The following is a 115,343-nucleotide window of genomic DNA, read 5'->3' as shown; positions in this document are numbered from 1 at the left end:
GGTAGATTTCCAGCTTCCTCTCCGACTTTTATCAACGTTACAAATAGCGGATCAAAATAATGAGGATATTTCTGTATCGCCTCATTAAAACTACATCCCAATCGAACATCTTCGATAACGTCCCTAATAGTCTTTAAAAAAGCCTTTGAGTATGAACTTGACCGGTTATTATAAATGACATTCAACCCCTTATACAAACTGATATTTGCATTTGTTAAAATTGACAATTGCTTAATAAACAAGTAAACATCGATTCTCTTCCTTGGTAACAACTTCAATCTTAAAACCTTGAGCAAGTCCTTCATTTTTGTCAGAATTTTCAATTTCCCATTACCTTATCTCTTAGTTTAAAAACTCTAAACTCTTTATGTAAGTGATTAAGTAAATTATGGCTAAAGTCTTTTGATATCACCAAAGTGTCAGATGAATCAACCCCACTTAATACCAAAACGAGTCTTACACTCATAAGACCAAGATAGTTGTTCATTTTCTTATACACACTGTCTATATTACTTTTTGCCAGTACAAAGGAGAACAAAGAATCTCTCAATAAATCTTTAAAAGTGGACACGATAAAAAAACTCTCCACTTTAAGTCCTTTATTAATCACATAATTGTTCCTAATAAGACCCCCGTCCTCGACAAAATAGGTAGAAACTTTATCGACTCCACCTATTCGTACAGCGAGTGAGTCAATAATAAATTCCACCCCCCTTGTTTGCAAGTCACTCCACACCAAACTATAAATGAACGCAACTTTCTCTTCCAGATCTCTTTTTTTCAACCATTTTCCTATATATTTTGTATTGAATGAAATAAACTTCAAAACAAAATAAAACACTATCAAGGATAACCCCATAGCAACGATAACCTCTACTAGAGAAAAACCGCCCTCACACTTATTCTTTGCAAGCAACATTCTCCCCCCTCAAACCACACGAAACAGCATAATCTTTAATACTATACGTTCTCATCTTAAAGAACGGTTTCCTGTAGTCTCTATAGAAAATTTCAATTCGAATAGAAGACAGATTGTCAGTAGTTTTCTTTTTTACTCTGACAGTCCATTTACCTCTGCTTATTTCCTCACATAGATAATCTCTCTCATCCTTTATAGCATCATAAATAGTATTGTCAATTATCCTCAACATCATCTCATCTTTCCACATACCAGGAGAATCTATCACTTGAAAAAATCTAAATACAACAAACATACAGCCAGCTAAAACAACCAGCGCCATAAGAACTTCTATAATCGTATACCCCCCCAAACAGGAGTATTTTTCTTTACACCCCATTCTCTATTCCCTGAAAAGAGCAAGTTTTGTGAAATCACCAAAACAAACCGGCAAAGCTATTCGGGGATTCAAATCATACCGACATATCTGCACATTTTGCACATAATTCTTCCACAATGTATATCCAACCCTTTTATCAATTCTCTTACATGAAACGAACCCAACTACATTGCTGTATAGTTCTACTATCCCCTCGCAAAAGATACCTCCTTTAACACTTTGAGCGGAGTTAACATATATTCTCCCATACCCGCTAAGCTGATTTTTATGAAAACTTCTATCCTCAGGTTTATAAACAAACAGAATTCCTGAGTAGTCAGAATTGGACTGGATAGATATCTCTGGTTCGCTAAAGCTTTTTTTATCGTTGCTCTGAACCAGGAAAAATGTCGGAAATATCAGTTTAGAATTATCAGTCGAAGTTATTTGTTTCTCAGAAATAAACTGCCCTAATCCTCTGGAATTACCACTGAAGTATATTCCGGCCTTACTAAATACAATGCAACTAGTTAACTCACTACTATCCTTAACAAAGATATCCCCCGATGAAGTAATCTCCCAATTATTTCTGACCTTAACCTTATTGGCAAATGTAAGCATACCATTAACAACTATTTTTCCTGGTCCTTCTAACAAAGTATCATTATAAACTGATCTTATCTCCACATCCCCATCCAGATAAATATATTTAAACTTCTTCAACTCGGAGGGCGAAAAGACCTTACTCTCCAATACAACAAATTCCGGAGATAGATAATCTATATTTTCATCATAGAGTCTGTAAATAGAGTCTAACAAACTTTTATTTACAGCTGGCAATTTCACGGTTGTATCACATACCAGTTTTCCAGTATAAAATTTAATTCTCTCAATTCTCAGTGGATAATAATGAACGTCGACTGCATCGAGGCAAATATTACCATCAATGTAGACATTGCTTGAAAAAACAAAAACAGGAATTTCCCCACAAACTTGCAAAGCATTGGGAAATAGGTCAAACGATGGAAACCCCAAGAGCCGCTTCATTTCTACCGATCTGTTACCAAGAGTTGCCCTAGAATAGATTTCCCAGAAAACCCCTCTTCTTCTAATTATTACTCTACATGTTTCAGGAATTATAATATACTCCTCCTCTTTCATCGGCAGGTTTATTTTACTACTTCGGATAAGCCACAAAACCTTAAACAATCCTCCGGAAGCTATATATTCCAGCTTCCTTCGCTGCAACTTATCTACAACCAATTTATTGTGCATATTTATTATAGAAATCAACACATATATACAAATAGAAATGACCGCAAGCGAAATCAAAACCACAGGCATTGCAAAAGCACTTCCATACAGAAAACCATTTCTCCCTCTCGCTAAAAAGGGAAGCATACCAAACCTCACTGTTTCACGTTTTCAGTTATAGCCTAGAGCCCTAATAGACCACTGTCGATACTAATTACAAATACTTAGACTCTCAATTCCATATTTTTTCATTTTCTTTTTAGATACAACATTTTATTGCCGCGCATCCCTGAAGCTACCATCACTTGTGTTATATTTAAAAAAAATAAAACAGAATTTCAACATTTTTTTACCTGTCTAATTCAAGAACATATTATAAACTTTATTTAACAATAATCTGATCAGAAAAGATCAGGTTTTACAAGTTGCATTAAAAGAGTCTATTATAATTAATTTTGTTATTATCACCTGCATCATAAGCTATCTTTAGTGGTGTAACATCTATTAATTTGTACTGTAACCTCTCTTAGGTTTACTCCGCAACATTGGAAGTATTATAATATAACTTTTGCAAAACTAGAAGCATTCGTTGAGATATTTTCAATAGCGAAACTTACAAAAGCTAAACCAGTTATGACATCCCTTACTTTATATATAATCGGGAAATGATGAAATGTAGTCTAATAGAGATCCCTACGGGATAATTCTTTTGTATCTATCCTATATTAACTCAAATAATTTCAACCTTTTCTTCATCTCTCTCAAATGCCTTCATATGTTATTCTTTTAATCTTTCTTATCCCTATCAATTCTCCTAACCTTATCAACTATATACCATGTGTATGAATTGTATAAAAAATATCTCAATTTTAACATTTGAAATCCATAAACTAATTTTATAAATTTGCATGCTTTATAAAGATGGTGAGTGTAGCTCAGGTGGTAGAGCGACAGGTTGTGGCCCTGTTGGTCGTGGGTTCGAGTCCCATCACTCACCCATTGACAGAAGATATGGCGCCATCGTCTAGTGGTTAGGACACCACGCTTTCAATGTGGTAACCGGGGTTCGATCCCCCGTGGCGCTACTAAATTTTTATTTAGCTGGAAAATAAAAATATTATATATTAAAATACCATTAGTGGAAACTGATTTGCTTTTAAGCAGGAATATAACTACAGCTATAACATTAATAATAGCAATTGTATTGCACGATTTCCTGGTATTTTATCATAAAAAAGGGATTCTGGGATTTGATTTTTCAAGGCTTAACAGGGCAGACACACAATTAAATCGACTTATAAACTATTTTAGAATTTATGAGGTTGTGATTGCTGGTACTGCCATAGCCTTATCGCTCTTGCTTAATTTCTTAATAAATGTCACCTTCTCACTAGTTTTCTATACTCTCGTTACCTGCTTGACTCTCCTATACCTTGATATCAAAACAACAGAGTATTTAAAACGCAGATTTCCTGAGGCTGGTGAAATAAAGCCAGAAACAAGAATGAGCTACATATTTGAAAACCGATTTTATGAATATTTTAGCATAATTTTTATCCTACTATCAATAGGCAATGTCACATACAATATGAATTCAACACCATCAATCACTCCATTGAGGTGGACATTAAAAGGAGAAGTGATTACTGTAACTAGCTCGAGAGGGATATTTTATTCTCTGTTAATTGGATGGGGCATACTATCGTATTTCTTAACAGTGTTACTATCCTACGATGTATCCTATATAATTACAATAACAAAAGAAGATGAATGGGGTAGAAAATTTATCAAGAATATGGCAACCAATCGCCTAATACAAACATTATGGGTTACCATCTGGTTATCAGTATGGATTTCTTCAGCAATATATTCATATAACCCTATATACCCATTTTGTACAATTTCACTAATTACAATCGTAGCATTATTGATAATCTTTAGAAGGTGCCAGATCAATATAATAGAGGGTAAATCTATCGGCCTGGCGAAGTCTTTAAAAACTGTCTTTTCAATCCTTAGGTTTCGCATGTTCCTTGTTTTTATCATGCAAATATTAATGATAATAAGTTTTACAGGAAGTTTGATAAAGATTTAAAACGATGAAATCTTATTGGGAAACATTGGAAAATTCGCCTATAACAGCAATAGTATCAATGATATTGCATCCGATTATACTTGGTCCTGTTACCTTTTTCATCATAGTTTTTAAAAGTTCAAACGACATTATAGAATTTGTTATTAATTACGCAGTAATTGCTACATTCCTTTTTGCAATACCAACTATATATGTTTTTTATCTATTGAGAAAAGGCAAGACAAGAAGTATAGATATCCCTGTTAAGGAAGATAGATATGGGCTTTTTTTCGTTAATCTTTCAGTATACTGCGTTACATTAATAAGCCTATACTTTTTAAATGCTGATAAAAATATTCTGATATTACTATTCGCCTGTATTATAACATCCATATTAGTTGCAATTATCAACAAATGGTGGAAAATAAGCATTCATGGCACAACACTTGGTGGTAGCGTATCCGCACTTGCCATCGTAGTAAATAAATATTTCCTCATATTAATTTTAACATTCCCTGTATTGATCCTATCTCGTATCAGAATGAAAGCTCACTCTCCACCACAGGTTATGGCAGGTCTGGTACTTGGATTTTTTATAACATATATTTGTTATAAAATCTTAGGTTAAAAATGGCAAAAGAACTTGATAATGTGCTCGCTATAATCCTTGGTGGAGGTAAAGGGACACGACTGTACCCCCTGACAAAATATAGGGCAAAACCAGCTGTCCCAATAGCAGGTAAATTCAGAATAATTGACATTGCAGTGAGTAACTGTCTTAATAGTGGCATCGATAAAATATTTATTCTAACACAATTTAATACACACAGTCTCCATAGACATATATATGATACTTTCCAGTTAGGTCAATTCTCCAAAGGATTTGTTGATATTCTTGCTGCTCAACAAACTATTGACAATACCAACTGGTACCAGGGCACAGCCGATGCCGTCAGGCAAAATCTGTCGTTCATTGAGGATGTTGGAGCTGAGTACATAATAATTCTATCAGGTGACCATCTTTATAGGATGGACTATGCTAGTTTTCTTAATACTCACATTAATAAAAATTCCGATATAACAATATCCGTAAGTCCAGTTACCAGAAAGGAAGCAAAATCCTTTGGAATAGTACAGGTTGATGAAAATGACAAAGTGATAAACTTCTATGAAAAGCCTCAAGACGAAGCTCTACTCGATGAAATAAAAAGCCTAACCAATAACACAGAAAAGAGCTATCTTGCATCAATGGGAATTTATATCTTCTCTCGTAATATCTTATTGAAAATTTTAAAAACATCAGATGCAGAAGATTTTGGTAAACACATTATTCCATCTGCTATTAAAAAATACTCTGTCTTTGCATACCGATTTGAGGGTTACTGGAGGGATATAGGGACTATTAAATCTTTCTTTGATGCAAATCTTGAATTAGCCTCTTTGAATCCTCCTTTCTCATTCTATGATCAGAAATATCCGATATATACAAGACAAAGGTCTCTTCCCGGTTCAAGAATTCAGAATTGTCACTTTGAAAATGTATTAATCGCAGATGGATGCTATATAAGCAAATGTATAATAAAAAATTCCGTTATAGGATTAAGATCAATTATAAGAGATAATTGTTCAATTAACAGGACTATTATAATGGGAGCTGACTACTATGAGCAATCTCCACTCGATGGATCTATACCAATTGGCATTGGAAACAACTGTATAATTGAAAATGCCATTATAGATAAAAATGCTCGTATTGGAAATAACGTAAAATTAATAAATAAAGAAAAAATCGAATACTCTGATAACAAAACTTATTCAGTAGTAGATGGTATAATCGTAGTGCCCAAAAATACTACAATACCTGACAACACTGTGATATAGGATGATCGATCTTATTGACTCACCAAAATCACCCGAAGAAATGGTTGATGAACAGATTGTAGCTAGAGGCATCTATAATACAAATGTAATCGACGCTATGAAAAAAGTCCCCCGCGCATTATTCGTACCCGAAGAGTATCGGTATTTAGCCTATAGTGATCAGCCGCTACCTATCGGCTATGGCCAAACAATTTCACAACCTTATGTTGTTGCCTTTATGACTCAGTCCCTAGAGTTAAACAGTGAATCTAAGGTTCTAGAAATAGGAACTGGCTCAGGATATCAAACCACGATCCTTGCAGAGATAGCTAAAGAAGTCTATTCAGTAGAAATAATTAAAGAATTGCAAAAAAGAGCTATGAAAATCCTTGATGATTTAGGATATAAAAATATAAAGTTTAAAACAGGGAATGGAAGAGAAGGATGGAAAGAATATGCTCCCTATGATAGAATTATTGTAACGGCAGCCAGCAATGAAATTCCTGAACCTCTGATAGAGCAGCTTGCTGATAATGGTATAATGATAATCCCAGTAGGTCCGAGATTCTGTTCGCAAGACCTAATTAAAATAAAGAAAACATCAAAAGGATTATTAAAAGAAACTCTACTACCTGTAAGATTTGTACCTCTTGTTAAAAAGCATAAAAAGAAAGAGGAATAATGTGTCAAAAAAAATAGAAGAAATTTTAAAGGAATTTTCAGAAATTGTATCAAAAGCCTCTCAAGGTCGGGAAGATATTAATTTAGAAGATTATATGCGGGTAACAAACCCACCCTATATAAGGCAAATGGCTATATCTCTTGATAATCTTTTAAAAAAATTTCAATCAAGGGAACAGTACTTAAAAGTCGCCGTGGAGGAGTTAAAATCCACCAGAAAAAAACTTGAAGAAATGAATAAGGAGCTTGAAAAAAAGGTAAAGGAGAGAACACATGCCCTTGAAGAAGCAAATAAACTTCTTGAATCACTATCGATAACCGATCCCTTAACCGGTATAAGCAATAGAAGAAATTTCGATTATGAATTAAGACAGGAAGTTTCAAGAGCATTAAGGTACATGACAAAGCTCAGCTGTATAATGTTTGATATTGACCATTTTAAAAAGGTCAATGATACATATGGTCATCTGATTGGCGATGAAATATTGAAAATGATAGGGTCAATACTTAAAAAACATCTAAGAATACACGATATACCGGCAAGATATGGTGGTGAAGAGTTTGTTGTATTATTACCCGAAACCGGATTAGATGATGCATATAAAGTGGCTGAAAAAATCCGCGATCTGATCAAAAATAGCGTTATAAGTAAAAATAGTGAAAAAATAAGAATAACTGTGTCCTTAGGGGTAGCCGAATTTGATCCTGAAAGAATGAAAGAACCAAAGGAATTAGTAGATGCCGCAGACAAAGCCCTTTATATGGCAAAAAATAATGGTAGAAATAGAACAGAGTTATATAAATTACCATAGTTTTTGACCCATAGATCCGAGCAATATATGAAAAGAATTTTAATAATTTCCTTTACACTGCTTAAGGTTATTATATACTCACAGAATTATCTGTGGCCAACAAACGCTGGATATTTTTTGAGTTCCACCTTCGGTGAATATAGACCTGGACATTTCCATACTGGAATAGACATAAAAACAAACCAGAGGTTAGGTTACCCCGTTTATGCAATCGATGACGGTTATATTTTCATTATAAAGACTTCGCCTTATGGCTATGGCAAAGTACTGTATCATCGATTAAAAGATAATAAGATTGCAGTATATGCTCATCTAGATAGATTCGCTGACAAGTTTGAATCGATTGTTAAAAGGAATCAGGAAAGAATAGCTAGATACACAGTAACTATTGATCTTACTGGACAGGAAATCCCTGTAAAGCGAGGTGAAATAATCGCTTATACAGGTGAAAGCGGTACCGGAGGTCCACACCTGCACTTTGAAATTAGAGACCCTGATAATAATCCTATTAATCCGTTACATTACATACATAAAATTAACGATAAAACAATACCAACAATAAAAGAGGTACTATTTCTACCTGCTGAAAAAAACTCAAGAATCTTTGGTCTACCGGACCCTGTAAGTAGAGAGGCTTTTTATATTAACAAAAATATATGGAAAATAGAATCTCCAGTTTATATATCAGGTCCTTTCTGCATGGAGTTATTGACTTATGACACAAGAAGAGGAGTACGAAACAAATATTCACCCTACATGATACAAGTAAACATCGATGATTCACTATATTTTCAGGTCAAATACGATACTATTTCCTTTAACTGGACTAAATTTGTTGAACTTGACAGAGACCTTCGGATGATTAATGAGGATAATAATTTTTATCACAGACTGTATAAATCTTATCCAGAAATGAATATCCCAATTTATTCAGGAAATAGTGACGGCAGATTTAATCTTCAACATGGTTTACACCAATGCAAAATCAATGTATACGACTATAACATGAATAAATCTACATTAAAGTTTACTATAGTATCAGTTGCTTTGAAAGAATTAGAAATGGACATTATAAAAGTAACAAATGATACGCTTGCCCTAACAATTAAGACAAATAGAATTTCTTTGAATGATATCAAATTCCAATGGGTAAACCGATATGGAGTAAAAGAGTACGAGGTTGAGAGACTCAGTTCAGTCATCTCAGATACAGTAAGCACAGTTTATATAAAAAATATTAGAAATCCATATTTTTTAAAAATCTGGGGCGCAAATGATAGTACATATTATAAACCACTATTTATCAAATCTGGTGACTATCTATATGATGCCAACAATGATGTGGAATTAAAACTATTTGTTGATCAAACGATAGATATGCTATTCTTCAAATTAAATTTAAGAAGCCCGATGCTTGAGAATAAACAATTCTATCTACAGGTCGACGATGAGCTAGTTGCACTTCCATTTACTCAGGTCAGCCCTACTGAATACAATATTTTAATCCCCGGAAAAAAACTTTTAGATAAAGCTTGTGCCATCGAAATTAGAAGCGGAAAAAAGGAAGAATTGGTTTATCGTGGCAAAATAGACATGCATATTATTTCTCCAGATACCGCGGGAATAATTAAATCCAGTGACAGTCTTTTTTCAGTAGTATTTGAAAAGAAATCGGTCTTTGATACATTAACTTGCTGGATAAATAAAAGTGTATATAATAATTGGGATGCATATACGATCTATCCAACTTATGCATTCCTAAATAAAAATATTAGATTGGAATATTTTGATAAAGAAAGTAAATATCTTCACCCGGGGAAGGTAGCAATTTACTATATAAAAAATAAACCAAAATTTTTACAGACCTACTTTGATACATCGGGAGTTAAATTTTATGCTGAATATGATAAATTCGGATTATTTGCTATCGCAGAAGATTTAGATCCACCATATATTATTAACAGTATACCTTACAAAAACGGGAAGTACAAATCTGGAGAGCTAAAAGAGATTAAAATTTACTTCGACGATAATCTATCAGGAATTGCAGATGATAGCATGCTTAAAATGTATATTGATAATCAACAGGTAATTCCTGAATTGAACGGTGTATTAAAATACCTTCGATACAGACTTGAGAAAAATCTCAATATAGGTGAACATGAGATAAAAGTTATACTGGTAGATAAATGTGGAAATAGCTTGACATCAACAATTCCATTTAAAATTATAGGGCAGTAATGTTTATACCAATCGGTGACACTAATATACGATTACGCAAACCATACATAACCTATTCTATCATTATAATAAATACTGTAATCTTTATATACCAGCTTACTATACCACAAGAATTTATAATAGATTGGTTCTACTCTTTTGGCTTGGTCCCATCTCAATTATTCAGTTATAACTTCCTTTTAAAAATTCATACAATTTTCACATCACTATTTATACACGGTGGTTTTGCTCACATTGCAGGAAATCTACTTTACCTGTGGATATTTGGAGACAATATAGAAGGGACACTTGGACATTCAAAATTTATAATTTTTTATCTATCATGTGGCATCTTCGCTTCTCTCGTACAATCAATTATAAATCCTGTATCTGACGTTCCTATCATAGGTGCAAGTGGTGCCATTTCTGGTATTCTTGGAGCTTATCTGATAAAATATCCACGTGCAAGGGTAAAGGTTTTAATTTTTCTAATATTTTTTATAGAAATTATCTCTATCCCCGCCGTCTATGTACTCGGATTCTGGTTTTTTATTCAGCTTACAAATGGGTTAGGCTCATTAAGCTTTCAGCAGGAAGGAGGTGTCGCCTGGTTTGCCCATATAAGCGGCTTTTTAATGGGTATATTTTTACTACTTTTATTCGATCCATATGAAAGGAAAAGGATATGGAAAGAGATGAATCGATATCATTGATAGAAGCAGCCAAAAAGGCTTATAATAACGCTTTGGCAACATATTCTAATTATAGAGTAGGTGCAGCTCTCCTTGCAGAAAGCGGGAAGATTTATATAGGATGTAACCTCGAATCAAGCTCCTATGGACTAAGCATATGTGCAGAGCGTAATGCAATTGCTAATGCAGTAGTAAACGGTGAAAGAAATTTTAAAGCTATTGCTATTTATTCAGACAATGGTGCCACCCCATGTGGTGCCTGCAGGCAGGTAATCTGGGATATATGTGGCAATATTGAAATATATATCATTGATAAAAAAAGGCTGGTAAAAACATTTTTACTTAAAGAACTATTCCCTAAACCCTTTGACAAGGTCAAATTAAATAGGTAAGGCTATGAAAAAAGCTATCTTAATTGGTATAGCGGGAGGAACAGGTTCGGGTAAGACATCCATGGCAAAAAATATTGTCAAGGACCTTAACCCCAATGATGTGATCATTATCGAACTAGATTCCTATTATCATGATTTAAGTCATATCCCACTCGATATGAGGCACAGACATAACTTTGATCATCCCGATGCTTATGATTTTAAATTGCTGAAAGAACACATAAAGTCACTATTAGAAGGGAAACCTGTAAATATTCCTATCTACGACTATAAAACTCACACACGTAAAAAGGAGACAATTCAGGTTTATGGTCACAGAATTATTGTACTCGAGGGAATTATGGCTCTCTATGATGAAGAATTAAGAGATATGATGGATATTAAAATATATATTGAGACCGCAGATGATATCAGGTTCATTCGACGTTTAAAGAGAGATATAAAAGAAAGAGGTAGAACACTTGAATCTGTAATAGCTCAATACATGGAAACTGTTAGACCAATGCACGAACAATTTGTAGAACCTACAAAAAAATATGCTGATATAATCATACCTGAGGGGGGATTTAATACCGTTGCTATCGACCTTTTTAAAACAAAATTGATGTCTTTATTAAGGCAACTTGAAAAAATAGAAAATTAAAAAACTGAAATGGTTAAATCAAAACACCATAATGTAGAAGAGATAGCATCGCCTTCAAATAAACCCGATGGCTGTAACGAGGTAATATGTAGTACCATGTCTTTAAGGAAAACAGATGAATTAATCAGGAAACCTGGTAGAGCTCTTATTACAAAAAAGAAAGTTGCCATTCTCAAAATAAAGATAGGTTCAAGATGCAGTGAAGACCATATAGTATCACATAATAAACAGAGGATATTATCAAAATCAATGGGAAGAGTAAAAAATATATTAAAACTTACCAGAAATGCTAAAGTCTTAGGAATATACTATGCTCAATTTTTTAATGATGTGCACGTTGAGCTTTGTAAAAAATTTGCTGGTAATGGCAAAAGGGTTATAGCGGCAGAACTTGACAAGAATTACCGAGAAGAACCCCTCGAGCCTATGCAAAAATTGTTATATGAAGCTGGATATGTAACCAAGACACTGGCAGGCTGTGTAAGGTATGGTAATCCAGCAAATTTTACTCAAAGAATAGTGAAATCAGACGAACTCATTTATTCAGGAGCAACCAAAGATTGCGATGCCCAGTATAGTACATTTTTTAAGCCATCAGGTAGTTAGGAGGTAAAACCAAATGAGGTTTATGGGGATTCCTGGAATCATAACATTATTAATAATTGCTTTCCTTCTTTCAAATAACAAGAAAAGAATCTCCCCCAGAATAGTCTTCTGGGGATTATCTCTTCAATTACTGTTCGCAGGTATGATACTTGGGAAAGGGGTTATATCTTTTATAAGTATGGCAATACTAATTATATTAATTCTTCTGTTTTTAAATCTAGACATCATCAAGGGCAAAGGAAAGTTGAATGATTATATCTTCTTAGCATCTCTTATTATAACTCTTGTTCTTGTCACTTTACTAAAGATTACCGGAATTGCCTTCTGGGTAATAACACTTCTGATAATATTAAATTCAATTTTTAAAAAGTATCTGTACCAAAATCAACTCATTTCACTATTACTGATTGATGGGTACATATGGTTAATTGATAACAACATTACAGGAGATAAAATTTTCTCTTTTATAAGCCATAAAGTTGAAAAATTTTTAAGCCTTTCTGATTATGGTGCCGAGTTTCTTTTTGGCAATTTAGCCAAGAGAGAGTACTTTTATCCGCAATCGGATTTCTGGCCTGGTTTCGGCTACCAATTTGCATTTAGTGTATTGCCTGTTATTATCTTCTTTGCATCATTTATGTCCATTTTATATCACCTTGGTATAATGCAAAGAGTAATCAAAGCATTGGCAAAATTCATGCAATGGACTATGGGAACCAGTGGCGCTGAAACATTAGCATGCAGTGCCAACATATTTATTGGACAGGTCGAAGCACCTCTTATTATCAGACCTTTCCTAGGTAAAATGACACTCTCTGAAATTTCAACTGTTATGGTCGGTGGTTTTGCTACGATAGCAGGAGGGGTCCTTGCGGGCTATATAAAGATGGGAATCCCCGCAACTCATCTTATTGCAGCAAGCGTTATGAGTACACCAGCAGCCTTAATGGTCGGGAAAATAATATTCCCGGAGATAGAGAAGCCAGAAACTATCGGTTCAGTAGAATTACCAAAGGATACAGGGAAAGCGACAAATTTACTCGATGCAGCATCTCATGGAGTTACAGATGGATTAAAACTTGCTGCAAATGTAGGAGCAATGCTGATTGCCTTTATAGCACTTATTGGTCTTATCGATTATATATTATTCTTTCTCGATAGACTTATTGATGGGAAATTATTACATGGGGAATTCATAAAGTATACAAATCCATCTGGATTCTCACCAATCAAAGGCGAATACACAGGTATCTTCCCTGGTAGTTTAAAAACATTATTTGGTGCAATATTCAGCCCAATTGCTTTTTTAATGGGTGTGCCATGGCAATATGCTCGTGAAGTTGGAAACTTACTTGGGATAAAGATTGCATTAAACGAATTTGTTGCCTATTCATCCTTAGCTCAGTTGAAAGCAGCAGGCATTTTAAGTGAAAGAGCTATAATAATAGCTACCTACGCACTATGTGGATTTGCCAATTTTGCCTCAATTGGTATCCAGATCGGCGGCATAGGTGCCCTTGCTCCAAGGAGACGTTCTGACTTATCGAAAGTTGCACTAAAAGCTATGTTCGGAGGAGCGATAGCATCATGGCTAACTGCATCTATAGCAGGGGTATTGTTATAAAAAAGACAGATTTGGTAAATTTCTTGGTTATTTTTCATATCTTGTAAACAACAACCTAAAAAGGAGGTAGAAATGAAAATCGTACTGCTTGGTCCACCGGGAGCAGGGAAAGGCACTCAATCACAAATGCTTGTAAAAACTTTTAATTTCCTGCAAATATCAACAGGTGACATCTTGAGAGATGCTGTTAAGAATAAAACAGAGCTTGGGGAAAAAGCAAAGATGTACATGGATAAAGGCGAACTTGTGCCAGATGAAATAATTATAAGTTTAATAGAAGATATCATTTATAAAAACAACAAAAAAGATATGAATATAATCTTCGATGGTTTTCCACGAACCGTTGTACAGGCACAGGGGCTGGAAAAATTAATGGAAAACTACTCAGACAGGCTTGATGCGGTGGTATCGATGAATGTGAAAGACGAAATATTAATATCAAGACTTACGTCCAGAAGAATTTGCCCTACGTGTAATACCGTTTATAACCTTATTACAACACCTCCCAAGAATGATGAAATCTGTGATTATGATGGCACCAGATTAATACAAAGAGATGATGATAAATTAGAAACGGTTAGAAATAGATTAAAAGTCTATAGGGAGCAAACAGAAGCACTTGTGGATTTTTATAAAAAGATAGGTATCCTAAAAGAGGTGAATGCTGAATGCAAACCAGAAGAGGTTTTTAAAAATATAGTAAAAGCACTTGGCCTAAATTCATGATAAAAATCGGAGTGACGGGAGGGATTGGAGCGGGTAAAACTACGGTTTGCGAAATATTCCAAGAAAAAGGAGCATATGTATTTGACTCAGATAGAATAGCAAAGGAAATTATAATAAGAAGTGATAAAGTAAGAAAAAGCATAGAGAAATCTTTTAATATAAAAATAATAAAAAATGGTGCTCTTGACACGAAAACTTTGGCAGATGTGGCTTTCTCTAATAAAAAAAATCAGGAAATATTAAATAGCATTATACATCCTGAAGTAATTAAGGAAATCGACAAACATATAACAAAGATGATAAATAAAACCAAACTATTCGTCGCTGATATACCACTACTTTTTGAAGCAGGTTTAGAGAAAAAATTTGATTACATAATTCTGGTAGTTGCCAGATTTGACCTAAGGGTGAAAAGAGCTTTAAAAAGAGGGTACCTGTCCAAAGACGACATCATAAAAAGGGCTCAGCTTCAAATGCCTGACGAAGAGAAAAAAAAACTGGCGGATTTTGTTATCGAAAACAATGGCACAGTTCAGGAATTAAGAGAAAAAATAGATAGGCTTTATGAACAGATTCATAAGCAGAAATGAAAAAATATAAGTCTGCAATATTATTTATCTTAACTCTACTTTTATACAGTTTCACGCACACATCCGAGAGAAATCCTATATACGACCTATCTATAGTGGACGAATCCAACCTCAATCAGATAAAGACAAAAAGCCCCACATTTTCCTGGAATCTAAGCGAAAGAGTTAAAAGCAATATTTATAGCTTTTTCTTATATACGCTGGAAGATGGCAAAATCTCTCTGATATGGAAAAATGAAGAGGTACAGATTATGGATGAAAATTTTAAGTTAGATGTTCCTGACCTTTTAAAAGAAGGAAAAAAACACCTCTTCGCTGTATCGGTAAAAATTGGCAGAAGAAAATTCTCTGCTCCGTGTAGTCTGCAATTTAGAATAAATACACCACCATCCACTCCCGATATTAATATCTTAAATGACACCATTATATCCTCTCCATTAATCAAACTACCTCTGAAAATATCACGAGATAATGAAATAAAATCCAAAGATATATGGTATCAGATTGTCTTTTCACTGGACACTGGCTTGGTATCTACTGAATTCGATACAATGTTAAGAATAACATCCCATAAAGAAGAAATCATAATACCGAACATTTTCAGCGAGGACACATATTATTTCGTCAAAGTTAGAGCATTTGATGGTGTTGAATATTCCAACTGGTCAACGGTAAAAAGAATATTCATCTCCATGGTAGACCATCCACCTCTTCCTTTCGAAATCATAGATAACCTACCGGATACTGTAAGTAAATCCTTTACATTAAAATGGAAAAAGTCCAATGATCCAGAGAAACCCTTAGATAACTATCTTAGATATGAACTGACAGTAATGGGCAAAAAATTTACTACAAATGATACCTCCATTTTTATTAATATAGACTCCCTCCGTAACCATTTTACCTACCATTTAAAATGTTATGCTATTGATATGACTGGCAACAGGAGAGCTTCGAGCAATTCAATAACCTTTGTTGTAAATAAAGGCAATACCCCACCAGAATACCCTGAATTAATATCACCTATTGGTGGTAGCCCAGTAACTCCACAGAATTTCATTACCTTTCTACAGAAGAAAGATAAAGACAATGATGTTCTTAACTATAAAATCCTCATATTTAATGGGGGAAAAGATAGTATAATATGTTCGCGATCAGTAAGCATAAAGGATTTTGATGGAAAAAATGCAATTAAAACATGGATTAATGATTCAGTCCAGAAAATTCAACTTAGATACTCAATTATAGATACTGGTATATTAAAAGAAGGGAATGTATACAGGCTACAGATTAGCGTAGATGATGGATGGGGAGGACAAATTATTACAAACTGGAATAACTCGATATTCATTTTTGATGATGGTGTTAATAATCCTCCATCAGCTCCAGAATCTGGATTCTATCCCGATAATACTGTAGTAAATACAGATAAACCTATCCTCAGATGGGATAGCTCAATGGATAGCGATGTTATAGAGCGATTGCATTATGAAGTAATAATAAGCCAGGATAGTACTTTCAGTGGTGGTAAATTTTATCTACTTAAAACAAAAGATGAAATTCCAATGATAAAGCTTAGTTCCAGTTTATTAGAAAATAAAAAATATTACTGGAAAGTACGGGCATATGATATGCATAATGCTAGATCTTACTGGTCAAAAACTAACTATTTCTGGGTCAATAAAATTAATGAGCCTCCAATAGGTCCGGTATTACAGATATATCCACCGGACCTGACGGAAATAAACTATAAGGGATTCTTTTCATGGATAGCCACAACAGACCCCGATCCTTTCGATACGATAAAATATATTTTGGAAATAGATAATGACCCAAATTTTTTAACACCAAAAGTGATAAAAGAATATACCCCAGACTCAAGGAAAAAAGAATATAGCATTTACCTTTCTGATCTCGGAGCTAATTCCCTTTTAGATGAAAATTCTCTTTACTATTGGAGAGTAATTGCTGTAGACAGGTACGGAATAAAGAGTATGTCACCTACTTTCTATCCACGATTTATATATAACAATCAGAATGAACCTCCACAAGAACCAAAAGGATACTTTTACCCTGCGGATGGCTTGATAGTAAAGGGAAAAAACACAACAATAAAATGGAATCATGCAAAAGATCCCGATTTCTCTGATATTCCTACTACAATAAGATATGAAGTACAACTATCAACTGATTCAAATTTCATTGATACAACCATAAACTTATTTACCAAAGAAGGAGAAAATTTCTTAAGGATCCCTATTAATCTAAAAGACAACATCACTTGGTTCTATAGAATTAGATCTATAGATAGAGCAGGCTACTACTCAAAATGGTCTAAAATAAATTATTTCATTCTGGATTTGATAAAAGAACCACCTTACTCCGTGACAGAAGGATTCTTACCTTCAGATTCAATGGTCGTTGATAATCTTAAACCAATAATAAGCTGGCTCCCTGTAACTGATCCAGATCCACTCTCAAGCCCTAAGCAAATAAAATATAAAATTCAGTACTGGAGTCTGGAAAAGAAAGATAAAAAATATATAATTGAAACAGAGACTGGAGAAAATACATGCCAGATAGGACCTCTTAAGGAAGACAAATTATATGCATATCGAATAAAAGCAGTTGATCCAGACAATAATGAATCTGTATGGTCAAGAACCATCATATTTGGAGTTAATAGTAAGGATTCTCCACCAGTAAATTTCAATATCCTTTACCCTTTGCCAGGTCAGGATACAACAAATGTTGATCCAACTTTTAAATGGGAAGCAAGCTATGACCCTGATCCTTTCGACAATATATTTTATAAATTTTATCTAAGCGATGATTCTCTCTTCAATACCTACTTAATAGAAACAGTGGTAGAGCATTCTGATTCAAATACTATCACTTACAAGCTAACCTTTCCCCTTGAATTTAATAAAAAATATTTCTGGAAAGTATCAGCAATTGATAAATCCGGGAATATAACATGGGGGTCAAATAGCGATAAATCACCCTTTACTTTTAAGACAAGAATGGAATACTACCTATCTGACTACAATCCAAATGATTTTAACTTAAGGCAAAATACTCCAAATCCTTTTAACATATCTACCAGAATTGATTACTATGTACCTAAATATGGTAATATAGAGCTTACCATTTACAATTTATTGGGAAAAAAAATAAAAACTCTTGCATCCGGTTATCATAGTCCAGGAAATTATAGCGTTAATTGGGATGGCACCGATGATTTTGGCGCACCAGTACCCGGAGGGGTTTATATCTGCAGAATGGAGGCAAGGGGATTCTCAGCTAATATTAAAATGCTTCTTTTAAGATAGATAGCCAAGAATTTGCCTTGCAAAATAAAAATTATAGTGTTTTCCTTAATTTTTTATATAAATCGACGAAAGATTTTCTTGACATTTACAATTTTGTAATTTAAGATTATATAAAATGAAGAGGAAGCGTTAAGGAAATAAAAGGAGGTAAAAAATTATGGCAGAAAAAGTTGTAAGATGTGGGATTAAAAAAGAAAAAGGTTATTTGTACTATGTTGACAAAAACGGAAACGTCGCAAGATCAAAAATGGCACGTGGAAAAGATAAGGGGGGTGGAGCGGAAGTAGTCTACACAGCCAATGTAAAAAGAGAAGATGGGTACCTCTATTTTATTGATAAGGATGGTGACATCGCAAGAGCCAAAATGGCCAGAGGAAGAAAAGCAGGCTAAAATTAACCTGTATTATCTATTTTGGGAAATCTTTGACTCCGCTATTCGGCGGAGTCTTTTTCTTTTTGTAACCTAGGATAATATTAACTATCTTTTATAGTAGTTAAGTTTATTATATAGCCGAATGGATAAGACAAAAGATAATTTAGAAAGATTACAGAGTCTTGTAAAAACCTTGACAAAAATTGGAGTAGCTTTATCATCCGAACATAATCTCCCCAAGCTTCTTCAGATGATACTTGAACAGGCAAGGAAATTTACAAGCGCCGATGGTGGTACTCTTTATCTGGTTAGTGATGATAAAAAACACCTGAATTTTGAAATCGTGCAAAATGATAGTCTGAAAATAAAAATGGGAGGAGTGTCAGGAAACCCAATAAACTGGAAACCACTAAATTTATATATAAACGGTAAACCCAACTTTGCCATGGTATCCTGCTATGTATCTTTAACAGGTGAAATTGTAAACATTCCAGATGTCTATTATGTTGATGGATTTGATTTTTCTGGAACAAGAGCATTTGATAAAAACACAGGCTACAGGTCGAAATCAATGCTCGTTGTCCCGATGAAAGATCACGAAGACGAAATTATAGGAGTTCTTCAGCTAATAAATGCCATTGATATAGAAACAGGGCAGGTAAGAGCTTTTACCAAAGATGATGAAGAATTAATCTCATCACTGGCATCACAAGCTGCTGTTTCAATTAATAATACAAGACTAATCCGAGACCTTGAGAATTTATTTGAATCATTTATACAGGTTATTGCTACTGCTATTGACGAGAAATCACCATATACTGCTGGTCATATCGAGAGAGTCGCTGATCTTACTATGATGATTGCCAATAAAATCAATCAGGTTGATTATCCACCATTTGACAGGTTAAAATTCTCGGACGATGAGTTGAAAGAATTGAGAATTGCTGCATGGATGCATGATATTGGAAAAATTGTTATTCCAGAATATGTCGTTGATAAAGCAACAAAACTTGAGACCATTTATGATAGAATTAATGAAATACGCTGGAGGTATGAGGTCTTAAAAAGGGATATTTATTTAAAAAAATTGATGAGTGAATATAAGAAAGAAAATGCCAAAAAAATATCAACAGAACCTGATATAGAAAGTCTTAATGAAGAATTAAAAATAATTGAAAGATGTAATACTGGTGGAGAGATTCTAAATGAAGATTTAAAAAACAAAATTAGACAGATTGCAAAACGTAAAATAAAAATTGATAATAAAAAGGTTAATCTATTAAATGATGATGAGGTAAAAAATTTACTGGTTTGTCGAGGCACTCTAACTGATGAGGAGCGTCAAATTATAAATAATCATGTGGTTGTAACGATAAAAATGCTAAATCAACTACCATATCCAAAAAAGCTAAAGCGAGTACCAGAAATAGCTGGCAGTCATCATGAAAAGTTGGATGGCTCAGGATATCCAAATGGCTTAAAAGAAGCTCAACTTTCAGTTCAGGCAAGAATACTTGCTCTATCCGACATTTTTGAAGCACTTACTGCTCGAGATAGACCATACAAACCTGCAAAAAAATTGTCAGAAGTGATGAGGATAATGGAATTTATGGCTAAGGATAGACATATAGATCCTAATTTATTCGAACTTTTTAAAAAAGAAAAAATTTACCTTGATTATGCAAAGAAATACTTATACGACTGGCAAATAGATAAAACAGACTTTGAATAAAATGATTCCGGTGAAAAAGGGGCAGGTATTAGAGCTTAAAATAGAGGACCTGGTATACGGTGGGCTGGGCTTAGCCAAAGTCAATGGTTATGTAATCTTCGTTGATAACTCTGTGCCAGGACAGAAAATCCTTGCTGAAGTAAAAAAAACCAGAAGCGACTATGGTAAAGCAAAATTATTAAAAGTAGTTCAGCAGAGCGAAATTGAGGAGACTCCACAATGCAAGTATTTTTACCACTGCGGAGGATGTAAATATCAAAATATAAAATACGAATATCAGAAAAAATTTTTAAAAAAGCAGATTGAAGATATTTTTAACAAGCTCGGAAATATAAAAAGAATCAAGATAAATGATATAATACCTTCAAAAAAAATATATAGATATAGAAACAAAATGGAATTTGCTTTTTCAGATAAGAGATGGATTGCCGATTTTGATAAAGAAAAACCTCTAAATTTTGCTCTTGGCTTACGAGCGCCAAACAATTACTATAAGGCAATTGATATTGACGATTGTCTAATAGCTCCAGAGGAAGCTCAATTCATATTAAAAGCTTTTAGAGAATTTGCTCTAAAAAATAATATTCCATGCTACAATCAGAAAACCCATCAAGGTCTTTTAAGGCATCTTGTAATCAGAAAAGGCTATATGACAGATGAGGTGATGATAAATTTAGTAATAAATTCCATAGATGAAAAGTGGATTGATATATTTCGGCCATTTGTAGAAACAATTAAAAATGGACTAAGTAACCTAGAGAGTTTTACTATTTCTTGCTATACTGGTTTAGCTGGAATAGTAGATGCTGAAAAATATTATACTCTTTTTGGTAGAGATTACATCCATGAAAAGATAGCAGGACTTCAATATAAGATTTCACCGCTGTCATTTTTTCAGACAAACTCAGAAACCGTTGAGGATTTATATACTGTGATTAAGAATTACGCTGATTTAAATGGCAATCAGATTGTTTGGGATTTATTCTCTGGAATCGGAACAATATCACTCTATATAGCAGATAAAGCAAAATCAGTTTTTGGTTTTGAGGTGAGACAGGACTCTATTAAATATGCGAAACTTAATGCAAAAGATAACGGTATCAACAATGTAGAGTTTTTCGAGGTTGATCTTAGCAGACCTTCTAAATTCTTTAGCCAAATATTAAAAGAAATACCATCGCCGGATGTAATGATCACCGATCCTCCAAGATCAGGTATGTCACCAAAACTCATAAAGGAAATAATAAAAATTTCACCTCCTAAAATAGTATATGTTTCTTGTAAACCATCAACTCAAGCCAGGGATATAAGTCTACTTATTAATGAGGGAAATTATAAACTTATTGAGATACAACCGGTTGATATGTTTCCTCATACACCACACGTCGAAACGGTTGCAAAACTTGAAAAATAAGCAACAATAATAAATTATGGAGGAGAACATGAAAAAATCTGGATTACCTGTTACAATATTATTATTGGTTATTTGTATAAACCTTATAACCTTAGCCAAAAATTTAAAATTCCTAGAAGGAAAATATGATCCTGTCTTGATAGGAGAAAAAATTGTTGAGAACCTGCTACAAAGAGACTATATGATTTATATCAATAGAGGTCTTCACTATTCAGAAGCAGGTACTGCAGTAGGAGCATTGAGATATGCCAGATTAACTCAAAGAAAGGATTTAATAGAAAAAATTATTGCCAGATATGAACCCCTCCTATATGACACATCTATATTAGTATGTAGAAGACCTCATGTTGATTTAAGTGTTATTGGTATTGTCCCACTGGAAATTTACCTTGTAACGGGTAAAGAGGATTTTTTAAAGCAGGGGCTAACATTTGCAGATTACCAGTGGGACACATTAGAAACGCACGGGCTTACTCATGAGGCTCGTTTCTGGATCGATGATATGTATATGGTAGGTATGCTTCAGATACAGACATATAGAGCAACAGGTAAAAACATTTACGCTGAGCGAGCAGCTAAATTTCTATCGGTGTATATAGATAGCCTTCAGCAAACCAACGGATTATTTTTCCACGGTGGCGTAAGTCATTATTTTTGGGGTAGAGGAAATGGATGGGTAGCATCAGCCATGGCCGAGGTACTGAGTAGTTTACCTAAGGAAAATGAATATTATTATATAATTCTTAAGGGATACAGAAAGATGATGTCTGCTTTATTGCAGTATCAGACTGAAAACGGCATGTGGCGCCAGATAATCGATTATCCCTATTCATGGACAGAATCATCTTGTACGGCGATGTTTGCGTACGCAATGGCAGTTGGTATAGATAAAGGCTTACTACCAAAGAAAAAATATTTAAAAGCAGTGAAAAAAGCGTGGATTGCTTTAGTCAATCATCTTAATAAAGATGGTAATTTGAGAGAAGTATGCGTTGGCACAGGTCAGGTAAACGACCTTGAATTTTATCTAAAAAGACCAAGAGTATGCGGTGATTTTCATGGACAGGCGCCAATGTTATGGCTAACATCTAAAATGATTGAATGGAAATACAGGGAAGATTAAAAATTTGCTACAGCTCACATAAGATAGCACAGAAAAGTAGTTAAATAATTTTTATCTTTATCATTAAATAATTAAACCATAAATTAAATCGGGTGGATTGGAGATGAAGGCAGTGTCATGAAACAGTACAATATTATTATCAAAAGGTTAGCCTATCTGTTCATTCTAACGATACATATGACTATATACCCTCAAAACGAATATCCTCCTCGGATTAAGTTCAGGCATATAGATGCAAAACAGGGCTTATCATATAAGTTTGTAACCTCTATAATAAGAGATAAGATTGGATTTATGTGGTTTGGTACTCAGGATGGGCTCAACAGGTATGACGGAAAAGACATAAAGGTCTATAGATATGATCCTGAGGATTCAACATCAATTTCTCATAACTATATAATGGTAATGCTTGAAGATAGCAAAGGTAACCTGTGGATTGGCACTTTCGGAGGAGGTTTGAATTTATATAACAGGGAAATGGATAACTTTATCGTAATAGATCCATTTGGAAAGAAAAGAACTGGAATACAATTTAAATACGTAAGAGACATTATAGAAGATCATGAGGGGAATCTGTGGATTGCCTACGATTTCGATGGAATATTAAAATATAATCACGATACTAAAGACAAAACATATTACAAAAATATACCAATAACAGACACAATCTCAACAACAATATTCAGAAGTCTGGCCGAGGATAACGATGGCAATATCTGGATAGGAACTTATGGCAAAGGCATATATAGGTATGAGCCTAAAGCAAAAAAATTTATCCATTACTTAAATGATCCAAATGACCCTCATAGCCTGAGTAGTAATAAGATATGGAAAGTCTACAAAGATAGAAGTGGAAATATATGGATATGCACACATGGCGGAGGGTTAAATTTATATAATAGAGAAAAAGATAATTTTATTCAATATAGGTATAATCCTGAAATACCAAACAGCATACCGAGCGATTATGTAATATCTATATTAGAAGATTCGCACGGCAACCTATGGGTTGGGACTGAAAATCAAAGTCTATGTCTATTCGATAGAAAGCAACAGAAATTTTACCGATATATACCCTCGCAGTACGATAAATATTCAATAAGTGGTTGGTCTATACACAACATTTATGAAGATAATATTGGAACCATATGGATAGCATCTTATGATGGAGCAGTTAGTTATTTTAATTTTTTAATATAGAGTTAGAAAAATTCAAACATTATTACTCTACCGGACAGAACAACGATCTGAACGGAAACGGAATCTCATGTTTTGAAGAAGCACCAGATGGTAAGATATGGATAGGTCACGATGGACGTGGTCTTAATCTATGGGATAGAGAAAATAATATCTTTTACGACTTTGAGAATGACATTGCGAAAAAACAACTATCATATGATGGAGTCTTATCTCTACTGGTAGATAACAAAAATAGATTATGGATAGGTACATATCTCTATGGCGTAAACCTATGGGACCCCTCTAACGGAAAACTAATATATTTTTTACATGATGAAAAAAATCCCGGTAGTATAAGCGGAAACGACATAAGAGATATATTTCAAGACAGTGAAGGGAATATATGGCTCGCCGTGAATGGTGGCGGGTTAAATTTATTTAATGAAAAAGATAGTACATTTTTACACTTTAGATACAGAGGAGATGATCCCGGCTCAATATCAACTGATTATATTCATACTGTCTATGAGGACAAAAGAGGGAATTTGTGGATAGGAACTTTTGGATACGGTCTGGAACTCTTCGATAGGGACAATAATAAATTCATACATTATATACACAACGATACAATACCAACTACAATAAGTGATAATTTTGTTAATTGCATATATGAAGATTCTGAGGGAAGGTTGTGGGTTGGAACGACCGGTGGATTAAATCTCATGGACCGTGAAAATGGAACATTTAAAAGAATTACAACAAAAGATGGCTTACCAAATGATGTGATAAATGGAATTCTGGAAGATGATAGCGGGAATTTATGGATTAGTACAAACAATGGAATATGTAAATTTAATTATAGAAAATTTACCTTTACAAATTACAATGTTTATGATGGATTACAGGATAACTTTTTCAGAGTAGGTTCTTACTTTAAACTATCAACAGGAGAAATGCTATTTGGTGGAAATAATGGATTTAATATATTTAATCCCGATGATATAAAATTAAATACTTTTGTTCCACCGGTAGTAATAACCAGGTTAAAGGTGTTCAATAAAGAAATTCTGCCAGGTGAAGATAGCCCAATTAATAAAGCAATTACTTACACTAAAGAAATAAATTTAACCTACAAAGATCTTCTATTTAGCCTTACTATAGCAAGTCTCAATCACTGGATTCCTGAGAAGAATCAATATGCTTATCGACTTTTAGGAAAGAGTGAGAAATGGATTAATCTGGAGCATGGAAATACAATAACTTTTACAAACCTATCCCCGGGTAAATACACTTTACAATTTAAAGCATCAAATAATGATGGTATATGGAATGAGACAGGAACCGAGGTAAAGTTAAAAATTTCTCCTCCCTTCTGGAAAACTCCAATTCACTGGACTATCGTAGGAATACTATCCACATTTATTATTCTTATGTTAATAAAGCTTAGATTAAAAAATATTGAAAAAAGAAATAAAATTTTAAACGAGATAAATGAAAAACTCGAACAGGAAATAAAACAAAGAAAAAAAATAGAACAAGAACTTAGGGAAAGCGAGGAAAAGTATAGACAAGTCGTAGAAAATGCACCATATGGAATAGTTATACATAAAGATGGTAAAATTATCTTTGCTAATAAAACTTTTCTAAAATTATCAGGCGTAGAAAACATTAACCAGGTAATGGGAAGAAATGTAATGGATTTCGTTTCTGAGGAATCAAAAATTATAGCAAAAAAACGAATACAAAATGGATATGAAAAACTAAAGTTTGCTGAGCCAATTGAGGAGAAACTTCTAAGAGATGACGGTAGTGAATATTTCGCGGAAGTGTCAGCAGTTCCATTAAAAGGGCCTGATGGTGGGGTGGAAACTCATGTGTTCATAGCAGATATTACTGAAGAAAAAAAAGCAGAAGAAGAGAAAAAGGTTCTTGCGGAGCAATTAAAACAATCCCAGAAGCTTGAAGCTATTGGGCAGCTTGCCGGCGGGATTGCCCATGATTTTAATAATATTCTAACTGTTATAATAGGATACACTGAAATTTTGCTCGGGCAGGAGTTAATTAAAAATGATCCCTCTTCACATAAATTTCTTATAACTATAAAAGAATCAGCAGACAAAGCAAAGGACCTTGTCAACCAGCTATTAGCATTTAGTAGAAAACAACTTTTTAGACCTGAAAAGATAAACCTGAATAATGTAATACATAATATGGAGAATATGCTTAGGAGACTGATTAGTGAGAACATAGAGTTAACATTTTTACTCGACCAAAATTTACCAGACATTAACGCTGACCCTCGTCAGATTGAACAAGTAATCCTTAATCTTGTAGTTAATGCACGGGATGCCATCTTTGAAAAAGAAAATGCAACCGATAAAAGAATCATTATTGAAACAGGGACATCATCCATAGATGCAAAATATAAAGCCATTGACCCTGAAGTTAAAGAAGGAGACTATGTATATATTTCTGTGAGTGACACAGGTATTGGTATGACGAAAGAGATTAAAAAGAGGATTTTTGATCCTTTCTTTACTACAAAAGGCGTTGGTAAAGGTACAGGTCTTGGTCTATCTACGGTTTATGGAATAGTAAAACAAAATGATGGAACGGTTACAGTTTACTCCGAACCGGGGAAAGGCTCCACATTCAAAGTCTACTGGCCAATTATTAAAGAAGATGCAAAATCAACAAAGGATAAAGGATCTCAATTTATAGATCAAGAACTTCCAAAAGGTAATGAAACGATTCTTTTTGTAGAAGATGAACAAGATATAAAAGACATGATGATACAAACATTACAAACTCTCGGATATAAAGTCTATACAGCTGCTAATGGTTATGAAGCAGTTAGTATACTTGAACTAAACAATGGGAAGTTTGACCTGCTTATAACAGACATCATAATGCCAGGAATGAGCGGTAAGGAATTAGCTGATCTCGTTGTAAAAAATTACCCAAACATTAAACTATTATTTACGTCAGGATATACAGATGACTACATTGTAAATACTGGTATTATTGATAAAGACGTAAACTTTATAAATAAACCGTATTCTTTAAAAGATATGGCTTTTAAGATTAGAGAAATTTTGGATAAAAAATAACCCCATCTAAATACATAAATAATATATTAACTCACCATTAATAGCGAGGGGAAATATCTATATTAATCTTTAATAACCTATATAGAAAGATATCCCTATGCCACATCCCGCACCAATCAGGGCTCCGAAGGTACCCCCGTAAGCAATACCCCCAGCAATGGATGCTCCCAATAATCGAATGACAATATAGTCTTTTGGCATATTATTAAATTTAATTGTACCAAGGTAGTTACCTGTTATCAACATTGGTGCAAAACAAGAAGTGAATATCACGGTGCCTGCGATAGCACCATATAAACTGCCGAGTAGCAATCCTTTTACAGGCTTCGGCTTAGCTTTTAATAGCCTATCTGTTAACTTACTAACTACATATTTCCCCATAATAGGTCCTGAAATGAGTGCAGGTGTTACTGTTAATAGGTTTTTCCATTTTGGACCATGGAAACCAGGGACATCTGTAGCTGCAAAGTAAGTAAAAGCAATTCCAATAAGACTACCGGCAGCAACGCCGAAATACCGCGAAAAGTAACTCACCTTCTGCTCTCTTTTAGCTTTTACATTAGAAGTAAACAGTTCTCCTGACTCTACAATGGTTACTGAAAAAATAATTAATAGAAGGACAATTAAAATACTTTTAACATTACAAAACTTCACAACTATCCTCACTTTTAACAATTAATTATATGTAATTAAATGACAAATGGCAAATGAATGGTTAAAAATTATTTATTTACTCCTGAGATATTCAGATACTGACATTGCAGCAACTACGGCCTCACCTACTGCATTTGCTATCTGTCTGAACTTTTTCGACTTGACGTCACCCACAGCCCATATTCCTTCAACACTTGTTTTCATCTCTTCATCAGTCTTTATATAACCCCATTGATCAACATCAACCAAACCATTAATAAAATCTGTCCCCGGCAAAAAACCAATATATACAAACACACCGTCTACACTAATTTCCTTTATTTCTCTTGTATCTCTATTTTTTATAGTTATAGATTCAACAAAGTCCTTTCCATTTATAGAAGTTATTTCATGATTTAAATAAAATTTTACATTGTCATGTTTTTTTATTCTTTCCTGGAGAATTTTCTCTGCCTTCATATAGGGTAAGAACTCCACAAATGTTAGACTTTTTACAAACTTCAGAAGCCCCTCTCCTTCCTGAAGACCTGAATTTCCACAACCAATGATTGCCACATCTTTATCTTTGTAAAAAGGACCATCACATGTAGCACAATAGGATACACCCCTGCCAAAAAATTCCTTTTCGCCGGGAATATTCAATTTTTTCGGTACACTACCAGAAGCGATAATAACTGCTTTGGATTTATAAATATTTCTGTCTGTTTGAATAGTAAAAATACCGTCCTCTTTTCCTATTAACTTGACCTCATCAAATTCATTTATTTTAAGGCCAAAATTTTCGGCTTGCCGTTTCATTTTATTTACAAGCTCCGATCCTGCAATACCCTCAGGAAAACCTGGATAGTTCTCTATTTTTTCTGTGGCTGCAGGCAGTCCACCACACATAGCTTTTTCAAGTAAAAGACTATTTAATCTATCTCTAGATGTGTAAATACCTGCAGTCAAACCAGCAGGACCACCACCTATTATCAATACATCATGTGTATCAGACATTGGACTTCCCTCCATTTTCAATAACACATTTAGATATTCATCGAAATAACAGGTTACAATATTATATTCTTTTAAAATATTCCAAAATAATTCATAAAGAACCTAATTTTCATGGATGAAATTTAATAAATATTTTTCTCCTACGTAAAAACAATCATTTAGTACTAATTTTATTATATCTACTCCCCTTTATAAGGATTCCTATTGTGGTAGTAAATCAAATTATTATTAAAAAATGAAATTGTGTCAGCTATTTTCAAAAACTCCGAAATCTCATTACTACCAAATTCAAGTCACTCAATCAGTTTACAAATAGCTTTCGTATTTTCTTTTGTAAAACGCAGTCCGAAAAAATTCCTTTAAAAATATTCGCATTATTTTTGGTATTATCAATTTTAAATTCATATAACTTCAAAAATTAATGTCATCTATTTTTATTTATAGAATGTCCTTTCAATTTATGTGCTAATATTGAAAATTGTAGGTTTATATTTGCACCCAGATAGTTTTCAATTACCACCTGAGCATTTTTTAATGTATCCTATGTTCTGGTAATGGAATATTGAAGAAAGTCTTTTCAAGATTTTGTTGAAAGTACTTTATTATCTTCAATTCTGTAAATAGAGACTAATCTCCTTACATTCTCGAAATTTGTAATAAGTGCTAACAGAAGTAGCGTAATAAAAGGAATATTAAATAGAGAACCAAGGAAAATAATAAATATTCTCACATCACGCCCTAGACGAAGTGTAAGTTTTTTATGCTTTTTTAACTTCTTCTTTAAATACCCATCGTATTTATCAGCGGTATAACTGTTTATAAAGCCTCCTATTACAGCAAAAAACCCTGTTAGTAATGCGACAATATGTCTGACATAAAATGAGGAATGAACAGTTAGTCCAATTAATATAAAGGAATCTGCATACCTATCTAGGACAGAATCAATCCATCCACCTGTATCTGATACCATATTCTTTATACGAGCAATCTCGCCATCACATCCATCTATAATTGAAGATAACTGTGCAATAATACCTGCAATCAATAAAGGAATATATCCTTTTATCATAAAAATAATCCCACTTACAATACTTAATAAAAAACTAAATATGGAAATCTGCATTGGTGTTACATTTTTATATGATAGATATTTACTTATCAGTAAAGATATCTTTCTATTTATCAAACGAGATACTGGACCATCAAGGTTTACCTTTCTATCAGATTTATTATATTTTTTTAAAAAATATTTTTCAGCCCTTTTAAACATTGGCTCTGTATCAATATCAAACCATATTTCTTCTAAAATATCAAAAACAAATGCTTTATCTCTTGCTGCCATCTCAAGAACAACATCCGAAAGTGTAGTTTTGCCTTTTTTTATAGCTTTCTCAGCAGCATCAAACACCTCTGGTGTACAATAAAAAAGCCCGGTATCAAAGGCATTATATTGATCTAAATCTTTTCCAATTCGAATTATTTTACTATCAACCGTATATACCTTGGTTACATCTTTTAAATCTATGTGATCAATATTTTCCTTTTTCTTATCAACAGCGAGTAAAATTCCTTCTGACTTTTTGTCTTTTACATATCTTAAAAACCTGTCAATAATCTTTTCATCGAACAGATGATCAGTCATAGTCAATATGAAGGGTTCATTTACAAAATCTTTTCCAGCCAGTAGTGATAAACCATTTTCTCTATCCCATTCATTATTATAGGTAAACTCTATCTTAATATTATATTTCTCTATAAGGCCAGATAAAAATTCCCTAACCACATCAGCTTTATAGCCCAATACAACGATAAATTCCCCTATTCCAAAATTTTTAAATGTTAATATTACCCTTTCTATCAATGGCATCCCTAAAAAGGGAATGAGGGGTTTCGGCACACCCCTCATGTTCATTCGACTACCTTTTCCGGCTGCAAGAATTATACATTTCATCATCTTTCCCTTTTACCGGATATAAAGTCCTCTACCATCTGGTATGCTTCACTATCAGGGTATTGAACAGGAGGACTTTTCATAAAGTAAGCACTGGGTGAGTATAATATCCCACCAATTCCTCTATCAAGGGCAAGTTTTGCACATCTAATCGAATCGATAGCCACTCCAGCCGAATTTGGGGAATCTTCAACCGACAGCCTTAATTCAAGATTCATTGGGACATCGCCAAATAACCTTCCTTCCATTCTTATAAAGCAAATTTTATTATCCTTAAGCCAAGGTATCCATTCACTTGGTCCAATGTGAACATCTTCATCGGGAAGTCTATTCTTAGTTTGAGATTGAACAGCTTCAGTTTTTGATTTCTTTTTCGATGAAAGCCTTGTGCGATCTAGCATATTTAGAAAATCGGTGTTTCCTCCAGTATTAAGTTGATAGGTTTTATCAAGCTTAACACCTCTTTTCTTAAATAAGTCAGTCAATATTCGGTGTACAATTGTCGCCCCTAATTGAGATTTAATATCATCTCCAATTAAAGGGATGTTTGCCGATTCAAATTTTTTTGCCCATTCAGGATTGCTCGCTATAAAAACAGGAATGTTATTAATAAATGCAACTCCCGCCTCAAGAGCACAATCAGCGTAAAATTTGGTCGCTTCTTCAGAACCTACAGGTAAATAATTAACCAGTATATCAGCTCCAGAGTCTTTTAAAACCTGAACTATTTCCTCTTTTGTTGGCTCTTTTGACTCCGCTAATACAAAGGTATACTTTGGATCATAATTCTTCATATGCGGAGCAAATCCATCAAGAACTTTTCCCATCCTAACTTTTACTGAAGTTTTAGGAATATCCTCATAAATTGTCTTTGTACAATTAGGCAATGCAAATATAGCATCTGCAATATCCTTCCCAACTTTCCTCTTATCAATATCAAAAGCAGCAACAACTTCAATATCCCCCGGTTTATAACCGGCAAGATCATAGTGCATCAATCCAATTACCTCATCTTCGGGCTTATTTTTATAATAATGAATGCCTTGGATTAAAGCACTGGCACAATTACCTACCCCTACAACGGCAATTTTGATCTTTGCCATATTACACCTCCTTTCCTTCCTTTCAGATTTACATGAAAGTTTAAACAGGGAATTATTGTAAGAGTTTTTCCCTATATAAAGTTTCTTTTATGTAAAAATGTCTCAAAGAGCTAGCGTTTTGACTATTATCTAAGGCAATCCTTTAATGCTACAAAATTTATGCCAGATTAATTTAAATTTTTATGAGGCTGACATTATTTCATATTAATTTTCTAACATATGAATCTTTCAGATTTCTGTAAATTACTACATACAGACGACGCTCAATATTTACCCTGTTTAAAAAATCAAAATCTATTACTACCTGTTGAATAGAACCTAAATCAACAGTGACTGGATCAGTAAATTCCAGCTTATATTATCTGAAACTAATTCCTTTTGCATTGACGAATGTCTTATAATATTCAAAATCCGTATAGGAATTGGGGATAAAAACTTTTGCATTATAACTTGGAATTAAATAAAGGCAATAGCATATAGTATTTTTTCTTTTAGAAATTTTCTCAAGATCTCCTAAATGCTTAGTGCCACGCGGTGTAGAAGCATCTGGAAACATGGCTACTTTATTGTAACACAGCATACAGGTCTTTACTTCAATAAAATGTTCATCACCCTCAAACACAATATGAAAATCGAATCGTGAATTCAAATTCTTATATTCCATCCGTATTTTGCCTATGAACAGATTTGATATTTGGCCTTTTTTTATCAGTATGTTAGTTACTTCATTCATCTTGATGATATCAATAAATACATATTGGGTGCAAAAAAGAGTAGAAATAACTTTATATTTGTATTTTCCCCCTTAGTAGGTATTAAGAAAAATGCATTTCTTAGATTAAGAAATTCATACAGCCTGCTGGTATTTGGCAAATAGGCTTTAACAATCCCATCTTTAGTCTCCAATTCTAATACAAAACTATTTAATCTTCTTATTAATTTTGCCTCAATAAAAGAAGGGTAACAGATGTAGGTTTTATTTACTCTCAAATTATTAAAACTTTTGCCCCTTTTATCTTGCCTTCTTTAAGTTCCAAAACTGCTTCATTAGCTTCCTCAAGTAAATATGTCTTAACCTCAGGTTTTATTGGAACTTTTGCAGCAAGTTCAATAAATTCCTGAACATCTTTCCTTGTAACATTTGCAACGGTTTTTATCTCCTTTTCCTTCCAAAGATCACGTTCATACTTTATATCGCTTAAACAATCTTTATCTTCATCCTCTTTTCTTATTGCATTTATGATAAGTCTCCCCCCTCTCCTCAAATTTTTAAGCGATTCTACAACGGGTCTCCATACTGGAGTGGTATCGATTATCGCGTGTAGCAATTCAGGAGGTTTCTCGTTTATATTCCCTGTCCAATCAGCTCCTAGACTTTTTGCAAACTCTCTTTCCTTCTCGCTTCTTGCAAAAACGAACACATGAGTATGAGGATATCTTTTTTTAACAAGTTTTAATACCAAATGCCCTGAAGCACCAAATCCCATCAATCCCAGGAATTTTCCTTCTTCAATACCAGAGAGTCGAAGAGCTCTATATCCAATCGCCCCAGCACATAACAGTGGAGCAGCCTCCTCAGGCTTATAAACCTCTGGAATTCTAAATGTAAAAGTCTCTTTTGCAATCATAAACTCAGCATATCCACCGTGAGCATCTTTACCGGTTGCTTTAAAATGTATACATAAATTTTCTCTATCTGTTTTACAATACTCACAATATCCACAGGCAGAATAAATCCACGCTACACCGACTAGGTCACCCTCTTTAAATCTTATCTCAGGGTTGGTTACTTTGGCCACCTTTCCTACCACCTGGTGTCCGAGAGTAATGGGGAAAAATGACGGTTTCGCACGTCCCTCTATTTCATCAATTTCTGTATGACATACCCCGCAGGCATCCACTTTTATCAAAACCTCATCATCCCCCGGGTCCTTTAATGTAGCCTGTATAAGCTTTAAAGGTTTTTTCTCTTGGGCTAGATCAACATTTTTCTCCAAAACCATTGCCCTCATTAGTTTATCCCCCATATTTCTAATATATATTTTACATTTTTTTAAGAAAAATACGAGTAATTATTTTAAATTATTTTACTATGATGAAATGTACTATATGTAAAAAAGAGGCACATTTCAGAATACCAAGACATAATGTAAAATTCTGCAAGTTGCATTTCGATGAATATGTTTTAAATCAAGTGAAAAGGGCTATAAAACATTTTAATATGTTCAATAAAAATGAAAGGATTGGTGTTGCAGTATCAGGTGGAAAAGATAGTATTGCCTGTATCGATATCTTAAATAGACTTGGTTATGATACTGTTGGAATCCATATAAATCTTGGAATTGTTGACTTCTCAGAGAAATCTGAGAAAATAGTTTTGAAATTTTCAAAATCAAAAAATATCCCAATTTATACCTACTTAATGCGTGAGCTATTCGGCTTGTCCATTATAGAGATTGGCAAACCATTCTCACAAAAGATATGCTCTGTGTGTGGAAAGCTCAAACGCTATTATCTATCAAAAATTGCAAAAGAAATCGGAGTCGATGTTATAGTCACTGGACACAACCTGGATGATGTTAGTGCCACTTTACTTGGTAACTTATTATTTTCAAATGTGCAATATCTAGCCCGGCAATATCCGGTAATTCCTGCTGAAAACAACAATCCAAAGAAGGCAAAGCCATTGGTAAGACTAACCGATCAGGAAACAAAACTATACTTAGAATTACGCGGCATAGAATATGTTAGGGATACATGCCCCCTCTCTAAAGGAGCAAATAGTCTGTATTATAAAGAAGCACTAAACAACCTTGAAAGCCACTTTAAAAGTATAAAAGCTCATTTTTATTTTAGCTACCTTGATAAAATCCAACCATTATTAGAAAATAAGTTAGAAAGTTCATTTGGGAAAAGTAGCTGTAAAATTTGTGGTGAAAAGACATCATCAAAAACATCCATATGCTTTGTATGCAGTATAAAAAGTAAATTATTGAAAAATCGAGGTTAAAAATGGATCTAAAAAACATAATACAAATAGCAAGAGGTGACGGGAAAGCAGATATTTTATTTAAAAATGGAAGATTCATAAATGTTTTTTCAGGTAAAATTGAAAAAAATAACATAGCTGTAAAAAATGGATACATAATCGGTTTTGGAGATTATGAAGCTATACAAGAGATTGACTTAAAGGGCAAAACTCTATTGCCGGGTTTTATCGATGGGCATGTTCATATAGAAAGTTCAATGCTTTCCCCACTGGAGTTTGGAAAAGCAGTAGTAGTTAATGGAACAACAACTGTAGTAGCCGATCCTCACGAAATTGTGAACGTTATGGGTGAAAAGGGGCTGGAATATATGATAGAATCATCAAAAATGGATTTTATTGATATATTTTTCATGCTTCCATCCTGTGTTCCGGCTACAAATATGGAAACAAATGGAGGAAAATTCGATGTAGAACATATAAAGAAATGGATAAGCCACGAAAGAATATTAGGGCTTGCAGAAGTTATGAACTATCCAGGTGTTGTACATGGTGATGATATGGTATTAAACAAAATAAATGCTGCTAAAAAGAAAATTATCGATGGTCACGCACCATATCTATCTGGGAAAGAATTGAATGCTTACATACTGGCAGGTATAAAGTCCGACCACGAATGCACAAAGAAAGAAGAAGCATTGGAAAAACTTGAGAGGGGAATGCATATAATGATAAGAGAAGGTTCTGCAGCAAGAAATCTTGAAGAATTGATAAAAATTGTAAATATCAGAAACCATACAAATTTCAGCTTTGTCACCGATGACAGACATCCAGATTTTTTAATTGATTATGGTCATATTAACACAATGGTAAGAAGGGCTATCGACCTTGGCATTGATCCAATAATCTCCGTAAAAATGGCATCCTTCAACACAGCACAATATTTCAGATTATACGACCGAGGAGCTATAGCCCCCGGTTATATTGCAGATCTTGTTATTATTGATGATATGGAGAAGTTTAACATAATCCAGGTTTACAAAAGAGGAAAACTGGTAGCAGAAAATGGTAGAATCGCCTTTGACTATAAAGAAGAGATACCAGATTTTAAAAATACAATAAACATAAAATCGGTCAATATCGATGATATTAGAGTAAAAGCTGAAAGTAGGAAGATAAACGTGATCGAAATAATCCCTGATCAGATAATAACAAAAAGAGCGATTATTGAAGTTGAGCCTGTTAATGGTTTTCTTACATCTCAGCCAGAAAGCGATATTGTGAAACTTGTAGTCGTAGAAAGACATCATGCTACAGGTAACATTGGAATAGGCTTTGTAAAAGGACTTGGCTTAAAAAGAGGCGCAATAGCTTCTACTGTGGCACATGATTCACATAATATAATTGTAGTAGGAATAAGTGATGAAGACATTCTTTTTGCAATAGAGGGAATTAAAAAGATGGGGGGTGGACAGATAGTAGTAGAAAACGGGAAAATAGTAGAATCATTACCTTTACCAATTGCTGGGCTAATGAGCAACCAACCTCTAATGAAACTTAGAGAAAAAAGTGATAATCTCAATAAAATATCAAAAAAACTTGGTTGCAAGATTGATAATCCTTTCATGACTTTATCATTCCTTGCTTTACCGGTAATTCCAGAAATAAAGCTTACTGATAAAGGACTTGTAGAAGTAACCCGGTTTAAATTTATCCCTTTATTTGTAAATTAAAATTTCTTCCAGAATTTTGGGGAGAACATAACTAATATTGAATAGAATTCAAGCCTTCCTAAAAGCATTGCTATTATCAGAATATATTTACAAAAAGCTGGCAACCCAAGATAATTCGACATAGGCCCAGTCAACCCAAGACCTGGTCCGACACCTCCTAAAGTAGTAGCAACCGAGTAAATCGCTGTCCTTATGTCGATGCCTTTTAAGGTCATCAATAATACTGCAAATAAAAGAAAATAAAAATAAAGACCAATGTACGTCACTGCGCTTTTAATTGTGTTTTCATCAACAACTTTATTATTCAACCTTATTGGTTTTAACATTCTTGGATGGAGAAAATGAAGAACCTCTCTATAAATGCTTTTAAAAAGAATAATAATCCGGCTATTTTTTATCGCACCCGTTGTAGAACCGGGACAGGCACCAATCATCATTAGAATTAATAATACAATATGAGTAACAGGGCTCCACTTCTCATAATCAGCTGTTACAAATCCCGTGGTGGTACTGATGGATATAACCTGAAAGAATCCATACCTCAGAGATTTGCACCAGTCACCATACACATTTCTAAAGAGATCAACCGAAACAATAAAAGAACATAAAAGCATAAAAGCAAGATAAAACAGAATTATCTCTCTGAAATTAGCAAACTTTTTATCAGGTTTTACAAGTATTAGATAAAAAGAAAAGTTTATCCCTGAAAGTACCATAAAGATCATGACAATAATCTCTACATATACGTTATTATAGGCTGCGATACTCAAATTTCGAGGAGAAAAACCGCCTGTTGGGATTGTCCCAAAGGCAGTTAATAAAGAGTCAAAAAAAGATATACCGCATATCTTCAATAATATTGTCTCCAATATCGTTAAGGAAAAATATACAAACCATAACATACGCGCTGTCAACGCAACCCTTGGAGTCAGTCTTTCCTGAGCTATTGATGAGGATTCGTAATTGTATAAATTTCTTGTCCCTACATTAACAAGCGGAAGCACAATTAGAACAAATATAATAATCCCCATGCCACCAAGCCAATGAGTAAGACTCCTCCAGAGAAGAAGGCTATGAGGCAATTTTTCTATATCAGAAAGTATTGAGGCACCCGTGGTAGTAAATCCAGAAACTGATTCAAACAGTGAGTCTAGGAATCCGGGAAAATATCCTGAAAAATAAAAAGGTAATGCACCTGCGATAGATACCAGCACCCATCCAATTACGACTGTCGAAATAGCCTCTTTCTTTTCAATAACTGGATTTTCAATCTTTAAAATATTCAAAAGTATACCTGAGATTAGAGTAATAATGATTGTGGAAATAAAGGCGGACTGAGCACCATCGTTATTAATTATTGAGATGGATAAGGGTGCTATTAAAATCAAACCAATGCTAATTAGTAAAACACCGAGAATCCCAAAAATATTCCTGATATTCATATTTAATCTACTCTTTACATTCAGCCAGAATTATTGAAACGTTATCGTGGCCACCATTTGCTAATGCCATATCAAGCAACTTATCCACTTTCTCTGGAACATGCCTATTCTTGTCTGCAATTACCCAAAATATATCCATCTCTTCGACCATATCTGTCAACCCATCGGAACAGAGAAGCACTGAATCGCCTATCTTTAGATCAGATGCATATTCTAATTCCAATTTTATATTATAAAAATCAAAACCTCCAATACATTTAGTTAATATATGGCTTCTCGTATCATACTTAAGTTCTTTTTCTGATAATAATCCCCTATCCACCATATTTTGGGCTACTGTATCATCCTTGGTTTTATAAAGAACCTTACCATCACGAAAATGGTACACTCTTGAATCACCAATATGAGATATAAATAATTTTCCTTCATTTATAACTGATACTGCCAATGTAGTACCCATTCCATAACACGATTGCTTTTTAAGAACTATTTCCTTAAGTCTTTCTAAACCTTTTAATAAAATATGATTTAAAGCACTTTCCAGGTCGGTCTTTGAAAAAAAATTAAAAATTGTATCACCATGTATTTCAAAAACCTCTATTATGGTATTGCTTGCTACCTCACCACAAGCATGCCCACCCATTCCATCTGCAACTGCAAGGAGAAAGTTATCTCCCGCATTTTTCACTAATATAGAATCCTCATTATTTTCCCTGATTAGCCCTTTATGAGTTGTGTGAGAGCAATAGATTTTCATTGCATTTAAATTTATTCAAAAGAAGGTTGGAATTAAAATAAATATTTTTATCTTTTTTTAGTTATCTTTGCAATGCAGAAGCAGATAATTAAGTGAAAAATATTAAGTCCATTTCCATGATCATAAAACCTGCCGACTCTCTATGCAATATGAAGTGTAAATACTGCTTTTATCTGGGGAAAGAAAGCATTTTTAATCAAAGTACAAATTATAAAATGGACATGAGCGTTGTTGAAACCCTATTAATAAGAATTGCCTCTAGCGAGAATATTTCAAAAATATTTTTTATATGGCAGGGAGGGGAACCAACTCTTATGGGTATAGATTTTTATAAAAATGTTATTAAACTACAGAAGAAATACTTAAAGAATAAGAGCGTCGAAAACGCTATACAAACAAACGGAATACTTCTAAATGATCTGTGGTGCCAATTCTTAAAAGATAATAATATCCTTGTAGGAATTTCGATTGATGGACCTGAAAAATTTCACAATAAATACAGGAAATTAAAAAGTGGAGTAGGGAGCTTTAAAGATGTTATGAATGCTATAGAGCTTTTAAACAAACACTCTGTGGAATTTAACACGCTAACCTGCATAAACAGGCAAAATTCCAGATACCCAGTAGAAATATATAATTTTTTGAAGGATATAGGCAGCAAATATATGCAATTTATCCCAATAGTGGAACGTAAAAAGTTTGATCTAAAAATCGATGAGTTCAAATACAAAGAGGATGATGTTTTTGAATACTCTGTCCAGCCATTACAATATGGTAAATTTATGTCGGAAATCTTCGACCAGTGGGTTAAAAAAGATGTTGGATCATACTTTGTTCGCCTCTTTGATGTTACATTACAGGCTTGGATTGGTCTCGAACCGGGCTTATGCATCTTTCAGAAATCATGCAGTTCATCACCTGTAATAGAGCATAACGGTGATGTTTTTGTTTGTGACCATTTTGTATATCCCACTTTCAGAATAGGTAATATTTTGAAGAAAAACTTTAATTTTGAATACCTCTATAAAAAACTGGAAAATTTTGGAAATATAAAACAAAATGTTCCAGAACTTTGCAAAAAATGCGATTATTACTTCATCTGCCATGGTGGATGTATAAAACACCGATTTAAAAGAACTCCCGATGGTGAGATTGGGTTAAACTACTTATGTGAAGGTTATAGATATTTTTTTAAACATGTCACCCCTTACATGAATTTTATGGCACAAGAAATTATTAATGGACGACCTGCATATAATATCATAAATTTCTTAAATAAAACAGGCACTAAGCCTCAGAAAAAGGTTGGTAGAAATGATCCGTGTCCTTGTGGGAGTGGTAAAAAATATAAAAATTGCTGTATGAGAAAATAACTAACCAGAAAATAACCTTTTATATTCTTTCATCTGTCTTTTATAAATCTCCCTCATCTTCAAAAAGAATTTATTATAATCTAAACTCTTAAAATCCATAAATGCCCATGGATATGGGGTAAAGTTACCTTTCTCATAATGAAGTGTTAAATCGGCATAAATACCATTTCCAACATATACTTTATTTATACAATACTTTGCCGATGCCAGGACCACCTTGTCATAATCCATATAACCCACATCCAGATTAACCTTTCTTTTTCCATTTGCGAGATAGTGTTTTTCTACTTCATTCGTAAAAATCTTTGCCGTTGAAATATCAACGGGGTTAAATAATTTTTCGAAAGAGAAAAATTTTCTCTTTATTCCGTAACCCATTTCTCTGTTATAATAATCAGTAACTCTGAAATCAAATTCTTCGCTGAATAGATCAACCTTTCCAAAATAATCTTCAAGTTCAGAAATAGCAATTTTTAATATATTTTCATCAACGTATAAACTACCTACAAAAAATTTGACTAGATTTGGCATACCTAATTCCATTTTACTTTACCCACTTTGGTACCTTAAGACCCAACCTTTTATCATAAAACAGGTTTTCAGCAAGCGCCTTTTCTGCTTTAAAAATTATATCCGTGGGAATCCCAAAGACGGATTTAATGGCGCCAGCAATATCCGTCTGTATATTGCCTTTCTCCTTCTTATTTTTATCAATAATTTTATAGTATCTATTATGAAAATATATAAATCTATCATTATCCATTTTGGTTAAACATATGCCATGCATAGTACGCCAATGAAACGAATCGGTCCAGTAGAATATAAATTCTTCAAAAGCTATTGGGCTATCTCTAAAACTATATCTGAAGACCATTCTTTTCCCATCAAAAGTCCACAAAGAGTATCGATCGCTATTTTCATCATATTTTAAAAGCTGGGTTAGAATGGAAGTTCTTTTCACCTCTTTATCCAGTGGTATTGGATCAAAAATCAAATATCCCGGGTCCAAAAGATATTTATTTCCATTATAATTCAATATTAGAGCAGTATGGGAGTTTTTAGCATATCTCATATCTGCCATAATTATGTATGTATCAAACTTAAAATAATCAAAAATCTTTTTGAGGAAAAATGTTAAAGAAAAGCATGTTCCTCCTAGATTATATTTTAAATTATCTTCGATAATTTCCTCTGGCAGTCGGTGAGGTAAGCCATTAAAATCTCTATTTAACTTAATTATCTTACTCAAATTCTCGTAGGGAAATCTGGAAAACCTCTTCAAAATTTTACGAGCAAGCTCAAATCTTTCTAAATCTTGCTCTATTCCTTCGCTTTTTACAAACTCAATAACAGCATTGTTATAATCTTTTAAAAATGGGCCAATCTGCACTTTTCCCATTAGCAAGTCCGTTTTATATTCACGAAGTCGCCGAAGGCGATTCCCCGAAGGGCAAGATAGCCTTACGCCAATTGCAAAATGAAGATTGCAATGTGCAAAAATCAAATTTATTTTTGTCTACATTTTGAGTACAAAAGCCAAATCTGACAAAAGACGATTTTGCATTTTTCAATTTGCATTTTGCATTCTGCATTGAGCCTTTGCGCTTAACGTCTTGTATTCACGAAGTCACCGAAGACGATTTCCCGAAGGACAAGATAGCCTTACGGCAATTGCAAAATGAAGATTGCAAAGTGCAAAAGTCAAATTTATTTCTGTCTACATTTTGAGTACAAAAGCCAAATCTGACAAAAGGCGATTTTGCATTTTCCAATTTGCATTTTGCATTCTGCATTGAGCCTTTGCGCTTAACGTCTTGTATTAACGAAGTCGCCGAAGGCGATTCCCCGAGGGGCAAGATAGCCTTACGGCAATTGCAAAATGAAGATTGCAAAGTGCAAAAGTCAAATTTATTTCTGTATACATTTTGAGTACAAAAGCCAAATCTGACAAAAGACGATTTTGCATTTTCCAATTTGCATTTTGATTTTTGCAATGAGCGATAGCGGCTATACGGCACTGTGGCGTTCCTTCGTGAATACAACATTGCAAAATGAAGATTGCAATGTGCAAAAGTCAGATTTATTTCCGTATACATTTTGAATACAAAAGCCAAATCTGACAAAAGACGATTTTGCATTTTTCAATTTGCATTTTGATTTTTGCAATGAGCGATAGCGGCTATACGGCACTGTGGCGTTCCTTCGTGAATACAACATTGCAAAATGAAGATTGCAATGTGCAAATTGCAAAGTCATTTTCCCCCTCCTTTCGCAGTGATTACCGATTTTGCAACAATTTTGATCAATTCGTTTGATTCAGCCAATAATGGTTGTAGCTCATTGCCAGAAATTAAGTCGCTTCTCTCCACCAGTTTCAGCCAATATAAAGACTCTCGTAATTCCTTCAAGACGAGTTGCATCTTATCTATAAAATCGGCTCTACTTTCTGCTCCACATGCCTCTTCATAATTTGCCCCAGAAGACGAAGCAGCTCGCATTAGCTGATTTGCTATGTACTGTACTACAGCAGTTCTTTTAAGTCTAACTGTCAATTTAGTGCTACTTGCTGCGAACTCTAATAGCCTTTCTGATAAATCGCTTCTATTTTGACATTTTTCAATTTGCATTCTGCATTCTGCATTGAGACATTGCGCTTAACATATCCATACCAATGTATAAATTAAAAAGATTTTATCTTTATACTACAGTAAATAGTTGTGTTTTTAGTAAGCTTAATGCTTAAAATTAATTTGAAATATAATATCATGTTAAGGCAAAGTTATGATACCATCCAAATAAGTGTAACTATATTATGTAGGAAAATTGTCCTTAAACCCTTTATTGCTTTTCAAGCCATTCCATGGCTTCTTCGGAATCAGAGAATACTTTTACATTAACTCCTATACTTTTATAACGATCGATAATCTTTTTCATATTCATCTGACCAACCACCTTCTCAGGTAATATAACAGCCCAATGTTTCCAGCCTGCCTTCAAAACTCTTGGTTCCCAAACTTTCTGACCCCATTCTATGTCCTCTGGTCTCAAGGCAGAATTCTCTCTATCATCTGACAACCACTTTGTACAACCATACTTTTCAAAAGCATCCGCAGCATTCATCATCGTTTGTCTAAAGCCTTCACCCCAAATAAACTTTTTGAACTTATGATGAATAATTCCTTTTTCCGGATATACCCATACAGTTGCATATTCATTGTCAAAAACTACCTGTTTCATAATTATAACCTCCTTTCCGTCAAGGAATCATCCATTAATAATTTATCGAAAATTTTTATTAGTACTTTAGAAAAATTTAAATTTTTTACTTAAAAATCTTATTTATGAAAACCGTTAGCGAACTATAAGAACGTCTGGTATCCTGGAAATTTTATTTAATAGAGATTTTATCATAAATCTCTCTTAATCTCTCTTCATAAAAGCTGTTAATCGAACCTTCAAATCTTTTCAACGGATGGACAGGAATAAGACTCAAAACCTCCTCAGTTGATAAACTCGATTTAAATAGAATGTCTACCGACCCTTTTATCATAGAAATTAATGTATCCTCTGCCTCAGTCTCAGATAGACCAAATTTGATAGCCAATTCCTTTAACTTTAATAGCTGAAACCAGAAATATGTTGGTCCCATACCGGATACAATTGCATAAGCTTCAAGATTTTCTTCTCTAACCTCAGGACATTTTCCCCAATTTGCGAAAAACTCTAAAATCTCATTTTTGAGTCTTACATCAAAACCATCACTAAAAGCAACAGGATTATAGCCCTCACCAATCAACGAAGGCGCATTTGGTATCATTCGCACTATTCGATAAAATCCAGAAAGATAGCTTTTCAATCTTTTTATAGATACAGATGGAGCAAAGGAGACAACAGCGTCTATATTATCAAGCTTTCCAACAATTATTCGCGAAACCTTTTCTATAATAGGTGGGTGTACTGCCAGAAACACTATATTAGCGTCTATTTGAGGCTGAAAGCTATCGACCCTTTCTATTTTAGTATCATCTATCTGGATAACCTTTTGCACGGCATTATCATCAGGGTCATAAAGATACACCTTCTCAGGTAATTTTTCTTTTCTCTTCAAAGCTTCAATTAAAAAGTATGTAACTCTGCCGCTGCCAATAAAGGTAACTCTATTTATTGCGCCCATCTATCCCTCCAAAAGTAACCTATATCAATTATAAAAATTTTAACTATTTATTTCTATACTCTTCTCTCAATTTTTTCAGGGTTTCAACAAACTGTCTCATATCAGGAAATCTAATCGCACCTGATGGACATACATTCTGACAAGAGCTGCATCCAACCACACAATTATAAGGTCTTACAACTTCAACACTACCTTCTCCCTGTTCGAACACATCATTGGCACAAAAATCCAGACAGGTACTACATTTTGTACATGCATTTTCATCAACAGCAGGATACCAGGGGATTTTTTCCCTTGGTATACCCATATAGCTATTTGAAGCCATTATTCTCCTCCATTTTTCAATGCTCTTTCTATCTCCTCGAATACCTGATCAGTATTTTTAAATTGAACAGAGATTGGCACCCAATTTTTATCTCTTTCCATAATCACGCCAGCTTTCTGAAATCCATCACGAAGAAGTTTTTCCTGTTTCTCAGGCTTACATGCTATAGTATAGTATATTACACCTTCTTTTAAAAGATCTGCCATCATCTCTTCACCATTTCTCTCACAAATTCTGGGGTGAAGAACCATGTAGGAAGCCTCAGGTATTTCAAGCCTGATCTTTTCGGATAGTTCTGCAAAATCAATATCCTTCATCGATGGACATGCGAAACTACACGTGCAGATAAGTATTGCTTTTTTCATTTTAAACCTCCTTAAAAAGAAAATTCTTTAAAAAACTCTCTACACCAAAAACTGTGATCTTTCTCATTGACATATTACCCCATTACTAGCAGGTTTGGGCACTTAACTTAATGCTCTGGTGATATGTGAAGTTTCGCCTTGGTGGGGTTTTAGTGAGCATAGCGAACCGTGTACCTGCATGTTAGTCAATGTTGAAATATTCACATTTTTCTCTCCTCAAGTTGTTTTTTCACGACACTTAATATTTTTTTCTTCTTTATCAAATCCTTTATATATTGGGAATCAGGAAAAATTATAGCATCAAATATACACCACACCTGACATGACGTGCATCCCACCATACACTGGAGAGGTCTTGCTACAATTGCCCTTTTCTTCTCCCGGTCGTAATCAAAAACATTCCTTCCGCAACTGGTAACGCACATACCACATCCAGTGCACTTGCTTTCATCAATCGAAGGATGCCAAGTTATTTCTTCTCTTGGTATACCCTTCCAGTAAGCAAATTTCGGATCTAATTTTGTTTCTCGCTTCCTTTCTTTGTCCATTTTTGCACCTCCCTAATTCAATTATCCTTTAACACAAAATGTCACCTACTACGCGTTCAATTGTGTATCAATAATTTTGACAATATTTGAAAAGATTCTTTTTGCATCATTCTCTGAATATTTAAAAGTAGTAAAGGGTCCAAATTTTTTGTATCCAAAAACATTTTCTAAATTAATGTAATTTTAATACTTAATTCCTATTCTGTCCAAAATTTTCCCGGAGCACTCATTGTGACATCCATCAATCACTACAGTATAAGGGACTTTCTTAATAAGCTGAGTTTGTCTTGGAATATTGTTCACAAGAGCAGGAAGAGAGCAGATCCCGACTTTTTCCTCTCCAAACTTCTCAGCTATTTCAAATGCAACAAGCCCTGTTAGATATCCAGAATTTGAGGCCCCGCTATTACAAATAATCAAGCCTATCTCTGGAATTTTCATAACTATCCCTCTTTATCCACTCTATTACTTCTTCTTTAGAAGGTATTCCGCCAGAAACATTAACTTTTTCATTTACAACGAGAGCAGGAGTCATCAATATCTTATAATCTATCATCTTTGCCACATCAGTAATCTTCTCGATTTTTGCATCGAATGAAAGCTCCACTAAAGCATCTTTTACAACCTTTTAAAAACTGTTCCATTCGGGACAGCCTGGTTCTAAGATTTTGATACTTAAAATCTCCTTCACTTCCAAAACATTTCGACAATCATCGAAATGTAATATATTTTTTTGCAATTTCAAACACTATCTTATATGAATAAATTAATTGTCATCCGTAATATAGGAATACGAGCAAATTTTTATAATAAAAATGGTTTCTCTTTACTTAAATATTTTGCAATTTTTATATGTAATTTGTAAAAAAGATAAAATACAATGAATATAAAATCGCCTCCTTTGCCTGAGGGAGGCACTATTGGAATAATAGCTCCATCAAGTCCTGCAAAAAGAAATCTCCTTAAAAAAGGAATAGAGTATCTGCAATCTAGAGGCTATAAAATCAAAATCTCCAAATATTTAACACGTGGTAAATACAATATGGCAGGACCTGATGATAGTACCAGGGCAAAAATCTTCGAAGAATTTATGCTAGACGATGATACAGATTGCATAATTTGTGCAAGGGGGGGATACGGTGCATTAAGAATTGTCGATAAGATAAACTATGACAAACTAAAAAATGCAAAACCTAAACCACTTGTAGGTTATTCTGATATAACTGCATTACAATTGGCTCTTCTTAGAAAATTAAAATGGATATCATTCTCGGGTCCCATGGTAGCCACAGATTTATCAATGAATATTGATAACTATACCGAAAACTGGTTCTGGAATATGTTAACTGGTGATAAACTTTTAGTTGAAGTAAGAAATCCTGAAAATATGAAACTCAATGTAATAAATCACGGTGAAGCAGAAGGTATAATACTGCCTGTATGTCTCTCGGTGTTTATATCTTTTTTAAACACAGAATATTGTCCATCATTAGATAATTCAATTCTCATCCTCGAAGATATAAATGAAAAAGGCTACAAACTTGATAGGTTATTTCAAATCCTAAAACATAATAAAATTTTTAATAAAACCAGGGGAATTATTTTAGGTCAATTCAACAATTGCTTTTCAAAAAGAACCATAAAATTGGAAGAAATAATAAAAGAAGCCATACCCTCTCCAGGATTTCCGATAATATCAAACCTTGCATACGGTCATACAAAGAAAAAAATTACTTTACCGGTGGGTATGAGAGTTAAAATTCAGACAGATCCAGTGAAAATAATTATTTTAAATTCACGATGGGAGTAGTAGATGTTAAAGAAGAAATATCAAATAAAAATAAACAAAGAATGGTGTAAAAGTTGTGAAATCTGTGTACAGATGTGCCCTTCCAAAGTATTCAAAATGGAAGGTTTTTACCCAAAGATTGTGAATGCAGATAAATGTACTGGTTGCATGATATGCGAAAAATTATGCCCCGATTTCGCAATTAAGGTAGAGGTAAAAAATGAGAAGGAGAAAATCTGATGCCCTCTAAAACTATGATGATTCATGGCAATACCGCTTGTGCTGAAGCTGCTATTATGGCTGGATGCCGATTCTTTGCAGGGTACCCAATCACTCCTTCTTCTGAGATAGCAGAATACCTAGCATATAAACTTCCTCTTTTAGATGGAATTTTTATCCAGATGGAGGATGAAATAGCGTCTATATGTGCTGTTATAGGTGCTTCTATTGCCGGTCTTAAAGCCATGACCGCAACAAGTGGGCCTGGTTTTTCCCTAATGCAAGAGAACATTGGCTTTGCTTGCATAGCCGAGATACCCTGTGTGATAGTAGATGTCCAGAGAGGAGGTCCCAGTACAGGTCTGCCTACTCTTCCATCTCAACAGGATGTAATGCAAAGTCGCTGGGGTACGCACGGCGAACATCCTATCATCGTATTAACTCCAAGTTCGGCCAGTGAAACATTTCATTTAACTATAAAAGCTTTCAATCTATCAGAAAAATTCAGGGTACCTGTTATATTACTAACAGATGAGATAACAGCACATTTGACAGAAAAAGTAACAATCCCCGACAAAGATCAAATAAAAATAATAAACAGAAAAAAACCAGCAGTGCCACCTGAAAAATATATTCCCTATCAGATCGATGATACCTATATCCCTGCGATGGCAAATTTTGGAGATGGTTACAGATATCATATAACAGGACTCGTACGTGATGAACAGGGATTCCCAACCAACGATCCTGAGATAATTGAAAAACAACTGATAAGACTTAATCAAAAACTTGAAAAATACCGAAATGAAATCATAGAATACGATACTCAGTTTACTGAGGATTTTGAAAAATTGGTTATCTGTTACGGTTCCCCTTACAGAGCAGCTAAGAATGCTGTAACAAGAGCAAGAGATAAAGGAATTAAAGTAGGGCTGATAAAATTAAAGACCCTATGGCCTTTCCCTGGTGAGGAGATAAAACCCTATACAGCAAAAGCGAAAAAGATAATAATCCCCGAAATGAATCTCGGACAGGTAGCATATCTAATAAAGAGTGAAGTTTGCGATGATGATAAAATTATAAAAATAAATAAGATTAACGGTGAACCAATAACTCCTGAAGAAATATACAAAACTCTCATATGGAGTGATTAATGGATTATTTAAGGTATTTAAGAATCGATAAATTACCTCACATTTGGTGTGAGGGTTGTGGAAATGGTATAGTCTTAAAATCCCTTCTAAGAGTAATAGATGAATTAAAATTAGACCCTGATAAAACGGTAATAGTTTCAGGAATAGGTTGCTCAAGCAGAACTCCCGGATATATGGATTTCAACACATTACATACAACTCACGGAAGAGCAATCGCTTATGCAACTGGGATTAAACTCGCAAAACCAGAGCTAGAGGTGATAGTCATAACCGGAGATGGGGATGCTACTGCGATAGGTGGAAACCATTTTATCCATGCCGCAAGAAGGAATATAAATATTACCGTTCTCATATATAACAATTATATTTACGGTATGACGGGAGGACAGGTATCTCCAACAACACCTCTCTTCAAATACACAACTACTACTCCCTATGGAAATCCTGAACAACCATTTGATATTTCAAAACTTGCAAAGGCTGCAGGGGCTTCATTTGTAGCTCGTACCACGGTTTACCACTTTCAGAAAATGGATACATACATAAAAAAGGCAATATTGAAAAAGGGGTTCTCTGTTGTAGAAATCATCACCCCATGTCCCACGGCATTTGGAAGAAAAAACAAAGAAGATAGAGGTATTGATATGCTTAAAAAGCAAAGAGAAATTGCAGTCCCTATTGAGAAAGCAAAAAGCCTTTCTTCTGACGAATTAAAGGATAAAATAATAATAGGCATCTTTCAAGATATTGAAAAAGAGGAATACACCGATTTATATAAAAGAATAAGAGAGGAAATAAAAAATAACAATAAAGTGAGGTTATAAATGGGTTACAGATACGAAATACGTTTGAGTGGATCTGGTGGCCAAGGTTTGATTTTGATAGGAAGAATTTTAGCGGAAGCGGCCGCAATTTATGATGGAAAAAATGCCACGCAAAGTCAGTCTTACGGACCTGAAGCAAGAGGTGGAGCAAGCAGATCTGAGGTTATAATATCGGATGATGAGATTGACTATCCAAAAGCAACAAAACTTGATGTGCTACTCGCGCTTACACAGGAAGCCTGCGACCGTTATGCAAAAGATTTAAAACCAGGTGGTCTTCTGATTGTAGACTCACAGTTAATAAAGAGAATCCCTAAGGGTAATTTTAAAGTTGTAAGTCTTCCTATAATACAATCGGCTGTTGAAAGATTGGGTAAATATTTTGGATCAAATATAATAGCACTTGGTGTAATTACCAGACTAACAAATATAGTCAGCCAGGATGCCGTAATACAGGCTATAAAATCACGAGTTCCAAGAGGAACTGAAGATGTAAATATACAGGCTTTTCAAGCTGGAATAAAATTAGCAGAAGAGTGGATAGAGAAAAATCAAACATAATTAACGAGATGAGATATAGAAGAGAAGGGGTAGAGTTAAACATTGATGAAATATTAAAGGCTTCTAGAAGGCTCGGCCCACATCATCAAAAATATTTCAACAAAATTGAAAAATTCTATGATAAACTTTCTCAGAAAATTTTTGATAACTATCTCCTAGAAATATTTCACCTGAATAGATTATCCCCCAATCCCCTTAAAGAAATGAAAAAAATCGTATCATTTTCATCAGAAAGCGAAATATTGGACTTACTTGGTTGTTACTACTCTTTACAACTTATCCTGATAAACCTTAAAGCTCTAGATGTATTGCAGCTAAATTTATCTACGCCCAAAAACAAATACGATATTTACAAAGAATTTTTACTTACAACCGGTAATGATTTCAGAAAATTATCAGGTTCCTATATGGCAGTTTTAATTGATGATATATTTTTAAAAAATAACAGGGATTTAAACTTTGTAATATGTGGCGTCGGCACAAGAGTGGATCAAGATGACATAGATGTCGGCGTCATCGACGATGGCAGCGAAAAAAGGAACTTACTAAACAAAGCTTTATCCCGGCTAAATAGCGAAATGTTTAAAAATGCCTCCCCGCTGCACTTTCACCTATCTGAACACATTGGATATAAATCTTACTGTGCTTCGATTGAAGAATACCATAAAATTCTTGATAAACAAATAAGCAATTATGTTGTTATTAGTGAAATGCTGATTGCTGTTCCAATTTTCGGTAAATTAAATCTATTTAACAGATTCAAAAAAGAGATCATAGAAAGATATTATTATAAAGGGGGACAGGACAACCGCTACCACGAGGGATTTATAAGAGGACTTCTTGGAGAAGTAAGCGATAGAACATTAAAGGACATACGTGATGACATAATCAATCCTAAAGAAGATGGGTTACGAATGATAAAAGCTCTAATATCTATTTTTAAAGTTATAAAAAATGTTGAAAGAAATACATTACTTGAAGTCCTTGCCCTTTTAAAGGAGACAGAAAAAGTAAATATAGACAACTATATACAGCTTTATCGAGCTTTTACATTCATCGAAACTTTCAGGTTTTTATATCAGATTTTGATAGCCCAGGAGGATGAAATATACCTGAATGATAGTGTCACAAGCGATTATCTTCAGAAAGTTGCATTACACATGGGGTTCGAAGATAAACCATATGCGCCAGCATATTCACAATTATTAATTCAATATCAGGAATATATCAAAACCGCCAAAATAGAAATTCAAAACCTAATAAATTTTATTTCCAATCATCTTAGAAAGGTATCGGTATTTTCAACCTATCTAAAGAAGCCCCAGTCTTTGCCAGATAATATGAACATTGTGGAGTATTTTAATAATCAATTACGTTTCTTTAGAGCATCAAATTTCTGGGAAGACCTACTACATTCTTTAAAAACAAATGAGTCACTTTTGAAAAGATTTATCAAAGATTTACTAAACATTAATGAGAGGAAAAGGAGCGTAATAATCGAATCTTTCATTAAATGCGGTATAAATTACCCACATAATTTGGTATCTCTAATTGTAATTATTGCATCTTACGATGAAAAGCTATTACAAGAACAAATAATCAGACAACTGATTAAGTCTTTTATAAGTAGAATAACTTTATCTGAAATTATAATAAAAAATTTAAGCATTACTTTTATCAAGCACCCTGAGATAATGAACCAGTTTCTCAATTCCTTAGACAAAAAATTGCTATTTACTTTAATTAATACACTAAAAAAGCCTTTCTTCGACCCGGATACTGATAAATACAGAAAAAAACTCTTCGATATCTGTCGTTTATACTACGTAAGTAGCCATTATTTTAAAAGATTTATTACAAAAATTTCAACTCTATACCCTGAATTCATTGTCAATTTTAACAGGCCAGAAAAATTAAAAATATTTGCTGAGGGTTTATTAAAAAATATAGATAATTTCACTACAACGGAAAAAAAGATCGAAAAACTTGGAGAATACTATGATTTTGAATTTTTACGTGTTGGTATAGATGCTTTAAATGGAGCATCGTTTGAAAAGATTAATGACGAATTTACCACATTTTCAGACAACTATATAAGTATGCTATTTGAGCTTACAAAACAATATGTAATGGAACAAAAAAGGCGAGAATATATCACAAAAGACCTCGCTGCAATACTTGCCTCTGGTGGACATGCAAGGATGCAGGCTTTTGATGATGATTACGATATAATTGTATTATTAAGATCCGACGATCGAGAAATAAAATCATTCCTGAATAAAGTTGTAATAAAAATGAACAAACACATAATTAAAAGATCAATTATTGCACACAATAGGTTTGCCGACATTTTTAAAAGCTGGGTTGTCAGCTTTTCTGATCTGAAAAAATATTTTAATAAACCATCTGAAAGTTGTTTTATCGAACAGACTCAGCTATTAGGGGCAAGGATAATAACAGGTAGTCCAATTTTTAAAGAAACATATCATAAAGAAATTCTAAAACCTTATATATTTAATAGGAAGAAAGAATTTATCGAAAATATATATAAAGAGATAAAGGCATGCCATGAATATTATAATTCAACTAATAGTGAAATAAATATAAAAGAACACCCGGGTGGACTAAGGGACTTTGAAAACACCTTCTTTATTATAAAGGCATACCACGAAATCACTGAGCCAATTTCCGAAGAGCTTTTTTCAAACATTGACTCGATTGCACCTGAATTAAAAAAATATTCTTTAAAACTTATATTAAATTATAAGTATTTAAAGCATATAAGAGACTTATATCATCTTATGGTAGCAGATACCGACATTATTTATAAAGATGACCTGGAATATATAATTGAACCTTTGCAGAAGTCCTATTCAATAAAAAAACTTAACAGAACAAAATTATATAACAAAATCATAAAAATCCTTCAGGACAATCAAAATTATATAACAATCATCGTTGATTATTACCTATCAAAAATATCGTAAAATTTTATTCAGTTGCTTCGTAATATTTATTTATTGCATCAACAAGTTCTTTCAGCGTCTGGCGGGAAAGATTTTTATACTCCTGACGCAACTTCTGTATATTCTCCATTACGGCAGCATTATCTTCCATAATTTTAGTAAGCTTATTGTTTATCAATCTCAATGAATCTGTAAATGATTGCAGATTCTTGCTTAACTTTGTATCAGCCATCTTTAACTGCTCATTTATAAGAACAATTTCCTTTAATCTACTGGACGTAACCTTAAGCAAATCGTCATGTCTCTTAACAATTGTCTCTAATGAATCAATACGAGCTCTCTCCTTATCTAAAACTTCTGAGAGAGCCTTTTTTGTTTCCTCCAGAATCACTTTCCTTGATTTCGTCGTCTGCTGAAGCACAGCTTTATCAACATAATCAGTTGTGGCAACTGTCATAGTTGGCGGAGTAGGAATAAAACTCAAAGATGAGCAGCTTATAAATAATATTCCAATCAGAACAATAAAAATTGCTTTTTCCATGGAAATACCCCCTACAATCAAAAATTTTTTGTTGATTAATTTACCAATATATTTAAATTAAGGCAATAAAATTTAGGTTAAAAATGGAAAGACTTGCAATTGTTAAAAGTGCTGCCGTTTTAGGTATAGAGGCATATATTGTCAATGTGGAGTGCAACCTTTTTCGTTCCCATCTTCCACAATATACAACAGTTGGACTACCTGAGGGTGCTGTCAAAGAAAGTAAAGAAAGGGTTTTGTCGGCTATTAAAAATACTGGATTTATAATACCATCCAACAAAATCGTTATTAACTTAGCTCCCGCTGACATTAAAAAAGAAGGTAGCTCTTATGATTTACCCATAGCAATTGGATTACTCGCAGCATCCGGTTATGTAAAAAAGGATAACCTGAATAAGTTCATAATTCTTGGAGAACTGGCATTGGATGGCAATGTAAGAGCCATAAGAGGAGCACTACCGATATCATCATCTATTAAAAATGCAGAAATCGAAGGAATAATTTTACCTGATATTAACAAGAAAGAAGCGGCAATTGCTAAAAATAAAAAGGTTATAGGTGTAAAATCACTAACAGATGCCATTAAATTTTTAAATAACGAAATGAAAATTGAGCCTTATAGTATAGAACTTAGTACACTACTTGAGAAAAATAGAAAATATAAATTAGACTATTCGGATGTAAAAGGGCAGGCACATGCAAAGAGAGCTCTGGAAGTAGCTGCAGCAGGTGGACATAATATTATCATGATAGGTCCACCTGGCTCAGGAAAAACAATGCTTGCAAGAAGATTCCCTACAATATTACCAGAGATGACTCTTGACGAAGCACTTGAGACAACTAAAATACACTCAGTCGCAGGCGTTATCCCCGGAAATAAAGGCATAATTGCTACAAGACCATTTCGCTCACCTCATCATACTATATCCGATGCAGCTCTTGTAGGAGGAGGAAGAATACCTCGACCTGGAGAGGTTAGCCTCAGTCATAACGGTGTATTATTTCTGGATGAGTTACCTGAATTTAAAAAAAATGTTCTTGAGGTACTAAGACAACCTCTGGAAGATGGAAAGGTTACAATATCAAGAGCACAGACATCTATAACCTACCCAGCATCTTTCATGTTAATAGCTGCTATGAATCCATGTCCATGTGGATATGTTACGGATCCAAATAATGAATGTACCTGTACACCTTCCCAGATACAAAAATATATGAGTAGAATCTCTGGACCACTACTTGATAGAATTGACATTCATATAGATGTCCCAGCTGTAAAATTTGAGGAATTATCATCCAAAGAAGACGGAGAAACCTCAAAGGAAATAAGAAAAAGAGTTCAAAAGGCACGGGAAATACAACTCAAAAGATTCAAAAATATAAAAGGGGTATACTGCAATGCTCATATGGAGTCCTCAATGATAAGAGAATTTTGTCCAATCGATTCAAAATGTGAAGAATTACTTAAAAATGCCATTATAAAACTAGGCCTAAGTGCAAGAGCATATGATAGGATTATAAAAGTCTCGAGAACAATAGCTGATCTTGATTCATCAGAAAAAATACTTCCACATCATATAAGTGAGGCAATACAATACAGAAGTCTGGATAGAAACCTATGGATGTAAGGTTACAAATTCCACTTTATACCAAAGGTAGGCAAAAGGAAAATTTCACCCTCCTTAAATTCTCTTTTAACAGACCATGCCCCCGAGAAGTTCACACTAATTTCAATCTCGCCACCTATATAAATGTTAGGTGTTAACTTGTACCAGAATTGTGGCTCGGACATAAAGGCTATTCTACCCTTAGGGTAACCATTCCCAGTGTTCCAAATATCAATATAGCCAGATATATTAAACCTCTTAATTTCATAAAACCAGACAACTGTCAGCTGTATAGTTAACCCATCTGTTCCAATTTCCTTACGGAAAAGGAAATCCATTGGCAAACCCATTACTTTATACTGCAGTCCGGTCAGCCAGACAGGGTTAAATGAAAATCTATTTGTAAGCCCATCATTATATTGAAATGTAAAGTACAGGTCATCCCCACCTTTGACTAAGAAGTATCTTGCTATTTCATAATAGGCAAGGGAAGCATTTTTAAACCTATCTACTCTGTTATTATAATCAATGTCTACAAAACCAAAAGTATAACCATAGTTATCAAAAAAAATCCCTTCAAAGGTAGTGGTAAAATGTTCTCTTAAAAGATCATAGTGAATTTGAATATTCTGTGAAAATAAAAGTATCGGAATTAACAGTGTGACAGACAAATTTTTGATTTTCATTTAACTCTCTACCTTTCTACAATAATTATCCTACCGTTTACATAGCTATAAACTTCTTTTTCCTTCTTTATCTCTTCAATTAATAAATCTCTTAATAGTACCCCCGTACGAATCACATGGAGATCTTCTGCCATAATCCCTAAAAATCTTTCTGCATGGCTTGCTACATATGAATTGGTAGCAATCGTATAATTTCTTTTTCTCCTGATTTTCTTACCATTGACTCGAACATAATACAACCTGCCAGTATTCATATTAATTTTTAATTTTGCTCCCGAAATTTGCAAAAGGTCCATTTTATTTTCTGGATAATGCATAAAAATATTTAATAGTTGTTTTCCGGTAACCTTTATAATAACCACTTCATTTTCAAAGGGAACTATCTCCCAGATATCCCTAACCCTAATTTCTCCTGCAGGCATATTTTTTCTTATACCTCCACTGTTTTGTAAGGCAATGTCAGTCTTAAATTTCTTTCTCATCACATCTGTTATCCAGTTACCAATATTAGACTCACCATTAAATCGCCTTTCCCAGGGAGTCTTTAAAATGCCAATTACCTTATTCATCTCCTGGCTTACGGTATTCTCAAGCGAGTCCACGATATTTTTTACTAATTCGTTAGGTTTTATTTCTTCAGGGTATACATCTATCAGTTCATAGGTAAATTTTTTAATCACATTTTTTATTGTATCAACGTCGGCTTCCAAAAATCCAACAAAACTACCTTTTGACCCAGCCTGGCATATAATGGTATTACCAATTGTTATAGGCGTATTCAATACCGTATGGCTATGTCCTCCAATTATTATATCCAAATCACCAATTTCATTTGCAATATTTTTGTCATTATCCACACCCCAGTGGGATAGCAAAATAAAAATATCGACATCTTCTTTCAAACTATCAACAATACTCTTTACAACCTTTGTGGGGTTTAGTATCTCAACCCCCCTTATATTTTCCGGCAGGGTACTACTTTCAAGGTTATCATATATAATCCCAATTATACAAACTTTCACTCCATCTATAACCATCCTTTTTAACGGTAGACCGAGATATTTTCCTTTATACTTAATATTTGACGTAATAATATCAAATTTTGCCTTTTTTATATTCTCCACAAGATTACTTACACCATAATCAAACTCATGATTACCAATACAAAATGCAGTTGGTAACAGCATATTTAGTATTATAAACTGAGAGTACCCTTTTATTATTGATGAAATAGGGGATCCCAAAAATTCGTCTCCGGCATCAAGCACTATTAAATCATGGTAAATCCCTCTTAAAGAATCAACAATCCCGGCAAGATAGGCATATCCACCAACAAGTTTCTTACATCCATTATAGCTCATGATGTATGGTATATTTGCACTATGAAAATCATTCCAGTGAGCAATATGTAAACTCTGGGAATAAACAAAAGCATATATCAATAATAAGAAAACCAGCCCAAACTTTTTCATCTACCACCTCTCATAAAAAGCAGTATAAATTATTATAAAATATCTATAATAGATAACCGAATTTGAAAATTTATGATATAGAATTAAATTAAAGCGTTATGAAAAAAGTTAAGTATGCAGTCGTAGGGGCTGGTCATCTTGGATATATTCATTTATTAAATCTTAAAGATATCCCGAGTGTTGAAATAACCGGTTTTTATGAAATCGATAAAGATAGAAAAAAATTCGTAGAGGAAAAAACAGGTATAAAGGGATATGATTCCTTTGAAGAGTTACTGGACCACTGTGATGCGATCTCCATTGTAGTACCAACCAAATCTCATTACTCTGTTGCAAAATCCGCAATTAAACATGGCATACATATCTTTTGCGAAAAACCCTTTATGGCTTCAATTGAAGAAGCCGAGGAAATTATAAAACTTGCGAAAGAAAAAAGTGTCATCATCCAAATAGGTCACATAGAAAGATTTAACCCGGCATTAAAGTTTCTTCAAAATGAAATTAAAAATCCTCTGTTTATAGAATGCCACAGGATATCACCTTTCAATCCACGAGGGACTGACGTAGCCGTAATACTTGATTTAATGATTCACGATATAGACATTGTTTTGAACATCGTTGACAGTGATCTCATAGACATAAAAGCCTCTGGGGCTCCGATACTTACTAATAACATTGACATAGCCAATGCAAGGCTGGAATTTAAAAATGGCTGCATTGCTAATATTACAGCAAGTCGTGTATCTAATAAAAGGTTGAGGAAACTTCGTATTTTTCAAATTAATCAATACATTTCCATAAACTTTCTTCAAAGAGAAGCTGAACTATATTGGATAAGCAAATCAATAAATCAAGATGATGATATAAAGACCTTAGCACAAATAGAAAGCGATGGTATACAAAAAATCCTTAATTATAAAAAATTCTCCTTCCCAGAATACAATCCTCTTAAGGAAGAATTGCTTTCTTTTATAAATTCAATAGTAAACGGTGAAACACCTCCAGTCACTGCAGAAGAGGGCAGGAATGCGCTGGAGATAGCAATTATAATAGAGGAACAGATAAAAAGAAAACTGGAAAGGATACTTTAAATGGACATCAGAAACTTTTTCTTCAGATATAGAGGATATTTACCTATACCTATTGCTTTAATTTTAATATTACAATCTAACTTAACATTAAGTAGTGTTATAAAAGGATCAATACTTATAATTCTTGGCGAAGCACTCCGAATTTGGGCAGTACGCTCCGCAGGTGGGAGGACAAGGACAAGAAAAGTTGGTGCTAACACCCTCTGTACATGGGGACCTTACGCTTATGTCAGAAATCCACTATATATCGGCAATACAATTATTTATATTGGTTTCATACTGTTTGCAGATGGTAAATATATAATTCCAATATTTATAATAGGAATTCTTTACATTTTTACTCAATATTATTCAATAATTAAACTGGAAGAAGAGACTCTTGAGAAAATATTTCATGAAGAATACTTGGATTATAAAAAAAATGTACCAGCTTTTATTCCAAGATTAAAACAATGGAAAAAGATCACACCATCATACTACAGCTGGAAAAATGTACTTAAAGCAGAAAAAAGTACTATTTTTGTCATTATATTATTAATCACAGTATTATTATTAAAAGAACTAATTATAAATACAATAAGCAATGCCTAAAAAAATATTCATTTCAACCGGTGAACTATCTGGTGATATACATGCCTCTAATCTCTTAAAAGAATTAAGAAATATAATACCTGATTTAGAGGCATATGCTATAGGAGGAGATAACCTTTCAAACACAGGAGCTAAATTAATACTTCATATCAAAGACGTATCAGTTATGGGATTTATAGAAGTGATAAAAAAATACAAAAATATTAAAAATATGTGGAAGTATGCTACGGATACGATAAAAAAACTAAACCCTGATATTGTTATACTCATCGACTACCCTGGATTTAATCTAAAATTAGCACGTTTTTGTAAAAAAGCAGGGATAAAGGTGATCTATTACATTGTTCCACAAGTGTGGGCATGGGGGAAAAACCGAGTTAAAACGATAAAGAAATATATTGATAAAGTAATTTGTATATTACCTTTTGAACAAGATTGGTTAAAAAGCTTCGGTATCGATGCCACCTATGTAGGACATCCGATAGTAACTCATCTAAGGCCAGAAAAAGCAAAGGAAAATAAACAAAATGGCAAAATATCTATTGCAATACTTCCCGGTAGTAGGGATCAGGAGATTAAAAAGCACCTACCAGTTATGCTCAGAGCAATCAAATTGTTAAAGAATAAATATCAAAATCTGAAAACGACAGTTGCTCTTGCACCCGGAATAGATGCTCGCAATCTTCAAAAAGTACATAAGGATCCCGGAATAAAATGGGTAGAAGATCAAACATATAAAGTTATTAATGACTCGAATATAGTATTACTTTCCTCGGGAACAGCTACACTGGAAACTACTCTCTTTCATAAGCCAATGGTAGTATGCTATAAACTTTCTTTCCTTTCTTATTTAATTGGTAGAATAATAGTAAATGTAAAACATATCGCCATACCAAACCTAATCGCAGGAGAAAAAATTGTCCCTGAGCTTATTCAGTATAAGCTAACACCCGAAAACATCTACAATGAAGTTGATAAATATATAACCAACATTGCATATCGTGAATCAGTCACAAGGAGACTGCAGGAAATATCTAAAACCCTTCAAAAAAGTAATCCAAGCAAGGCGGCAGCACATATTATTGCTAAATACATACATGAAAATTAAATTTAAAAATCATAGAATTATAGTCAGAATATTATATCTACTAATAAAGTTTATTTTTTATTCCTCAAGGATTAATATAATTGGAAAAAAATACCTTCCAGAGAAAAGCAGATTGAGAAAGAATTCTATTATCCTTGTATGGCATGGTAATATGCTCATACCTATTTACGCACTTCGCAAAGGCAGGTACTCTCTCCTTGTTGGACTTCACTCCGACGCAGAGTTATTAAATACCTTTACAAGTTTTCTTGGCTATCCATCAATTAGAGGTTCAAGCAATAAGAGACCCATTGGAGCCATCTTGGATCTTGTAAAGGAAATAAGAAAAAATGTAGTAGCTATAACGCCTGATGGACCAAGAGGTCCTAGAAGAGAAATAAAAATGGGCACTGCAAAAATTATAAAAAAGGTAAATCCAGTAATCATACCAATTGGATCCTCATCATCGAAAAAAGTGGTATTGAGAACGTGGGATAAGTTCGAATTTCCATTACCATTTTCGACAATATCAATCATAATCGGTAAACCATTCAGAATAAAAAATGAGGACAGCCCAGAAAAAATATGCAAATTTATCAAATCAAAAATAAATGAAGTTCAGCACCATGCAGAAAAATTGTGTTAGAAAGTTATTAAAAATTGTAGCTCTTCTACTGTCAAAATTTATTTACTTACCAATTATTAACATACGAAATTACTTGTATGACAGGCAGTTTATATTAAAGACAAAAAAATTATCTGTTACAGTAATTTCAGTTGGAAACCTGACAATGGGAGGTACAGGTAAAACTCCTCTGGTAATTGAACTTGCAAAAATACTACAAAAGCAGGGTTACAAAGTTGGTGTTATTACAAGAGGATACAAAAGACGGAATAGAGATTTAATTATAGCAGATCCAATGGAAAATCTTCCCGCACCAGAATACATCGGCGATGAACCATACCTGATAGCTAAAAATACACTACAGGTTCCTATTGGTATATATAAAAATAGACTAACCTGTGGTCAAAAATTAATAGAAAAATACCCATGTGATATTTTAATAGCCGATGATTGCTTCCAGCATCGAAAAATTTATAGGGATATAGATATTGTATTATGGGACACAATGCTAAATCCGGTAAAAGAAAAAATTTTCCCCTTGGGTAAACTGAGAGAGCCTATCTACTCAATTAAAAGAGCAGACATTCTTATTTTAATAAATAATAATTTCGATGAAATAAAAAAGATTTTTAAAAGGATTGACGATTCAACTGAAGTTTACTGGGCTACTAAAAATATTACTCAATTTGTAGAGGTAGACACAGGCAGATTGATCGAACAAAGTAAGCTCCTTGGCAAATCTATATTGGCTTTCTGCGGACTTGGAAATCCGTATCAATTTTTCAATATGCTTGAAAAAACTCTAAAACCATCAAAAATTGTTAAGAGAGTTTTTCCCGATCACTATAAGTATAAAAGACGAGATATAGACACTTTAAATAGAATCTATAATGAACATAGGATAAACTATATGATCACAACAGAAAAGGACTTAATAAATATTAAAAATTACAATTCTTTATCAAATCTGCTTGTAGCCAAATTACAATTAAAAATCCAGGAAGAATTTATAAAATTTGTCCTCGCTCAATTATCATTTATAAATAGCAAAGTATAACATACCGAAAGTTGTAAATATCAATGCAACATATGTTAAATATGATAAGGCTTTATTTGTCGGATTTTTAAAAACAGTAACCATAAATTCATGCTTGGTAATACCGTTATAGTTATCCTGAATCTCAAATATTATGAAGTTATTTCCTCTCTGTGTTGATCTAGGAGTCCACGTAAGCAAACCTGTCAAAGGATCAAATTCTGCATACTTCGGTATTCTTATTACTCGATATGTCATCGGATTACCGTTAGGGTCTTCCACATCAAGCTTATATTGATATTTTATACCCACTATTGCCACCGGATCTGGTTTTGAAAGCACTACCGGTGGACTGTTAACATAAACTTTTATATGCTGAATATCAGATTGATACCCATCAGAAACTTCAACAGAGAAACTATTATAGTTTAATTGGCTAATAGTTGGTATCCAATTAATAACACCATCTTCTGTAATACTCATTCCTTCTGGGGCATTGAGTAAAGAATATTTTAAAACAGCATCTTTATTTAAATCTCTAACTTTTACCATATAAACCCATTGCTTATTAACAAATGCAATTGTATCAGGTTTCGACACTATAACAGGTTTGCTATTAACATAAACTCTCACTGGTTGTTCATCTGCGAAATAACCGTCTGAGACAATAGCAGAAAAGTTATGAGTCCCAGCCTGGAAACTTTTTGGTATCCAGGTTATTCTACCCATTCCATCAATTGTCATTCCTTCAGGAGCACCTTTTAAAGTGAAACGATGCAATAACCTTACAAGACCTCTTAAATGCTCCGGTTTTGGTATGTTTAATATCCTACAAAATCTTGATATCAGCTTACTGGAATCATAATTCTCAATGTACTTTTTATTTACAAGGAAAATTAGACGGTCATTATCTACTAAAACGTTCTGTATACCTTCAACTAACCTCCTTTGATAATTACTCTGGAACTGGTTGTTCTTTAAAATATCTCTAAAACCTCTTGCATACTGAGGAAGCTTCGCTATAAACTCAGGGGTTGATATTGGGATTTCATACACAACAGTACTATCTGTGTTCTCTATCTTCGGAATCTCATCTAATCCCCCATAGAAGAATCCTCTATTTTTATCTATAAATTCAATTGAATATTCATACAACTTATCAACAAACGCAACCTCCTGTGGCTCTGATACTATTCTGACTGGATAGTTAACAAATAGGCTAAAATCGATAAAAGTTGTATCATACCCATCTGTAATCTGAAGAACAAAATCTTGCCAATCTCTTTGATCTTCCTTGGGTTTCCATAAAAGGTTCCCATAATCATCAACACTTGCACCCTCAGGATATTTTATAAGATCGAAAAATATTTGGGCATCATAGTTATCATCATATACTTCAATTTTTTTCTGGAAAGCTTCCCCTTTCTGAACAATATCAGCTTTAGGAATAAACGTTTTGATTTCAGGTGGACTATTTACATATATGGTAAAATGCTTCTCCAAGGTACCATTATCCCAGCTAAAAAATGCATTCACTTCATACCAACCCAGTTGTGTATCAGCTGGAGTCCAATAAAAGGTCTGAGTAGAAAGGTCAAAATACATTCCACTCGGAGAATCAATCTTTATCTGTAAGTTCTTTAGATTATTAAAGTTGAAGCCAGGTATTTCCAGTTCGTACTCCATACTTTCACCAGGATGTAATAATATATCGGGTTTTCTAACCTCTCTCCTCCTTTTCTTTTTCGCCGCAGTAGAAGCTTTTTGTGAAATTTCAACCCTTTTACCCACCATTAACGTGGTATCCTCTATACTTTTTCCAAAAGAGATTCCCTCAAAATTGAAAAGGAAAACACCACTTCGCTCAATCACAGGACTTTGAAAAGAAACTATTGCATTACCACTATTTTCTCCAGAGGCATAAATCACTGGCTTTATTTGACCAAAACTAAAATTCAAGAACATCTCGTCACTGTAAAGTATCTTTCTATATGATGTAAGCTCATATGGGTCTCCAATCTCATCATATTCGTATCTCAATAGTTTTGATACTTCACCATAGTTGATTATTAATTCATCCATTCCATTGATATTAAAATCTGAGAGACATAAAGATTTTACCTTTACCACATCGGGAATAAATTCTTTATAACTGATTTTTTCTCCATCAAAGTAAAAAAGCAGTATTCCACCATCCTTAACAGGGACAAAGATTTCACTTATTCCATCACCATTAATATCTCCATCACTTACATTTTCCAGATCCACATCAGAGACAGAAACATCAGGATATTCAAAATTCGAGATAACCTCACCACTTGTAGGGTCCAAAACCGTTATCTCTAATGCCTGTCTGCCGCCAATTACTATTAAAGACATTTTGTTCACATTAAAAGGTAAAATTCCTGACAAGGTTTTAAAGGGCAAAATGCTCTTAAACTGATCCAGTTCTGTAATGACCCTTTCTACTTTCATGCTAAAAGTAGTATCACTTATATGAGAATCGATAACAGCAAGTCCCTTATTTGGGCTAAAAAATGATACGATTAACTCCATATTACCATCGTTATCCAAATCCGATGAAATTAATTGTGCAGGACGTGGTCTTACTTGAAATACACTACTAAAGTCTTCTACAATTAAAGGTTCCTGATTAAATGTCAAATTATCAGATTTAAATATATATAGCCACTTCCACGGCAAGTTACCCATAATTTCAAGAATATTTAATACTGCACAGAATTCACCATTCCCATCTCCATCAATATCAGCAATTATCTCGTCAGAGAATATACCGTCATAAAATTGAGAGACTCCATAACGCCATATAATCTCAAGATTATCTGTATCAGGTTGGGCTGATGCCCAGAATAAAAAGCTACTCCCCGGAACTATTTCTCCAGAAGCATCAGAAACACTCCCAATACCCTGAATATAGAGTACGTCGTTATAAAAAAAACCAGTCCCTAATTTATCAATTAAGATATTTTTATCTCCAAAGAAGAAATACTTGAAATTTTCTTCACCAAATAAGTTTATTACAAACATTGTAGCAATTAATAATAAAAGAAACTTTTTCATCTCTAAACCCATTAACCTAAACTAAATTAATATATCTTTATCCCTTCAAAAAATCAAGAAAAAAGGGTTAAAATATAAAGATTTTTCAAAAAAATTATTATTTTTAATATGCATAGTTTTGATTTATCTGTAGATTGTCAAATGAAACTATTCAAAGCAATTCAAAAATCTGGGATCTCCAGAAGAAAGGCATCACAACTTATACTAGAGGGAAAGGTAACAGTTGATAGCAAGAAGGTTATACAGCCATGGCATGAAGTAACAGAAAACCAAGAAATTAGCATTGATGGAAAAAAAATAAAATGGAGTGATACTGAAGAATTTCTTTACTACGCATTTCATAAGCCAAGTGGATATGTAACTTCACTTAACGACCCCAAAGAGCACCATATTGGAGAGATAATTAAAAACAAAAAATTAAAACCTGTGGGACGTTTGGACAAAGATGTATCAGGTTTATTAATACTTACAAATGATGGAGAACTTATTTATAAACTAACCCACCCGAAATATGGAGTCGAAAGGGAATATATTACAACAATAGTCGGAAAACTATCACCAAAAAAGATAGAGAAAATTAAAAAAGGAATTAAGATTGGAAATGAAATACTAAAGTGTGAGGATATCCATATTATAGAGCAAAATGATACCTATTCTAAAGTTAGAATAATAATGAAGCAAGGGAAAAAAAGGGAAATAAAAAGAATATTTAAAAGAATAGGAAATAGAGTGATCTATTTAAAAAGGATACGTTATGGTCCAGTTACAATTGACATTGTCCCAGAACAATATCAATTGAAAGAAATTACAGGGAATACTTTAAAGGAACTGCTTGAAATAAAAAAGAAAAATTAAAATTCAATCATAGAAGGAAAACCATAATCGAAAATTGGAGGAGATATTCTCCACGGATATTCTCTATATATTGTAACATTATGCATAGTTTCAACATTATCAATATCTTTAATCTCTTTTATTAAATCATCAGTGCACTTCCATGTCTCATCAGAGAGGATAACTTTTTCTTTACCATTTGTATATTTGACACGTATAAATACATTAACAGACGAGGGAAACTCAGGTTTATAACTTTTTGCTTTTATAACTATCGTATTATTACCTCTTTTGATATGTCTTTTAACATCGTTCCACCATACTCTCATATTTTCCACTTTTAAAGATAGGGATTTCGTAGCGAAAACAGTTGCTACTTTCTTGAAATTGATGAATGCTTCGCCATATGTATTTGCCATTATCTGCAAATCAACTCTTTCGACATTATCAAAATTTTCAACATAAAATTCCTTTAAAAATATAATTTCTGATTGAGGATCCTTGATTCTGGTTGTATCGCCTGTTATCCATTTAGATTCAATCTCTCTCCTAATGTTTAATTCACCGCTCTTTAGTTCATCCTTTGCATATTCCATATATGCTTTTTGTCTGTCGAAAAGATTGGTTACTAAATTCAGATTATCTCTTCTATTATTTTTTATCCATAAGGATACAAATTTATCTTTTACCTTTTGAAGACAACTGACCGCTTCATCAATATCATTTAACACAGATTTAATTAATTCAGCATCAGGTTTTTTTCCACCTACGGCTATTCTTAAAATATTATCTACACCGATACTAACCCTCATTTTTTTTATAGAATACTCAGCAAAATCACAGCCCATTTTCAGATATTCTATGTAATCCTCATTTAAAGCACATTCTTTTTTCAAAGAATCAATAATCTGGGTTGAGATTTCTGAAATTGTTTTTAAAATCTCAGACTTGAGATACAAATCAGGCTCAGACTCGTAGAATGGATAAGACCAAGTATACAGGAAATTTGAAAGCTGTGGAATCTGGGAAAGAAATAATATCAGGTGGTTGAACTCATTATCATAATTATAAATCCCAAGAAAATGGTTCGCAAATTGTCTATTAACTTTAAAAAATTTAGCTTCTTTCTCATTCCACATGATCTGCGCACCATAATAATATCCAAGATAATTTTGTTCCCTTAAATTAGGGGCACCATAATCACCCCAGCTGGAAACTATAGCACCCATAGCCCCTTTCCGATGTGCTTGTCTGAAATAGTTGGATATGTTAAGCCATGCAAAATAGAAATTTGGAACAGGATTAACCCAGTTATAAAGACCTGCACATACTATATACTTTCGATTATTTTCGTTCAACACATCTAGAGAATAATATCTATCGATGAGGCTGTAGTTCCAGTCAACTATAATGATATCTTCAGGTAAATATTTGAAAATCTCAGGATGGTGGATCAGCACATCTCCATACATCAGCACTTTTTTTCCTCTATTCTTTAAATATTTATATACCTTGGTATAGTACTCACCATATGCTCTTTCGAGTCCAACCTTATCAATGTATTCTTTACTTTCCCCCAATCCAACATCCCAGGATTCATCAGCACCCATATGAAAATATTCTGAATCAAATGCATCTGTTACCTCATCAAGTAGCTTAAAAACAAAATTATGTGCCTTTTTACTAGAAATTTTTATTGAAGCAGCCCCTGGATATTCTGCATAATGCACATATTTTTCTTGCGTGAGTATGTTTTCATAATGCCCGAGAGTCTGAAAAATAGGAACTATGTCAATAAAATATCTTTTTGCATATGTTTCAAGCTCATCTACTTCATCTGGAGTCAGAACACCTCTGCCTTGTCCTATGTCTGGAAAATTTTTAAATGTAAATACATCTTCTATATACAGCATATATTTATTGTATTTCATGAAGGATAATTGCCTAATTATTTTTTTAAAATTTTCAATAGTTGATACCTGCCCACGACTGATATCATCAGAGTTCGCTCTCCATGGAAAGTCAGGAAAATCTTCTATTCGGCAACATATTATTTTATCTTTAAACTGTCCTATAATCTGCGACAACGTTAATAAACTGTAATATAAACCTCTCTGGGTCTTAGACAATACTATAATTCTATCAGGTTCTACATTAATAAAATAACCTTCGCCCAACATCTTGGAAGAAAACGCAAATTCAACATTTCCAATATTTAGCTTCTTATTATTGGTATTATCAATAATTATAAGTATCTCTGGACTGTCATTAAAACCAACATAGTTCACTTCTTTAACTCCCACATTTCTCAGAGTTTCTTCCAGTATTTCAAGACCAATATTTTCATCCCTAGAGGTATTCCTAAGATAAATATTAAGCTGTTTTTCCAGTTTAAAATATCCTTCTGCAATATCAATTTTTTGGGGAATAGGGAATATATTAAAATTTCCAGCCATAAGTACACCCACCAAAAGTATTTTTATAACTATAAAATGTTTCAACACAATACGCCTATATATAAAACCTATATCTATAACAAAGTTAATACTTCTCGAACCCATTTTCTCTCTGTCTGCCAGAAAGCCAATCTTCTATTAAGAAGTATCCTTTCTATCTTATTTGAAGATTCCAATTCAGTTAGCATTCTGAAGGAATCCTGAATCAACCTATTCAATTCGCCAATGTAAATATTTAAAGCCTCCTTAACCTCTCTTTTATCAAGAACATATGAAAATATCAAGCCGAGCTCCACACCTGCAAAATCCATCTTCGGTTGAGATAGGAGCTTCTTAATCTCATCTTTTAATATTCTATCACCATTTTCTGAAATATGATAAATTTTTTTTGCAGGCAATTTTTCTTGTGGTACAATTTTACTCTCTATTATTTTCTTTCTTTCAAGCTTTCCAAGGAGATTGTAAATTGTAGAAAAACCAATCTGGAATCTTTCTCTCAATCTCAACTTGTCGATCTTTTTCTCTATGTCGTATGCATGAGTTGGTTCTTTTTTAATAATCCCCAAGATAATAATCTCTATATATGTCATCTCTTTCCTCAATTTAAAATTTTACACATGTAAAAAAATAAACCGTCTATCTAAAGATTTCAAGGTTTCTTTTAAATCTATCAAAACCTATTCGTTCTATAGCGGTGGAGTTGAAAATTTTCATAAATTCCGCAGAATCCAAAGAGAACAATTTATCTACGCCACCTTCAAATAGGTACTTATTTTTGAAATACTCTGCTTTTACTGTATCACGCGCAAATTGCTTGTTCAAAGGACATACATCCTGACATATATCACAACCATAAAAATAGCCACTCTTTTTTATATTACTCTTTTCTTCAATAGAAAATGCCCCCTTCTTTTCAATTGTTAAATATGAAATACACTTCGAGGGATCTACAACATATGGTTTAATAATAGCTCCTGCTGGGCACGACTTTATGCAAATGTCGCAATCACCACATATATCTGTCCTATTCTCCCTATTTGGAAAACCTACTACTTCCATATTAATTAACGCAATACCAATAAAACAATACGACCCTATGTTATTAAAATACACAACAGAATTTTTTCCATATGAACCAATACCCGCCTGTACCGCATATACCTTCTCCAAAAAGGGACCATGATCCACATAAACTTTATAGATAAGCTCATTATACTTTTTCTTTAGATCTTCCATTACTGATTGTATCCCTACCCTAATTATATTATGATAATCAAGACCTAAAGCATATTTTGATATTGTTGGAGTGACTCCAACAAATGGGTAGAAATAATTATCAACAAATACCAGAATCGACTTAACCCATGGGAAATATTTAGCTGGATTCAATCTTATATCTTTTCTATTTAATAACCATTTCAATCCGTCATATAAACCACTATTAATAGCTTCAACAAATTTTTCCTTAAAAAATGAATTTAAAAAAGGTCGAGATACGCCTACTTTATAAAAATTATATTTCTTTGATAACAAATCCAGGTCTTTAAAATCTAACACATTAAACCATATACTTCTATGGTAAAATAATTAAATTTTAAGCGATATGGAAACATCTTTTTATCATAAAGTGGTAAACAAAGGAAAAGAGAAAAAAATTATAGAAACCCTCTATAAAAAGCTGGAAAAATGCGATATCTGTCCACACAATTGTGGCGTGAATAGAATAAAAGGCGAAAAGGGTATATGCAACAGTGGACTGAAAATCAAGATTTCAAGTTATTTTCCTCATCATGGGGAGGAACCACCCATATCAGGTATCTACGGATCAGGAACTATATTTTTCTCTTCATGCAATTTGAAATGCATCTTTTGTCAGAATTACGAACTAAGCGCTTATGAAACTGGCTCAGAATGTTCTACTGAGGAGCTTTCAGAAATAATGAACTACCTTCAAAAATTAAAATGCCACAATGTAAATCTTGTGACACCAACTCATTTTCTTCCACAGATAATAGAAGCAATATCAATTGCACGTCACAAGGGACTGACTATCCCTATAGTTTATAACACCAGCGGTTACGAGAAAAAAGAAACTCTAGAAATAATAGATGGATTTATAGATATTTATATGCCTGACTTCAAATTCTTTACAGATAAAGTAGCACAAAAATACACAAATGCACATGACTATGCAAAGCACGCAAAGGTTGCAATTTTGGAAATGTACAGGCAAGTAGGACCTCTTATTTCTGATAGTATGGGTATTGCTCAAAGAGGATTATTAATCAGACATCTTATAATGCCTGGACATACAGACGAGTCATTAAAAATAATAGAATTTTTGGCAAAAAATTTACCTCAAAAGACCTACTTAAATTTAATGAGTCAATATAGACCTGAATACCTTGCTAATAAATATCCTGAAATAAGTAGACCTATAACAGATTGGGAATACAATAGAGTAATCCAGTATGCAAAAAAACTTGGATTTTTTGTCAATGATTAATAAGATAAATCCGTTTTGTTTACAATAACTGAAGTAGGAACAAATATTTATGGGAAAATTGAAGGTCCTTTTTATATGCACAGGTAACTCTGTAAGAAGTCAGATGGCAGAAGCACTAATAAAAAAAATGGCTGGTGACAAATTCGAGGCTTATAGTGCAGGTATAAGCCCGGCTTATGTTCACCCATTTACAATACAGGTTATGAAAGAAATTGGTATCAGTATGGATGGTCATAGATCAAAACATATAAGTGAAGTGGAAAATATAGAATTTGATTATGTAATTAACCTTTGTGAGGTTGCTGCTATGAGTTGTTCTAACCTAAAAGGAAAAGTAAATACTTTAAGCTGGTTCATTGAAGATCCAATAAGAATTCTGGGAGACGATGAAAGAAAATTAAACGCTTTTAGAATTACAAGAGATATTCTTAAAAATAAAATCTCGAAATTTATAAAGGAAACTACACATAATTTGTAAAACTATTTCTCCATGTAATATACTAATTCCATTAAAATGCCTCTCAAAAACCTTAGAAAATTCACAATATCTATTTGTGTTGTCTGGTTCTTTATGAAATAACACAAAAGTAAGCTTAATATTTCTTACAAACACAATAATTTCTATTACCAGAGAAAACCTCAAGTTTGGCCTCTTAATACAATTTCCTTAGTTTCTCACCAATTAGCCCATGCCCTCGCCCGCTTTGAAGTTTTTTCCAGATAAAAACACTTATTGTTTTCTCCCAGTGACCCACAAATAGAATATTAGATTCACTTTATATAATCTTATTGGAAAGATAGTTGTAACCCACCCATAATCAATAGGATACTTACAACCATAAGACACTATTAACACGCTATTGTTTCTATCATAATTTAGAATAGCTTTCAGTCCTTTTTCACTCAAAAGACATAGCCTTTCAACAGGTGAATCCCATTTATGTTTGCAAGGAAAGCCTTTTTATAATTCATAAAACAAAATAATTTATTGTGTGGAAAATATAATTATATATGTAAACGGAATAAAAATCAGTACAAACAAAAATAAGACAATCTATGATATAGTAAAAGAATCCAGCATATTGCCCGATAACGTACTTTTTATAATAAAAAATGGAGAATATTGTTCATATAACGAATATCCAGAAAATGGAGACGTGATACAAACTGTTGAAGAGTATAATTCGACTGCAAAGAGAATTTATGAAAATACCTGCGCAACCTTATTATATCATGTAGCATCCAAAATTCTTCCGGATAAAAAACTGGTCATCGCTCACAGTATGTCAAATGGTCTATACTGTAAGATCAACTCGGAGACAACCAATATCGAAAAATATATTGAAGCATTGTACAGAGAATTAACCGAGACCATTGCTAAGAACATAAAAATAAACCCCATAAAGGTTTCAAAGAGGGACGCATTAAAATACTTCACAAAAATAGGCAGAAAAGACACCGCAGAATTATTAAAATATTACCCGGAAAATGAAATAAAATTATATGAAATTGAGTCCGTTTTGTACTGGGCTCCTACTCCACTACTATCGTCCACTTCATGTATTAGGAAAGTTGATTTAAAATCATACAAAAGAGGTTTTATAATACGGTATCCAATAGAGGGAGATATAAACATTATCCCTGAATTTACGCCACAGGAAAAACTTTTCGAAATTTTCAACGAACACGAACAATGGGGAGAAATATTAAACTTATCCGATGTTAGCCATATAAATAGGGCAATAAAAAATGGTACTATTGATGAGATAATTAAAATTTCTGAAGCTCTCCATGAAAGAAAAATTGTATTCATAGCAGAAGAGATAAATAGGATAAATGAAGAGAAAAGGGTTGCTTTTATATCAGGCCCATCATCATCGGGTAAAACCACATTTATGAAGAGACTTTATATACAACTACGGGTCTTAGGACACAATATAATAACTATATCTCTTGATAACTATTACAAAGATAGAAAACAACTTATAAAAGAACAGGGAAAAAACCTAAACTTTGAAATCCCTGAAGCCCTCGATCTTGATCTACTTAAAAAACACATCAAAGCTCTGATAACAGGTGAAAAGGTAAAATTACCAAAATTCAATTTTAAGCTTGGAATTAAAGAGTATACCAATGAGGTGAAAGCCTCAAACAATTGTGTAATTCTCATTGAGGGGATACACGGGTTAAATCCAAAAATCACATCGGTAGTGAATAATAAAAACGTATATAAGATTTATATAAGCGCTTTAACACATCTAAATTTTGACAATGCCAACCGAATACCAACCCATGAACTACGTTTAATAAGAAGGATTGTAAGAGACTCAAAATTTAGAAATCATGATGCAGAGGAGACTATACATACCTGGGCAAAGGTAATTGAGGGCGAAAAAAACTTTATCTTCCCTTTTCAGGAAGAAGCTGATGTAATGTTTAACTCATCGCTGGTTTATGAACTGGCTGCTTTAAAGAGATATGCCGTGAATTATTTAAAAAAAATTCCTAAAACAAGCAGTGTCTACCCTGAGGCGAGGAGATTAATGGATATATTAAAATGCTTTCTTACAATAAACGAAAAGCCAGTTCCATCAAACTCAATCTTAAGGGAGTTCATTGGCGGAAGTTCTTTTAAATACTAAAATGGAAGATCTTCATCTCCTTCATCTTCAATTGAGGGGGAAGATTCTGCTTCATCAATAATCTCTTCTTCTTCAATTGCCTTTTCTTTTCCCACAAGACCACCAAGTACCGTAACCTGATCAGCCTGTATTTCAGTCTTGTATCTTTTTAGACCGTCTCTATCTTCCCATTGCCTCGTTAAAAGCTTTCCTTCAACATAAACAAGCTGACCTTTTTTTAGCCATTCAGCAGCCCATTCTGCCGTCTTTCTCCATAACACCACGCTGTGCCATTCAGTTTTTTCTACCCTTTCTCCTTCTTTGTTTTTAAAAACCTCCGTGGTAGCTATCCTTATTTCAGCAACAGCATCTCCACTTGGCATATACCTCAGCTCTGGATCCTTGCCCAGATAACCAACTAGAATAACTTTGTTAATAGTGCCTCTCTGTGCCATTTCTCCCTCCATTTGTTATATAGTTATGAAAATAATATTAATAAAATAAATGAAATGCAACTATTTTATAAAAAACATTCATTTTATATTGAACTTTCCAGCTTGTTTCTAAAAGATAATATTCGATGAGCAAAATTTTTATCTCTTTTAATATTATTTTCTACCCATTTTATTGCATGAACTACTGTCGAATGGTCACGACCACCAAAATATAAACCAATTGTCTTCAGAGATAGATCAGTATATTCTCTGGTCAAATACATGGCTATCATTCTTGCTTCTGCTACTTCTTTTGTTCTAATTTTTCCAATAAGAGAATCAAGGGTAACGTTATACACGCTACAAACGATGTTTTGAATCTGCTCTATAGATATTGACGTATTGATTTTTGATCCAAGGATCTCCTGTAAAACCCGTTTTGTCAATTCCATATCTATATCAACCCTTAAAAGAGATGAATAAGCAAGCAACCTAATTAAAGCCCCTTCTAACTCCCTAACATTCGACTTTATATTTGTAGCTATATATTCAATTACCTCAAAGGATATCTCCAGTCCATCTTCCTCTGCCTTCTTTTGTAAAATGGCAATTCTTGTTTCCAGGTCTGGTGGCTGGATATCAACAACCAAACCCGATTGAAAACGAGAGAGCATCCTGTCATGTAATCCATCTAGTTCCGAAGGTTGCCTATCGGATGTCAAAACAATTTGCTTACCGTGATGATATAGGTCATTGAAAATATGGAAAAACTGCTCCTGCGTTTGTTCTTTATTCTGAAAAAACTGTATATCATCTAAAAGAAGAAGATCAACGCTTCTGTAGTGCTGTGAGAATTCGTTAACCTTATTTTTCTGCACGGCAGTAATAAAATCTAATGTAAAAGCATCACTTGAAATATACACAACCTTCTTAACCCTATTGTTACTCAATACCTCATTTCCAATTGCCTGTAAAAGGTGGGTTTTTCCAAGACCTGTACCACCATATATCACTAAGGGATTAAATGAGTTTTTCCCGGGAGAATTGGCAACAGCAATGGAGGCAGCTTTTGCAAACTGGTTACTACTTCCTTCAACAAAGTTATCAAAGGTATAATATTCATTAATCCTAGAAAAATTTTCAAAATATCCGGATGTTGCGATACTGCTATAATTCTTTTTCTTTTTGTAACTTTTTTCATTAAAACTATCGACGTCTTCTACATTTTCATCAAGGATAATCGTAAAATTAAGTTTGTATGTTCTACCGAAAACAGATTTTATCGCTCTGTCCAGAATATCCTTGAAATGAGTATCAATCCATTCATAGAAAAATTTATTAGGTACCTCTAGGTATATGGTGTTATCATTTACAGCAATTGGTTTTATAGGTACGAACCATGTATTGAAAGTTTGTTCTGATACATAATTTTTGACATATCCAAGCACATTTCCCCAAAATTCCTTAATATCAGAAGTTTTTTCCATATTCCCGCCACAAAGTTATCAACATTAACACATAAACACCAAAAATGGCCATGAAAACGAGCAAAATATAAATTAAAAAATTCATAAAATCACTTACATTTTTAAAACACCCATAACAAACGATACATCAACAACATACCCAAACTCCCTAAGAATATTTTTATAAAAAATTTATAGAAATCATATCTAATTGAAATAACACTTAACCATTTTCCATCATACTTTTCTGTTATTAACAACTTATCAACACTACTTCCATCCACCTCATTACTAAGCTAACAGGATAAAATTAAAAAGCAATAGTTTTCAGTTATTAAGGCTATTTTTTAAAAATTTTTTTACATAAATTTATATCTGTTTTTTGTACAATATCATTTTGGAGTGATAAATGAAAAGGACATACCAACCAAGCATCAGAAAAAGAAAGAATAAACATGGCTTCAGAGCCAGAATGGAAACCAGAGCGGGAAGAAAAATTTTATCAAGGCGAAGGAAAAAGGGGAGAAAAGCCATTTCGGCATAGGCTATCAAAATCTGAGAGAATCCGGGGTAAGAAATTAATCAGCGAGATTCTACATTCTGGAAAAAGAATCAATCTTGGACATTTAATAATATATTATAAAAATTCAGAGAGAAATAAAATTGGAGTATTAATATCTAAAAAAGTAAAAGGTGCTGTGGTTAGAAATAGAATAAAAAGGTTAATAAAAGAAGCATATCGTGTTAACAAATACGAAATAAAAAAGCCCAAACAAATCATTTTTCTTATTAGAAAGTTCAATAATAATTACAGCTTTTCTTATTTTAGTAAAATTATTCGGCAAAGGTTAATAAATGAAGATTTTTAATCATTTAATAATTTTATTAATTAAAACCTATCAAAACTCCCTGTCTCTAATTTTACCCCATTCATGCAGGTTTTATCCAACATGTTCAAATTATACAATTCAAGCATTTAAACAATTAAACTTTTTCAGGGCAGTTTATCTATCATTGACAAGAATAATAAAATGTAACCCCTTTCATCCAGGTGGGTATGACCCTCTACCAAAAAAGGAGAACAAAAAGAATGGATAGAAGAAGCATTATTGGATTTATACTCGTATTTATTATAATCCTGCTTATACCCTATTATTATCAATGGATTGGAAGAACTCAAAAAACACCTGCAAAAATTGCAGACACAACAGGAGTAATTCCCAACCAGAGAGAAGAAAAAATACCACAAGAAACTACTACTAAAAGAACTACGCCCGAGGCGAAAAAGGAAATAACAATAATACAACCAGCCACAACAAAAAATATCAAAGAAGACTCTCTTATAATTGAAAACGACCTATTCATAGCAAAACTTTCAAATCTTGGTGGTGGCATTATTAAAAGTTTTGTTCTTAAAAAATACAAAAGTACTATCAATAATGACACAACACTGGTTAATCTTATCCCTGAAGGAAAAGGTTCCGCTCTATACATCTCATTCATAGATATAAATGGAGATACTCTTAGACTGTTAGAACCCTTTGACTTAAAAAAGATATCAAAAAAATTTGACGAAGATAAACATATCTATTTAAAAGATAAAGATAGTATCGAAATTACGTATGAATTAACAACCGACTATGGTAAAGTAATTAAAAAACTTACCTTCTTCGCTGATAACTATTTATTCCGTATAAAACAAAACCTGAAAGATATAAGGGAAGTCATTGGAAGCGAATTTTACAGCTTAAACTGGGACTGTGGTTTGCCTATAACAGAAAAACTTGTCAAAGACGATTTATATTACTCCGGTTCATACGCATTCTCCGGTGGAGAACTTGATAAACTAACTGTAAAATCAGGTAAAGAGAAAAGAAGCTCTTTTCGAGGCTACATAGACTGGGCTGCTATAAGATCAAAATATTTCTCAACAGCGATAATACCCGTATATCCAGGGACTTATGGATATTCTCTATATGGTAAAAGCTACACTAAGGGAAGGACAGAAATCTGGAAAAAATATCAAATGCAAATAATGTTTCCTGCTGATAAAGAGTCTACAGTAAACATTTACATCGGTCCACTTGACTACTACACTATTAGATCTCTGAATGTCAAACTTGAAAGAATTATGAATTTTGGATTTTCTCCCATTAGACCGATAAGCAAAGCAATACTTGTGCTGTTTATAAAACTCCACAGTTTAATTCCAAACTATGGCGTTGTGCTGATACTATTTTCAATTTTTATCAAAATTATTTTTTATCCGCTTACCAATAAATGGCAAAAGTCTATGAAGCAAATGCAAGAGTTGCAGCCTAAGATAAACGCATTAAGAGAAAAATATAAAAATGACCCTCAGCGCCTACAAGCAGAAACAATGAAACTTTATAAGGAACATAAAATAAATCCCGCTGGTGGATGCCTCCCAATCCTGCTTCAAATGCCAATCCTATGGGCTCTTTTTATTATATTCAGGACAACAATAGAACTCAGACAGGCACCATTCGTACTATGGATAAAAGATCTTTCTAATCCAGATACGATTCTCACTTTACCTTTTTCAATACCTCTGTATGGAAACAGTGTTAACATTTTACCAATAATTATGCTTATTACAACGATTTTTCAGCAAAAGCTCTCTACTATTTCAGCGAATAAACAACAGAGATTACAAACATATCTATTTGCTATAGTCTTCTTCTTCATTTTCAACCAATTTCCTTCGGGTTTGAACCTTTATTATACACTATTCAACATTTTTACTATAATCCAGCAAAAACTTATTACAGACAGACCTAAATAAACTATGTACCAAGGCTATAAAGATACAATTATCGCAATATCTACGCCACCGGGTATAGGCGCAATTTCCATAGTTAGACTTTCAGGAAGTCTCTCTCATCACATAGTAAAAAAAATATTTAAGGCAAAAAAAGATCCTATCTATCCAAGGGTGGCTACTTTTGGAAGAGTTACAGATAACGGACAACCAATTGATGATGTTATCGTGATATTTTATAAAGCTCCACATTCCTATACCGGCGAGGATATGGTCGAAATAAACTGTCATGGTAACCCTTATATTGCCAACAGAATAATTGAATTATGCACCAAGAATGGTGCAAGGCTAGCTGAGCCTGGTGAATTCACAAAAAGGGCTTTTTTAAATGGAAAATTGGAACTAACACAGGCTGAAGCTGTGGCTGACTTAATAAATTCCCTTACAAAAATCTCAAACGAGACAAGCCTCAAAATACTCGAGGGGAAGTTGGGGAATAAGCTCGAAAATATTAAGAAAAAACTTATAGATTTAATTTCTCTTATAGAAATAGAACTTGATTTCCAAGAAGAGAATATAGAAACTATATCGAGAAAGGAATTGTTAAAGAAAATATCAGAAACAAAGAGAGAAATCGAACGATTAACAGAAAGCTATGAATACGGTAAAATAGCACAACATGGAATCACTGTAGCTATCGTAGGACCCCCAAATAGTGGAAAATCCACACTTTTAAACTCGTTCTTAAAAAAAGAAAGAGCAATTACTTCTCCAATACCTGGTACAACAAGAGATTATATTGAAGAATCAATATCAATAAAAGGATATCTTCTGAAGCTCATAGATACCGCCGGAATTCGCCAGACACATGATGACATAGAAAAGGCTGGTATCGAGCAAAGCTACAAAATAGCTAACTCATCTGACACTGTATTATTTGTGGTAGACATAACAAATCCTGGTGATATAAGGTTTGCTATAGAAGAAAAGAACATAAAAATTGATAATGTGATATTTGTTCTAAATAAAACAGATAAAGTCAAAAAGGATAAAATTTGCGACATAGAGAAATTTTTTAATGGTAAAACCTATGCTCTTATATCGGCAAAAACCGGTAAGGGAGTACACGAATTAGGAGTAAAGATAATCGAGAGCATAGAAACAAAAAAGAAACCACAGGCCGACATTATAATAACCAATCAAAGACATTATAAAGAATTAAAAAATGCAAGAAAGTCGCTTAAATCCGCATTACGTCTAATAAAAGATAATATGCCAGCGGAACTGATTTCATCGGAATTGAGGTTCTGTCTGGAACATATAGATAGAATAACGGGTAAAACCACCAGCGATGATATTTTAAATAATATTTTTAGCAAATTCTGTATAGGAAAATAGGAATGTTTCACGTGAAACGGAGAAATGCAGATTACGAAATAATAGTGCTAGGCGGTGGTCATGCTGGTATAGAGGCAGCATTGGCATCGGCACGTCTTGGGCTAAAGACTCTATTAGTTACAATCGACATAAGCGCGATTGCGAGAATGTCATGTAATCCTGCAATTGGGGGACTAGCCAAAGGGCATCTTGTTTCTGAAATTGATGCACTTGGTGGTGAAATGGCGAAAGTAATAGATAAAACTGGCTTGCAATTCCGTGTTCTTAATAAATCAAAAGGTAGGGCTGTATGGTCATTGAGAGCACAGGCAGATAAGATCCAGTATTCCCTCGAGATGATTAAAAGGCTGTTAGAGCAGGAAAATCTAGATCTAATGGAAGATATGGCAGTAAGGGTATTAACTGAAGATAAAAGAGTAATTGGAATTACTACCGAAAAGCATGGCGATATAACATGCAACAGATTGATAATAACTGCAGGAACGTTTCTAAATGGCTTAATACATATTGGCCTTACTCATTTTGAAGGTGGTAGAATAGGAGAAAGGGCAGTAACCGGATTAACTGAATCGCTAATATCTCTTGGAATAAAAGCAGGCAGGCTTAAAACTGGCACACCACCACGTATAAATCGCGATTCTATTGATTTTTCAAAAACAACTCCGCAATATGGTGATGAAAATCCAATCCTTTTCTCATTTCAAACCACTAATTTCAAACCAAAAAATATTCCTTGCTTTATAACATATACAAATAAAACAACACATCAGATTCTTTTCGAATCTCTTGATCGTTCACCACTATATACTGGAGTAATCAAATCTGTCGGACCACGCTACTGTCCAAGCATTGAAGATAAAATAGTACGTTTTAAAGACAAAGATTCTCACCAAATTTTTCTCGAACCAGAATGGGAAAATTCAAACGAAATTTATGTTAACGGTTTTAGCACAAGCCTCCCTATCGATGTCCAGATAAGGGGATTACGAACAATACCTGGTCTTGAGAAAGCAGAAATTATTAAACCTGGTTATGCCATCGAGTATGACTTTTTCCCGGCATTTCAACTTTACAGAACACTTGAATCAAAAATCATTAAAGGATTGTATTTTGCTGGACAGGTTAACGGTACTTCCGGATATGAGGAGGCTGCTGCTCAGGGATTAATTGCCGGAATAAATGCATCTCTCAGTCTAAAAGGTGAGGAACCCTTAATTCTTGATCGATCCGAAGCTTATATTGGAGTACTTATAGATGATCTAATACTAAAAAGTCCAACGGAACCTTACCGAATGTTTACTTCTAGCGCAGAGTATCGATTACTTCTACGGTTTGATAATGCCGACCAGAGATTGGTTGAAAAAGCTGAAAGAATTGGTTTACTTCCTAATAAATTCATAGAGATAACAAAAGAAAAGATGCAAGTTGCTTCTGAAACAATAGCATTCTTAAAACGTCGCTTTTTAAATGAGGAAGAATTTTACCAAATTATTCCAAGAGCGGGTAGAAATACAAAATATACACCTGGGTTATCTATTCATAAGGTTTTAAAAAGACCCGAAATATCTTTTGACCATATCAAAACTTTCATCCCTCAAAATCTCCTAGATAGAATTTTTAAATTTCAAATGCTGGACTTTCATATTGAAACAGAAATAAAGTACGAGGGATACATTAATAGGAGCTATGAAATAATAAATAGCATGAAAGAGTGTGAAAACGCTCTTATCCCCCAGAATCTGAATTACAACAGCATAAATATAATAAGAAAAGAAGCACGTGAAAAATTAAATAAAATAAAGCCAGAAACCCTTAGCCAAGCTTCTAGAATACCAGGTATTCTTCCCTCTGACATAACTTCCCTTATGATCTACCTTAAAAAGATGGGAAAGCTCATTGTTTCACGTGAAACATGAAAGACTGTAAACTATCATCTCTTATCGATTCACTAAAAAAAGAACCATACATAAGAGATATTTTTGATGCTGTCTATTCAAACAAATCAATTTCAGTTTCTAATCTACAAGGTTCAGCATTAGCTCTCACCATAAGTATGCTGATACCTATTTTAAAAAAACCAATTATATTCTTATCTGATAATAATGATGAGCTTGAAAAATTATATAACGACACCCTTAATTTTTTAGATGATAATTCTCCAGTATTTTTCCTCCCGAAGATAAATCTTAATTTTAATTTGGATGCCTTTTTCTATGACCAGGCAGATATTTTAAACTTATATAGATTTATCTCTTTTCTTTATAGTAAATACAATTTTTTTCTTTTTTCACACGTTGAAAATTTAAATCTACTCCTCCCTGATAATAGTTATTTTATAACAAATTCTATAAAAATCTCAATTAATGACATTTTTCCAAGAGATCGTTTAATATCCCATCTGAAAAACTTTGGTTATAAAGAAGTTGATTTTGTTGAAATGCCATTTTCTTTCTCAAAAAGAGGGTATATTTTAGACATATATCCTCCACATTACGATTTCCCTGTAAGAATAGAATATTTCGGAGATGAGATTGTGAGCATCAGATTCTTTTCTCCTGAAAACCAGAAAACCTTTAAATCTCTTAATCTTATTACTATTTATCCCCAAATAAAATCTGATAAAAAACACAAACCTTTTTTCGAATTGCTACCTAAAATTTCACTCCCGATTATAAATCACAAAGAGAGACTATATAACAAAAATTTATCTGAGTTATTAAAGAAATTTAGTACTTTGCTTTTTATTAACGATCTATCCGATGGCGACATTATCTTTCCTTTTGATTATCCAGACGAACCTTTAGGATTTAATAAATTCCTAGACAATCTTTCACGGATTTTTAAAAAAAATTCTAAATCAAGTGTTTTTATCTTCGTGGACTCTGACACACTCTATAATTCTATCTCAAATAATTTGAAAAATTACCAATTTTTTGACAGAATAACATTTATAAGAAAACCAATTAGTGATTGTTTTTTTATACCCCATAAAGACATTTATTTCTATTCTTCTTCCTCCATTTTCTTTAAAAGAAAGAGTACAACACACAGGAAATTGCCCTCTTTCATAGAGAACGAACATTTATCTCCTATTGATTTGGATTCTATTGAATATGGAGACTATATTGTACATATGAATTACGGAATCGGAAAGTTCGAATGTTTAGAAAAAATTAATGCTTTCGGGACCGAGACTGAATGCTTGGTATTAAAATACAAAGGTGGTGATAAGCTATTTGTTCCAATAGACCAACTTAACCTTATTACCAAATATTATGCTTCTGGTAATTTTAAACCCACTCTTACTAAACTTGGTAGTGGCGAATGGGAACGAATCAAAAGTACAACAAAAAAATCAGCAGAAAAATTTGTAAAAGAGCTATTGGAGCTTTACTCTAGAAGGCTCAACTCAAAGGGTTTTCCTTTTTCCCCCGATTCCGATTTACAAATCCAGCTCGAATCCGAATTCCCATTCGAGGAAACACCCGACCAGACGAAAGCTATTGTGGATGTAAAAAAAGATATGGAAAAATCATATCCCATGGATAGACTACTATGCGGGGATGTGGGTTTTGGAAAAACAGAAGTAGCTATACGAGCAGCTTTTAAAGCAGTTATGGATTCTAAACAAGTTGCTGTAATAGTGCCAACTACTATTCTTGCTGAGCAGCATTATAGAACCTTCAGCGAAAGATTAAAAAATTATCCTATTAATATTGCGGTACTTTCTCGATTTACACCATCTAAAGAACAAAAGAGAATTCTTTCTGGTTTGTCATCGGGTACAATCGATATTGTAATCGGCACACATAGGTTACTCTCCAAAGATGTGTTGTTTAAGGACCTCGGATTGGTCATTATAGATGAAGAACATCTCTTTGGAGTAAAACAAAAGGAACATTTTAAAAAAATAAGGCTCAATGTCGATGTCCTTTCATTATCGGCAACTCCAATACCTAGGACACTATACTTATCTCTAATTGGAGCAAAGAATATATCAGTCATAAATACTCCACCAAAATATAGATACCCAATCCACACCGAAATAATAACATTTGATTCAAGTATAATAAAAGAGGCAATACGAAGGGAAATCGATAGAGGAGGTCAGGTTTATTTCGTAACCGATAAAATAATTACAATTGATCCTCTATTTTCAAAATTGAAAATGATACTCCCAAATGTCAGGATCGATTTTATCCATAGTAAGTTGCCTGCAAGAAAAATTGAACAAACAATGCTTGATTTTATAAATAAAAAAATAGATATCCTAATAACAACTCCTATTATTGAAAGTGGTATTGATCTACCAAATGTCAATACTATTTTTATTAACCGCGCTCATAATTTCGGTTTAGCTCAATTGTACCAATTGCGTGGCCGTGTCGGTAGAGGTACAAGAAAGGCATATGCCTATCTTATCGTTAATAATCCTGCACGCCTTACAGATTCAGCTATGAAACGACTCCTTACGTTAAAAAAATTTACATCACTTGGCTCAGGATACCAAATTGCATTAAAGGATATGGAGGTAAGGGGTGCCGGGAATGTATTCGGTGTAGAACAAAGTGGTTTTATCAACGCTGTAGGATATGAATTATACATAAGGATTCTAAAAAGTTGCATTAATGAATTCCAGGATTCAAAATCATTTAACGAAAATTTGATCGATAATAAAACTTCAAATGCCCATACAGAAGTAATTTTTCCATACCCCGCTTACATACCTGATGATTATATAGAAAATGAAGCCTACAGAATATATTATTATAAAAAATTTTCCAATGCAAACTCGCTAGTTGAGGTTGATATGCTATTTAATGATATAAAAGATAAATATGGCAATCCTCGTAGGGAAGTAAAAAACCTTTCTAACTTATTTAAAATCAAGTGTTTGTCCACATCTCTTAATATAAGTAAGATATTAATAAATAAAAACACTGCCACAATTACATTATCTCCCAATTCCATATTATTTAATTTTGATATTAATAATATTTTATATAATCTAACTAATGAACTGCATTTTACTTATAAATTTAGCATGAATGAAAATCATACCTTTATTATTTATAGTAAAAAAGAAATTGTTAATTTATTAATAGATTTCTTGTTAAAACTTCATAATAAACTTAATTTACAATGAATTGCGAGGGTGAGCATGCGAGTCAATTTCATTATATTACTTCTTCTTTTTCTTACTATATTTAATTGTTCTAAGGATAGCGTCCCAAAATATTTTATAGCAAGAATAAATAAAAGTTATATCACTGATGATGACATACCTAATAGCATTTCAAAAGATAAGGAATCCTTGAAGAAATATGTCACGGATTGGATTATAAAAGAAGCTCTATATTTGGAAGCAAAAAAATATCATTTTGATAAAGATGAAAGACTACTCCAAAAGGTCGAGAATTATAAAAAAAGTCTAGTAATAGACGAATTTATAAAATATTTTGTTAACTCCAGGATTAAGATTAGCGAGAATGATATTCGAAAATACTATCTTGAAAATAGAAACAAACTCTTTGTACGTAACTTTGATGAGGCTAAAGTTATACATGTTGTTGTAAAAACATATAGTGAAGCTAAAACAATAAAATCTGCATTTTTATCGAACAATCAAAAAGAACTTGAGAAATTATATAATCAATATAAATTCGAAACAAAAGTTATTAAGCGAGGACAACCCATAATAGAAATTGATAAAACAATTTTTGATACGCCTCCCAGAAGAGTCCTTGGTCCGATTGCAACAGATTATGGGTATCATGTTATCAAAGTTCTTGAACGCAACAGAAAAGGTTCTATCATACCTATTGATGAAGTCAGAGATGAGATTATTCAAAGATTGACCCAAATTAAAATACAAGAATCATATAGCATGTTAGTTGATAGCATTTTAAAAAAGTATAAATATGAAATCAGAATTGAATAATCATTCAAAATCATAAGGGGAGAAATGAAGAGGTACGTCTTTCTGCTTTTAACCTTCATTACAATATACTCACAGGAACTTATTGATGGAATCGCTGCAATTGTTGATGATAACATAATTTTATACAGTGAAGTTGAACAATTAGCAAGACTTAATGCTTCCCAAATGGGTATTAACCCAGAAGTCAACAAAGAAAAATATCAAAAGTTAAGAGAACTTGCCCTGAATGCTCTTATTGAGGATAAAATTCTTGTCGAGCAGGCGAAAATTGAAAGTATCGAAGTATCCGACCGAGAAGTTGAAGAAATGTTAAATCAAAAAATTGAACAAATAATAAAACAGGCAGGTTCCCAGCAGAAAGCTGAGAATTTGCTTGGAGGACCGCTTAATAAAATTAAAAGGGATTATAGACCGATTATTAAAAATATGATACTCGTGCAAAAACTCAAGAGTAAAAAGTTTCAAAACATTACGTTAACAAGACAAGAAGTGGAAAAGTTTTATGAAACATATAAAGATAGCATCCCAGAAATACCCCCGACGTTAGATTTCAGCCATATATTAATTGAGATCAGGCCTGGGAACAAGGAGAATCAGGAAGCTTTGTCTCTTATTGACTCTCTCAGGGAACTTATACTTAATGGGCATGATTTTTCAGAGCTTGCAAAGAAATATTCTGACGATCCTGCAACAGCACCATATGGTGGTGATCTTGGATTTATTCAAAGAGGTGATTTTATAACTTCCTTCGAAGAAGCCGCTTTCTCTTTAGAACCTGATGAAGTAAGTGACATTATAAAAACAGAGCTTGGATACCACATAATACAGTTAGTAGATAGAAAAGGAGAAAAAATAAGGGTTAGACATATTCTAATTAAGCCTAAAATATCTCAGGAAAATATAGAACAAGCAAGAATGAAAATATACAAAATCAAAAAGATGGTCGAGAATAAAGAGATTTCTTTCGATTCGGCTGCATATAAATATAGCGATGATCCTGACGCAAAAATAAATTTCGGCAGAATTGAAAGAATCCCCAAAAATCAAATCAAACAAAAAGAGTTTATTACAATTTTGGATACTCTCAAAGTCGATGAGATTAGTGAACCATTTAGAACAGAGATGGGTTTTCATATATTAAAGCTAAATGGCGTATACAACGATATGTGGATAACTCTGGAACAATACGCTCTCCAATTAAAGCAGATGAATCTTTACCTTAAATGGATCGAGGAACTGAAAAAAAACTTTTATATTGAAATCAAATTGAAATAACACAAAAAGATTGTTAATAATATGTTTATATTTATTCTCTTTTTTTATTTTTCGAGTAAATTTTATTCATACATGCCATATTCACATTTAATTAACATCAAATTAACAAATAAAAAACTCTCAATTAATTATCTTTTAGCGATTAATTCAGAAATCAACAATTCAACAATGTATATAATAAATAACTTGATATAATTTACTTTTTAGAGTTATATTTATATAACAAAAGGGGGTTAATTTATGTATCTAAAAGCTGATAAATATGAATTGTATGAACAAATATTAAAAGTTTCTAAGGTTTCACCCGTTCGTACTTCAATGCCTATTTTAAACTGTATATTAATGACACTAAAAGGAAATACACTTTCCCTTAGATCATCAGATATAGAAATTACAATGAACGTTGATATGGAAGTCAATGGTATCGAAGATGGTAGTGTTGCAGTACCATCAAGACTCTTTACAGAAATAGTTGGTGAACTTGAACCTGGTATTCTATCCATAAAAGCCGATTATGAAGGATTGGTTAAGATAACTACTGAACGTGGTAAGTATGAGATTATGGGAAGGTCTCCCGATGAATTTCCATCTTTGCCAAATGTGAATATACTGCATGAGATAGAATTTGATAGTGAAATTTTAAACAGAATAATAAGAAAGACCATATTTGCTGTTGCAAGGGATGAATTAAAGCCTGCACTTATTGGGGTTTTATTTCAGTTTAAGAATAAAGAGTTAAGAACTGTATCTACAGATGGACATAGGTTAATCTGTCTTAAAAGATTTGACATAAATAAAGAGGATTTCGAAAAGGATATTATTATTCCGAAGAAGTTTTTAAACGTACTTCAAAGCTATTTAAAAGATGGCGAAAAAATAGTACTGTCTATAGGAGACAATCATGTAAAAGCTTCCATTGACAATGCAATAATTTTTTCTAGGCTTATCAATGAACACTTTCCTGATTACGAAAGTGTAGTACCAGTAGATAATGACAAAGTTCTCAAGACCAGTGTTGAAGAATTTTATTCTACAATTAAGAGAGTTTCTATTTTTTCCAATAAGACCACCCATCAGGTTGTTTTAAACCTAAATCCAGATGTTTCTCTTAAGATGAAAGCGTACGATGAAGAAAATAGAAGCTCTGCAGAGGAGGAATTTGATGGAGAGTACTCAGGAGATCCAATAAATATTGGTTTTAATTCTGAATATCTCAAAGAGTTACTTAGAAACATAGATTCACCCAAATTCAATTTTAAGTTCAAAACTCCTACATCTGCGACTATTCTTGAGCCTGATGAAAATACTGATGGAGAGGAATTGTTCATGTTATTGATGCCCATCCGACTGGTTGAAGATTGACTTCCTCTGTTAATTTTTAATGTATATAGAGACATTAAAGCTTATAAATTTTAGAAACTACTTAAATAAGGAATTTGTATTTACCAACGGTGTAAATATTATCATTGGTAAAAACGGAGCAGGTAAGACCAGTATCCTGGAAGCGGTCTACTATCTTGGTATAAATAAAAGTTTTAGAGTTTCAAATGATAAAGAATTAATAAATTTTTCCTCCGATTTTTTCCAGATATTTGGGCATTTTTACAATTCGAAAAATCAAAAAATTTTGGTAAATTTTAACTGCCATGAGAGTATGGGGAAAAAAGCTTTTGTAAATGGAGAAGAACTGGAGAGATTGAGAGATATAGTAGGAAAAATTCCTTTGGTAATATTATCACCAGAACATGAAAATATATGTTCTGGGACACCTTCTTTGAGAAGAAAGTTTGTTGATAGACTTCTTTCTATTGTTGATAATAAATATTTTCAGACGATTATTTCTTACCGAAAAAATATTTTAGAGAGAAATAAAATACTTAAAGGTAAAAGGGAAAAAGGCGATTTTGATTATGACGATTATCTTAGTTTACTGGATGAGAATTTATCAAAAGAGAATTTCCTTATCTACGAAAAGAGAAAAAATTTTTTCAAAAGTTTCAATGTGCTATTAGCGGATATAGGATTACATAGCGGTTGCGATTCTAAATCACTTAAGTTCATTTATAAACAATCAGTAAATACATCAAATGGACTTATTACTTATCATGATTTTTTTAATTCGTTAAGGGATAATTTCAGAAAAGATATTATTTTAACAAGAACGACAACTGGGGTGCATATTGATAGAATAAATATTCTCTATGGAGATAAGGAAATAAAAGATATTGGTTCTCAAGGTGAGCAGAAATCCGCACTGATCTTAATAAAACTTGCAGAAGCTGAATTTATAAAAAGGAAGTTAAGTGAACCACCGATTACTCTGCTCGATGATTTATTTGCCTATCTGGATTATGAACATATGTCAAAAGTTTGTGATATGCTTTTTCCGGATTTCCAGTTTTTAATTACAACTACTGATATCTCTAATTATAATAGGTTTGAAAAATCTCATATCAACAATGTCAAATTGATAGAGGTTTAAAAAAATATAAGGTTTTATGAAAAGTCTAAAACAAGCGATAGATAAGCTAATTTCGAAATATGGATATACAGATGTATTGAAGGGCTATAGACTGATAAGTGATTGGAAGTTGATTGTTGGTGAAGAAATATGGAAACACACAAAACCAATCAGAGTAGACTTTAACAAACTTTTTCTAAAAGTGGATTCACCTGTATGGAGAAATGAACTTTATATCAGGAAAGAGGAGATTATAAATAAGATAAATAGCTTCATGGGTAGTATAATAATAGAGGAGATAATATTCAAGTGAGTGAAGTAAAATTTGATGATTTAACAGAATATAGTGCGAGAACTATTACTGTACTGAAGGGGCTTGAGGCAGTTAGGAAAAGACCTGCTATGTACATAGGAGATACAGGTAAGAGAGGATTACATCACCTCGTATACGAGGTGGTGGATAACTCAATTGATGAGGCTGTGGCGGGATACTGTACGAAGATAGAGGTTAAGGTTTATAACGATCAATCTGTTAGTGTATTGGACAATGGAAGAGGTATACCGACTGATATCCACAGCGAAGTTGGTAAACCTGGTGTCGAAGTTGTTATGACAATGTTACACGCAGGTAGTAAATTTGAGAAAGGTGTCTATAAGATTTCCGGCGGTTTGCATGGAGTTGGTGTTTCGGTTGTAAATGCTCTATCTGAGTGGTTGAAGGTCAAGGTATTCAGAGATGGCAAAATATATTATCAGGAGTATAAAAGAGGCATTCCTGATGACGAGCTTAAAGTGATAGCAAAAACAAGGAAAACTGGTACGTTTATTCACTTTAAACCTGATTCAGGGATTTTCAAAAAAGTTGAATTTGATAATGATGTACTAATAGAGAGATTAAGAGAGCTTGCCTTTTTGAATAAAGGACTGGAGATTATATTTAGAGATGAAAGAATCAATTATGAGGAAGCTTTCCGCTATAAAGGTGGTATTATAGAATTTGTTAAGTTTCTTGATGAGAATAGGCAACCAATTATTTCTAAGCCTATTTATTTAGAGAAGGATCAAAATGGTATTCCTGTTGAAATATCCATGCAATATAATAATTCATATACAGAAAATATTTTAACCTTTGTAAATAATATTAATACAATAGAGGGTGGCACTCATCTTGTTGGGTTTAAGACTGCACTTACAAGAACATTAAACAACTATGTCCAGAAATACAAATTATTCAAAAAAGAAAATTTTACTTTTACAGGTGAAGACGTAAGAGAGGGATTAACTGCTGTTATAAGTATAAAGGTGCCTGAGCCTCAGTTTGAAGGTCAGACCAAGACAAAGCTTGGTAACTCGGAGGTTAAGGGTATAGTTGATTCCGTTGTTTCGGAAGGTTTGGGTGAGTATCTTGAAAAGCATCCTTCGGATGCAAAAAGAATAATTGAGAAGTGTCTGAATGCTGCTAGAACAAGGGAGGCTGCAAGAAAGGCTAAGGAGCTTGCAAGAAGAAAAACGGCGCTGGAAGGTGGTTATCTGCCAGGAAAACTAGCAGATTGTTCATCGAAGGAGCCTCAGTTATGTGAATTGTACTTAGTAGAGGGTGATTCGGCTGGAGGTAGTGCAAAACAAGCAAGAGATAGAAAATATCAAGCTATTTTACCTCTTCGTGGGAAGATTTTAAATGTGGAGAAATCTCGTATAGATAAAGTATTGGGTAATGAAGAGATTAGAACAATAATTACAGCTATTGGGGCAGGTATTGGTGAAGAAGATTTTGATATAGAAAAAATTCGTTACAATAAAATTATTATAATGACTGATGCTGATGTCGATGGAAGCCATATTAGGACACTTCTACTGACATTTTTCTACAGGTACATGCCAGAAATTGTTGAAAATGGGCATGTTTATATTGCTCAACCGCCATTGTACAGGATAGCTTATGGAAAGGAAGTTTATTATGCATATGATGATGATGAAAGAGATGCAATTTTAAAGAGATTGAGTAAAGATGGAAAAAAGTATTCTATTCAGCGATATAAAGGTCTTGGAGAAATGAATCCAGAACAGCTCTGGGAAACTACAATGAATCCGGAGACACGAACCCTCTTACAGGTCACTATTGATGATGCAGCTGCTGCTGATAGGATTTTCTCAATGCTTATGGGGGAAAGTGTAGAACCAAGAAGAAATTTTATTCAAAAAAATGCAAAGTTTGTAAGAAACCTGGATGTGTAAGCTATGAATGATAAATTAAACATTGACTTCAAAAGAGAAAAGATTGTACCTGTAAGTATCGAAGAGGAGATGAAGGGCTCCTATCTTGATTATTCTATGTCTGTAATTGTTGCTAGGGCCCTTCCAGACGTTCGAGACGGACTGAAGCCTGTCCAGAGAAGAATACTTTACGGTATGAGTGAGCTTGGGCTAACATATAATAGACCTACAAGAAAATGTGCAAGGATTGTTGGTGAAGTCCTTGGTAAATATCATCCACATGGTGATAGTGCGGTATATGATGCTTTAGTAAGAATGGCTCAGGACTTTACAATGAGATATCCTCTTGTGGATGGGCAGGGTAATTTTGGCTCCATCGATGGAGATAGTCCGGCCGCGATGCGTTATACTGAGGCGAGACTAACCAGAATTGCTGGCGAGTTATTGAGGGATATTGATAAAAATACGGTTGAATTTGTACCTAACTTTGATGAATCTCTGAAAGAACCATCTGTGCTACCTGCTGCAATACCCAACTTGCTGATGAATGGCTGTAGTGGTATCGCAGTTGGAATGATGACAAATATACCACCACATTCTCTAGATGAGATTGTGGATGCAATAGTTTATCTTGTGGATAGACCCGATTGTACTATTGATGACCTTATGAATTTTGTTAAAGGACCGGATTTTCCGACAGGTGGCTTCATTATGGGTATTGAAGGAATAAAGGAGGCTTACAGGACAGGCAAAGGTGTAATTAAAATAAGGGCGAGAACAAATATTGAAAAATCAAAGGGAGGAAAAGAAAGTATAATAATAACGGAGCTACCTTTTCAGGTAAATAAGGCCTCACTAATTGAAAAAATTGCAAAACTTGTTCAGTCGAAGACCATCGAGGGTATAACTGATATAAGAGATGAATCAGATAGGGATGGAATAAGGGTCGTTATTGAATTAAAGAAAGACGCAGTACCTGAGGTCATACTCAATAGACTTTACTCCCATACCCAGCTGCAGGATAGCTTTGGAATTAATATGTTGGCTCTTGTTGATGGTGTACCAAAATTGTTGAACCTTAAAGAGGTACTGCAGCACTTTATAGATTTCAGGCATGAAATAATAGTAAAAAGAACACGATATGACCTGAATGCTGCAGAGGAAAAAGCTCACATCCTTGAAGGGTTAAAAATAGCACTTGATAATATTGACGAGGTTATAGCAATTATAAAATCTTCAAAGACTGTCGAGGATGCAAGAAATAAATTGATGTCAAGATTTGGACTGTCTGAAAGGCAGTCACAGGCTATACTGGATATGAGATTGCAGAAATTGACCAGTCTGGAGACGGAAAAAGTTGTTAAAGAATATAAGGAGACATTAAAGCTTATAGCAAAATTAAAAGAGATATTGGGCAACAGGTCTTTAAGGATGGAAATACTTAAGCAAGAGCTATTTGAAATAAAAAATACTTATGGAGATGGCAGGAGGACAGAGATTATCGATGATGTTGGAGAGTTTAAGATTGAGGATATGATAGCAGAAGAAGATATGGTCATAACAATAACAAATAATGGATATATTAAAAGGTTTCCCGTTTCTGCCTACAGAAGGCAAAATAGGGGTGGAAGAGGAAGTACAGGTGCTAAAGCAAAAGGAGAAGATTTTGTAAGCAATCTATTTATAGCTTCGACTCACGATTATCTTCTTATATTTACAGATAAAGGAAAATGTTACTGGTTAAAAGTACATGAAATCCCTCAGGCTGGTAGAGCATCAAGGGGTACAGCAATCGTTAATTTAATAGATACTGAGCCAGATGAAGTGGTGAAGGCAGTTTTAAATGTAAAGAATTTTGACGGTGATAGATATGTTTTGATGGTTACGAAAAATGGGCTTGTTAAAAAGACACCACTTGAGAGCTTCAGTAGACCTAGGAGAACCGGTATTAGAGCAATTGTTCTTCAGGATGATGATGACCTTATTGATGTACAGCTTACAAACGGTAATCAGGATATTATCTTAGGTACGGCTTATGGGAAAGCAATAAGATTCAATGAAAAGGATGTTAGGCCCATGGGTAGAAATGCTTCGGGTGTTCTTGGAGTAAAACTCCCAGGTGATGGAAATCGAGTAGTAGGTGTGGTCGTAGTAAGAAGAGAAGGGACTCTCCTCGTTGTTACAGAGAATGGCTATGGCAAGAGGACAAAAATAAGTGACTATCCTATTCAACGTCGTTGTGGTGTAGGAGTGATTACAATGAAGACGACAGTAAGAAATGGAAAAATGATTGCTATGCTTGAAGTCGTTGACAGTGATGACTTAATGATTATCACCGGAAAAGGTGTGTTGATAAGACTCTCTGTTTCTGATATAAGAGTTATTGGCAGGATTACTCAAGGAGTGCGTTTGATAAAACTCGACGAAAATGATAAAATATCAGCTGTAACAAGAGTAATGGAATCGGAAGAGGATTTTGTGGTTGATGAAGGGCAAAGTGAATAATAATTATTTATCCTATTATGATTGATATTAAGAGCAGATTACAGCAAATAAGAGAGAAAATTAGAGATGCTCTTGAAAGATCAGGAAGTAAGGAAAGTGTTAGAATTGTTGCGGTCTCTAAAATGAAACCTGTCAGTGTAATACAAGAGGCTATATCATGTGGTATTTATGATATTGGCGAAAATAGAGTGCAGGAAGCAATACCAAAGATTGAACAGCTTGGAAGGGGGAAAATCATATGGCATTTAGTTGGCCATTTGCAGTCCAATAAAGCAAAGAAAACTGTGCAATATTTCGATATTATACAATCAATCGATTCACTGAAAATTGCTAAAAAAGTATCAGAATATAGCAAAGAATTAAATAAGAGATTGCCTGTGTTGGTAGAGGTTAACATTTCAGGTGAGAGTACAAAATTTGGAATAGATCCCGAAGAGGTAATTGATTTTATATATAAGATATCAGAGCTCGATGGGATAGTAGTAAAGGGACTAATGACTATTGGACCACTTACTGATAATAAAAGAAAAATTAGGCAGGCTTTTCGTTTGATGTATAAGATTTATAACAATGTAAAAGAATCGAAGATACCTAAAACAGAAATAGATACTTTATCGATGGGTATGAGCGATGATTTTGAGATCGCCGTTGAAGAAGGTTCTAACATGGTTAGAATTGGTAGAGCTTTATTTGGGGAGAGGAACTGATGTTTCTAATCGGTTATTTTTTAATTGCAATAGCAAAGGTGATATCGATTTTAATAAATATCTATATTTTTTTAATAATTGTCGATGCTATTTTATTCTGGATACCTGCCCTACACAACAACCCCATGAGAAATTTTCTACGAATTGTCGTTGAACCTGTACTCATTCAGATAAGAAAAAAGATTCATATTAAACATGTTGACCTTGCGCCATTTATAGCTATTTTAATTTTTTATTTTCTTAATGAATTTCTTGTTCGTACTTTGATTAGACTGGGAGAGTTATTTTTATGATAAACCCTGAAGATGTCAGAAATAAAACGTTCAATAAAAGTCTGTGGGGTTTCGATACTGTTGAAGTAAAGTATTTTCTTGAAGCTGTAGCCAGCGAGATTGAAAATTTACATAATAAATTGGAGGAGTATAGAGTTCCGGGTCTTGATGGTAAGTCTCCGGAAGAAATAATAAAAGAGGCGAATGTGGAGGCAGAAAATATTCTAAGGGAGGCAAAAGCAAAAGCTGGGGATATTATCAATCAAGCGGAGAGAGAAAAAGAGAAAGCATATGCGGAACTTAGTGAATTAAAAATTGAGAAGATGAGAATAATAAAGGAGATAGAGGAGTTAATAGATAAACTGAGAGAGTTTGTAGAAATAAGTGTAAGATTGGATGAGTTTGAAGATAAAAATGAATGAAACTTAGCCATATAAATTATTACGATCTACTTTCTTCAAAGCTTAAAATTCCCTTAGACACTGTTATAATACAAGCTATCCCTGTGACGGGAGGTTTTGAGCAAATTTTTTCGCTTCCCAATATAAATGTTTATAAGCTAAAACCCAAAAATCTTCTATTCTGTGTGGAAGTAAATGAACCTCAGGTTCAGTCAGGTATAATAAGGAATGTAGTACAAATGGGTGTTAAAAGATTGGTTCTAATTGGTTCCGGTAATATAGTTGATAGTAGCGATAACACAGAGATAGTTCTTGTTGAGGATCATATAAATCTTTCTGGTACAAATCCACTTATAGGGATAAATTCGGATAAAACAGGGATTGTTTTTCCTGATATTAGCAATTTATACGATATTTCTTGCTTAAAAGCATTAAAGAGTTACCTGTCATCAGAAGTTATATTAAACAAAGGTATTGCATTGATACCCAAAAATATTAATATGTTGACAGAAATTGAGAAAAAGGCGAAAGAGGTATTTCCAGTAATTGCGTACACAAAAGATATATTTCCATATGCAGTTTTAGCTAGGTATACCGGATTGAAAAAAGTCATCGGCACTATTTTAGCGAGGAGCTTAAATAATCTTGAATATACTCTATATAATCTGATAAAATTTTTTATCAAGGAAAGTGATTAGGCTTCAATTAAGAGCTTTTATTGTTATCTTTCTGCTTTTTTATGAGGGTACGCTGCTTCCCAGTGATAAGTACTGGGTTTTTATTTCTGAAGAGAGTTTGAATAGATTCCTGGGCAAGCAGGTCTTATATGATGAGAAAGCTGAAATAAGGCATGTTAAAGCTGGTTACATAACCTCATGGAAAGATTTTTATCCAGATAAAAGAATTTACAATAAGCTCGAGTTATATGTTAATAGAATAGAGGGTTATTCGAGGTTTCTCGGTGCTTTTAGCTGTAGAATTAATAAAGATAGAATAGGTGAATTACAAAAGCTATCGTTTGTTAAAAAAATAATCCCGGTCGGAAAATATAAAAGTACTTGTGGTAGCTACATTCCAGTGAATATTGGACTTCGTAAGTCTGCCAATGTATATGGTTATTCCTACTGGCAGCTTGAAATGTTGAATATACCTCAGCTACATTCTAGAGGATTAACTGGGAAAGGAATAAGGATAGCACTTTTTGATACGGGATTTATGAAATCTCACGAAGCGTTCAACAGATTGATAAATAATGAATTGTTATTAGCTGAAAGAGATTTTATTTACAAAGACACAGAAGTTGAAGATGAGCCAGGAGAATATCCTCAACAGTGGCACGGAACGATGGTATTAAGCTTGATATCCGGGTATGTCCCGGGTGTTTTAATAGGAGCTAGTTATGATTCCGAAATTATTCTGGCTAAGACAGAAGATGTGCGTTCAGAAACGACCATTGAAGAAGATAATTATATTTTCGCAATAGAATGGGCAGATTCACTTGGAGCTGATATAATTTCTACCTCACTCGGGTATCGTGATTTTGATGATACTACCTATTCTTTTGAAATTATTGATGGTAAAACAGCTCCTATATCGATCGCAGTAAACGAAGCCTTCAAGAGAGGCATAATAATTGTTACAGCCGCTGGTAATGAGGCTTGTAAGTATAGGGATGGAGGGATTTTAACGCCAGGAGACGCTTTTGGAGCAATAACGGTTGGAGCAGTAGATTCATTGGGCAATATCGCTTATTTTAGCTCCCATGGTCCCACTTTTGATGGGAGGGTTAAACCCGATGTCTGTGCAATGGGTGTATATACTTTTGGGGCAATAGATGATGGCGTCTTTTATGGCTGGGGTAGTGGAACTTCTTTAGCTACTCCTTTGATTGCAGGAGGCTGCGCGCTTATTCTTCAGGCAAATCCTAATTTAAAGCCATGTGATGTTCTAAATATTTTGAGGTCTTCAGGTGATAGAGCTTTTTCTCCTGATAACCTCTATGGATGGGGTATTCCCGATATAAGTGAGGCTGTAGAAAGAGCTTTGGTATTGAATAATTTATCAAAGGTCAAATCAGAGATTATCCCGTATCCCAATCCAGCTAAGGAATTAATAAACTTCGCTGTAGAAATTGACAACGTTAAAATAGATAAAAGCATATTAAGCATAAATATTTATAATATACTGGGTCAACTTGTCTGGGAAAATAAGCAGGAAATATATCCAGTAGGGGGTTATTACAACTTATCTGGTTTAGAATTGGATATACCAGCGGGAATATATTTATATAGGGTGAAAATTGATAATAAAGTTATCGGAAGTGGCAAGTTCACATTTTTTAAAAGATAAAAGACAACCTTTATTTTAGGTATATGTCTAACCTATTGCTTAGTAAAATGGATAGGAATGGAAGAATCTGAAAGGGAACTAATTTTAAAAGCTCAAAATGGAGACAAAATGGCTTTTGCTGAGATAATGAATCGCTATGGTGAGAGGGCGATGAATCAGGCTTTGCGTTTTACCAGAAATTTTAATGACGCAGAAGATTTATATCAGGAAACATTCCTGAAAATATATAAAAATATTAAGAGTTTTCGGTTCGAAAGCGAGTTTTTTACTTGGTTATATAGAATTATGGCAAATATTGCATTTAGCCAATTTAAGATGAAGAAGAGATATGGGTATGTAGAACCAATAGACGATATGAATCCCAGGGACAAAGCACAAGCGAATACGTCTTTATCATATGAGCAAACAGAAGATCAAAATGTCAATGAAATTATTTATGTTGCTTTAAGTAAGCTGTCAAAGCAACAAAGAACGGTCTTTATAATGAAGCATTATGAGGGTAAGAAAATAAAAGAAATAGCAGAAATACTGGATTGTGGCGAAGGAACAGTTAAGAGATATTTATTCAGGGCAATAGGAAAGCTTCAAAACATTTTGAAACCCTACTACAAAGAGGGGCTAATATGAGTTGCAAAAAGTACAAAAAAGAGGATCTTATTTTGTATATCTATGGGGAGCATGATGAATATCTAAGAGTAGAAATAGAAAATCATTTGCATTACTGTGAACATTGTATGGATTTTTTGAGGGAATATAATCAGATGGAGAAATTTATAGATAAACATTCAATTCCAGAATATTCTCCTCTTATTCTTGAAAGATTAAATAAGAAGATAATGGAAAGGATCGAAGATGAAAAAGCATCTCCGATTCGAGAAAAAAAGAATTTGGTCAGTATATTAAGAGATATAGTTTACTTCCCTTTTTCGAGGCCAGCATACACTTTTAGTACACTTGTAGTAACATTTGTACTCGGAATAATAATAGGGAAACTATGGATGAGCAGTGCTATTATTGAAGATCCGAAGATTATAGCGAGTGTAATCGAGGGCAGGAAGGATATGTCAATCGAAGAAAAGGAGTATATAAAGAAGCTGGTAGCGAGCTATTTCCTTGGTTCTAGTGAGCTTGAAGTTAAAGAATTAAAGGATATTACGAGAGAGAAGCAAAAACGAACAGGTACAGGCAGAGCTGTCCAAATAAATTTTGAGGTTAAAAAAGAGATGGGATTAACTGGAGGTCTGGATGATCCTGTGATTTTAAACATGCTTAGATACTCTGCTCTTCACGATAATGATCCCGATAAACGTGCCAGAGCATTAAGGTTGCTAGTTCTTTCCGATCGGTTTTATGAAAATAAAGAAGTTTTTCTATCTTCGCTTTTAAATGAGAAGGAATATGAACCGAGATATGTAGCGTTCCGGTATTTGAAAAAATATATTTCAGATAAAGAGGTGAAAGAGGTGTTAAAAAAGGTACTACTAAACGATCCTGATGTATTGATAAGAAGAGAGGCTTTTGAGGTGTTAGCGAATACTGCGGATCAATCACTTATACCGATATTTGCTCTTGTCGCTTACAGAGAGACAGATGATTCTCTAAGAAGCGAGGCAAAAGCATGGCTGGATAGGCTATCATCGAAAAGGGGAAAGTGATGAAAAAAATTGTATATACAACTGTGCTGATTTCTTTTTTATTTCTAATAATAAATCCTTTTACCTATGCTGGGGTTATGGATGTCGAAAAAGAAGATGGATACTTTATTATTACGAATGTAGATAGTATTCCGACAATAGATGTTCCAAATGTAGTTTTAGATAATATAACGGGGGATTTGAATATTCTCGGCGGTTATAACAAAGTTATATTACTTCAAAGAATACGTTTATTGACATTATCTGAAGCTAAAGCACAGGAATTAGTTGGTAAGTACAAGGCTGTTGTTGATAAAAAGGGCTCTACAATAAAGATTACTGGACGTGATAATATAAGAAAAGTTAGTATAAGCTATATCTTAAAATTACCAAAGGTTTCCAATATTAAGGTGAAGGCTGCTGGATCGGATGTAAGCCTTATAATGCTTGATGGTGAAATTGATGTTAATACAAGCGGTGGAGATATAGAGTCAGAGAAGATAGGTGGAGAAATATTTTTAAGAACCTCAGGTGGTGATATATATGTTAAAGATTCTTTCGGAGATGTTGAGTTATCAACTAGCGGTGGAGATATAGAAATTGAGAATATTGATGGTGATATATCTTCGCATACCTCTGGTGGCGATATTATATGTAGAAAAGCAAATGGTTATGTGAGAGCCTCCACTTCTGGCGGTGATATAAAATTTAGGTATTGTATGGGAAAAAGAATTGAAGCCAGAACCTCAGGTGGTGATATTAAAATAGATGGTAGATTGAAAAGTGCTACGTTAAGAACATCCGGTGGTGATATATACGTTGATACTGTAAATAATTATGGGGAGATAATAGCTTCTGGTGGTGATATTATTGTAAATTATAGTTCAGGAGATCTGTATTTGCATACATCCGGTGGCGATATACAGGTAAAAAATAGTGAAGGCAGTATCGATGCAATGACCTCTGGTGGCGATGTTGAAGTTTCAAAGTTACCTGATAAGGATAGTAGCATTAAATCAGGTAAAATTACAACATCAGGAGGTAATATTGTTTTCAGGATTAAACCTAATAGTAAGGCTACAATCAAAGCTGAAGTAAAGGTTAGAAAAAGATATAGAGATGATTGCGGTATTATTTCGGATTTTCCAATAAATTTGAGTGTTGAAAGTAGTGGCGATTATGTAGTAAAGAGAGGGACGGTATTGCTGAATGGTGGTGGCAATATTATTGAGTTGAAAACCACAGGTGGCGACATTATAATAGAAGAATTTTAAGCGAGTTTGATATGAGAAAGATGTTACTTTTATCAATATTTTTATTTGTAGCGATGATTATCCATGCAAGGGAATATGAATATCGTAAGAACATAGACTATAGTGGCGAGGCTTTAGTAGATGTAAATATGGATATTGGCTTAGGGAATATAGAATTGTATTCGATGGATGATAAAAATTACATTGTGAAGGCATATGTTAATTATAGGGATAAAGAATATCGACCAATTGTTGAATACATACAGCTTGGTCCAAAGGGGAAATTGAAAATTCGTTCACAAAAAGTTGATAAAAAAAGTTTTTTAGGTAGTAGATCTGGCGGGAAAGGGGGAATTAAGAATAACTGGTATTTGAGTTTCAGTACTTTAATTAAATATACCTTTAATATAAATATAGGTCTTGGTTCAGGGAAAATGGATTTTACGAACTTGAAAATAAAAGAACTCAGTTTGAATGTAGGGCTTAGTGATGTCGATGTTATTTTTGATGATTTGAATAAAGAGGTTATGAACAATTTTGAGCTTGCCACAGGATTGGGAGATGTGACTGTTTATAACTTACTTAACTCAAATGCGGAAGAATTTAAGATCGATTGTGGTATGGGCAATACTGTGGTATATTTAAAAGGTTTAGCACAAAAAAGCGTCAGAGGTTATTTGACTGTTGGTCTTGGTAGTATGACAGTGAAAATACCTAGAGAATATGCTGTTGAGGTGAAAGCTGACAGGTCTTTTCTTTCATCTCTATCAATTGATGGATTTTATGAATTTGAGGATGGGTTTTATAGAAGCGATAACTGGGAAAAGTCCAATAAAAAGATCAGGCTTTATCTTGAAATAGGATTGGGAAGCATAAATATAGAATGGATTGATTAAATATTAAACGTATTGTTCTCTAATTAAAATAAGTATCGCACTGTGGGGAACGATTAAATACTTTTTTTGATCGAGTTCTATTTCTATTGCTGATTTTCTGATAAAGATAGCATAATCACCTTCTTCGGCCTGAAGAGGAATGTACTTTGGTTCATCTTTTTGCTCTTCTTCCCATGGTTCTTCATCATCTATATCTTCAGGATATGGGATTGGAATACCAGGACCGGTTTTTACCACATATCCACCCTGAACTTTTTCTTTTTCCTTTACTCCAGGAGGAAGATATAATCCAGCAGGGGATTTCTCTTTTTCTGGATCAGGATCTATTAATACTTTGTCACCTACAAGTATTATTTCTCGATTCTTCTTCATGGCGTAATAAATTTAATATTAAAATTTGAAAATATAGACAGTATTTTTTTAAAAAATAGTTTATGTGTGAGAACGAATTTAATATCTTGAATGTTAATAACTATTATTATTGCCTATTATTCAATGGATTATTTGTGTTTATCGTAAGTTTATAAATTTAAATTGTAAAACTATTTTTATTCAAAATTTATAAATTATTAATATATTTTTATAGTTATGTCAAAATTTAAATAGATAAAGAGGTGAGTATAATGGAAATATTAAAGAAATTTTTTATTAGCCATGGACTTAAGGTATTGCTCATTACAATTATTTTTGTTGTTGCTTATATTTTAATCCGTCGGATGATCCCTATTTTAATAAAAAAAGGCACCGAAAAGCGGGTAAAGAAAAAGTCTAATGTCGAAATAGAGAAAAGAACAAAAACTCTTATCAGAATTGCAATAAATTTTCTGACGTTTGTAACATGGACGATATATTTGCTGATAATCCTTGATATGTTTGGTGTTAATATTACTGCAGCACTAGCGGGGTTTGGCGTTGCAGGCATAGCTATTGGACTGGGCGCTCAATCGCTCATCAAAGACTGGCTTGCTGGATTTTTCATATTTATGGAAAACCAGTTTAATGTTGGGGATGTTGTGAAGATTCACATCTCCACTGGTAGTGCCGTCTCTGGAATTGTTGAGGAAATAAACCTCAGAAAAACCATTATTCGGGATCTTGATGGCGCAAGGCATATAATATCAAACGGAATTATCGGTATGGTAAGTAATCTGACTCAGGAAAAGTCCAGAGCACATTTGAATATAAGCGTTGCTTACAAGGAAGATTTAGATAGAGTGATGGAAATAATGAAGAAAGTATGGGGAGATATGGCAGAAGAATCAGAATGGAAAGAGTACATTCTTGATAGCAAACCGACGATATTACGAGTGGATAATTTTGGTGAATCGGGTATAATAATTAAACTTGTTGGTGAGACGGCTCCATTGAAGCAGTGGGATATAATGGGAGAGTATAGAAGAAGGATTAAAAAGATTTTTGATAAGGAAAAAATAGAAATCCCTTTCCCTCATGTAAAAGTATATATGGGTGATAAATAAAAAATATGAACTTTTCCAATGTTGTATTGGTTTTAGCTATATCTCATGGCTTTCTATTAAGTCTGTTTATTTTAAAAAAGAATAGAAGATTTCTGCCCAATAAAATTCTTTTCTTTTTTATCACAGTTTGCAATTTGATACTATTCAATCTCCTCTATACTGATTTGAAGCTGGAGATGAAATTCCCCTATATCCCACTTGTTTTAGATGGCTTGGTATATCTGCCTGGTCCACTTTTTTATCAATATGTTAAATATGTTTTAGCAGGTTTAAAGAGATTTCAGAGAATAGACTTTCTTCATTATTTACCATATCTTATATACCTAATTATTACGGTTCCCGATTACTTCAAACCTGAAATTGTCGTCATTAATTCTTTTAAAGAAATTTACACAGATCATCCACCATTTATGTCTATCGTTTTTAATTGGTCGATAGTTTTTCAAATTATAATATACCTATTTTTGGCTTATTACAATATATACAAATATTCAAATAAAATTACTCAATATTACTCGTCGGTAGATGAGTTTAATACGAATTGGATGAAAATACTGGTAGTAGTATTTTTATTTGGTATATTGGTTTTTGGAGCGGAGAATGCACTATTTTCTTTTGGAATAAATTTATCGAACTATTTTACCCTTTCCAGTGTAATATTCGGTATATCAATATATTCCTTTGGCTATTTTGGGTTGATAAAAGCAGATGGATTGTTTTGTATTGATTTTAATGAATTGAAGATTTTTCAAAGTGAAGAAAAGAAAAAGTATGTGAAGTCAGGACTGGAACCAGAAAAAGCGAATGAAATTTGCAATAAACTATTGAAGTTGATGGATACCGAAAAACCTTTTTTAGATAGTAGCTTTAATTTACAGAAGCTGGCAAACAGACTTAAGGTACCATCTTACTATTTATCGGAGGTTCTTAATGTACAACTGAAAAAGAGTTTTTATGAATTCATAAATTTTTACAGGATTAATGAGGTGAGAAAGATTCTTGAAGAAAATATTGATAAAAATAGAAATATTCTGGAGATTGCATATGCCTGTGGATTTAATTCAAAATCGACTTTTAATAAATTTTTTAAGAAATATTATGGAGTTACACCATCAGAATATAGAGATAGGGTATTGAGAGATAAGCAGTTGAACATATCATAGCTTTCCTGATAGCGTTCATGCGATTGTATGTTTACCGCTTTCTTCTTTATAACAAGTTTGTAAAAACACATACAACGCGTTTTTTATTTTCATTGCAAGTGAACCGATAGCTATTCATTCATAAATAGTTGATGAAGTGAATTGTATTCTAAAGCCTGTGGTTGATATGGAGGTTTACATTCTTACTCGGTTTGCTTTTTCAAAGCAGATTGCTTCGCTTACGCTCGCAACGACGGGTGTGGGGGAACCTGCCATGTCATTGCGAGGAGCGAACGTCAGTGAGCGACGTGGCAATCTAATCTGAAAGATCAACCTCACTATACAAATCCATCCACTCAGGATTAACGCTATTTATAAGATCTATTTTATTCCTTCTTGACCCTGCTTTTATCTGCTTCTCCCTTGAAATGGCATCAATCGGATTTTCATAAATCTCATAGTAAACAAGCTTGTTTATATTATATCTTTTCGTAAATGTGCTTCCAATACCAACCTTATGCTCATAAACTCTAACTTTTAGATTATTTGTAACACCTGTATATAATACCGTATTGTTCTTATTTGTCATTATATATACATAATAGTGCTTTTGCATTTTTTATTATACTTTTTGATTATTGTATTACATTTTATTAAAATAATCAATATTAATTTTAATCCTACCAGTCGTCACGAGGAGTGAGTAATACGAGCGACGAAGTGATCTGCTCTGCTAAGTTTGAAGGCATTATGGGTTGTGTTTCTACATTCAGACTGATTGATGCTCTTTCAAAGTAGATTGCTTCGCTAACGCTCGCAACGACGGGTAAGGGGCGACACCTGCCGTGTCATTGCGAGGAACGAACGATAGTGAGCGACGTGGCAATCTAATCTGAAAGATCGATGACAGTAGGATAAGCCTATCCAATAGCTGTGTATGGTAGGCTTTTTCAAAGCAGATTGCTTCGCTAACGCTCGCAACGACGGGTGTGGGGGACACCTGCCATGTCATTGCGAGCAGCGAACGTCAGTGAGCGACGTGGCAATCTGCTTTGTGAAACTGGCACTACCTGATGATATTTTTCTTGAAAGTGTTAATTAATAGTTTATTACTGCCACACTCTATAACTTTCTGGAGGACCCAGGTAGCTTTTTTTCAGACCGCCTGTATCAATTACGATTTTTTGAAATACAATCCCAGAGTCTACCATTATTAGCTTCAATGTATGGACTCCTGGCCTATCTAGATAATGCTCTGTTTTATAAATTCTAATGTTATTTGCTACTGATTCATTCCACCACATCGGGTAAGTCCAATCCTGTCCTATGTCATTTTTATGCATTGAAACAACCTGTGGTCTCTCATTATCAAAAGACATTGCAAATCGCAGCCCCTCAGGTGTATTAAAGAAATTCTGGGTTGGCGATACATAGACATAGACTGCCACTTTCCCTGAATCCCTAAAAAAGCAATTAAATTCAAGTCGAGGCGAGTTTTCTTCTGGATTAAGATTAAACACAGTTACCGGCATGGGTGTTATCGAAAAGTTGGTTCTGCCCAGATTGGGAATAACAACCCATCTAATTGTATCTTTTTCTACTTTGCTGGTATAATGAGGAGCCTCAATCGATATATATCCGTTTGATTCAACATATCCAACGAAATTTTCTGGTAAGATGCCGGAATAATTGAACACTGGAACATTTATTGTAAAAGATTTGTCATTACCTCTTATTTTTATTTTGTAAGTATTTTTACCAGCAGGGACGTTATTCCAGTTTATTGAAAGGTAAACCCTTTTTTCTGTTGTAATTTCTCCTGTGGGTTCAGAAACTGTTAAAATATTTTTGTCATATCCAATTTCATATGTGAAAGGTTCTTTGCCTCTGTTAAATATTTCAATGTAGTAGGTTTGATTATTGAGATTATCGAATTCTGGTAGATTAGCTGTATTTCCACTGTCAGGAAGAAGAATTGATGAACCCTCTACCATAATTGCTATATCAGGTTCATTTTTATTTTCAATCATATAGACTTCAGGCATAATGTTTCTCTCCGGATCTCGCCAGCTGGTATATCCAATGTGAGTTTGATCCATCATATGATTCCATTTTCTGTTAGCGATTTCCTTATTATATTTATATGAAAGCAGAGAATCCTTTTCGAATAACTTTTTTACTTTTTTCGCAAGATAGTTTGTTAATGCTCTGGTCTGTTTAGCATATAACCTATTTTTTGCTACTGTATAGTAGAGCTCGTTCAGATTTGCACATGCAAGAGTTGGATATATAATAAGCTGATAATATGCATCCCTGTATTTTTCAGGTAGTCTGGCGTTTATTTCTTCTGCCTTTTTAGCAACTTCGTTGTATTCATTGACAACTCTTTCGAATTCATTGTAGTTGAACAAGCTATAGGTTTCCGGTGAGAGAAGCTCAGGTTTTCTTCTGGCATTATATTTTGTGTATTTTGCTAAAATATTTGCAATATCATCTGCGAATTCATCGGGGAATTGTTCTTTTGCCCACAGTTTGTAATATTGTGGAAGATCTTCGGCATTCCACCTTGTTGGATCCCAGGCAAAATCGAGAAAAAATTCTATTGGAAATTCCATTGGTTTAATATCACCAATGTTTACAATCCATATTTTTCTAACACCATACACATAGGTTAGATGCATCTGCTCCCAGACTCGTTCTATTTGAATTGTATTCAGCCATTTATAACTTCTCGGACCACCATAATAATCGAAGTGATAATACATTCCATAACCACCTTTTCTTGGTTTGCTACCGGGTGGCGGGAGTCTTCGGATATTACCCCAGTTATCGTCACTGAATAAAAGAGTCACATCATCAGGCACTTTCATTCCCTTATCATAATAATCCTGAACCTCTTTATAAAGAGCCCATACCTGTGGAACTTCTGAGGGGTCTTTTCCAGTGACTTCTCGAATTATATTACGTTGATCAGTTACTATTCTTTCTAAAAGTTTAATGGCTGTGCCTTCTGTCATAGGCTCATCACCATCACCTCGCATACCGATTGTGTAAATGCATTCATAATTTTTGCTCCTTTCTACACCTTCTTTCCAGAATTCTTTTAAAACTTCTGCATTTTTTTCATAATTCCATGGTCCTTCTCCGTGCCATCTCCATTCAACATGGGCTCTCATTAATGGCTCATGATGTGAAGTGGAAATGACAATTCCATATTCGTTTGCGAGCTTAAAATTTAATGTATCTTCTTCGAAAAAAGATCTTCCCCACATTGCTGGCCAAAGAAAGTTACCCTTAAGTCTAAGGATAAGTTCAAATACTTTTGTATAGAACTTATGATTAAAACCGCCAAATTTTTCATAAGCCCACCCTGAAAGTGCCGGAGCTTCATCGTTTATAAATAATCCCCTGTATTGAACTTTTGGACTATCAACTCGCACAAAATCTGAGGGTATGTATAGTTCATCTTTGTGTTGTATTGGCACGTCTGCCCACCAATACCACGGTGAAACACCGATATTAAGTGATATATCATAAATGCCAAAGATTGTCCCTCTCTTGTCACTTCCAACAATAACAAGGGCGTCCTTTATACCTTTAAAAGGCTTTTTAACAATACAGATTTTGTATGTTTCCCATCTATCCTTTATGTCAGAGGTGTCAATTTTTTTTGATTTAATAAGACTTTTTATTATGTTCGATTTTTCCAAACTTCCAATAATTATCAAGGTTTTTGCTTTTTTTGCTACATTGTAGATAATCTTTGGTTTTTTATCCGTGACTTTTTCAATATCTAAAGATAGATCACGAGCTGCTTTTAGTATACTTTTGTAATCATTTTGGCTTATTAAAATTGGCGTAGCATGTTTTCTTGTTACTAGTGGAAAGTAGCCCTTTTTGTACTCAGTTTTTATATATGGATTTTTTTCAACGGATAAAAGTGTATTGACATTAATTATTGAGATTATGAAAATGGTGAAAAAAATTTCCTTTTTCATCGTTTTCCTCTTTATTTTTACCAATATGTTATGGTGCCATCAAATCTTCTGTTTATTGGAAGAGATGCCATTTTATATGGATATTTTTTAGCTTTTTCTTCATCTATATCAACTCCAATTCCCGGTTCATCACCAATGTAAAAGTAACCATTTTTATAATGGTAATTTACTTTAAATACATCAAAGACGATTTCCTCATGTGGCATATATTCCTGAATTCCAAAATTATTTATGGCAAGGTCAAGGTGTATTGACACTGCAATTGAAACTGGTGAAAGGTCTGTGGGTCCGTGAAAACCGGTTTGGATATGATATACCGAGGCAAACGCGGCTACTTTTAATAGGTGTGTAATTCCACCGCCGTGAGTAATAGGCATGCGTATGTAATCGATCAGTTGTTCAGTAAATAATGTGGTATAATCATAAATTGAATTGAATACTTCGCCAGTGGCGATGGGTATTCTCGAGTGCTGTCTGATTATTCGAAATCCTTCCTGAAGTTCACCGGGTATAGGGTCTTCCAGCCAGAATAGGTGATAAGGTTCAAGTTCTTTTGCAAGTCTTGCAGCTTCGATGGGGGTCAGTCTGTGGTGGACATCGTGCAAAAATTGTATGTCATTGCCGAACTCAAGCCTTAGTTTTTCAAAAAGGGTGGGTAAAAAATTAAGATATTTTGTCGAGTCCCATGTATATTCTTTTGGTAATCCTTTCTCTGCCGGTTCATATCTTCCGCCTGATTTTGGGACACCATATACTGCTCCGATACCAGGTATCCCTGATTGTACTCTGATCGCCAGAAGTCCTTCCTCTTTTTTCCGTGCAACATCCTCAATGGTTTCTTCAATGGATTTTCCGAAGGCATGTGTGTAAACCAATACTTTTTCCCTGCTTTTTCCTCCAAGAAGATTATAAAGGGGGGTTCCCAAAGCTTTAGCTTTTATATCCCATAGGGCTACATCGATTGCAGCAATTGCAGTCATAGTAACTGGTCCCCGTTTCCAATAGGCACCATTGTAAAAATAATGCCAGATTTCTTCTGTCCTCATAGGATCCTTTCCGATAAGAGCTGGTATGCAATGTTCTTCAAGGTATGAAACGACAGCCATTTCTCTGCCATTAAGAGTAGCGTCTCCCAGCCCATATATTCCCTCATCTGTAAATACTTTTAGTGTGACGAAATTTCTGCCAGGAGAGGTAACGATTACCTTTGCATTTGTTATTTTCACTTTCTTTTCTCCATAAATAACAGTGAATATTATAATAAATATACCATTTATGGAAATAGTTTTTTAATGAATTCTGTTTCGAGTTAAATAGTGGATCCTTTAAGTGGATTATTATAAGAAGACTTTATTTTATATTTGTAATTTTACCCCTGATTCCCACAAAAATGTCTCTCCAGTCTGTTAAAGGGATATTTATGTTTTTTACAAGTCTATATCTTATTTTTTTAACCTTCAATGGAATCATAACTGCTGTCTCATATATTGAATTTTCTGAAGCAGTTAAGGCATCAGTTAAAGTGCATTTGCCATCGAGATTAAGTTCTATCTGAAGTATGTCTCCCTTTAAGGGTAGGAAAACTTTTTTACTGATAAGATTTTTTGCATCAACAATAAATCTTGCTACCCTTCTTATATCACCGAATTCAATGTATGGTGCTTTTATTTTCTTTCTACCATTGACATCCAGTATCCTATTCTGAACACTTTCCCATCCATTGTTTGGAAGTGAAATGTTTCTATTTGGTAAGATTTTGAATTTATATTCGACGGGTACTTCTGGATCATATTTGACTAAAATTTTCGCAGTGTATATACTATCACCGTCTGGATCTTCCATAGGAATACCCTCTTCACTCCAGTCACAAAAGTTGCCACTTACAACTATAATATCTCCTTCCTCGGGCTTAAATAGTCCAAGAATCTGCTGGTTAAAGGTACCAACGGTGAATGTAATCTCAGCTTCTTTCAGTCTTGTGTAGGCTTGATTAAAAACAAAGACCGGTTTGTATTCATAAAGGTCATTGAGGAAAACTTTTCGGTGCTTATGATTTCTTCTCCCTTGTTGGATAGATAGCGCAAACTTCCGGGTTTTATTTTAAAAGTAAATTTTAATGTATCAACTGGTTCTGTGAATAGCTTTGTTACTTTTCTTATCGGGATGCTATAAATCCAATCATTATTAATATCTAACATTGGTAAGATTTTGTATTTTTTATTATCAAAATAAACTTTTATAAATACACTGTCACCTTTCTCTGGCATGAAATTACTTTTATCATGCTCATTACTCATATCCACATAAATACAATTTTTTTCTACATTACGTGTGCACATTAGGATAAAAATCGAAGTAATTAACATAGGAAAATACAACTTTGCCTTCATACCTATTCCCATCTATTTATGATTTCATAAAATGCTTTTTCTTGATCACCTATATAGACATCATGGTTTGAATGTGGTTCGATGAAATATCTTAGATCAAAGTCCAGTTTTTTCATATAATCTATCCATTTCACAGTAACGTTTATTGGCGCTTTCTTATCTTCGCCAGCCTGCCATATATACCATTTTACTTCTGGATATAACTTTTTTATCCATCTCAGAGTTGAGATCATGTATTTATCTTTATCTGGGAAAATCGGCTTTGAAAAGCCAATGTTTGAAGCGGGTAGTCTTACTCTTTTCATCAAACTAATTAATAGCATTGGTGCATCACTATCAGCATAAAATGATATATTGTCTTTTTTAATACTAAAAATAGATGAAATATCATCTATTATTATCGGTATCTCTTCCTCTGATTTTCCTGTATAGTTTTCTTTACCTCTTCCACCGGGTACTACAAGTATTGTTTGATATTGCGTGCTAAGCTCAACCCGCTTTGCTGTCCGCCAGTGTGACCTGATCATTTGCGTTTTCCAGTAGTTTATGTCCTTTTGTAGTGCCCACCTGATTATTATAATGAGATTGAATTTTCCATATTTATTACATGGTAATTTATAAGGTATAAATACTCTATATGGTTGAACTGTGCTATCGATCCGGGATCTATATCCCCATACTCGAGGCCCTGAACTAAATAGACCAGTATATGGATTTAAACCTATGTAGTATCTATACAGATCAAATAGAGCATGGGCTTTCATCCTGGTTGAAAATTGAACTTCATATGAATCATCCATTATATCAAACATTGTCATAACTGCATTATATCTTGCTATATACACTGGATCATCGATATTTAATTTATGATTCAAAATATTTTTTATTATATAATTAACCGTTTTTTCATAAAAGATAGGAATTTCCTCTTTATAAAGTAAACTGTCATTTACATCATATACTTCTATTTCATAAATAACTTTTCCCTTAAATTTATCAGGCAATCTTATCCATTCTGGAATCCTGGAAGGTATAAAATTTTTTCTTGAAAGGTAGTTGCCATTTTTATTCATTTCTCTAAATCCAATTACTACATGAAAAAACTTATCGTAGAACCATTTATTTTTAAACTTTAGCTGTAGGAATTTTGATGTATCAGGTAGGATACAGGATTCGGGTAGGTCTCCAAAGTAGTAGGCTACACGGGAGTAGGCAGTCTTTTTAATTAAATTTTGAGAAACAAATTTTCTGTATAAACCCCAGTAGCCTGTCCCCTGATCAATTTTATATAAAAGTATATTTTTACCTCTTCTTAGTTTGAAACGGATGAAATCATCGTTAGGTAGTACCTGCCGCCCTGTATGCCAGCTGGCAACAGAGTCTCCATTGACATAAAGTATAAAACCGTCATCAGAACCAAGGGATAAGATTTTTTCTTTATCAGATTTAGATTCTACTATTTCTGCAACATATACAACTCTATTTGTGTCATCTTCAGGAGGGAATATATTTACAAAGTTTATTATTGTGTCTTCAGTCTCAAGAGGATACCAATTTATACCGGTTATTTTTTTAAGTATCTTTAAAGAATCTGTATTAAAATACTTTTCTGTCAGTATCTCAGGAGGAAAATGTTTTTTGTAGAACCCGACACAACCAGAATCATGTCTATTACTGACGGTATCTGAAACTCTATTTATAAGGGGTTCTGAAATAATTAGTCTAATTTCATTACTTCCCTTTTTTGAACAGTTAAATATTAATAATAATGCTAATACGAGTAAAGTAACCTTAGTGTTCACGATTATAAAATCTTTCCCATAAATTTCTTGCATCCATGGAAATTTGAGTAATATCAGTTGATTGTATATAGGTGTCTCTGTTTATGCATTTAATCAAAGATTTCTTTGATTTTTCATAATCCCCGGTATAGTAATATATCTCCCCGAGAATTAGATACGGTGCAAGGTGATCGGGAAACATATTGTGCGCTATTTCTGCGTATTTTATAGCTTTTTCATACTCTTTTAATCTCGTATAAGCTAAGGCAAGTGAAAGATATATATTTCTGTCGTTAAAATTTAATCTCGATTTATTAAGATAATAAATACCTCTTGTATAATCTCCACTAATAACAAGTGAAGAACCTAGATGAAATAATAGCTCACCATTGTCTTTCAATATTTTTAATGCCCTTCTATATTCATATTCTGCCAGTCTCATGCGTTGGATATTTGCAAAGTATACACCTTTCTGCCAGTATTTGTAAGCAGGATATTGGTAGATAAGTTTATGAGACGTATACCCTGTGTATGCTATAAGTATTGCTAAGATCAAATATTTTAATTTTCCTGAAATATGAAATACATACTTTTTCCCAGGGACAGTACCAAGAATGGAATATGCAACCACAGAGAGTGGCAAAACATGCAGTGGTGTATCTACCAACGAATGAATTAATAAAACAAGTAATATAAGTCCAGTAGTTACATATTCTATATTTAAATTTTTATTGAAAGAAAACTTAGCCAGATTGTATATAGCTATTACCCATATAGATATAAACAAAGCTCCACCAATCAACCCCGCTTCGCAAAAAGCTTGAATATATTCATTGTGAGCTTGTTTGATATTAGTTGCTTTATATTCCAGTTGCTTATGTTTACCATTGGCAAAAAACCTGCCCTGATAATTAAGATATTCAACCGCATATCTACCGTATCCAATCCCCTTAATCGGATTTTCAATAAACATTGGAAGAGATATTCTCCACTCCATTATTCTTCCTTTTGCAGATTCTGGATTGATTCTATAAAGAATTATTATAAAAATAAGAAATAAACCTGGCAAAATAAGGTATATCAAATTTAAGTTAATATTAAACTTTTTGTATAAAATATAACCAGTGACTAAAAGGATACATACGCATAGACTTAGTATAGCGCCTCTACTCATATTAAGCATAAGTGATAAAAGAATTAAGATTTGTATTGGAATAATAGTAGATAAAACAAAGGTCTTTTTTCTATATTTTACTAATAAGTATAGTCCAGCAATTAATGAGATAGCTAAAAATGAGCCATATCCATTTGCAGTACCAACCGTGCCAATCATTACTGTTTTTATAATACCTTCAGGTACTTCTCTTATTGTAAAATGTTGAAATAGACCAACAATAGATTGAATAGTCCCGAGGAGGAAAAGGGATGTAATAAACGCTCTTATAAAGATAATATCGGCTATTTGCCTTATAAGTAGTGTTAGAACTATTAAGGATAAAATAATCCAGTGACCGAGTAAACTGGTACTTTTCCATAATGTTGGATTTGTAATAAATAGCCATGTTATTCTAACAAGTAACAGTGTTTCTATAATCGTGAATGACAGTTGAGAATTATTTCTTCTGAAACCGATTATTAAAGAAATTAAACATACAAGAGGGACAATAGATATAAAAATATAGTTTTTGGGAGTATGGTAGGGATGGTGTACAGAGTTATCGATAGCCAGGATTACTAGAATTATTATAATTAATGTTATTATGTTAAAAAAATATTTAAATAGATTTCTCATTGTAATAAAATAAAAGGGGATGTTGAGTAAAAACTCACCATCCCCCCCATTTATAGAACCACTCTCACTTCAGCAACATCACCTTTCTTATGAAGCTATGTCTGCTGTTATCTTTCATCGATATCATCTCAGCTCTTACGATATATACACCACTTGCAAGATTTGCTTCATTCAAGGTTATGTTATGATATCCAGCTGTATAAATACCGTTTGTCCATATGGATTCCTGCGGAATCAGTTCAACCACTCTTCTACCAAGTATATCATATACATCCATTCTTACCTTTGAATCTTCTGGTAATTCAAATGGTATTGTGGTAACAGGATTAAATGGGTTTGGATAGGCAGGCTTTAGGGCAAATTTCACTGGTATATTTATCGTAACAATTTTCTTCTCTATATTCTTATAAGGCTCATAATCCAGACTATCCATCTCCATCATATCTTTTAAATACTCTTCCAGAGCAGTCAAATCTGGCGGTATATATCCAGATATATAATACAGTATACATAATCTCCGACATCAACATTTCCTATATCCAGCCCTTCATGAAAATCGTAACTATTATTGAGACATCTCGGACCGAATGACGAAGAAAAATCATCAGGTGTACCTCCTTCTAAGGGGAAATAGCCGGCTTTAGCATTAAATGAAAAAAAGAATATTATTAAAAATAATCCAATTATTTTAACTTTTCTCTTCATTGCTTCCCCCTTTTAATAAAAATTGTATTTTCATCATAATCAATTTTTATTCTGGGGTTAATTACTATATCGAAAAATGGATGATATTTTTTTCTTAGATCTACATTTTGATATTTTGAATTTTTATTCTTGAAGTCTTCAATTGGTATAAGGTCACCAGTTTCTTTGTCAATTATATAATACTTTCCCCAGAGATATGTT

Annotated in this window: 105 protein-coding genes, 2 tRNA genes and 2 pseudogenes (1 of these 109 running past the window's edge); 67 read left to right on the top strand and 42 right to left on the bottom strand. The window is 33.5% G+C overall.

The features are described 5' to 3' along the window. The 4 genes in view from H0Z29_07875 to H0Z29_07860 are tightly spaced (at most 3 nt apart) and all read right to left on the bottom strand, a layout consistent with a single transcriptional unit that may run on beyond the window. A protein-coding gene (locus H0Z29_07875; protein ID MBO8131416.1) for a type II secretion system F family protein crosses the window boundary here: on the bottom strand, positions 1 to 323 show its beginning. Its footprint begins 781 nt before the window's first position; the window shows 323 of its 1,104 coding nt (coding positions 1-323); its start codon is at positions 321 to 323; the stop codon falls past the left edge of the window. Continuing rightward, positions 320 to 919 (bottom strand): prepilin-type N-terminal cleavage/methylation domain-containing protein, encoded by a 600-nt coding sequence (locus H0Z29_07870; protein MBO8131415.1) that lies wholly within the window; start codon positions 917 to 919, stop codon positions 320 to 322. Before H0Z29_07870 ends, H0Z29_07875 begins: the two co-directional genes overlap by 4 nt. Then, positions 900 to 1,298 (bottom strand): hypothetical protein, encoded by a 399-nt coding sequence (locus H0Z29_07865; protein MBO8131414.1) that lies wholly within the window; start codon positions 1,296 to 1,298, stop codon positions 900 to 902. Before H0Z29_07865 ends, H0Z29_07870 begins: the two co-directional genes overlap by 20 nt. Before the next feature lie 3 nt (positions 1,299 to 1,301). Then, positions 1,302 to 2,678, bottom strand: coding sequence for a hypothetical protein (locus tag H0Z29_07860; GenBank protein MBO8131413.1), 1,377 nt, complete (start codon positions 2,676 to 2,678; stop codon positions 1,302 to 1,304). A gap of 777 nt (positions 2,679 to 3,455) precedes the next feature. On the opposite strand from H0Z29_07860, the gene H0Z29_07855 reads away from it, so the two are divergent. The 24 genes and pseudogenes from H0Z29_07855 to H0Z29_07740 all read left to right on the top strand — a co-directional run bounded on the left by H0Z29_07855 (position 3,456) and on the right by H0Z29_07740 (position 27,714). Then, positions 3,456 to 3,528, top strand: a tRNA-His gene (locus H0Z29_07855). Between the two features lie 16 nt (positions 3,529 to 3,544). Continuing rightward, positions 3,545 to 3,616, top strand: a tRNA-Glu gene (locus H0Z29_07850). A gap of 65 nt (positions 3,617 to 3,681) precedes the next feature. Then, positions 3,682 to 4,626, top strand: coding sequence for a hypothetical protein (locus tag H0Z29_07845; GenBank protein MBO8131412.1), 945 nt, complete (start codon positions 3,682 to 3,684; stop codon positions 4,624 to 4,626). Positions 4,627 to 4,630: 4 nt separating this feature from the next. Further along, a complete protein-coding gene (locus H0Z29_07840) occupies positions 4,631 to 5,233 on the top strand; it encodes a hypothetical protein (protein ID MBO8131411.1) in 603 nt (200 codons plus the stop codon). Positions 5,234 to 5,235: 2 nt separating this feature from the next. Then, entirely contained in the window at positions 5,236 to 6,486 is a 1,251-nt protein-coding gene (locus H0Z29_07835; GenBank protein MBO8131410.1) for a glucose-1-phosphate adenylyltransferase, read from the top strand. Position 6,487: 1 nt separating this feature from the next. Next, complete coding sequence (locus tag H0Z29_07830; GenBank protein MBO8131409.1) at positions 6,488 to 7,147, top strand: protein-L-isoaspartate(D-aspartate) O-methyltransferase; 660 nt, start codon at positions 6,488 to 6,490, stop codon at positions 7,145 to 7,147. Between the two features lies 1 nt (position 7,148). Next, on the top strand, positions 7,149 to 7,958 hold the full coding sequence (locus H0Z29_07825; GenBank protein ID MBO8131408.1) for a diguanylate cyclase: 810 nt from the start codon (positions 7,149 to 7,151) through the stop codon (positions 7,956 to 7,958). 27 nt (positions 7,959 to 7,985) lie between these two features. Then, a complete protein-coding gene (locus H0Z29_07820; protein ID MBO8131407.1) occupies positions 7,986 to 10,199 on the top strand; it encodes a M23 family metallopeptidase in 2,214 nt (737 codons plus the stop codon). Next, positions 10,199 to 10,891 carry a rhomboid family intramembrane serine protease gene (locus H0Z29_07815; protein ID MBO8131406.1) on the top strand — a complete coding sequence of 231 codons (693 nt, stop codon included), beginning with the start codon at positions 10,199 to 10,201 and terminating at the stop codon, positions 10,889 to 10,891. Before H0Z29_07820 ends, H0Z29_07815 begins: the two co-directional genes overlap by 1 nt. Next, on the top strand, positions 10,864 to 11,262 hold the full coding sequence (gene cdd / locus H0Z29_07810; protein ID MBO8131405.1) for a cytidine deaminase: 399 nt from the start codon (positions 10,864 to 10,866) through the stop codon (positions 11,260 to 11,262). Before H0Z29_07815 ends, cdd begins: the two co-directional genes overlap by 28 nt. Positions 11,263 to 11,266: 4 nt before the next feature. After that, positions 11,267 to 11,905 (top strand): uridine kinase, encoded by a 639-nt coding sequence (gene udk, locus H0Z29_07805; protein MBO8131404.1) that lies wholly within the window; start codon positions 11,267 to 11,269, stop codon positions 11,903 to 11,905. A gap of 9 nt (positions 11,906 to 11,914) precedes the next feature. Beyond that, a complete protein-coding gene (locus tag H0Z29_07800) occupies positions 11,915 to 12,511 on the top strand; it encodes a thymidine kinase (protein ID MBO8131403.1) in 597 nt (198 codons plus the stop codon). Between the two features lie 13 nt (positions 12,512 to 12,524). Beyond that, a pseudogene (locus H0Z29_07795) lies at positions 12,525 to 12,662 on the top strand (NupC/NupG family nucleoside CNT transporter). 27 nt (positions 12,663 to 12,689) lie between these two features. Then, the gene (locus H0Z29_07790) at positions 12,690 to 14,135 is read left to right on the top strand and encodes a NupC/NupG family nucleoside CNT transporter (protein ID MBO8131402.1); all 1,446 of its coding nucleotides are present in this window, start codon (positions 12,690 to 12,692) and stop codon (positions 14,133 to 14,135) included. Positions 14,136 to 14,207: 72 nt separating this feature from the next. Then, positions 14,208 to 14,861 carry an adenylate kinase gene (locus H0Z29_07785; GenBank protein MBO8131401.1) on the top strand — a complete coding sequence of 218 codons (654 nt, stop codon included), beginning with the start codon at positions 14,208 to 14,210 and terminating at the stop codon, positions 14,859 to 14,861. Continuing rightward, positions 14,858 to 15,451, top strand: coding sequence for a dephospho-CoA kinase (locus H0Z29_07780; protein ID MBO8131400.1), 594 nt, complete (start codon positions 14,858 to 14,860; stop codon positions 15,449 to 15,451). The genes H0Z29_07785 and H0Z29_07780 overlap by 4 nt, the downstream gene beginning before the upstream one ends. Next, complete coding sequence (locus H0Z29_07775; GenBank protein ID MBO8131399.1) at positions 15,448 to 18,783, top strand: hypothetical protein; 3,336 nt, start codon at positions 15,448 to 15,450, stop codon at positions 18,781 to 18,783. The genes H0Z29_07780 and H0Z29_07775 overlap by 4 nt, the downstream gene beginning before the upstream one ends. Before the next feature lie 157 nt (positions 18,784 to 18,940). Next, the gene (locus tag H0Z29_07770; protein MBO8131398.1) at positions 18,941 to 19,174 is read left to right on the top strand and encodes a hypothetical protein; all 234 of its coding nucleotides are present in this window, start codon (positions 18,941 to 18,943) and stop codon (positions 19,172 to 19,174) included. A gap of 124 nt (positions 19,175 to 19,298) precedes the next feature. Beyond that, positions 19,299 to 20,888 (top strand): GAF domain-containing protein, encoded by a 1,590-nt coding sequence (locus tag H0Z29_07765; GenBank protein ID MBO8131397.1) that lies wholly within the window; start codon positions 19,299 to 19,301, stop codon positions 20,886 to 20,888. After that, positions 20,881 to 22,302, top strand: a complete 1,422-nt coding sequence (gene rlmD / locus H0Z29_07760; GenBank protein MBO8131396.1) for a 23S rRNA (uracil(1939)-C(5))-methyltransferase RlmD — start codon at positions 20,881 to 20,883, stop codon at positions 22,300 to 22,302. The genes H0Z29_07765 and rlmD overlap by 8 nt, the downstream gene beginning before the upstream one ends. Before the next feature lie 28 nt (positions 22,303 to 22,330). Further along, the gene (locus tag H0Z29_07755) at positions 22,331 to 23,425 is read left to right on the top strand and encodes a glycoside hydrolase family 88 protein (GenBank protein MBO8131395.1); all 1,095 of its coding nucleotides are present in this window, start codon (positions 22,331 to 22,333) and stop codon (positions 23,423 to 23,425) included. A 117-nt stretch (positions 23,426 to 23,542) separates the two neighbouring features. Next, positions 23,543 to 24,625, top strand: a complete 1,083-nt coding sequence (locus H0Z29_07750) for a hypothetical protein (protein MBO8131394.1) — start codon at positions 23,543 to 23,545, stop codon at positions 24,623 to 24,625. Continuing rightward, positions 24,622 to 25,023 (top strand): annotated as a pseudogene (locus tag H0Z29_07745) (hypothetical protein). The gene H0Z29_07750 and the pseudogene H0Z29_07745 overlap by 4 nt, the downstream one beginning before the upstream one ends. Beyond that, positions 25,018 to 27,714: a PAS domain S-box protein gene (locus H0Z29_07740; protein ID MBO8131393.1), complete on the top strand. Its 2,697-nt coding sequence runs from the start codon at positions 25,018 to 25,020 to the stop codon at positions 27,712 to 27,714. The pseudogene H0Z29_07745 and the gene H0Z29_07740 overlap by 6 nt, the downstream one beginning before the upstream one ends. A 69-nt stretch (positions 27,715 to 27,783) precedes the next feature. Here H0Z29_07740 and H0Z29_07735 read toward each other — a convergent pair whose 3' ends face one another. The 6 genes from H0Z29_07735 to H0Z29_07710 all read right to left on the bottom strand — a co-directional run bounded on the left by H0Z29_07735 (position 27,784) and on the right by H0Z29_07710 (position 34,430). Continuing rightward, positions 27,784 to 28,368 carry a hypothetical protein gene (locus H0Z29_07735; GenBank protein ID MBO8131392.1) on the bottom strand — a complete coding sequence of 195 codons (585 nt, stop codon included), beginning with the start codon at positions 28,366 to 28,368 and terminating at the stop codon, positions 27,784 to 27,786. 72 nt (positions 28,369 to 28,440) lie between these two features. Further along, the gene (trxB, locus tag H0Z29_07730) at positions 28,441 to 29,364 is read right to left on the bottom strand and encodes a thioredoxin-disulfide reductase (protein MBO8131391.1); all 924 of its coding nucleotides are present in this window, start codon (positions 29,362 to 29,364) and stop codon (positions 28,441 to 28,443) included. A gap of 577 nt (positions 29,365 to 29,941) precedes the next feature. Then, complete coding sequence (locus H0Z29_07725; GenBank protein MBO8131390.1) at positions 29,942 to 31,318, bottom strand: NTP transferase domain-containing protein; 1,377 nt, start codon at positions 31,316 to 31,318, stop codon at positions 29,942 to 29,944. Continuing rightward, a complete protein-coding gene (locus H0Z29_07720) occupies positions 31,315 to 32,418 on the bottom strand; it encodes an inositol-3-phosphate synthase (GenBank protein ID MBO8131389.1) in 1,104 nt (367 codons plus the stop codon). The genes H0Z29_07725 and H0Z29_07720 overlap by 4 nt, the downstream gene beginning before the upstream one ends. A gap of 358 nt (positions 32,419 to 32,776) precedes the next feature. Then, positions 32,777 to 33,151, bottom strand: coding sequence for a DNA/RNA nuclease SfsA (locus H0Z29_07715; protein MBO8131388.1), 375 nt, complete (start codon positions 33,149 to 33,151; stop codon positions 32,777 to 32,779). Positions 33,152 to 33,404: 253 nt separating this feature from the next. Then, entirely contained in the window at positions 33,405 to 34,430 is a 1,026-nt protein-coding gene (locus H0Z29_07710) for a zinc-dependent alcohol dehydrogenase family protein (GenBank protein MBO8131387.1), read from the bottom strand. Positions 34,431 to 34,510: 80 nt separating this feature from the next. Between H0Z29_07710 and H0Z29_07705 the strand changes: the two genes are divergently transcribed. Both H0Z29_07705 and ade read left to right on the top strand, forming a co-directional pair. Beyond that, positions 34,511 to 35,428 carry an adenine nucleotide alpha hydrolase family protein gene (locus H0Z29_07705; protein ID MBO8131386.1) on the top strand — a complete coding sequence of 306 codons (918 nt, stop codon included), beginning with the start codon at positions 34,511 to 34,513 and terminating at the stop codon, positions 35,426 to 35,428. A 2-nt stretch (positions 35,429 to 35,430) separates the two neighbouring features. After that, on the top strand, positions 35,431 to 37,137 hold the full coding sequence (ade, locus tag H0Z29_07700) for an adenine deaminase (GenBank protein MBO8131385.1): 1,707 nt from the start codon (positions 35,431 to 35,433) through the stop codon (positions 37,135 to 37,137). On the opposite strand, the gene H0Z29_07695 is transcribed toward ade, so the two are convergent. Together H0Z29_07695 and H0Z29_07690 are read right to left on the bottom strand one after the other, a co-directional pair. Further along, positions 37,134 to 38,579: a TrkH family potassium uptake protein gene (locus H0Z29_07695; GenBank protein MBO8131384.1), complete on the bottom strand. Its 1,446-nt coding sequence runs from the start codon at positions 38,577 to 38,579 to the stop codon at positions 37,134 to 37,136. The two genes, ade and H0Z29_07695, sit on opposite strands and share 4 nt — an antisense overlap. A 7-nt stretch (positions 38,580 to 38,586) precedes the next feature. Further along, a complete protein-coding gene (locus H0Z29_07690) occupies positions 38,587 to 39,267 on the bottom strand; it encodes a serine/threonine-protein phosphatase (GenBank protein ID MBO8131383.1) in 681 nt (226 codons plus the stop codon). Between the two features lie 161 nt (positions 39,268 to 39,428). Here H0Z29_07690 and H0Z29_07685 point away from each other — a divergent pair, with 161 nt between their 5' ends. Continuing rightward, positions 39,429 to 40,709, top strand: coding sequence for an anaerobic sulfatase maturase (locus H0Z29_07685; protein MBO8131382.1), 1,281 nt, complete (start codon positions 39,429 to 39,431; stop codon positions 40,707 to 40,709). Here H0Z29_07685 and H0Z29_07680 read toward each other — a convergent pair whose 3' ends face one another. The 10 genes from H0Z29_07680 to H0Z29_07635 all read right to left on the bottom strand — a co-directional run bounded on the left by H0Z29_07680 (position 40,710) and on the right by H0Z29_07635 (position 46,728). After that, positions 40,710 to 41,240: a DUF4416 family protein gene (locus H0Z29_07680; protein MBO8131381.1), complete on the bottom strand. Its 531-nt coding sequence runs from the start codon at positions 41,238 to 41,240 to the stop codon at positions 40,710 to 40,712. It abuts the gene before it with no gap. 13 nt (positions 41,241 to 41,253) lie between these two features. After that, on the bottom strand, positions 41,254 to 42,108 hold the full coding sequence (locus tag H0Z29_07675) for an arylamine N-acetyltransferase (GenBank protein MBO8131380.1): 855 nt from the start codon (positions 42,106 to 42,108) through the stop codon (positions 41,254 to 41,256). Between the two features lie 853 nt (positions 42,109 to 42,961). Beyond that, positions 42,962 to 43,336: a four helix bundle protein gene (locus H0Z29_07670; protein ID MBO8131379.1), complete on the bottom strand. Its 375-nt coding sequence runs from the start codon at positions 43,334 to 43,336 to the stop codon at positions 42,962 to 42,964. A gap of 211 nt (positions 43,337 to 43,547) precedes the next feature. Continuing rightward, on the bottom strand, positions 43,548 to 43,946 hold the full coding sequence (locus H0Z29_07665; GenBank protein ID MBO8131378.1) for a hypothetical protein: 399 nt from the start codon (positions 43,944 to 43,946) through the stop codon (positions 43,548 to 43,550). A 151-nt stretch (positions 43,947 to 44,097) separates the two neighbouring features. Continuing rightward, complete coding sequence (locus tag H0Z29_07660; GenBank protein MBO8131377.1) at positions 44,098 to 44,883, bottom strand: NAD(P)-binding domain-containing protein; 786 nt, start codon at positions 44,881 to 44,883, stop codon at positions 44,098 to 44,100. 43 nt (positions 44,884 to 44,926) lie between these two features. Further along, positions 44,927 to 45,208 (bottom strand): ferredoxin family protein, encoded by a 282-nt coding sequence (locus H0Z29_07655; protein MBO8131376.1) that lies wholly within the window; start codon positions 45,206 to 45,208, stop codon positions 44,927 to 44,929. Then, positions 45,208 to 45,573 (bottom strand): hypothetical protein, encoded by a 366-nt coding sequence (locus tag H0Z29_07650; GenBank protein ID MBO8131375.1) that lies wholly within the window; start codon positions 45,571 to 45,573, stop codon positions 45,208 to 45,210. The genes H0Z29_07655 and H0Z29_07650 overlap by 1 nt, the downstream gene beginning before the upstream one ends. A 200-nt stretch (positions 45,574 to 45,773) precedes the next feature. After that, complete coding sequence (locus H0Z29_07645; GenBank protein MBO8131374.1) at positions 45,774 to 46,121, bottom strand: 4Fe-4S binding protein; 348 nt, start codon at positions 46,119 to 46,121, stop codon at positions 45,774 to 45,776. A 183-nt stretch (positions 46,122 to 46,304) separates the two neighbouring features. Beyond that, entirely contained in the window at positions 46,305 to 46,562 is a 258-nt protein-coding gene (locus tag H0Z29_07640) for a hypothetical protein (protein ID MBO8131373.1), read from the bottom strand. Then, positions 46,528 to 46,728, bottom strand: a complete 201-nt coding sequence (locus H0Z29_07635) for a thioredoxin family protein (GenBank protein ID MBO8131372.1) — start codon at positions 46,726 to 46,728, stop codon at positions 46,528 to 46,530. The genes H0Z29_07640 and H0Z29_07635 overlap by 35 nt, the downstream gene beginning before the upstream one ends. A 273-nt stretch (positions 46,729 to 47,001) precedes the next feature. Here H0Z29_07635 and H0Z29_07630 point away from each other — a divergent pair, with 273 nt between their 5' ends. From H0Z29_07630 to H0Z29_07605, 6 genes are read left to right on the top strand one after another with little or no spacing between them, the layout of a single operon-like run. After that, the gene (locus tag H0Z29_07630) at positions 47,002 to 47,931 is read left to right on the top strand and encodes an LD-carboxypeptidase (GenBank protein ID MBO8131371.1); all 930 of its coding nucleotides are present in this window, start codon (positions 47,002 to 47,004) and stop codon (positions 47,929 to 47,931) included. A gap of 3 nt (positions 47,932 to 47,934) precedes the next feature. Beyond that, positions 47,935 to 48,150 carry a 4Fe-4S binding protein gene (locus H0Z29_07625; GenBank protein MBO8131370.1) on the top strand — a complete coding sequence of 72 codons (216 nt, stop codon included), beginning with the start codon at positions 47,935 to 47,937 and terminating at the stop codon, positions 48,148 to 48,150. Then, positions 48,150 to 49,283 (top strand): 2-oxoacid:acceptor oxidoreductase subunit alpha, encoded by a 1,134-nt coding sequence (locus H0Z29_07620; GenBank protein MBO8131369.1) that lies wholly within the window; start codon positions 48,150 to 48,152, stop codon positions 49,281 to 49,283. The genes H0Z29_07625 and H0Z29_07620 overlap by 1 nt, the downstream gene beginning before the upstream one ends. After that, positions 49,283 to 50,107 (top strand): 2-oxoacid:ferredoxin oxidoreductase subunit beta, encoded by an 825-nt coding sequence (locus tag H0Z29_07615; protein ID MBO8131368.1) that lies wholly within the window; start codon positions 49,283 to 49,285, stop codon positions 50,105 to 50,107. Before H0Z29_07620 ends, H0Z29_07615 begins: the two co-directional genes overlap by 1 nt. Further along, complete coding sequence (locus H0Z29_07610) at positions 50,108 to 50,668, top strand: 2-oxoacid:acceptor oxidoreductase family protein (GenBank protein ID MBO8131367.1); 561 nt, start codon at positions 50,108 to 50,110, stop codon at positions 50,666 to 50,668. It begins immediately after the preceding gene. Beyond that, positions 50,644 to 53,655: a hypothetical protein gene (locus H0Z29_07605; GenBank protein ID MBO8131366.1), complete on the top strand. Its 3,012-nt coding sequence runs from the start codon at positions 50,644 to 50,646 to the stop codon at positions 53,653 to 53,655. The genes H0Z29_07610 and H0Z29_07605 overlap by 25 nt, the downstream gene beginning before the upstream one ends. Before the next feature lie 4 nt (positions 53,656 to 53,659). On the opposite strand, the gene H0Z29_07600 is transcribed toward H0Z29_07605, so the two are convergent. Continuing rightward, the gene (locus H0Z29_07600) at positions 53,660 to 54,175 is read right to left on the bottom strand and encodes a hypothetical protein (GenBank protein ID MBO8131365.1); all 516 of its coding nucleotides are present in this window, start codon (positions 54,173 to 54,175) and stop codon (positions 53,660 to 53,662) included. An 83-nt stretch (positions 54,176 to 54,258) separates the two neighbouring features. Here H0Z29_07600 and H0Z29_07595 point away from each other — a divergent pair, with 83 nt between their 5' ends. Next, positions 54,259 to 55,803, top strand: coding sequence for a YifB family Mg chelatase-like AAA ATPase (locus tag H0Z29_07595; GenBank protein MBO8131364.1), 1,545 nt, complete (start codon positions 54,259 to 54,261; stop codon positions 55,801 to 55,803). Positions 55,804 to 55,805: 2 nt separating this feature from the next. Here H0Z29_07595 and H0Z29_07590 read toward each other — a convergent pair whose 3' ends face one another. Together H0Z29_07590 and H0Z29_07585 are read right to left on the bottom strand one after the other, a co-directional pair. After that, positions 55,806 to 56,468: a DUF5020 family protein gene (locus H0Z29_07590; protein ID MBO8131363.1), complete on the bottom strand. Its 663-nt coding sequence runs from the start codon at positions 56,466 to 56,468 to the stop codon at positions 55,806 to 55,808. A gap of 8 nt (positions 56,469 to 56,476) precedes the next feature. Then, on the bottom strand, positions 56,477 to 57,940 hold the full coding sequence (locus H0Z29_07585; protein MBO8131362.1) for a bifunctional metallophosphatase/5'-nucleotidase: 1,464 nt from the start codon (positions 57,938 to 57,940) through the stop codon (positions 56,477 to 56,479). A 98-nt stretch (positions 57,941 to 58,038) separates the two neighbouring features. On the opposite strand from H0Z29_07585, the gene H0Z29_07580 reads away from it, so the two are divergent. The 5 genes from H0Z29_07580 (at position 58,039) to lpxK (ending at position 62,391) form a co-directional block, all read left to right on the top strand. Further along, a complete protein-coding gene (locus H0Z29_07580; GenBank protein ID MBO8131361.1) occupies positions 58,039 to 59,031 on the top strand; it encodes a Gfo/Idh/MocA family oxidoreductase in 993 nt (330 codons plus the stop codon). Further along, positions 59,032 to 59,622, top strand: coding sequence for an isoprenylcysteine carboxylmethyltransferase family protein (locus H0Z29_07575; GenBank protein ID MBO8131360.1), 591 nt, complete (start codon positions 59,032 to 59,034; stop codon positions 59,620 to 59,622). After that, entirely contained in the window at positions 59,615 to 60,730 is a 1,116-nt protein-coding gene (lpxB, locus tag H0Z29_07570; protein MBO8131359.1) for a lipid-A-disaccharide synthase, read from the top strand. Before H0Z29_07575 ends, lpxB begins: the two co-directional genes overlap by 8 nt. Positions 60,731 to 60,842: 112 nt before the next feature. Further along, complete coding sequence (locus H0Z29_07565; protein ID MBO8131358.1) at positions 60,843 to 61,355, top strand: DUF374 domain-containing protein; 513 nt, start codon at positions 60,843 to 60,845, stop codon at positions 61,353 to 61,355. Further along, positions 61,336 to 62,391 carry a tetraacyldisaccharide 4'-kinase gene (lpxK, locus tag H0Z29_07560; protein ID MBO8131357.1) on the top strand — a complete coding sequence of 352 codons (1,056 nt, stop codon included), beginning with the start codon at positions 61,336 to 61,338 and terminating at the stop codon, positions 62,389 to 62,391. Before H0Z29_07565 ends, lpxK begins: the two co-directional genes overlap by 20 nt. Here the strand turns inward: lpxK and H0Z29_07555 are convergent. Then, a complete protein-coding gene (locus H0Z29_07555; protein MBO8131356.1) occupies positions 62,368 to 65,451 on the bottom strand; it encodes a hypothetical protein in 3,084 nt (1,027 codons plus the stop codon). The two genes, lpxK and H0Z29_07555, sit on opposite strands and share 24 nt — an antisense overlap. A gap of 141 nt (positions 65,452 to 65,592) precedes the next feature. Here H0Z29_07555 and H0Z29_07550 point away from each other — a divergent pair, with 141 nt between their 5' ends. Further along, the gene (locus H0Z29_07550) at positions 65,593 to 66,306 is read left to right on the top strand and encodes an rRNA pseudouridine synthase (protein ID MBO8131355.1); all 714 of its coding nucleotides are present in this window, start codon (positions 65,593 to 65,595) and stop codon (positions 66,304 to 66,306) included. On the opposite strand, the gene H0Z29_07545 is transcribed toward H0Z29_07550, so the two are convergent. The 3 genes from H0Z29_07545 to queG are packed head-to-tail and all read right to left on the bottom strand — an operon-like array spanning position 66,303 to position 70,298. Further along, entirely contained in the window at positions 66,303 to 68,846 is a 2,544-nt protein-coding gene (locus tag H0Z29_07545) for a family 20 glycosylhydrolase (GenBank protein ID MBO8131354.1), read from the bottom strand. The genes H0Z29_07550 and H0Z29_07545 overlap by 4 nt on opposite strands. Beyond that, positions 68,816 to 69,331 carry a PadR family transcriptional regulator gene (locus tag H0Z29_07540; GenBank protein MBO8131353.1) on the bottom strand — a complete coding sequence of 172 codons (516 nt, stop codon included), beginning with the start codon at positions 69,329 to 69,331 and terminating at the stop codon, positions 68,816 to 68,818. Before H0Z29_07540 ends, H0Z29_07545 begins: the two co-directional genes overlap by 31 nt. Before the next feature lie 46 nt (positions 69,332 to 69,377). After that, positions 69,378 to 70,298, bottom strand: coding sequence for a tRNA epoxyqueuosine(34) reductase QueG (gene queG / locus H0Z29_07535; GenBank protein MBO8131352.1), 921 nt, complete (start codon positions 70,296 to 70,298; stop codon positions 69,378 to 69,380). A 46-nt stretch (positions 70,299 to 70,344) separates the two neighbouring features. Between queG and H0Z29_07530 the strand changes: the two genes are divergently transcribed. From H0Z29_07530 to H0Z29_07520, 3 genes are all read left to right on the top strand, one after another. Beyond that, positions 70,345 to 71,247 (top strand): radical SAM protein, encoded by a 903-nt coding sequence (locus H0Z29_07530; protein ID MBO8131351.1) that lies wholly within the window; start codon positions 70,345 to 70,347, stop codon positions 71,245 to 71,247. A 49-nt stretch (positions 71,248 to 71,296) separates the two neighbouring features. Next, a complete protein-coding gene (locus H0Z29_07525; protein ID MBO8131350.1) occupies positions 71,297 to 71,725 on the top strand; it encodes an arsenate reductase ArsC in 429 nt (142 codons plus the stop codon). Positions 71,726 to 72,239: 514 nt separating this feature from the next. Next, a complete protein-coding gene (locus H0Z29_07520; protein ID MBO8131349.1) occupies positions 72,240 to 73,889 on the top strand; it encodes a nucleoside kinase in 1,650 nt (549 codons plus the stop codon). Here the strand turns inward: H0Z29_07520 and H0Z29_07515 are convergent. Both H0Z29_07515 and dnaA read right to left on the bottom strand, forming a co-directional pair. Then, positions 73,886 to 74,323 carry a single-stranded DNA-binding protein gene (locus H0Z29_07515; protein MBO8131348.1) on the bottom strand — a complete coding sequence of 146 codons (438 nt, stop codon included), beginning with the start codon at positions 74,321 to 74,323 and terminating at the stop codon, positions 73,886 to 73,888. The genes H0Z29_07520 and H0Z29_07515 overlap by 4 nt on opposite strands. Positions 74,324 to 74,406: 83 nt before the next feature. Beyond that, positions 74,407 to 75,789, bottom strand: a complete 1,383-nt coding sequence (dnaA, locus tag H0Z29_07510) for a chromosomal replication initiator protein DnaA (GenBank protein ID MBO8131347.1) — start codon at positions 75,787 to 75,789, stop codon at positions 74,407 to 74,409. 388 nt (positions 75,790 to 76,177) lie between these two features. On the opposite strand from dnaA, the gene rpmH reads away from it, so the two are divergent. The 22 genes from rpmH to H0Z29_07400 all read left to right on the top strand — a co-directional run bounded on the left by rpmH (position 76,178) and on the right by H0Z29_07400 (position 101,856). Further along, complete coding sequence (gene rpmH / locus H0Z29_07505; GenBank protein ID MBO8131346.1) at positions 76,178 to 76,312, top strand: 50S ribosomal protein L34; 135 nt, start codon at positions 76,178 to 76,180, stop codon at positions 76,310 to 76,312. A 311-nt stretch (positions 76,313 to 76,623) separates the two neighbouring features. Then, positions 76,624 to 76,866 (top strand): membrane protein insertion efficiency factor YidD, encoded by a 243-nt coding sequence (gene yidD, locus H0Z29_07500; GenBank protein MBO8131345.1) that lies wholly within the window; start codon positions 76,624 to 76,626, stop codon positions 76,864 to 76,866. After that, positions 76,859 to 78,574: a membrane protein insertase YidC gene (gene yidC, locus H0Z29_07495; protein MBO8131344.1), complete on the top strand. Its 1,716-nt coding sequence runs from the start codon at positions 76,859 to 76,861 to the stop codon at positions 78,572 to 78,574. Before yidD ends, yidC begins: the two co-directional genes overlap by 8 nt. Before the next feature lie 3 nt (positions 78,575 to 78,577). Next, entirely contained in the window at positions 78,578 to 79,948 is a 1,371-nt protein-coding gene (mnmE, locus tag H0Z29_07490) for a tRNA uridine-5-carboxymethylaminomethyl(34) synthesis GTPase MnmE (protein MBO8131343.1), read from the top strand. 2 nt (positions 79,949 to 79,950) lie between these two features. Next, positions 79,951 to 81,864, top strand: a complete 1,914-nt coding sequence (gene mnmG / locus H0Z29_07485; GenBank protein ID MBO8131342.1) for a tRNA uridine-5-carboxymethylaminomethyl(34) synthesis enzyme MnmG — start codon at positions 79,951 to 79,953, stop codon at positions 81,862 to 81,864. Continuing rightward, positions 81,861 to 85,094, top strand: a complete 3,234-nt coding sequence (gene mfd, locus H0Z29_07480) for a transcription-repair coupling factor (GenBank protein ID MBO8131341.1) — start codon at positions 81,861 to 81,863, stop codon at positions 85,092 to 85,094. Before mnmG ends, mfd begins: the two co-directional genes overlap by 4 nt. Before the next feature lie 15 nt (positions 85,095 to 85,109). Then, positions 85,110 to 85,889, top strand: a complete 780-nt coding sequence (locus tag H0Z29_07475; GenBank protein ID MBO8131340.1) for a peptidyl-prolyl cis-trans isomerase — start codon at positions 85,110 to 85,112, stop codon at positions 85,887 to 85,889. 24 nt (positions 85,890 to 85,913) lie between these two features. Then, positions 85,914 to 87,164: a peptidylprolyl isomerase gene (locus tag H0Z29_07470; protein MBO8131339.1), complete on the top strand. Its 1,251-nt coding sequence runs from the start codon at positions 85,914 to 85,916 to the stop codon at positions 87,162 to 87,164. A gap of 240 nt (positions 87,165 to 87,404) precedes the next feature. After that, positions 87,405 to 88,526: a DNA polymerase III subunit beta gene (dnaN, locus tag H0Z29_07465; protein ID MBO8131338.1), complete on the top strand. Its 1,122-nt coding sequence runs from the start codon at positions 87,405 to 87,407 to the stop codon at positions 88,524 to 88,526. Positions 88,527 to 88,545: 19 nt separating this feature from the next. Beyond that, positions 88,546 to 89,646 carry a DNA replication and repair protein RecF gene (gene recF / locus H0Z29_07460; protein MBO8131337.1) on the top strand — a complete coding sequence of 367 codons (1,101 nt, stop codon included), beginning with the start codon at positions 88,546 to 88,548 and terminating at the stop codon, positions 89,644 to 89,646. 16 nt (positions 89,647 to 89,662) lie between these two features. After that, positions 89,663 to 89,938, top strand: a complete 276-nt coding sequence (locus H0Z29_07455; protein MBO8131336.1) for a DUF721 domain-containing protein — start codon at positions 89,663 to 89,665, stop codon at positions 89,936 to 89,938. Then, entirely contained in the window at positions 89,935 to 91,860 is a 1,926-nt protein-coding gene (gyrB, locus tag H0Z29_07450; GenBank protein ID MBO8131335.1) for a DNA topoisomerase (ATP-hydrolyzing) subunit B, read from the top strand. Before H0Z29_07455 ends, gyrB begins: the two co-directional genes overlap by 4 nt. A gap of 3 nt (positions 91,861 to 91,863) precedes the next feature. Further along, positions 91,864 to 94,344: a DNA gyrase subunit A gene (gene gyrA, locus H0Z29_07445; protein ID MBO8131334.1), complete on the top strand. Its 2,481-nt coding sequence runs from the start codon at positions 91,864 to 91,866 to the stop codon at positions 94,342 to 94,344. Positions 94,345 to 94,361: 17 nt separating this feature from the next. Then, the gene (locus H0Z29_07440; protein ID MBO8131333.1) at positions 94,362 to 95,051 is read left to right on the top strand and encodes a YggS family pyridoxal phosphate-dependent enzyme; all 690 of its coding nucleotides are present in this window, start codon (positions 94,362 to 94,364) and stop codon (positions 95,049 to 95,051) included. Next, a complete protein-coding gene (locus H0Z29_07435) occupies positions 95,051 to 95,344 on the top strand; it encodes a YggT family protein (GenBank protein ID MBO8131332.1) in 294 nt (97 codons plus the stop codon). The genes H0Z29_07440 and H0Z29_07435 overlap by 1 nt, the downstream gene beginning before the upstream one ends. Then, positions 95,341 to 95,745, top strand: coding sequence for a DivIVA domain-containing protein (locus H0Z29_07430; protein MBO8131331.1), 405 nt, complete (start codon positions 95,341 to 95,343; stop codon positions 95,743 to 95,745). Before H0Z29_07435 ends, H0Z29_07430 begins: the two co-directional genes overlap by 4 nt. Beyond that, on the top strand, positions 95,742 to 96,422 hold the full coding sequence (locus tag H0Z29_07425) for a hypothetical protein (GenBank protein MBO8131330.1): 681 nt from the start codon (positions 95,742 to 95,744) through the stop codon (positions 96,420 to 96,422). The genes H0Z29_07430 and H0Z29_07425 overlap by 4 nt, the downstream gene beginning before the upstream one ends. Beyond that, entirely contained in the window at positions 96,415 to 98,073 is a 1,659-nt protein-coding gene (locus H0Z29_07420; GenBank protein ID MBO8131329.1) for a S8 family peptidase, read from the top strand. The genes H0Z29_07425 and H0Z29_07420 overlap by 8 nt, the downstream gene beginning before the upstream one ends. Positions 98,074 to 98,130: 57 nt before the next feature. Further along, positions 98,131 to 98,700, top strand: coding sequence for an RNA polymerase sigma factor (locus tag H0Z29_07415; protein ID MBO8131328.1), 570 nt, complete (start codon positions 98,131 to 98,133; stop codon positions 98,698 to 98,700). After that, positions 98,697 to 99,728, top strand: a complete 1,032-nt coding sequence (locus H0Z29_07410) for a HEAT repeat domain-containing protein (GenBank protein MBO8131327.1) — start codon at positions 98,697 to 98,699, stop codon at positions 99,726 to 99,728. Before H0Z29_07415 ends, H0Z29_07410 begins: the two co-directional genes overlap by 4 nt. After that, entirely contained in the window at positions 99,728 to 100,981 is a 1,254-nt protein-coding gene (locus tag H0Z29_07405; protein ID MBO8131326.1) for a hypothetical protein, read from the top strand. Before H0Z29_07410 ends, H0Z29_07405 begins: the two co-directional genes overlap by 1 nt. Positions 100,982 to 100,992: 11 nt before the next feature. After that, on the top strand, positions 100,993 to 101,856 hold the full coding sequence (locus H0Z29_07400; GenBank protein ID MBO8131325.1) for a hypothetical protein: 864 nt from the start codon (positions 100,993 to 100,995) through the stop codon (positions 101,854 to 101,856). A gap of 3 nt (positions 101,857 to 101,859) precedes the next feature. Here the strand turns inward: H0Z29_07400 and H0Z29_07395 are convergent, their stop codons facing one another. Further along, positions 101,860 to 102,228, bottom strand: coding sequence for a co-chaperone GroES (locus H0Z29_07395; GenBank protein ID MBO8131324.1), 369 nt, complete (start codon positions 102,226 to 102,228; stop codon positions 101,860 to 101,862). Positions 102,229 to 102,479: 251 nt separating this feature from the next. Between H0Z29_07395 and H0Z29_07390 the strand changes: the two genes are divergently transcribed. Together H0Z29_07390 and H0Z29_07385 are read left to right on the top strand one after the other, a co-directional pair. After that, positions 102,480 to 103,334 (top strand): mechanosensitive ion channel family protein, encoded by an 855-nt coding sequence (locus H0Z29_07390; GenBank protein ID MBO8131323.1) that lies wholly within the window; start codon positions 102,480 to 102,482, stop codon positions 103,332 to 103,334. A 5-nt stretch (positions 103,335 to 103,339) separates the two neighbouring features. After that, positions 103,340 to 104,497, top strand: a complete 1,158-nt coding sequence (locus H0Z29_07385; GenBank protein ID MBO8131322.1) for an AraC family transcriptional regulator — start codon at positions 103,340 to 103,342, stop codon at positions 104,495 to 104,497. 295 nt (positions 104,498 to 104,792) lie between these two features. On the opposite strand, the gene H0Z29_07380 is transcribed toward H0Z29_07385, so the two are convergent. From H0Z29_07380 to H0Z29_07335, 10 genes are all read right to left on the bottom strand, one after another. After that, the gene (locus H0Z29_07380; GenBank protein MBO8131321.1) at positions 104,793 to 105,092 is read right to left on the bottom strand and encodes a GIY-YIG nuclease family protein; all 300 of its coding nucleotides are present in this window, start codon (positions 105,090 to 105,092) and stop codon (positions 104,793 to 104,795) included. 493 nt (positions 105,093 to 105,585) lie between these two features. Then, complete coding sequence (locus H0Z29_07375) at positions 105,586 to 108,474, bottom strand: glycosyl hydrolase 115 family protein (GenBank protein ID MBO8131320.1); 2,889 nt, start codon at positions 108,472 to 108,474, stop codon at positions 105,586 to 105,588. A 17-nt stretch (positions 108,475 to 108,491) separates the two neighbouring features. Next, on the bottom strand, positions 108,492 to 109,700 hold the full coding sequence (locus tag H0Z29_07370) for a D-galactonate dehydratase family protein (protein MBO8131319.1): 1,209 nt from the start codon (positions 109,698 to 109,700) through the stop codon (positions 108,492 to 108,494). A gap of 124 nt (positions 109,701 to 109,824) precedes the next feature. Beyond that, entirely contained in the window at positions 109,825 to 110,316 is a 492-nt protein-coding gene (locus H0Z29_07365; GenBank protein ID MBO8131318.1) for a hypothetical protein, read from the bottom strand. Positions 110,317 to 110,444: 128 nt separating this feature from the next. Beyond that, positions 110,445 to 110,864 carry a hypothetical protein gene (locus H0Z29_07360; protein ID MBO8131317.1) on the bottom strand — a complete coding sequence of 140 codons (420 nt, stop codon included), beginning with the start codon at positions 110,862 to 110,864 and terminating at the stop codon, positions 110,445 to 110,447. 2 nt (positions 110,865 to 110,866) lie between these two features. After that, positions 110,867 to 112,666: a hypothetical protein gene (locus H0Z29_07355; protein ID MBO8131316.1), complete on the bottom strand. Its 1,800-nt coding sequence runs from the start codon at positions 112,664 to 112,666 to the stop codon at positions 110,867 to 110,869. Further along, a complete protein-coding gene (locus H0Z29_07350) occupies positions 112,656 to 114,437 on the bottom strand; it encodes an O-antigen ligase family protein (protein ID MBO8131315.1) in 1,782 nt (593 codons plus the stop codon). The genes H0Z29_07355 and H0Z29_07350 overlap by 11 nt, the downstream gene beginning before the upstream one ends. A gap of 64 nt (positions 114,438 to 114,501) precedes the next feature. Further along, the gene (locus tag H0Z29_07345) at positions 114,502 to 114,909 is read right to left on the bottom strand and encodes a T9SS type A sorting domain-containing protein (GenBank protein MBO8131314.1); all 408 of its coding nucleotides are present in this window, start codon (positions 114,907 to 114,909) and stop codon (positions 114,502 to 114,504) included. Further along, positions 114,906 to 115,142 (bottom strand): hypothetical protein, encoded by a 237-nt coding sequence (locus H0Z29_07340; protein ID MBO8131313.1) that lies wholly within the window; start codon positions 115,140 to 115,142, stop codon positions 114,906 to 114,908. Before H0Z29_07340 ends, H0Z29_07345 begins: the two co-directional genes overlap by 4 nt. Then, on the bottom strand, positions 115,139 to 115,343 hold a 205-nt coding region (locus H0Z29_07335; protein ID MBO8131312.1), incomplete at its 5' end, for a hypothetical protein. The genes H0Z29_07335 and H0Z29_07340, both read right to left, overlap by 4 nt.

The sequence above is a fragment of the Candidatus Neomarinimicrobiota bacterium genome (genome assembly GCA_017656425.1).
Taxonomy (GTDB): Bacteria; Fidelibacterota; UBA2242; order UBA2242; family B5-G15; genus JACDNV01.
The sequence above is the reverse complement of the archived record's forward strand: the minus strand, read 5'-3'. Positions and strand labels throughout refer to the sequence as shown.

Coding starts and splice junctions, on each gene's coding strand:
- H0Z29_07710 (MBO8131387.1), bottom strand. CDS start 34,430: ATGAGGGCAATGGTTTTGGAGAAAAATGTTGATCTAGCCCAAGAGAAA.
- H0Z29_07545 (MBO8131354.1), bottom strand. CDS start 68,846: ATGGGTTCGAGAAGTATTAACTTTGTTATAGATATAGGTTTTATATAT.
- H0Z29_07410 (MBO8131327.1), top strand. CDS start 98,697: ATGAGTTGCAAAAAGTACAAAAAAGAGGATCTTATTTTGTATATCTAT.
- H0Z29_07665 (MBO8131378.1), bottom strand. CDS start 43,946: ATGAAACAGGTAGTTTTTGACAATGAATATGCAACTGTATGGGTATAT.
- cdd (MBO8131405.1), top strand. CDS start 10,864: ATGGAAAGAGATGAATCGATATCATTGATAGAAGCAGCCAAAAAGGCT.
- H0Z29_07360 (MBO8131317.1), bottom strand. CDS start 110,864: ATGAAGGCAAAGTTGTATTTTCCTATGTTAATTACTTCGATTTTTATC.
- H0Z29_07830 (MBO8131409.1), top strand. CDS start 6,488: ATGATCGATCTTATTGACTCACCAAAATCACCCGAAGAAATGGTTGAT.
- H0Z29_07650 (MBO8131375.1), bottom strand. CDS start 45,573: ATGAAAAAAGCAATACTTATCTGCACGTGTAGTTTCGCATGTCCATCG.
- H0Z29_07380 (MBO8131321.1), bottom strand. CDS start 105,092: ATGCAAAAGCACTATTATGTATATATAATGACAAATAAGAACAATACG.
- H0Z29_07750 (MBO8131394.1), top strand. CDS start 23,543: ATGAAACAGTACAATATTATTATCAAAAGGTTAGCCTATCTGTTCATT.
- H0Z29_07530 (MBO8131351.1), top strand. CDS start 70,345: ATGGAAACATCTTTTTATCATAAAGTGGTAAACAAAGGAAAAGAGAAA.
- H0Z29_07620 (MBO8131369.1), top strand. CDS start 48,150: ATGCCCTCTAAAACTATGATGATTCATGGCAATACCGCTTGTGCTGAA.
- yidC (MBO8131344.1), top strand. CDS start 76,859: ATGGATAGAAGAAGCATTATTGGATTTATACTCGTATTTATTATAATC.
- H0Z29_07695 (MBO8131384.1), bottom strand. CDS start 38,579: ATGAATATCAGGAATATTTTTGGGATTCTCGGTGTTTTACTAATTAGC.
- mnmE (MBO8131343.1), top strand. CDS start 78,578: ATGTACCAAGGCTATAAAGATACAATTATCGCAATATCTACGCCACCG.
- H0Z29_07390 (MBO8131323.1), top strand. CDS start 102,480: ATGGAAATATTAAAGAAATTTTTTATTAGCCATGGACTTAAGGTATTG.
- H0Z29_07430 (MBO8131331.1), top strand. CDS start 95,341: ATGATAAACCCTGAAGATGTCAGAAATAAAACGTTCAATAAAAGTCTG.
- H0Z29_07680 (MBO8131381.1), bottom strand. CDS start 41,240: ATGCCAAATCTAGTCAAATTTTTTGTAGGTAGTTTATACGTTGATGAA.
- udk (MBO8131404.1), top strand. CDS start 11,267: ATGAAAAAAGCTATCTTAATTGGTATAGCGGGAGGAACAGGTTCGGGT.
- H0Z29_07630 (MBO8131371.1), top strand. CDS start 47,002: ATGAATATAAAATCGCCTCCTTTGCCTGAGGGAGGCACTATTGGAATA.
- H0Z29_07705 (MBO8131386.1), top strand. CDS start 34,511: ATGATGAAATGTACTATATGTAAAAAAGAGGCACATTTCAGAATACCA.
- H0Z29_07835 (MBO8131410.1), top strand. CDS start 5,236: ATGGCAAAAGAACTTGATAATGTGCTCGCTATAATCCTTGGTGGAGGT.
- H0Z29_07595 (MBO8131364.1), top strand. CDS start 54,259: ATGGAAAGACTTGCAATTGTTAAAAGTGCTGCCGTTTTAGGTATAGAG.
- H0Z29_07340 (MBO8131313.1), bottom strand. CDS start 115,142: ATGAAGAGAAAAGTTAAAATAATTGGATTATTTTTAATAATATTCTTT.
- H0Z29_07715 (MBO8131388.1), bottom strand. CDS start 33,151: ATGAATGAAGTAACTAACATACTGATAAAAAAAGGCCAAATATCAAAT.
- H0Z29_07540 (MBO8131353.1), bottom strand. CDS start 69,331: ATGACATATATAGAGATTATTATCTTGGGGATTATTAAAAAAGAACCA.
- H0Z29_07820 (MBO8131407.1), top strand. CDS start 7,986: ATGAAAAGAATTTTAATAATTTCCTTTACACTGCTTAAGGTTATTATA.
- gyrA (MBO8131334.1), top strand. CDS start 91,864: ATGAATGATAAATTAAACATTGACTTCAAAAGAGAAAAGATTGTACCT.
- lpxB (MBO8131359.1), top strand. CDS start 59,615: ATGCCTAAAAAAATATTCATTTCAACCGGTGAACTATCTGGTGATATA.
- H0Z29_07580 (MBO8131361.1), top strand. CDS start 58,039: ATGAAAAAAGTTAAGTATGCAGTCGTAGGGGCTGGTCATCTTGGATAT.
- H0Z29_07585 (MBO8131362.1), bottom strand. CDS start 57,940: ATGAAAAAGTTTGGGCTGGTTTTCTTATTATTGATATATGCTTTTGTT.
- H0Z29_07645 (MBO8131374.1), bottom strand. CDS start 46,121: ATGGACAAAGAAAGGAAGCGAGAAACAAAATTAGATCCGAAATTTGCT.
- H0Z29_07800 (MBO8131403.1), top strand. CDS start 11,915: ATGGTTAAATCAAAACACCATAATGTAGAAGAGATAGCATCGCCTTCA.
- H0Z29_07590 (MBO8131363.1), bottom strand. CDS start 56,468: ATGAAAATCAAAAATTTGTCTGTCACACTGTTAATTCCGATACTTTTA.
- H0Z29_07865 (MBO8131414.1), bottom strand. CDS start 1,298: ATGGGGTGTAAAGAAAAATACTCCTGTTTGGGGGGGTATACGATTATA.
- H0Z29_07400 (MBO8131325.1), top strand. CDS start 100,993: ATGAGAAAGATGTTACTTTTATCAATATTTTTATTTGTAGCGATGATT.
- H0Z29_07775 (MBO8131399.1), top strand. CDS start 15,448: ATGAAAAAATATAAGTCTGCAATATTATTTATCTTAACTCTACTTTTA.
- recF (MBO8131337.1), top strand. CDS start 88,546: ATGTATATAGAGACATTAAAGCTTATAAATTTTAGAAACTACTTAAAT.
- H0Z29_07720 (MBO8131389.1), bottom strand. CDS start 32,418: ATGGCAAAGATCAAAATTGCCGTTGTAGGGGTAGGTAATTGTGCCAGT.
- H0Z29_07755 (MBO8131395.1), top strand. CDS start 22,331: ATGAAAAAATCTGGATTACCTGTTACAATATTATTATTGGTTATTTGT.
- H0Z29_07455 (MBO8131336.1), top strand. CDS start 89,663: ATGAAAAGTCTAAAACAAGCGATAGATAAGCTAATTTCGAAATATGGA.
- H0Z29_07475 (MBO8131340.1), top strand. CDS start 85,110: ATGCGAGTCAATTTCATTATATTACTTCTTCTTTTTCTTACTATATTT.
- H0Z29_07615 (MBO8131368.1), top strand. CDS start 49,283: ATGGATTATTTAAGGTATTTAAGAATCGATAAATTACCTCACATTTGG.
- H0Z29_07385 (MBO8131322.1), top strand. CDS start 103,340: ATGAACTTTTCCAATGTTGTATTGGTTTTAGCTATATCTCATGGCTTT.
- yidD (MBO8131345.1), top strand. CDS start 76,624: ATGAAGATTTTTAATCATTTAATAATTTTATTAATTAAAACCTATCAA.
- H0Z29_07440 (MBO8131333.1), top strand. CDS start 94,362: ATGATTGATATTAAGAGCAGATTACAGCAAATAAGAGAGAAAATTAGA.
- H0Z29_07670 (MBO8131379.1), bottom strand. CDS start 43,336: ATGCAAATTGAAAAATGTCAAAATAGAAGCGATTTATCAGAAAGGCTA.
- H0Z29_07640 (MBO8131373.1), bottom strand. CDS start 46,562: ATGAAAATTCCAGAGATAGGCTTGATTATTTGTAATAGCGGGGCCTCA.
- H0Z29_07660 (MBO8131377.1), bottom strand. CDS start 44,883: ATGGGCGCAATAAATAGAGTTACCTTTATTGGCAGCGGCAGAGTTACA.
- dnaN (MBO8131338.1), top strand. CDS start 87,405: ATGTATCTAAAAGCTGATAAATATGAATTGTATGAACAAATATTAAAA.
- H0Z29_07470 (MBO8131339.1), top strand. CDS start 85,914: ATGAAGAGGTACGTCTTTCTGCTTTTAACCTTCATTACAATATACTCA.
- dnaA (MBO8131347.1), bottom strand. CDS start 75,789: ATGGAAAAAACTTCTGATATTAAGGAATTTTGGGGAAATGTGCTTGGA.
- H0Z29_07655 (MBO8131376.1), bottom strand. CDS start 45,208: ATGGCTTCAAATAGCTATATGGGTATACCAAGGGAAAAAATCCCCTGG.
- H0Z29_07405 (MBO8131326.1), top strand. CDS start 99,728: ATGAAAAAAATTGTATATACAACTGTGCTGATTTCTTTTTTATTTCTA.
- trxB (MBO8131391.1), bottom strand. CDS start 29,364: ATGTCTGATACACATGATGTATTGATAATAGGTGGTGGTCCTGCTGGT.
- H0Z29_07770 (MBO8131398.1), top strand. CDS start 18,941: ATGGCAGAAAAAGTTGTAAGATGTGGGATTAAAAAAGAAAAAGGTTAT.
- H0Z29_07515 (MBO8131348.1), bottom strand. CDS start 74,323: ATGGCACAGAGAGGCACTATTAACAAAGTTATTCTAGTTGGTTATCTG.
- H0Z29_07610 (MBO8131367.1), top strand. CDS start 50,108: ATGGGTTACAGATACGAAATACGTTTGAGTGGATCTGGTGGCCAAGGT.
- H0Z29_07860 (MBO8131413.1), bottom strand. CDS start 2,678: ATGCTTCCCTTTTTAGCGAGAGGGAGAAATGGTTTTCTGTATGGAAGT.
- H0Z29_07675 (MBO8131380.1), bottom strand. CDS start 42,108: ATGGGAAAAGTGCAGATTGGCCCATTTTTAAAAGATTATAACAATGCT.
- H0Z29_07625 (MBO8131370.1), top strand. CDS start 47,935: ATGTTAAAGAAGAAATATCAAATAAAAATAAACAAAGAATGGTGTAAA.
- H0Z29_07435 (MBO8131332.1), top strand. CDS start 95,051: ATGTTTCTAATCGGTTATTTTTTAATTGCAATAGCAAAGGTGATATCG.
- H0Z29_07575 (MBO8131360.1), top strand. CDS start 59,032: ATGGACATCAGAAACTTTTTCTTCAGATATAGAGGATATTTACCTATA.
- H0Z29_07790 (MBO8131402.1), top strand. CDS start 12,690: ATGGCAATACTAATTATATTAATTCTTCTGTTTTTAAATCTAGACATC.
- mnmG (MBO8131342.1), top strand. CDS start 79,951: ATGTTTCACGTGAAACGGAGAAATGCAGATTACGAAATAATAGTGCTA.
- H0Z29_07840 (MBO8131411.1), top strand. CDS start 4,631: ATGAAATCTTATTGGGAAACATTGGAAAATTCGCCTATAACAGCAATA.
- H0Z29_07555 (MBO8131356.1), bottom strand. CDS start 65,451: ATGAAAAAGTTTCTTTTATTATTAATTGCTACAATGTTTGTAATAAAC.
- H0Z29_07375 (MBO8131320.1), bottom strand. CDS start 108,474: ATGAAAAAGGAAATTTTTTTCACCATTTTCATAATCTCAATAATTAAT.
- ade (MBO8131385.1), top strand. CDS start 35,431: ATGGATCTAAAAAACATAATACAAATAGCAAGAGGTGACGGGAAAGCA.
- H0Z29_07550 (MBO8131355.1), top strand. CDS start 65,593: ATGAAACTATTCAAAGCAATTCAAAAATCTGGGATCTCCAGAAGAAAG.
- H0Z29_07725 (MBO8131390.1), bottom strand. CDS start 31,318: ATGATGAAATGTATAATTCTTGCAGCCGGAAAAGGTAGTCGAATGAAC.
- H0Z29_07350 (MBO8131315.1), bottom strand. CDS start 114,437: ATGAGAAATCTATTTAAATATTTTTTTAACATAATAACATTAATTATA.
- H0Z29_07425 (MBO8131330.1), top strand. CDS start 95,742: ATGAAACTTAGCCATATAAATTATTACGATCTACTTTCTTCAAAGCTT.
- H0Z29_07765 (MBO8131397.1), top strand. CDS start 19,299: ATGGATAAGACAAAAGATAATTTAGAAAGATTACAGAGTCTTGTAAAA.
- H0Z29_07395 (MBO8131324.1), bottom strand. CDS start 102,228: ATGAAGAAGAATCGAGAAATAATACTTGTAGGTGACAAAGTATTAATA.
- mfd (MBO8131341.1), top strand. CDS start 81,861: ATGAAAGACTGTAAACTATCATCTCTTATCGATTCACTAAAAAAAGAA.
- rpmH (MBO8131346.1), top strand. CDS start 76,178: ATGAAAAGGACATACCAACCAAGCATCAGAAAAAGAAAGAATAAACAT.
- H0Z29_07600 (MBO8131365.1), bottom strand. CDS start 54,175: ATGGAAAAAGCAATTTTTATTGTTCTGATTGGAATATTATTTATAAGC.
- H0Z29_07870 (MBO8131415.1), bottom strand. CDS start 919: ATGTTGCTTGCAAAGAATAAGTGTGAGGGCGGTTTTTCTCTAGTAGAG.
- H0Z29_07780 (MBO8131400.1), top strand. CDS start 14,858: ATGATAAAAATCGGAGTGACGGGAGGGATTGGAGCGGGTAAAACTACG.
- lpxK (MBO8131357.1), top strand. CDS start 61,336: ATGCAGAAAAATTGTGTTAGAAAGTTATTAAAAATTGTAGCTCTTCTA.
- H0Z29_07365 (MBO8131318.1), bottom strand. CDS start 110,316: ATGGAAGATCCAGACGGTGATAGTATATACACTGCGAAAATTTTAGTC.
- H0Z29_07815 (MBO8131406.1), top strand. CDS start 10,199: ATGTTTATACCAATCGGTGACACTAATATACGATTACGCAAACCATAC.
- H0Z29_07525 (MBO8131350.1), top strand. CDS start 71,297: ATGGGAAAATTGAAGGTCCTTTTTATATGCACAGGTAACTCTGTAAGA.
- H0Z29_07785 (MBO8131401.1), top strand. CDS start 14,208: ATGAAAATCGTACTGCTTGGTCCACCGGGAGCAGGGAAAGGCACTCAA.
- H0Z29_07415 (MBO8131328.1), top strand. CDS start 98,131: ATGGAAGAATCTGAAAGGGAACTAATTTTAAAAGCTCAAAATGGAGAC.